Source organism: Lewinellaceae bacterium (assembly GCA_020636135.1).
Classification (GTDB): Bacteria; Bacteroidota; Bacteroidia; order Chitinophagales; family Saprospiraceae; genus JAGQXC01.
Window position 1 is genome coordinate 382,844 of sequence record JACJYK010000002.1, and the last position, 115,343, is coordinate 498,186.

Genomic DNA, 115,343 nt, shown 5'->3' on the forward strand with positions numbered 1-115,343 from the left:
CCTGAATTACGGTTTGACCTTGAATCCAGACGATCGCCGGCTTAATCAGGCGATGGCCGACAGCTATAGAGCTTTAGGTCAACCCGAAAATGCCACACCCTATTTACAACGGGCGCTGCAATGACCTCCCCAGCCAACATATACCTGCTGGCGCTGGCCAAGCTGGACACCATAGGGCCCATCACTGCCAAGAGCCTGATTGGTTATTGCGGCAGCGCTGAAGATGTGTTTAAGACCAAAGCGCATCGCCTGCTTAAAATACCCGGGGTGGGAGAAGCCGGAGCCCGCGCCATAGCGAATGCGGACCCGGAGCAATTGATCCATCCCGACTGGGATTGGCTGGAGTCGCGTCAGGTACGGATGATCTCCTATCTGGATCCCGCCTATCCTCAGCGGCTGAAACAGATCCCGGAGAGCCCAATATTATTGTTCTACCGCGGTTCGGCCAACCTGAACCCTCGTCGCGCCATTGCGATTGTAGGGACCAGAAAGCCCAGCCCATACGGGGTGACCATGACCCAGCGTATCCTGGAAGAACTCAAGGACTATCAACCCACGGTGATCAGCGGACTGGCATTCGGGATTGACGCGACAGCCCACCGCAAAGCTCTCGATCTTGGATTTCCTACCATCGGCGTACTGGGCCATGGACTAGATATTATATACCCTGCCGCCCACCGCAAACTGGCCTCAACCATGGAAAACAAAGGAGGTGGTTTGCTGACCGAATTCCCGATTCAATCCAGGATAGACAAGGAACATTTCCCGATGAGGAACCGCATCATCGCAGCTATGGCCGAAGCCGTAGTCGTCATCGAGTCCAAGGAGCGTGGCGGATCCATCATCACCGCGGAGTTTGGCAATGCTTATCACCGGGATGTCTTTGCTTTGCCCGGACGTACTTCCGATCCTTTATCCATGGGATGCAATGCACTGATCAAACAGCATAAGGCGGCTTTAATCGAATCCGGCCAGGATATAGCCTATCAAATGGGATGGACCGATGACGAATCGGGTCCTTCAAGGCAGATGAATCTGTTCCAGGCACTGGAACCCGATGAAGAGGCCATCTACGATATTTTACGGAACAATCCACAGGCGGATATCGACCAACTGGCTTACCTCTCCGGTCTCGGATCCAGTTCACTGGCTACAGTGATATTGCAGCTGGAGTTTAAAGGTATTGTGAAATCGACACCGGGAAAGCGATTTATTCTGGTGTAACCGCTAACTTTGAGCATGCTTAGTCTGAAATAAATGAGAGGAATTATTCTGGCTTTGGGTCTGATCATCCTGGGTGGATGTAAGACCACCCAACAAGCCACCACGGACCATGGACCGGTATCCCACCCGAAAAATATTGTTTTAATGATCGGTGATGGCATGGGACTGACCCAGATCTCCGCAGGATTGTATGCCAATAATAACCGGCTGAATATTGAGCGTTTTCCGGTTGTAGGATTACATAAAGCCTATTCTTCCAATGATCTGATCACCGATTCGGCGGCAGGCGCTACCGCATTCGCCTGTGGTAAAAAAACATACAACGGCGCCATTGGTGTCAATACCGATACGGTGGCTATGCCGACCATCCTCGAAGAGGCCGAGAACCATGGCCTGGCTACCGGGCTGATCGCCACGTCCACCATCGTCCATGCTACGCCGGCAGCTTTTATCGCCCACAATAAATTGCGCCAGAATTACGAGGACATTGCCACGGACTTCCTGAAGACCGATATCGATTATTTTGTCGGTGGAGGTGAGAAATTTTTCAATGCACGTACACTGGATAACCGTGACCTCGTCCGCGAACTGAAAGCGAAAGGTTATACGGTGTCCGATTATCAAAATGATGACCTGAATAAAATTGTCCTGAACAAAAATATGAAGTTCGCCTACTTCACAGCCGATGAAGATCCGCCCACAGCAGGACAAGGACGCGACTATTTACCGCTCGCTTCGGACAAAGCCGTCCGGTACCTGCAGAGACGTAGCGAAAAGGGTTATTTCCTGATGATCGAAGGCAGCCAGATCGACTGGGGTGGTCATGCGAACAATACCCAATACATCATCAACGAAATGCTGGATTTTGACCAGGCCATCGGTAAAGTTTTGGATCTGGCAGTAAAAGATGGGCAAACACTGGTCATCGTTACGGCAGATCACGAATGCGGAGGTTTTTCGATCAATTATGGCTCGAAGATGGGCAAGATCGAGGGCAAGTTTACCACACAGGGTCATACCGGGGACCTGGTTCCGGTTTTTGCCTACGGACCAGGCGCCGAGCTCTTCAGTGGTATTTATGAGAATACGGCCATCTACGACAAAATGATGCAGTTATTGGGCTTAAACGCGCCAAATTAGCATCGCTTTTAAGTTAATGAGTTAATCAGGTGATGAGTTAATGTGTATGATGGACGGATCGTACTATAGAAGCTATGGTCCCAGCCCATGCTGACCGAAGCGTCAGTACCCCGCACCCCACACCTCATACCCCGCACCCTTCTTTAGAGTTAATGAGTTAATCAGGTGATGAGTTAATGTGTATAATGGACGGATCGTACTATAGAAGCTATGGTCCCAGCCCATACTGACCGAAGCGTCAGTACCTCATACCCCATATACCACTCCCCCAATCCATTACACATGCCGATTATTCTTATTTGAAATCCCGGGATATTACGCCTATCTTTTAACTACCCAAACTGCTATCCGGATGATTACCAACCAATCCAAATACATCCTGCCATTCCTGCTATTGCTTTGCAGTTCGATGCTTTTTGCCCAGAACAACCCGCACACACTTCAAGTACAGGGAAATGAATTTGCCAGTGAGCCGGTGATAACCTTCAGTGGAACGGACTTGTATTTTGATTTCCCGGAACCAAACCTCCGAGTGGCCATCAATGGGGTCTTGGATTATTCCATAGGCAGCCAGGGGGTACAAATGATCATAGACTCTGCTTTTATCAACTCGACGAATATCAGCGTGATACCAGGGAATACGCTGAATTGCAACTGCCTTACCCTGAGTTATGCCTCGGAGTTTTATTCTACTGCTGCAGGCACCTATCTGCTGCAAGGCTCCGGAGGGGCCTATGGTATAGGCATGGCTGATGATTCGGTCCTCATGAGAAATTTGGATATTCATTACGAATGCCCACCGGTCATGGAGGTACAGGTGCATTCGATTATTCCGGAAACACCAACCTCGCTGGGTCAGGCGACCATCTCCATCGTTCACAGTGGACTGCCCTACAACCTGATCGCTGTATCATCAGGTGGTGTCAACGTCTTTCAAAATCAATCAGCACTGGGAGACTACACCATCCAGAGCAAGAGTGGAAATGGATTCGCCTCCGTCCTGGACCGTTTCGGCTGTAGCATCGATGAACCTTTCACAATCCCGCTTTGCAGCATTGCAGTAACTGCCAAGATACCTGTACCTGATTGCGATGGACAGATTTCCGGCTCTCTGGTGGTGACACCTTCCAATGATTATGCACCCTATCAGTATGCGTGGAGCGGACCAGCCAATCCAGGCAATTCGCCATCCATATTCCAGCCGGCACCGGGCACTTACCAGGTCACAGTTACAGATGCGATCGGCTGTACCACTACAAAAATGGCAGTCGTGGAATCAAAACTACCGCTGGCATTATCCTGTCAGACACAAAATGGAGTGAGTCGCGTGGGTGCACTGGATGGGAAGGCTTCGATCAGCTTTGTTGGCGGCAAGCTCCCGTACCGGCTGTACTGGACCGGACCACAACAAGGAAATAAGCAATTAAACCAGTCTGGTACGAACATCATAACCTCTCTGCCGGCTGGTGAATATACCTTCCAGCTGGTCGATAAAGACGGGTGTTCCGAGACCTGTACCCTACAAATACCGGATGTTCCCTGCTTGATGAAATGGGATGACGTGACCGTACTGGGTCCATCATGTACGGGAGAGGTTGATGGTTACATCTATCCTCAGACCCGTTCGGGAGTTGGTACCGTAAGTTATAGTTTGAAGAATGGTAATACGGTGTTTGCTGGTCCACCTTATCGGGGATTGGCACCGGATACCTATGTTTTGACTGCCACAGATGGCCTGGGTTGTCGTTTGGATACAACCATCACCCTGGTCGATCCGCCCGCATTGAAGCTCGCCTGTTCCCTCTATTTTCCGGTTAACTTTTACAATGGGGACAACGGGGTTATTGCCCTGGAAATAGCCGGAGGAACAGCTCCCTATCAGGTCGATTATCAGACCGGCAATATAACCCGGACCAGGGTATTTTTTGATGATGGGCAGCAACTGCTCGATGGTCTTGTTGCCGGTGATTATGCAATTACCCTAACGGACGACCGGGGCTGTCAGATACAGTGTAGCACAAGTGTGCCCAGCTTTATTTGTGTCCTGGAAGCATCCGAATCCCTGAGGCAGCCGGACTGCAGTCAGCCCTGGGGTTCTTTGTCCATATCCTTACAGGAAGCATTGGAGCCCGTAACTTACCGCTGGACGGGCCCGGTGGATCCGGGCAATGTAAGCCAGAGTATCCATTTGCCGGCAGGAACTTATGCGGTTGAGATCACCGACCACCGCGGATGTCGCGATACGGTTTCCGGGGAAATCGGAGAGATGGTTTCATTGGAAGTCAATGGTACTGTCCTTCAGGAAGAGACTGGGTGGCAACACGCCGATGGCCAGGTAGCTTTGAGTTGGTCGGGAAACGACACCCCAGTTCTGGTACAGTTATTCGGTCCGGATACATTGGTTGGTTTTTATGATGCAGGCCCATTGACCATCGGGGACCTTGCTCCGGGGAATTATCACGTTATCCTTCAGCAGGGTGATTCCTGTTTTGCAGTTTGTGATTTTAAGATTGAACCATTTGTGTGTTCCAAAGCATACACGTTAACCAGGACGGACGTGTCCTGTGCTGGCCAATCAGACGGAACCATCGGTGTACACATTACCGGGGATAGCCTGATCTACACCCTCATCCTGGACGACACTACGGTCTATTCACTGGATGATTCGTATCAGATCCGAGGCCTGGGTGCAGGTATCCATAAGATCGCCATCACCTTACCGGGCGGATGCACATTTAAGGATGAATTGGAGATCGTGAGCCCGGATCCCCTGAACTACCATGTTGATCTTCAAGCAGCTTCCGATAGCCTGACGGGCGACGGCTCCATTCAACTTACCATTTTAGGAGGAACACCTCCCTACCAGCTTTCCTGGTCCGATCAGGTCAATGGAGACTACCGGGACGGATTATTCGCTGGTCAATATGCATTCACCGTTACGGATGCTAATACTTGTTCCCTGGAGGGGGTGATCAATCTTAAATCCAATGATCTGCTCTGTGCGGGGTTGCAAAATGTGATTGAAATTTCTCCTGCATCCTGTTTTGCAGCAAAAGACGGGTCCGTCATTGTTCAACCGCACAATGGGACAGCTCCTTACACCATCCATTGGGAAGATGGAAGTCCGGACTTCAACCGGACCGGCCTTGCCACCGGTATCTATCAGTATCAATGGGTTGATGCGCTGGGTTGTCCGGTCCGGGATAGCGTGGAAGTAGGGTTCCGGGAGGATTCTTTGCGATATGTGGAAGTCGTATCCCTATGCCCTGGTACGACGATATCCTGGGACGGTCAGTTGATAACGGAACCAGGTAGCTATGCTCATTCCTACCTCAATCAGTCAGGATGCGACAGCCTGGTGGAACTGATGGTGGTAGCAATAGAATTGCCTGACTCCTTTCAAATTGAGGTGGTCGATCCTTCTCAATGCAGCCTTTCCGACGGCTCAATTCGGGTCCAGACCGATGGAATATATCCCGGACAATACTGGTTGAATGACCAGAATCCGTCCAGTCAACCATTTTTTGAACATTTGAGTGCCGGAATCTATTCCATCAGTTACCGCATGAACGGCTGTACCAAGGTGGTGGTCGACTCGCTAATCCTGCTGGGGCTGGAGCCTGCCTGGCAGGTGCAAATCGATACCATCTACCGGCCAATCTGTGGTATGACTCAATCCGGGGCTGTACGCTTACGGCTGGAAGGTGTAAATGGCGATGCCCGCGTTCTCTGGTCCAATGGTCAGGAAGGATTGTTTGCCGACTTCCTGGAGCCGGGCAGTTATCAGGTGACCATTACCGGGGATCCGGGATGTTTTCAATACGCGGACATTTTGGTGCCGGAGCCTGAAGTCGGGGTTTTGGATCTCCAGCCGAAAGCGTATACAATATGTGCCGGTGATCGATTGGAAATAACGCTGGATTCGTCTTGGACCTATCACTGGTCCGGTCCTGATGGCTTTGCTGGGGACACAGCCACTGTGGTATTGGTATCCCCAGGAACCTACCGGATTGAAGCCTGGCGTGATGTGTGTGTTTCTATCGACAGCATTGAAGTGCAGACTCTGGATGAATTGTTTGATGCCAGTTTTTTAGTTCCTCAGCAAGTTATTGCTGGCCAGCCCTTCATTGCCGTGGAAAACAGTTGGCCAGTGCCTGACAGCATATTTTGGGAAGTGGAAGGAGGCGCGGAGATGGTGGGGCAAAATCTAAATCAGCTAACCCTGCAAATGCCGGTTGCGGATACCTCACTGGTTCGGTTGACGGCCTGGAAAGGAGCCTGTTCGGTCACTCTGGAAAAGCAGATCATTGCCTATTCAGATACCTCGGCCCTGAGTAATCCGCTTTTTGCTCCACCATCGGAAATCATTTCTGCCCGGTTAATGCCAAATCCGAACCAGGGTGTGTTCAGGACAACAGTAACATTAAGCGCTGTTATGCCTTCCCAGCTTCGTATTTACGACCCGCAGGGCATGCTGATAACCAGTCGCAATATAGCCAGTCTTGATTCCTATGAAGCGTCGTTTGAATTGACGGATCTGCAACCGGGATTGTATACGCTGGCAGTCCAAACTGCAGGAGACTGGAAGACGGTACCATTTATTATCGTGTTGTAGAAAGCCCCAATACAATTGGTACTAATGGTTATCGACAACAACCAGAAATTTTTTTCGGTATTCGGTCGGAGTTGATCCGGTGAACTTTTTGAATACCGTATTGAATGAGGACTTGGAGTTAAATCCCACTTCATAAAGTATCTCCAGAATGGTCAACTTTTGTTTTTCCGGATCCTTCAGTAGCTCGGTGGCTTTTTTAATGCGGTATTCGTTGACGAAATCAAAAAAATGCTGGTGAAGAGAATGATTGATGAGGGTTGATAATTCCGGAACCGAAATGGATAATTCGCGCGCGAGCTGATAGATGGTAAGCGAAGCATTCAAATAGGGTTCTTCCATTTCCATATGTCTTCGTAGGGTCTGGATCATGGCAATGTTTTCCGGTTGACCTACCTGAGGCTCCTCGTCATGAGCCGTTTCAGAGTTTCCATATTCTTCGCCCGGAATCTGCTGTTCTCCATCAAATAAATTCTTGTGCTGATAGGCCTGGAAGCTTACGAAATACAGGAAAACAATTACAAAGCACCAGGTGATGATCTCGTAACTATGGTCGTATTTTCCTCCCAATGCAATCCAGATAAGGTTGATGCCCCACACCAGGATAATCGGCAAAAGCACAAAAATGAATCGCCACAACCAATTGATGTTGAGCATGGCATTATCCGAATAATTCCTTCGGATAATCTGACGATACTTCAGAACCTCTTTGATGGAAAGGCCAAAGACGATCAGAATCAGCAGAAAGGCATAGTATTGCTGGATCATGAATATCGAAGATACCAGGTCCTCTCCCAGGACCGCTTCAATCTTCTGATGTGTACCCAGGTAAAGAGCCACATTCACCAGGGTGATCGCAGCAAAAGCGATAGCTAGGAAATAATGAAACCGTAGGAATTTTCGGTAATGGTTCGAGCGCCCCACTTTTTCCAGGATGTAATTGAAAAAAAGAACGGGGTAGAAGATCTTGACTTCCGGGAAGGCAAAATAGTACCAGTTGTAGGATCCGATCGGATCACCGGGTAGAAACTCCAGAATTCCTTCGTAGACAATAACCAGCAGGAATAAACCCAGGATCCGATTGGCCAGACTACGATGTTTTCTGGAAAACAGATAAAGCATCGCCAGAAGGATCCCCTGTATTAGTGCTGCCCAGCCTGCCGTATTGATAATGTTCTCCATGAAACGGTTGCCTTATTTGAGGCCATCGAATAATTCCACCAGGAATTAATTGCCGGATTTGAACAGTCACATTTACCCTGGTGGTCAGCTAAAAATACTAAGAATCAACCGATTAGGAAAAAGTCGAACGTCTTCTTCAGGAAAGTCGAACGATTGACGTGAGGATTTATTCGTTCGACTTTTTTATTCGGTCGACCGGTGGCAGGTGAATGACTCACCTTTGAAGTGTCCGAATAAGTCGGAGAAACAAATTAAAATTTTTCATTCTAAATCAAACGTTATGAAAACCAATGCATTCATCTTAATCCTGACCACCCTCGCCACTTTATTGTTCACGAGCTGTGAGAAAACGAATTTTGGAATCATCAGACCATCCGCTCATGTTTCCTCGACAACGCATCCCATTCCGGCAATCACAGAACTCGATGTTGCCGACCGCTTTGAGGTTGAAGTAAATTTCTCAGACTCGGAGAATGACTTACGCATTGAGGCTAATGAAAACCTGCATCAGTACATAGTCGTGGAGCAGACCGGCGGAAAATTGACCATTCAATTGAAGCGGTTCCATCCGTCCATCTCGGGTGTCCCAGTATTGAAAGTCTACTTAACTACACCCTCGGTTCAATCCTTTAAGGCAGAGGGCAGCACGACCATACACGTTCTTGACCCCTGGCAGGTCAATAAGGCATCCATCGAATTAACCGGTGCCAGTGCCTGGTATGGCACCCTGGAGGCCAATCGTCTGGATGCAAAACTATCCGGTGCTTCCACGTTGAGCCTGGAGGGATCCGTTCAGGACTTTGCAGTCAATGCTGAAGGTGCATGTGAGATGACCGGATTTGCTTTTGAAGTAGGCAATCTGGATACCGATCTGAGTGGTGCCAGCTCATTGTCACTGACGGTACAAGACGCGATGAGGGTTCGGGCTACCGGTGCTTCCATGGTGTATTATCAGGGAAACGCAGTCATCGAATACCAGAATTTGACCGGTGGTTCGCAAATCATTAAACGGTAAAATTAATGCACGAGCCCAACCAATGGTTCCTAATCAACCCAATAAAATTGAATAGCATGAAAACCACATACCATCTTATAATTTTCACTCTGGTATTTTCAGCGGCCTGTTTAAATGCCCAGAATGGTGTCCAAAAATCATTGGGCGTGAGCTGGGGACTCAGCAACATCCAGCGGCAGGATCTCATCTTTTCTCCGATGATCCACCGGGACTGGTCGCCGGTAAATACCGTCATCGATTATCATCGTACGGGGAAAGCAGAACAACATCTGATGGCCAAGTTTGCTTCCTACCGCGCGTCCATCGTTGAACCTTATGAATACCTATCATTTTACAATGGGAACGAGACAACCGTTCCACAGCAATTCACAGTCCTGGATTTGAACTATGATCTGGGATTTCCGCTGGTTAAAAATGATAGATTGCAGTTACTCATGGGCGGCCGGTCAGCCAATCGCCTGCTGCCTTCCGGATATTCTTTTGGAAACCTGCAATCTTTCGGATACTATTTTTCCTTTGGATTGGACCTTTGGTCACGTGTCCAGCTGCAGGTGGGTGAACGGAATCGCCTGTTAGCAACCCTGGCTTTGCCACTGTTGGCCTACAATGCCCGGTCCTCCTACCTCTGGCACACGGACCCCTATCTGATGTGGAATTATTCACACAGTGGACTGACTGCGTTTGGTAATTACCTGACACATGGTGAACTGCAGTCATGGGGTAAAGCACGAGGCATCGATCTGGATTTACAATACCTGCACACGGTTAACGATCAATGGGACCTCGGTTTGCGCTATCTGTATTCGTATCGCTACAACAGCGATCCAAACCGGTTTGGACAATTGGAGAATGGGATTTATTTAAGTGGACTCTACAAATTTTAAATCATGAAACTTTACAATAAATATTTAGCACTCTTCTTTCTTGCGATCGGCTTAATACAATGCGAGAAAACAGCGTTCGTACCGGAACCGGGAAAGGATCCTGAAGCCATTTTCGAGGCGCTATGGACCTCTTTTCAGAACGATTACGCCGGATTTGATCAACGGCATGTAGATTGGCAGGAACAATACCAACGTTTCCGTCCGCAGGTTAACGCGAATACGACAGATGATGCATTAGCCAATACCATAGAGTCTATGCTCAGTACGCTTGATGATGGGCACGTTGCATTGATCAGGCCAAACCGCCGGGTATTTTATTCCAATAAAATAGTCAATGAAGAAATAGACAACGATTTGTTTAATCTGGAATTGATCAAAACACACTATTTACAAGATGTTCATTCGGATTACGGTGGGGGCATCGTCTATGGTAAAATCGGAACCCTTGGGTACATTCATTTGAAATACATTGGGCTTAATCTGCTGGGACTTGATGAGGCTCTGAATTATCTGCATGATGTAGAAGGCTTGATCTTTGATTTGAGGCATAATGCTGGTGGTGATTTTACCTATGCCTATTCGGAGTTCGGACGATTGACCAATCAGGAACGTTTTGCTCACCGCTCCCAAACGAAAAACGGGACAGGACCTGACGATTATACGCCCTGGTATGACTGGAACATCCACCCGAAAGGGAAGTATTTTGACAAGCCTATTGTCCTGTTGACGGACCGGTATACCATTAGTGCCGGCGAAAGGATGACCATGGCATTTAAAGCGCTCCCTAATGTGGTTCATCTTGGGGATACGACAAATGGAGCAATTTCAACCAAGATCCTGAAGGAATTACCGAACGGGTGGGTTTATTCGGTCGCCACGCAACATATCGAGTTTCTTGATGGCATTTCCTACGAAGGAATAGGTTTGATCCCGGACGAGGTGATCCGGAATACCAAAGAAGAGGTGGATGCCAATGTGGACCACCAACTGGAGGTAGCGATCCAACGCTTTTGAGGGTATTGCCCGGATTGTTAAGTCCACATGAAAAGCAGGCTATAAACCAATAAATGGATGGCATACGACAGGCCTATGATCAGATAAGGATTGTATTTTTTCCCGTGCATCTGATCCAGTCGTAACAGTCCCGTCAACAAGAATATGGTTATCGCATATTGGGCATACTGGGTAAAATTGGCAGACCAACCCAAGCGATGAGGCCCGATGTACGCCAGCGTTGGGCCGAGAAAAACAATTGCCGTGCCAATCATATAGCGCATATGCAACGGTTGTTGCCTGCGATAATAAATGGCCAGGCCATAAAACAGTATCAGCAAAACCGAATCCGCGAGGGGGAAAAATAGATTCATGGGTTCGTCAGACCCGCTGATCCGGATCACCTGAAACCAGGTGGATAAAATCAAGACGGGAAACAGGAAATAAGACCACTTTCCGACCCGGCGATGCCAATCCACCTTGTGATACCGGATCAGCATGGGTTGTGCGATCAACAGTCCAATCCATGCCAGAACGACCACAGTATGAAAGCGTAAATAGCCATTCATCTGTTCACCGAACTGGGGAAAATGGATAAAACAAGATTTATCCATGCCAAAGTAAGCCAGAGGGATCAGCAAGAGGAGTGCGTAGCCTAGATTTCTGTATCCTTTTTCCATTTCAAAAGCTCTATTCCTGAAATTGTATCCAATCAATTTCAATAGTATTATTTCCCGGATTTTGGATGATCAGATCATGAATCCCGGATGTTCCTGTTTTAACCGGTGCCTCTATGGTTACCAAATCTTGCCCGGCTGGCAAAGTAATCAGGCCAAGTTCCGGTCCATTTCGCTGGTCAAGGTGGATGGATATTGTTCCACCAGATTCCGATCTCCCCCTCACCCGGATGGATTGTAGGTGTTGTTTGTCAAAATCGACATCGTTGTATTGATTCCAGGCATTCGTACCGCTTAATTGGATTTTCCATCCGGCGAAGCGATTGGTGCTATCCAGAAAATCAACGCGGACACCTTGTTCGCTGATTTGGCTGTACCGATCTATTTGAATGCGGGAATTGGCCGGGGTAATGCCAACACCCCGCAAGGTAGGGGTGACTTCCTGGATGGTTCCGTCCGCATTAAAAAATAACTTGTCTATCCGAATGGAACGGTTTTTATCAAAGTCGGGCGATAAATCATTGTGATGATAAAAAAGATACCATTGGTTCTTGAATTGCACGATGGATTGGTGATTGGTCCAGCATTCCGGGGTTTCTTTCATGATGACACCCGTAACGGCAAAGGGGCCTAGCGGATTATCGGCAATTGCATATTCAAGCCTTTCCGTCTTGTTCTCGACATGGGGATAGGTCAGATAATAAATGCCGTTTCGCTCGAAAACAAAAGGACCTTCCTTTAAACCCACATCGGGCAAATTTGGAATAACCTGCGGAGGTGAATCCAACTCAAGCATATTGTCCTTTAATTTCGCGACAAATAATTCTTTCTCAGCCCAATACAGGTAAGCCTGTCCATCGTGGTCAATGAACACATTCGGGTCTATGCCTGAAACTCCGTGAATGGGTGCAGGCTCAATCACAAAAGGACCTGCCGGTTGATTTGAAATGGCGACTCCAATGGCGAATCCTTTGCCATACAACGTGTCATTTGTTCTGGCCGGGAAGTAGAAATAATATTTCCCACGATGCATAACACAGTCCGGAGCCCACATGCTGTAACTGGCGGTGTCTACCCAGGAAACCTGATCCTGGCTGACGATGACTCCGTGATCGGTCCAGTTGGTCAGGTCCGGCGAGGAAAAGACATGGTAATCCTGCATGCAAAACCATCCAACCCTGCCCCGCGTGGGGGTACATGGGATGTCGTCCGAAGGGTACACATAGACCCGGTCACCAAATACGCGGGCAGTTGGGTCTGCGGTAAATTGATCGGTGACGAATGGATTCTGACTCGACCCTGAGATCGAAAGCAATAGTGCCAGGCTTAGGGTTAGAAACAGTTTCATTTTTTATGTCGTAACTCCATGAATAAGATCGACTTTATCCATCATTATTATTTCACCTTGACGGCTATTTGACTAATTGAATGGGGAGGAAAGTTATAAGAAATTACTCCCTGACGAATGTCGACCTCAGCGATCAGTGGTTTATAACTGGATTCTTGATCGTAAACGAATGGTTCATCAAGATTATCCGCATTGATATTGGTTATCTGAGCTTTACCTGTGGTCATTCCCGAAATCAATTTTACAGCAGTCGAGATGGCACTCTCCTGGTGCCGGTTGATCACATTGATGTAGGCGGTGCCCGATTCGTCGGAATAAACTGCCGTTACATCAAGATAGGGGATACCATTAAAACGCTCGGTATTAAACGTGTCGCATGCAACAAAAGCGTCCACGGACCTTCCCCTGCAATTGTTGGAGAAGAGCTTGAATGCATAAAACAAAGGCGTCTTAAAACTGCCTTTTACCGGATCGGTCTGGATCAGGGAAGTCATGAGGGTATAATTAGCCATTTTAACCACATCGGCATGACGAATGAAGGAATTCAGGCACTGGGCTACCGGTAATACCGCTTTAAAATTGCGGCCGAAGGTACCCCATTCATCAAATGAAATGTAGATCGGATGATTGAAACGTTTCATTGCTGATACGGCATGGATGCTGGCCTGAGTCACCCTGATCTTTTCCTCAAAGTCCATGGCACTCTGGCCCATATAGTCGTAATATTCAGAGGCGTTTTCCCAGTAACGATGGATGGAAATGTATTGGATCAGGTCCCCTAATCCCTGCAGGATGGTGTTGTTCCAGTCGACCCATTTTCCGGTAGGTTCGTACCAGGAAGATCCTGAGGCCACCAGTTCAATGGAGTGATCGACAGAGCGCATCGCCTTTGCTGCCTCGCGGCCTTTCTTAACATAGTCTTCCGCATTCATATAACCCAATTCCCAGGGATAGCCATCCACTTCATTACCAAGATCCCAGATCCGGATGCCATAAGGTTGCCGGTGACCATTGCGGATGCGCAGGTCCGAGTAATAAGTCCCGTGATCGTAGTTGCAATATTCCACCCAGTACCGGGCATCATCGATGCTTCCCAGACCAAGATTGGTACAGATGATGTTTTCACTTCCGATGGATTGATTCAGTGCGATCCATTCATCCGTTCCGACATGATTGTTATCCAGGCCACCCCAGGCCAGATTGATCCGTGACGGTCTCTGATCCTTCGGGCCAATGCCATCCTGCCAGTTATAGCCCATGACAAAATTACCACCAGGCCACCGCATGTTCGTGATCCCCAGTTCCCGCATGGCGTCAATGTAATCCCTGCGAAAACCATTGGCATCGGCCAGTGGTGATTTGGGATCGTACAAATTGCCATAGAGCGTATTGAAATCAACGGTGTCCGGCAATCCCATCCGGGCCCCGTTGAAGTGGATGGGTTCCATAAAAACACCATAGATCTTTGGGTCAATGACGCCGATGGTGCGCTCAATATCAATTTTAATAGTGGCTTGCTGTGCAAATGTCTGAATGCTCAATAAACAAATGAATGCCCAAAATGTCGATTTCATGGTATTGGAAAATAAATGTTGTCGGATGATTCAAGATAGGGAATTTGTCCTTCGAAGCAGTCACAAAGGTTTCATTATTTCGCCCCGGTATAATCACTTTGTTGGAGGAATTTTTTAAAATCCTGAATAGTAAGCAGGTCGGTCACCGCTTGTTTTTTGTCGGTCATTTTCTGATAATAGGAATTGGCGATCTGGTATCCCATCCAGTAACCCAAATCCCGTGGACGGGAATTGTCTTTATTTCCATACAGCCACGGCGACCAATTGTTGCTGTTCATTTGTCCCTTAAATTCTTCCCACAAGATGGCTTCGTGTTGATCCCCATAATGGTACATCGTTGCATTGGGATGATCGCCAGTCAGTAATTCACAAATAAAATCTGCTGTACCCTCCCGGATGGATTGTGCCAGCAAGCTTTGATCGTGTACATAATTTTGCTGATAATGGATTAATTCGTGAACGACAATTAAATCCATCGCTTCCCGTGGAAGCCGGGGATTAAAATTGTCCTTTGCATCTCCAAACATTTCTGCTCCTATAATTAGCCCGCCGGAGAAGGTGGTGCCTCCCGTATTCAGAGCGCCGATCACAAAATAAACTTCAGGAAAAACAGCTTCCGGATAGATGGCTTTCAGCTTTTGAAAATAACCCAACAAAACAGGTTTATTGCCATCAATGGCCAATGAGGCAGACCGGATATTCTTGTAATAATCAAGATTTTTTTGAACGGTCTTTTTTAAATGTTTGCCACTTTGGATCCGCATCCGGATGAAACCTTTTAATCCGTCACTTCCTTTTTCAAGATAATCCTGATTAAATCGGGCGGCGCTGAATTTTGGCTGAGTTTCATCGAACACCTTCCAAAACAGGTCAATATCCTCCGTATGAATGTTAACCTGATCGGGATCACTGATCAGCACATTCTGGCCGTTTAAGGGATTGGAATAAAAAACAATGAAAATGTTTAGCAAGAAGATGGTGTAAGTCCTATTAACGGTCATGGTGTTTGAAATAGCCGGATGGTATAATCCAATAACTCTGGCCCGCCGGATTCACCATGGCCCGGGATGACCAGTTGTACCTTCGGAAATTTCTTGCGGACCATGTCAACCGATGCGGACCACGTCTCCGTGTTGGCGTCACCCAGAAATCCTTTGCTGGCATTCATGGTCTTGATAAGGCAACCGCCGAATAGTGCATTCTCATTGGGGAAGTAAGCCACAATATTGTCCCGGGTATGTCCTTCACCAGGGAAATAAAGGTATAGCCTGGCTTGTCCAACCTGTAAACTCAACGTATCGGTAAATCCATTTTCAGGAATGGCGTATTCATTCGCCCGGGCAAATTCGATGGTCTTGTTATTAGCATATGACGGGATATCCATCTCGTGAAATGCATTGAGACCACCCAGGCAATCCTCATGAAAATGCGTAGGAACCACCCCAACCAGCTTGCAATGCAAAGTCAAACCGATCCATTCGATGAGTTCATTGGAACTTTTATCATCCACCGGTGTATCCAGAACCATCGCTTCCTGGTCGTTGGCAACGATCATCCCGTTGCATTCCACTTTACCCCAGCTATCCGTTTGCAGGTAGGAGGTGTGCAGGTAGGTGTGATCGGTCAGCCGCGTGATGACCAGTTGATCGGATTGATAAACGATTTGGGGATCCCCGGATAGCTGGTGATTCATCCCGGCCTGGACCAGGAACCATCCTGCGATGAGATAACGAATGAAACTTATCATAATACGAATGTCGCTACTTGGATTGATAATTAAGTAGCTTTATTAAAATACGTTTGCGGAATCCTAAAACGATTGGGCATAAGGTTCCTCTTCTTTTGGATCGGTGCCAAAACGCAGGACATGCCCATCCGGATCGAGCACATGCATTTCATAGGCCCAGGGAAAATTCCTTGGTTCCATCCGGATCGCCACTCCTCGTTCCATCAGTTGCTGATGAAGACGATGGATGTCACCGGCAAATCCCATCCAGACCCAGGTACCCGCCTGGCCCTGAGCCCCCTGGCACAGGTAAATGCTGCAACGGTCCTTACGGACATTGGTAAATGCATGATCGCCCCATTCCGCATTGGTGAATCCCAGGATATCGACATAGAAGGCCAGGCTGCGGCTCATGTTCTCCACCCGGAGGATGGGGTTGATGTTTTCCATCCGGTATTCTAATAAAGCATTTTCCACCATATGATCATTGTGTTTTTCTATCCAATGTAGTTTGTTTATCCGTAAAGGGTAATCCATCCCCGGGGAAACTGCGGGAGGGGTGTACTTCATAAGTCAATATCTTTTCCTTAATGGCCGGATCTTCATCCATTAGCAATCGTGTTTGTTCGACATCCACATTAAATATTCCAATACCTGCAGTTTCAGTGCCATCGTTGATCGGGAACACCAGAATCAGTTGACCGGAATCACGTAATTGAAAATTGCGCCTTGCATGTTCCCAAAGGACCGTATATTGGTCAGGTATCCGATAGGCCGGACCTTTCCTGAGCACGACCGCCGTATACCCTTGCATAGAGGCAACCATTTCCTGCATGTATTCATCAGAGATCGACATCATGTTTTTTTGTGGTGAAATTAGCAGATCATTTGATCTGTTTTCATAAAGATTATTGCGAAGAAGAAGATGGGCCGTCCGTTATAAGCGCCGGTCACTTCAAATAAGGGCAGGCAAATACTTTAACAACAGGTCCATCGGATGTTGCCCACAAAAAAATGGTTTGGTATAAGTGCAAAAGAACGGGAATTGAACTTAAAGACCTGTAAAACAACATTTGATTTTTTGATGAGAATGTTTACTCCTGGAACTGCATCTGCTTAGTTTACTAATTTAGGGTATTCCTTATGGATCAAATCAATGAGTTTACTGGCCGTTTGTAATAGATTCTTATCATTGACGATCAATACACTGGCAAAATGCTTATAATTAAATAATTCATTGGTATAGTTGAAAATTTTATCCGCGTCATTTTTAATAAAAAAGTGGAATGATAAATCTGGTTTAAATGTCCAGTCGCTGGAAATCGTGAAATTATTGGCATCAACCAATTCATGCTGCAGATGGCGTAGATAAATGTATTGATCCCGGGTTGACTGTTCGATGTAATAATATTGATTATGGATCAATAAATCATAATTAACCAATTCAGTTACCACATGCTGGTTTTTTAGTAATCCGAAATTACCGGATTTCAGTTGCTGAATAGTTTCGTCGTGGTATTTTAAATCCGTAAAATCATACATCTTCCACAACAGCCGGTAAAGAGTTACTCCGTTTTCTGGATTTAAGGGCGGCTTCAGGAAATGACGTAAAGAATCTATTCCTTTGATCCGGGCTTGCCAAAAATCAATATTCTGGCGGATCGAAAGAGTGTCCTGTTTGAGGTCCTCCAGCATCGAAAGGATGTATTGTTTCTCTTTTTTTCGATCGACAAATTGTTCTCTTAAGTTATCGGAAAGAAATCCAAGGGCGACAGCTATAAAGAGCATCAGCGATTCAAGCAGGTATTTCCACCATTTTTTTGATGCGGGGTTGTCCCGATTGCTTTCGGATGCTACCTTCGGTTGTTCCTTCCGGGAGGTTTGTTTTTTATCGGGCATGGTCCGGGATCATTTGCTCGATAAAATAATGAGTTCTGTCTGGTTTTGTGGAGGGATTAACCGGTTTTTTTCCACTTAAATGGTTGAATAGATACGCGGTACGTTGAATAGGCCTATGCTTTCGAATCGTTTCCCGTCTTATCTATCCCTTATTTCATTATAAGAACCTCATGCCGAGCATGAACTGCCAAATTGTCCACGGTGGCCGGGGTGTTTTCGAAGTAATGATTGATGAAATAGCCTGATGCGGGTGATGTCATGCATTCCGCATCTGCCGAAAGAGCATGCCTGAGACCAGGAACAGAACGGCAAATAATGCATTCAGCACCAGGACGCCAGCCATTCCGGCATTTCCCCAGGAAAGGTCCGGCCAGATCATCCAGGCAACCAATGGTACGATCAGTTGGACCGCAGCGGCAGCAAATAAGGTGGTCGCCATGCCTGTTGCCTTAAACCGCGAGACCAGGGCTCCAATGAGCCCGACCAGAATCACGACGCCGTAGAGTAAATTGGCCGGTTGATTTTCCGAACCGATGATGCCCACCGCTCCATTGACCCAGAAAAGTAGAAATGCACCCAGGAGGGCCATTGCAAAGGCGACCCGGTACATCGTCTTTCCGGATTGCCGGGCAATGAGTTCATAGGCCAGGCCTGAGCCTAACAGAAAGGCGCCCATCATGACAAAATCACCGGTGGACCATTGCACTTCGTCCGTGAATTGCATGGCGATCAGTGGAATGGCCAGGATAGCAGCAACGGCAAGTACGATGGTTGCGATTCTTTTATTCGACGATGTAAGCACAGTTTGCATAGTTGTTGATAAAAGTACTTTGAAATGCAAAGTAACTAATAATTTTCAAATGATGCAAGCAGTTCACCATAGCAGCTAAAAGATCTATAAATGCCTATTTGTGATTTTGTGGCAAATCCTGCTCGATGATACGCAGCATTTTTTCGGATACACCTTTCATGTCCCGAAGCATGCCATTCATGGTTGAGAATTCGATGATGGCCATCAGAAAGCCATTTTTCGTTCGTTTGTCCTGAAAATAATCCCGGTACATCCTGTCCGTTAGTTCTGTTTTCTGGCCAATGTGATCATTAAACGAAGGGTGCAGGTCAAGCAACTCGTAAGCGGGCGAAAAGATGATGCTTTCCGAATCAAAGCGGAAGTGATCTTCCTTGGCTTTGTATTGCTGGTAGAGCCCGTCCAGGTTTAATAAAAGGGTCTTGATGCTGTCGTTGCTGATCAGGTTCAGGTTTCCGGAATAAATCAGATCCTGGAAGGTGTAGTTGTCCATGTAAAAGCGTCGCCAGTCGTAAATGCTGATGCATTGTTCATTGAACGCATGCCAATCTGTAATGGGCTCACCTTCAATGTGTTTTATAATGGTTTGCGCCGCAGTGATGTATTCCTTCTGTCGATTGATGAATCGTTCCAGCTTGCTATTATTGCTGACCAGATCCTCTTTGATTTTGAGGAGATAAACCATCTCCTGGTCATGGGTCTTGCGTGCATCGTTCCGGTTATTGACCTCCAGGGCGATGAGGATGCCGATGACTACCAGGATGATCTCTCCGGTGGCATAGAGCAGATACCGGGTTATCCGGGAATAGGATCTGGTCATCGCATTACTTGTTGACAGTTGTTGCCGTATTTTTCTAAAGTAAGCAATCATGCATCCGTTAATATAGGTTAAAATTATGGGTTGGAAGATCTAATTTATGGATGGGAAACGCTGTACTTCCCGGTTTATATAATTTAGAATTGAATTTGTTTTTTCCAGGAATTTTTCTGCCTGAGCAACCAGATTTTGATTTTGGATCATCCGGTTAACCAATGCGTTTTGGTAGTTTCGACTATTTAGCAGCTTCTCAAAATCTGAGGGAATAACCTTGACTTTGGTATCCTGCCCCAGACCGAACTCAGCGAGCGAAACATAGGACTCCAGGATCGGGCGTTGGATTTCCAACACAACCCGTTTTACATTTTCTTGCTGGGATAAAAATTTCTTTATTTCGGCGGGGTAAGCTGTTAGGAGATTTTTCAAGGTGTCATTGGAAATCAACTCCAATTTATCCGTATTAAGGATTGAGTTAAGGGTGCCTTCCACTACCGCTGTGGAGCGATAGCCGGTATAAAATAAAGTAAACTTCCTTTCGGGAGTGAGCTCGGACACTTGCATTCCGATGTAATGCAAGGATGAATCGAGGCGTTCAATTTCTTCCGGGTAAATACTTAGAGAGGTCTCCAGGGCATGTTGCGTATACCGAAAATCCTCCTGCAGGCTCACCAGTATTTTTTGTTCTTTAATGCGGTCCTTATGGTCCTCATTCCAGTTGTTGATCTGCAGGGCGATGAGGATTCCGATCACTACCAGGATGATCTCTCCCAATGCATAACCCAGGTAGCTTCGGAATTTACCGGACGAAAAAAGCCCCTGTCGTATTTTACGAAAGACTGGAATCATCGTTCAATTCTTTTCATAGAAGTTATAAGTGTCCTCACTTAAGTTGAGCACGATGTGATATTTTCCGGGCTTTACCGGTACATCATAACCATACATAACCGTATTTCCGGAGGGAAATCCCTGGCCTCCCCAGTTCTGGTTCCAGCTGTTACGGGTACGGAATTTGACGGTTCCCTCTCCCAGCTCAATATCCATTTCCCAAATGCCTTTTTGGGGATCGGTAAGTTGCATTGGGATGGATTTACTATACCCGGTAGGTAATGCGCTTCCAATGATTCCCACGTCATCATAGCGAAGCCGGATGCCCGGATAATAGTTACGTATGGCATTCAGGATGGAGCGGCCGTCTTCCTGCTGATTGGCAAAGGAAGCAATGTTGTAGCTTTGTTTCATTAATTGCATGGATCGCAGTGTAGATCTGAATGCCCTGGAATTCAATAAGGCCCGGATGGCAAGGATATTTTCCCGGGTGTAAAACGATGTATCCACTTGTCCAAAATGACCCAACGCGGAATAGGAAAACGACATGGGATATCTCGGAATGTTTGCTTCCTCCAGTATCGGGCCTACGGCTATTTGTTGCCATTGTTCATCTTTTTCATAGTCCCAAACCTGGCTGTTGATGTAGGTGGCAATTTGTTTGGCCAATTCATTTTGTTTGGGGTTGTTGGGGTTAAACTCCAGGGCAGACAAATAATAATCGGTTTCCGAGCTGAAGGATCGCGGATGGGTATCCAGGTAATACAGGATGAAAGGCAGTTGTTCGGGACGAAATCGTTCGGGTTCTGTTAAAAGCTGGTCGATCCAGTCGATCTGTTCCTGTTGAAACATCGCAAAACTCTGGACCAGATCCACATCCTCCTTGATGGAGGTATAAAGTTGTTCCAGCGTCACCAGGAACCGTTGCTCTTGTTTGCGTTTTTCGTTCCAGTTATTGATCTGCAGGGCGATCAGAATGCCGATGACCACCAGGATGATTTCCCCGATGGCATACCCTAAATATTGGCGGAGTTTGCCGGTATGAAAAAAGTACTGACGAAGTGAATGGAAAATTCTTAGCATTATTTCTGGAGCTCTAGATCGATTTCATGAATGAGATTTTCACTATAATCTATCACATTTTTACGCAATCGTATACTTTCTATGCGTAACAATTTCCAGAAGCTGAGAAAGCCATATAAATCGGTTGATTGCTGGAGTTCACGGACATTAAGCGGTTTAGCTCTTCCTAAATTTACCGGTTGTCCAACAGCAAGTTTATATTTATAACTGAATTTCGTTTGCGTCATCATCGCTGCCGCCTGTGCATAATTTTCGGACGATCGGATGATTTCTGCCAACTCACTGTAACTTATTTCAAACAGATTGATAATGCTACTGCGCAATGGTTTGGAGCGAATAAGCTCTACACCTTGTGATTTTAAGTTTTCATAACCGGAAATTTTCCAACTTGCGCTAGGCCACCATATCGCATTGTGGAAGTGAATATCCAGTGAATCATCATATTGTTTTTCTTCAAAAAACCGGTGGGAAATAATATCCACGGATCGGATGACGGCATATTCTGCATCGATTTCTTCCTGTGCTTTTTGAATATTAAATGATAGATTTTCCCGTAATTCAATTAGGATGTCGTGGCTCTTTTGGAGGTCCTTTCTGTCTTCATTCCAGTTATTGATCTGCAGGGCGATCAGGATACCGATGACCACCAGGAGGATTTCCCCACTTGCATAGGCTAGGTACCGGGTTACTTTCCCCGAATCAAGGAGTTGATGCCGAATGCGACGGATAAATCGGATCATAGTTTTTGCTCGTATTTTTCGATCTCTTTAATCAGGTTATCGGCTTCGCGTAGCATAATATCGGCACTTGTCAAATGCCAGCTGGCGACCCCTGCCAGAAATCGTAATAAACCGATCCGTTCGGGATCTTCCCGCAGCAACTGTACCGGATCATCGATAACAAACGGATCGGAATTCGAGATACCCACTTTGCGCAGTGATCTTTGCCAGTCCTGGATCCCATTATGAATGGTTTCCTGTGAAGTGATCCCAAAACGGAAATCCCAGTCCGTATAATAGGCATTCAGACTGTCTTTTAAGGATTTTGCCAGCCTGGAAAACAGGCCGGTATTTTTGAGTTCCTCCACAGTTCCAGTGTTCAGATTGCTGATTGCAATACGGTGAGTCCACAAAAATGCCAGTCCGATAAATGCCTGATTGTAACCAGTCGGCAGCGTGTCGTTCCAGATCCTGTTAGGTTCCCAGGGATAGTTGATGTGGCCATCTGGTTCCGGATGATAGGGCTTGTATCCTGCCAGACGGATAAGATATTGTCCGGAATGATAGCGAAATAAAGCAGATGTCCTGGTCATGTACATGTTGGACCGGTCGTCTGTGATGTTTTCCTTCAAATTTTGCAGATACACCTGAATGCTCTGCCGGACTTTGTGTTCTTCATTCCAGTTGTTGATCTGCAGAGCAATCAGAATACCGATGACCACCAGGACGATCTCCCCCAGGGCATAAACCAGGTATTTTCGTAAACTGCCTGACTCAATCAGCCGGTGGCGGATGTTGCGGAAAAGTTTGATCATTATTGGTTCATGTGATTTATTGTAGCATCAATACGATCGATCAGTCCCAGGCATTTGATTTTAAGCTGCAGGGCGCTTCCGATCAGATCTTTTTTCCACCCGACTTTATTACTGAGGTAATAATAAAATTCCGGTTCCTTCCACATATTCTTTAGCGTGCCAAACTGGCGAGCCAGCGGGCTGGCGCGATCGGTATAAAATGCCAGACCGACCGCTTCGATCAGGGTCGTGAAATTTTGGTAGTCGTTTTCATGCAGATCCACGATTTGAAGCCGCAGGGAATCGTCACTGATAATTTCGATGCCCCGGTTTTTTAAAGTTTCATAGGTGGATTTGGATAGAGCCAATTGCTCCAGCCAAAATAAGCCGGTTCTTAACTGCATCAACGAGTCATGATAGGGCAGGCCTTCATCCAGGTACCGGATCATCTTTTCAAGATCTTCAACTAGCCCTTTTTGTTCCTGTGCGAATCCATCTATACTCTTTACATTGAAGTTGAGATTGACGCGAAGTTCACGCAGGGTTTTTAATTCAACCTGTTTTTCCTTCCTCCCTTCATTCCAGTTATTGATCTGCAGTGCGATCAGGATGCCAATGACGACCAGGACGATTTCTCCAATAGCGTACGTAAAGTACCTGCGGACCTTTCCGGAACCAATTAATTGGCGACGAATTTGATGGATCAATCGAATCATGTCTTAAAATAAAACCTTCCCTCCGAAACTGGATCACTACCTGCCTGATAAGTATTATTCGAGAGCCACAAACAATTCCGATTTGATCAGCCAATGACCGGAGGCTTTAGTCCACATGGCGGCATAGTTTCCCCCAACAACCGGATCTTTGCCTTTTTCCGGATCGTATCCTTTCCAGGCTCCATTTTCCCAGGCCAGTCCCAAGCGCTGGTTGATCTCCACGGTTGTCGGTGTCCGGATCCAGTACATTTTGTTGTTGCCGGCAGCCAGGATGAACTTACGCAGAGCTTCTTTACCGGATAATAGCGTTCCATTGCTGACGGTGGTCAGGGCATCATCGGTTAAAAAGGAGAGCACTTTTTCGTGGTCGTAGGATTGCAGCGCTTGATTGGATGCTTCCCGGATATTCTGGATTTGTTGCCGGTCATCCTGAGCTGTAGCCCATGAAACCATCATCAGGAACAAGATCAGGCAACTCATTTTTGCAATGCCTGCTTGGTGGTGTAGGTGCATTTTGAAAGATTTTAATATGAACAGAAAATGTCTCTCGCGTCAGGTGAATTTCATGACCACACATTTCCAGATGCCTTCGGTATTTTTTTGCAATACCATGATGGCGGAGTGCTTGACATCGACAGAATATTCACCGGTGGCCAGGTCCGTAAAGGTTTCATGGTAGCGGTACAGCACATAGGCCATGTCTTTGGTAGCTTCAATACGATCTACGGTTACATCAAAAAAAGGTTTATTGTTTTGGACATATCCTTTAAGCCACCCGAGTAGCCCCTTTCCATCTCCCGGAGGCTTACCGGTGTCACCGGGCATCAATAGGTCATCGGCAAAAAAGGACATCGTCTGATTAAAAACAACGCTGTCCGATAATTTTCCGCTGTTGAAGGAGGTCCAGAATGCATCGAAAGCTTCTCTGGCTTCCTGCGCGTCGATTGCGGGCTGATCCACCTCTTGAGTTTTGTCATCGGTTTCAGACGTGCATCTGAAAAAGAAAGCTCCGGACATCAGGGTAATGATGCCCAGCAAGGATAATTTATTCCGGATCAAAATGTGAAAAGATTTCATATAATTTAACTTGAATTTGGTTCCTGAGGTTAAATTGAATTTTTGAGGTCCGCGATCTGATAGATATGCCGGTCTATATGAAACTGGATGAATTCGCGTTCTGCCAGGACCAAATGTTCAATGACCTCCTGAATGTTCCAGCGGTCAGGGTCCGGTTTTTTATTCCCTTCCGCGGTGGAAAGATTTGCAATCGATGCAATCACATCCGATCTGGATTTTTTGATGGATTCAAGTAAGTCTGTTAATTGGTTTGGCAAACAGTAATTATATTAAGTTGCTATTCAAGATAATTCTTTTAGGTCGGTAATTGGTTGAATGACTTGAAATATATTTCCCTCCGGGTCTCTTCCAGATCCGGCATTGCAAAATGTAAGATAAAAATAGTAAAGGTGTATCATTGGTGGATACGACCCATTCGAATGGTTGATAAACGGTAATTTCTTTCCAGTAACTAAGAATAACCGTAGGTGTAACAGAAGCGGAAAGTACCATTTCATTTTTGCCAACGCACCTTTGCTTCCTTAACAGTTGCTGAAGAAGTACCAATGAAAATATTGAATTCGCCTGATTCCCAATCGTAAATTAAATCCGGATTGTAAAATTTCAATGCATCAGGAGTTATGGAAAAGGTGATGAGTTTTTCTTCTCCCGGTTTTAAATAGATTTTTTGAAAGCCTTTTAATTCTTTCACCGGTCGCGATATCGAAGCCACCGGATCACCGATGTAGAGTTGTACCACTTCTTCTCCGGCTACTTTCCCAATATTGGTCAGTGTCACAGCAGCCTGAAGTATTTCATCCCCGGATAATTCCTTTTTATTCAGCCGAATTTCTCCCATGTTAAAGGTGGTATAACTCAATCCAAAACCAAATGGATACAATGGATCGTTCGGAATGTCCAGGTATTTTGAAGTGAATTTATTGTTGGCATCAAAGGGACGACCAGTGGGCAGATGGTTGTAATAAACCGGGATCTGTCCTACACTTCTGGGAAACGTCATCGTCAGTTTGCCGGCGGGGTTGTAATCGCCAAACAGGACATCGGCGATGGCCAACCCACCTTGTGTACCCGGAGCCCAGGCCTCCAGGATTGCCGGAATGTTTTCATTTTCCCAGGTTAGGGTGAGCGGACGGCCATTGATTAAAACCAAAACCACCGGCTTGCCCGTTTGTACCAAAGCTTTGAGTAGTTCACGTTGGCTTTCAGGAATGGCGATGTCGGCCCGGCTTGAAGCCTCACCCGAGAAAGCTGTTGCTTCGCCCAAAACTGCGACAATGGCGTCAGCATCGGCCGAGACCTGGAGTGCTTCATCGATGAGTTCCTGTGGAGTCCGCTTATCTTCTTCCATTTGCCCACCCATGTAGGCAGAAAAGGGGGATATCAGTGCTTGTTTCAGGTAGGGATCGTCGGTAATGTTTGCGCCTTTTGCGGTCACCACTTGTACGGAGGGACCACCTACATGCTGGATGCCCTCGGTGACCGAGGTGATGATTTCTTCATTTCGGACCATGACCCAGCATCCCAGCAGATCTGCTTTTGCATCAGCCAATGGGCCTACCACTGCGATCTTCCCTTTTTTTGGCAGCGGCAACAATTCATTTTCATTTTTCAATAAAACCAGCGAACGGGCTGCTATCTCCCGTGCAGCTTGTAAATGAGCAGCCGTGGCTACTTCGGTTTTGGAACGGTTTTCGTCGAGGTACCGGTAAGGGTCGTCAAACAGCCCCAACTTGTATTTGGCTTCGAGGACACGACGGCAGGCCAGGTCAATTTCTGCCATCGTCACCCGTCCGGCATCGAGGGATGCTTTGAGTGTTCCCAGGAATCCCAGACCCTGCATATCCATGTCAATACCCGCTTGGAGCGCCAGGGCGGACACCTCTTGGAGGTCGCCCAGGCCATGGTTGACCATTTCATTGATGGCGGTGTAGTCGGTCACCACAAAACCGTCAAAGTTCCAGCGGTTACGGAGGACATCAGTCATCAGCCATTTACTACCGGTAGCCGGAATGTAATCAATGGTATTGAATGACGACATAGCACTGCCGGCACCAGCAGTAAAAGCTGCATGGTAGGGTGGCAGGTATTCGTTAAACATCTTCAGGTGGCTCATATCTACCGTATTGTAATCGCGTCCGGCTTCAGCAGCTCCGTATAAAGCGAAGTGTTTCACACAGGCCATGATGGTGTTATTTTTCATCAGATCGTCACCTTGATACCCACGTACCATAGCTTGTGCGACCTGTGATCCCCACCAGGGATCTTCTCCCGAACCTTCAGCCACCCGGCCCCACCGTGGGTCACGTGCTATGTCCACCATTGGTGAATAGGTCCAGCAGATACCAGTTGCACTGGCCTCGGTTGCCGCGATGCGGGCACTCTTTTCGATCAGGCCCACATCCCACGTGCAGGACAGTCCCAAAGGAATAGGGAATATGGTCTGATACCCGTGGATCACATCCACTCCAATCAATAGTGGGATTTTTAGGCGGGACTGTTCAGCCCATTCCTGGGTTTGCTTGATGGAAGCAAACGAAAAACCTGCCGTAGCGCCGATTTCTCCCCGTTTGACGGCCTCGGTAAACGCTTCATCACCGCCACCGGCCAGGATGGCTCCAATGTTTCCGGATTTCAAATTGAGCTGACCCAGCTTTTCTTCCAGGGTCATCTTACCCATGAGATGGTCGATGAATGCGTCCATAGATGATGACTGTGCCAATGTGTTCAGGGCAGGAAACAACAGTAAGCAAAAGATTACCGATGGACGCAGGATGGTAGTTAGGATGGGGTGGTACGGATGCTTCATGACGGAATTTTATTAATTGAGTAAATGTACTCAGGTAAGTGCGGAAGAAGAATGAGATAAGTCATGCAAAAAGAAAAGCTTTATGGTAAGTACATAAGATTGATTATGCCGTGGCACCCATCAGCAGGATGATCTGCTCAATGTTCTGAATGATGGGAGCGACCACATCTTTCAGGTAATTTAGGATCAGTTCCAGATTTTATTGCATGTTTTTACTTTTGACATGCAGGCAATTTACCTTGTATTTCATCCCGGATTATTTTCTTATTACCCGGATTACTACATCACCTCTATTTCGAAATTGCTCTGCATAACGATGAGCTTCCTGAATTTCTTCCAGTGCGTACGTTCTGTCAATTACAGTTTGATTTACCAGGAGGAAGAAAATCTTTTATCTCTTTGCGACTTTGCATCCGGACGTGATAATTGAATTTGCTTCATGGTTCAATACTGGAAACCCGTATGCAGTTAATTGGCATAAACTGCATAAGCATTGAGGGACGTGGCAATAAGCATCCAGATGGCATAGGGCAGCAATAGTAAGGTCAGCCATTTAACGTTTGGCCAGTACTGGAACAGGAAGACTCCTACCACCACAGTCAGTATGGAAATAACGACCAAGCTCAGACCGGTTTGATGATAATGAAAAAATAGTGGATTCCAGGCCACATTCAGGATCCACTGGATTGTAAATAAAACGATCAATCCGAATTTGGTTTTAACCTGAGGCCACAGGTAGGCAAGATAAATGCTGAAGCAGATCATGATGGTGGTCCATGCAAATCCAAATACCCATCCCGACGGTGTCCAGGGTGCTTTATTGAGATTCGCGTACCATTCCGAATTGACACCCACATTGGTAAATAGCCCGCCAACACCGAGCGCGGCAAAGTTCAGGAAGAGAAATAATAAGATCCGCAACAGCATACCAGAAACTTTTCAGAAAGAAACGTGTGCTGCTGAAAAGGGTTGTATTTTGGTTCTTATTTTTGAAGCGGCAGTTAAATGATCTATCGATTTTCTGTCGGGACTGCATGATAATTAAATGCCTGATGGCGTATCTGAAAATTTCATCGCCGGAAGGAATTTGTTTTATCGGGTTTGCTCTATTATTGCATTCTTGATGGTCAATTAACCAAAATATGCGGCACCGAAGGCAGTGAAATATATCCGCTTATGCGATAAAATAACCGGACTGAAATGAAAAAGAACCCATTAGGCGTTTTGTATATTATGATTGCATTGTTTTATTGCGGAGGACTTCGTTGTCAAGAGTCACCAAAAGTGCTTTCCCTCAGATAACGCGATTCAGGGATAGAAATGGCGGAATTTAACATACAAGAAATCCATTTTCTGAAATCTCTGGCTAATTGAGTTAGTAATAAAGTAAGCAATAAAAGAAAATTGGGTATGAAATTATTTCGTCTGATACGCCTGAATATGCTATCTGAAAATCGTTTTACCCGGTATCTGATCTATGCGAGCGGTGAAATTATCCTGGTAGTCATTGGGATATTGATTGCTTTACAGATTAACAATTGGAATGAGAATAAAAAAGGCAAGCTTTTTGAGCGCGAGATGCTGACTCAAATTAAGGAAAATCTAAAAGCAGATAAGGAAAAACTGATTGAAATTAATGCCAGCTGTTCCAAAGCCATTAAGTCTGCGGACAAGATTCTTGGAATTGGTCCGGAAGATCCTATTCCGGATAGTATTCGCTATTGGCTGGCCTATTTTATTCAGTTCGAGCGTTTTCAACCCATTACGAACTCTTACGAAGCGCTCAAATCGCGGGGCCTTGACCAGGTTTCCAATAAAGAATTGCGGTTGCTGCTGGGGGAATATTATGATGATGAGATAAGCCATACCATTAAATCCGTTGGAGATATTGAGAAATCTTTCAACGACGAATGGGTTCCCATCATGGAACAATTTATTGTTGATTTTAAATTCAAGGAATTCTTAATTGTATCTGATCCGACCATATTTCGAAAACCTTCCAAAGCCAGGAATATCCTGATCCTGAACAAAGACAATTACAATGGTGCCATAAACAGGGTGTCCAGCGCGATTTCATCGGTGGAGCGGTTGGAAAAAATTTTGACTGAATCACTTGAGAGACAGAATTAAATGGAGTTAGCTTGGATTCAAAGGCTTGCCGACAATTTTCATATCATGCGCTTCAAAAACGCGCGCTATTTCTGCTTGGGTCGGCGGTGTTTCCCATTGATCGGTAATTTTGAAGAAAGCTTCCATTTTTCCTGCGGGTAGATAAGACACAATCATCTTTCCCCGATCGGATAATTGGACAAATGCATGAGGAACAGTGCGCGGCAGAAAGATGGTGTCACCGGGGGACATGGTATATCGGTCATCACCTACCTGAAATAAATAACTGCCTTCAATCACATAAAACCATTCATCCTGGAAAAGGTGTATATGCAATGGCGGACCTCCGTTAGGGGTAAGGCCGGTTTGCTCAAAAACCGCTAAATCATCGGCGGTATCCGATCCGGATATTTTGATGTCCAGGTTATTCAGGGTGACACCTTTCATTTTATAATGCCGGCCAAATCGAGCCTCACCCGCATTTACTTTAAATCCCTTAATTGTTCTTTCCGTTCGTAGGGATTTAAATATACGGAAGACCCTGGTGCTCAAAAGTGCCATTGTTGAAATTAGAAATGTGCCTCTTTTCATAATTAGATCATTGGTCGATTTTATTTGCTGTTTTGACGCTGTAATCCTAATTTCTTAATCCAATGCATTTATCTTGTTTAGGATGAGTCAACTGTAGCAACTTACTACCTAAAGATAATAGAAGAAAGCTGGATTAAATCGAACATTAATGAAATTTGATAAGCTGGTTCCCAATATCTTTTATTCCGATATCACCGAAGGCCTGGAGCTTTTTGTGAATTGTCTTGGCTTTAAACTAGGTCATGATGAATTGAATACACCCCGTCCTTTTTGCGTCCTGGAACGCGATGGTTTACGGATTAACCTCTTTGAGGATGCTGCGTTGGCCAAAGAACATCATCCGGAGTTCAGGTTGGTAACCGGTAACATCGAAGAGGTTTTTGATCGTGTTTCCCAATCACACCCTGGTTTCCTTCATCCAAACTTGCCGAAAATCACCCTGCGTCCCTGGGGCGCCAGGGAGTTTGCTTTAAGGGATACCCAATTAGGGATTGTCATTCAGCAATGGTAGCTTGGAGGTTTCAAAAAAAGAACTATGAGCCGGCAAATGGTGACTATGGAACAATACGACAAGATCTATCTGTATCGCCGGATTGTAAAAGCCAAGCTGTTTATTGATGAGCGGTTTACGGAGGCCATTGATCTGAATAACATTGCCGATCAGGCTCATTTTTCAAAATTTCATTTTATACGTCTTTTTAAATCCATTTACGGACTTACCCCTAAGGGCTACCTCATCAACAAGCGGATCGATGCGGCCATGAAGCACCTGGTAGAAGGTTTCACGGTAACCGAGACCTGCTTGATGGTCGGATGGGAAAGCCCCACGTCATTTGCGGGAATGTTTAAGAAAATGACGGGGCACACCCCATCGAACTTTCAGCATGGTGAAAATGAACGGAGGAAGGCCATTGAAATCCTTCCTCTTAAGTTTGTCCCAAATTGTTATGCAGAAACACACGGATGGACAAATAGCAATTTTGAAGAGGTTTAAAAGGTAGTAAAGCGGCATTTTTACATAAAAAATTATGATTTCAAAGATTTCACATACCTGCATTTATGTTCTGGATCAGGACAGGGCATTTGATTTTTACGTGAATAAACTCGGCTTTAAAGTGCACACGGACGCACCGATGGGAGAGGGGGCCCGATGGTTGACGGTCACTCCTCCCGAGCAGCCTGAGTTGGAAATAACTCTATTTCTGATTAAGGAAGGCGGGATGTTTGATAAGGCTACGGTTGAGTCAATGACAACTTTAATAAAAACAGGAACATTTGGATCGGCCGTATTTACCTGTAAAAACCTGTTGGCCACTTATGAAGAACTGACTGCCAAAGGGGTCGTGTTCAAGAAGCCTCCAACGAAAGAGTTTTATGGATTCGAAGCACTTTTTGTGGATGACTCAGGAAATTGGTTTTCACTGGTTGAAGAAAGTGCCTAGCTATGAAATCAATATTTGAGGAATCCACAAGGGTTGAAGTCATCAAACGCATTCGTACCCTTACACCGGAATCAACAGCTTCCTGGGGTTCTATGACCGTCGGTCAGATGGTCAGGCATTGTGCCATCTGCGAGGCTTACTATTACGGAGACATTCGAATCAAACGATCATTTGCCGGTCGAATTTTTGGAAAAAAGGCCATTAAGGCCATCTTGAAGGATGAAAATTCCGGACTCCATAGAAATGCACCCACGGCACCACCGTTCAGGGTGACTGAAGAAGGAATTGATCTGGAAAGTGAGAAACGTAAATGGGTTGCATTAATTGAACGCTATGCAACCTTCAACCAGGCGTCTTTTACGCATTGGTTTTTTGGCAGAATGTCTAAAGAGCAATTAGGTCAATTCATTTACAAACATAGCAACCACCATCTGGTACAATTTCAAGCCTGAAGCCAGGCATAGATTTGTGGTGGTAAAGGCCAGTGATTGTTTCGGGCTAAAAATTCCTAATTTGGAATTCAAAGCTATTTATTGTGGAGATAGAACGATTACACCATATTGCCATTATCTGTTCAGATTATGCCAGATCAAAATTCTTCTATACCGAAATATTGAAGCTTTCGGCGATACGTGAAGTTTATCGCGAAGACAGGGACTCCTACAAACTTGATCTTGCCCTAAACGGGCAATACATCATTGAATTATTCTCTTTCCCCACTCCGCCGAGCAGGGCGACCGGACCGGAAGCGACCGGCTTAAGACATCTTGCATTTGGCGTAAAGGACATTACGAAGGAAATTAACTATTTAAATTCCAGAGGTATAACCGCCGAGCCAATCCGCGTAGACGAATACACGGGTAAACGATTCACCTTTTTTAGAGACCCCGATGACCTCCCCATCGAAATTTATGAGCTATGATTGACCTTGACCACTACATCCTGGATTTCGGTAAAAGATTTGCCTGGTCTGATTCCATGCAGCCCTGGGATATCATAGAAAATTTGGAATTATTGCTGCAGCACCATTTGAAGAATTTAGGGGCAGGCTTTACCATTGAAAATAATCGAGCCATCCACTCTTCGGCAACCATTGAACCTGAGGTAACCATGAAAGGGTTGGTCATTATTTCCGAAAACTGTTTTATAAGAGCAAATGCCTATTTGCGTGGGCCTCTCTATTTCGGTCCATCGGTCAAGGTAGGTCCTGGTTCGGAAGTGAAGCAATCCATGGTATTTGACCATACGGCCATGGCTCATTTTAATTACATAGGCAATAGCCTCGTGGGTCATCACATTAATTTTGAAGCGGGTTCAATTTGCGCTAATCACTTTAATGAAAGAACCGATAAGACCATTTTTGTGATCCACGAGGGTGAAAGGATTAATACCGGTGTCACAAAGTTTGGATCGCTGATCGGGGACCATTCAAAGATCGGTGCCAATGCGGTATTGTCGCCCGGCACGCTGTTGGATAGAAACAGTGTGGTCCGACGATTGACATTGATCGAACAAGACAGAACCTGATCATCAAGTCATCGAAAGGATTAATTACTGTCTCGGTGATTATTACAAATGTTTGACAAAGAAATCGGCCTGTGCCTTACTGCATTGATCAAATAATTCGCTCGGGTAGAAGAGCAAGCCAAAATGTCCCCCATCGATATTGATCAGTTGTTTGGGTTCCGGAGCCAGTCTGAACGCGTTTCGTGCCACTTCAGGGTTAGCTCCTCCTATTTCATCGTTATCTGCTACTAGCATGAGCGCGGCTGCCTTCATATGCGGTATGCTTAATGAGGAGTGAAATTTTACCGGCGTATCGGGTGTAACGTAGGTCGCCCGGTTCACCCATTTGGTGTTGAAGCGTCCTCCATATTCCATAAACCAGCGGTAGGCCGTAAGTGGTTTTAAAAGAGAAGGGTAAGTTTCCTGATCGAATGAAACAACAGGCATCGGTCCCCTTGTTGAAGCTGGCGTATTGATGTCGCCATGGTAAAAGGTGTTTTTTAACGACTCATACAGGCTTCCATCGGGGTCTTCGGGTGGCATAGTGCTCCCACAAGCCGGGACCTGGACAACCACCGTTTTGACCCGGTGGTCCATCCCTGCTACAAAAAGAACTTCATCTCCGCTCATGCTGTCGCCCCATAATCCAATCCGCGATTTATCGATGTTGGGTAAAGTACAGACGAAATCGATGGCATCCCGGAAGCCTCTGGCTTGCGTCCACCGGTTCAATTCATGGCGAGGTTCACCATCGCTGATGCCCAGGTTGCGGTGATCGTACAGCAAGACGGCAAATCCTGCCTTATAAAAGACTTCGGCATATTGCTCGGCAACCATTCCATCGATGGTTGCTGAATAACCATGTGCCATGATGATGACGGGCAGATCGGAGGCCTGGCTAGGTTGATAAAATTTGCCTCTCAGGGTGGCACCTTCAGATTGGAATTCAACCATTGTATACATGATCTCGGGGCTTTGAATGTTCTTGGAATGAGAATTATGGTCCGGTTCAATCCATTGCTGTGGCAGGATGGAAATCAGCGCGTACAGTAGGATTCGATGGGCTGGTAAAATGTTGGACAATAAATTGCCCATTCGATTTGGAGCGAACATGTTGGCTTTTTGAATTGCTGGTTCATGTAAAATAGATAAATTATACTGATTTCCGGGTTTGCCGGCTGATATTTCGTGAATTAATTTCCCCGACTATTCTTTGGTTATCTTTTGATAGGGTGGTTAAATTTTTAAGCATTCTTAGATGACAGGATTCAGATGGGAAGGGGAAATACCAAATTTCTTTTTGAAAGCATAGGAAAAATGAGATAAGTCTTCAAATCCCAGATCCAGGTAAATATCGATAACCTGCATTTTTTTGTATTTCAGGAGGTAGTAGGCTTCTTCCAGTCGTCGCTGCACCAACCAACGCGAAGGCGTTTCCCGGAAAATAATTTTAAAGTCCCGCTTGAACGCCGATATGCTCCTGCCGGTAAGCAATGCCAACCTTTCGGTACTCACATTAAACTTATAATTCTTCTGTATAAAAGCCTTTAGATCAATTTTACCGGGTTTGCCAAAATCAAATAAAAGACCGGCGTATTCCGGATGAAGATTCAGGAGTATCTGAAGTAATTCAACCCGCTTGGTTTCGGCAATTTGTGGTTTTATTTGGCCGTCGTGATCCTGGCCGTCGGACAGCGATTCGATGTAGTGGTCCACGATGGCAGACTTGTCGATGGGTAAGAAGGATGATTGAATGTTTGCAGCAGGGGTAATTAACGGGTTCATTTTGAATTGTTCCAACAGAAAGGCTTCATCGAAGATCACCACCACTTTTTCAAACACATCATTTACTTTTTGTTTGTTGTACCTGGCCAGATGATTTTTGCGGACCAGGATACATTCTCCCGGACTCAACGTGTATTGTTTGTCCCCATCGTATCCGACCATTTTGCCCCGGATGAGATAGAGGAAAAAATGTTCGGCAATAAATTCTTCCGGAGAAACTTCCGGGCCGAGGTAACACGATTTTATTTCCTTTAAGTTCATTGAGCCAGTTTTCGGATGTCTTCCGTTTCCAGTACATTTTTCGGATAACCATGGTCGACGGCGTGGATCATGGCCCGTCCAACTTCTTGCAGCGTGAGGGTGGTCCGGTACATGAAAATATTAAACACAGGCAAGAGAACCCGGTAGATCGTCTTGACGTTTCGCTGGCCTTTGCTTGCTTTCATCAGGGCTGGCCGAAAATTATATTCCGCCTTAAATCCCAGATTGTGAAGGGCATTTTCGGTTTTACCTTTTACCCGCGCCCACATGACCTTGCCCTTTTCACTGCTGTCCGTGCGGCTGCCGCTGACATAGATGAATGTCATTGCCGGGTTGACACCGAGCAATGATTGAGCGAAAGACAATGTCAGGTTGTACGTTGCTTTCGAATAATCCTGTTCATTCATGCCGACGGAACTGACGCCGGCACAATAAAAGCAGGCGTCGTAACCACTTATAAGTGAAAGGTGGTCATCCATCTGGCTAAAATCTTTAACCAGTAGCTCTTTGACCTTCGGCGCGTCGGTAGCATAATGCCTCCTGCCGATGATCAATACTTCTGTTATGGTGTCGTTTTGAAGGCATTCGAAGAGCACGCCTTCGCCCACCATGCCGGTGGCACCGGTAAGGATTACTTTCATGTTAGTTGATTGAGAGGTGATGGAATGCAAACAAAGAATCGGCAGTACCCAATAGTGCCTTTTCATTGGATCGCGGCTCCCAGCCCAGGACTTGCCTGGCTTTTTCATTGTTGGCGTCCCGGTAGCGGCCCAGCTGAGGCACCAGGTTCCTGTCGGTAGGACTGATCAGGGCTGCCATCCGGACCACCCAATCCGGTAACCGGCGGGTTGATATGGATTTGCCCCGTTCTCCCAACTCCGATTTCAGAAAAGCAGCGATATCCGGTAATGTCATAACACCCCCGGACAGGGCTAAAAAGCGTTGTCCGGCGGCATCCGGATGGACCATGGCACGCAGGTGCAGGTCGGCAAGGTCTTCGACATCGACGATGCTGATGGTCATATTGGGAATGGCCTTCATTGATCCATCCAGTATCCGTTTAAGCAATTCATGTCCGCTTGAAAGATTTTTATTCAGGGCTTTACCAAAGATACCGACGGGATTGATCACAGCCAATTCCATAGGGTTACCTTCTTTTTCGATAAATGTCCAGGCAGCCTGTTCGGCAAGCACCTTGGATTTGTTGTAAGCGGAAAGTCCTTTTTCATCCGGGTTGGTCCAGCTCTCTTCGGTGATGATTTTAGTCCGGTCATGATGGCTGTAGCCGACCGCTCCAAAGTTGGATGTCATCACCACCCGCTTTATTCCAGCCTTTTTAGCTGCACGCAGGACACGTAAGGTGCCATCAACGGCAGGGCGGATCATCTCCTTCTCATCTTTGGGAATCTGTAGGTGGATAGGAGATGCGATATGCAATACATACGAACAACCCTGCATGGCTTGATCCCAGTTCTTGTCATTGCTCAGATCTGTTTCCACAAATTGCAGATGTTCCAGAGCAGTGATGCCACTATGCCGTAACGCATTCGTTACTTCCGTTTGTTTACTGAGCGATCGCAAGGTTGCCCGTACCCTATACCCCTGGTTCAGCAGCTGGCTGATGGCATGGAGGGCAACAAATCCGGAACCACCGGTGACCAATACGGTAACATTGTTGTCTTTCGAAGACATGTTTTTTCTTATTATTCAACAAATGTCGGGGTTAAAACAACATGGTTACTTTGTTGAAAAGTCCAATTTTCTTTGAAACGGGCATTGAGGGATCATGGTAAAGTTTAGGATTTAAAATGGTACAAAACCTCTGTCTGTTAAAAATCCGGGGCAGGGACAGACCCGGAGCCCTATCTGTTTTGAATTGGCCAGGGTTAAAAGAATAGGTTAACTTTAGCCATGCTCCTGAGACACTGAAACAAGGGGGGATTACAGGTTTAATCAATTAACCATCATTTTTATGAGTATTAGACGCAGGGATTTTATCAATCTGACCGGTATGGCCGCGGCTACCAGCATGGTGACCGGGTTTAAGGCCGGCGGTTTAAACCAGCTCATGGATCCTAACCAGGCCTTGGAATCGATGACGGCTGATGTAGTTCCAATTGCACAGGCTGAAAGGGAGGATAGGATTGCCAGAGCGCAGCGGTTGCTCGCCGAAAATAAAATGGATGCTTTAATCCTGGATTGCGGTACCAGCCTGAATTATTTTACCGGCATCCGGTGGTGGCCCAGCGAAAGGACCATGGTAGCCATCATTCCGGCACGGGGCGAGGTGAAATACATTTGCCCAGGATTTGAGGAAGCTCGTTTACGGGAACAGATCACCATCGGAAAAGACGTCTATGTCTGGCAGGAGGATGAGAGTCCCTATCAACTGATCGCAAAGGCTATCAAGGATGCGGGAATTACCTTCGGCAATACCGCCATTGAGGAAAGAACCCGGTTCTTCATCGTAGATGGAGTGCGGAAAGAGGCTCCCTCCCAAAATTATGTAAGCGGAGATCCGGTAACCATTGGCTGCCGTATCCACAAATCGACTGCAGAAATACAACTCATGCAAAAGGCCAGTGACATCACCTGGGCCGCGATCAAGCAAGGTGTCAGCCAGTTAAAAGAAGGCATGACGCAGGGCGAATTGGCATCCGTCATCATGAAGGCTCAAACCGCGCTGGGAGGAGTGGCGGATTTTGCATTGTGCCTGTTTGGGACGGATTCTGCCTTTCCGCATGGCACCGTACACCCGCAGCCGTTGAAGGAAGGTGATGTGGTTTTGATGGATTGCGGCTGCACGGTAGAGGGATACAATTCGGACATTACCCGGACGGTCGTTTTCGGAAACCCGACCAAACGACAGCGGGAAATATGGGCATTGGAGAAAGCTTCTCAGGAGGCTGGATTTAATGCGGCCAAAATAGGTGCACCCTGTGAGGCGGTCGACGCCGCTGCCCGGAAAGTGATCACCGATGCCGGTTTTGGTCCTGGCTATCAATTGCCCGGCCTGCCACACCGCACCGGCCACGGCATTGGCATGGACGGCCATGAATGGGGTAACATGGTAAAAGGCAACCAAAGGCCGCTGGAACCCGGTATGTGTTTTAGCGTTGAACCGACCATTGCGATTCCCGGCGATTTTGGTGTGCGCCTGGAGGACTGTGTGTATATGACGGAAGAGGGCCCCCACTGGTTTTCCAGAACCAGTCATTCAATCGATGAGCCATTTGCCTAGCAACTGAACGGACTTTTGCATCCAGGCTATCAAGTTATTTAAAATCACGATTACCCTCCGGTTGAAGGGCCGGTTTATGCCTGCCACTAGCTGGACTGATTACCTAGAAAGTTCAGTTAAACAACTTTCCTCAATGATCCATTTATTTAGAATAATCCGCAACTCATTGAACGCTTTAACCCATGGATTTATACGTTAATGAAAAATGATTTTCCTGGTCAATATGCCTTCCTTAAACCGTATCCTGGCCAGGTAGATTCCTGGTGGCAGATTGCGTCGTGACATGGTATGCTGGCTGGAATTAATTCCTGGATAGGCCTGTACCATCAGACCATTCAGGTTAAATACTCGTATTTCTTCCATCGGGTGATCCGGGCTCGTTCGGAAATGGATCTCCTCACCGGCCGGGTTCGGGCTCACCTGCATTTCCACTAAATGGTCGTCCACAAGCTCCTGCACGGAGACCACACCCAGCGCATCAAGGCATTCGGTGAGGCCCAAAGCGGCACAGGCACGCGGAGTATAGAACATCAATACGGTATCGATATAAGCCAAACCTTTTGCCCTGGACATGTTCGGGTTGGTCAATTGGGTATTCGCCTGCAAGGTTGCCGGATTGATACTGGTTCCATGACTCTGGTTGAAAGACGCCACCTCTTGCTCCATCTGGGAAATATCGTACCAGTCCCAGGGGGCTGTTTCTATCCGGTAGCCTGGTGTGATGAGCGGATAGACGTTCTCGGTGGCCAGCGTGGTAGCCGTTTGCCCGGGAAATTGAAAAGGTACATTTTTATTCGCCTGCACCTTTTGGTTCAATGTGTTGGTAAATAGGTTAATAGATGCCAGGACATCATTTACACCTTTCACATTTGCCGTATCTACGGCAGTTCTCGAGCCGGATACATTGACCACAAAATCACCTGTTGTGGGGACAATGACTGGCCCGTTGCCAAAAGGAGTGAAGGGGTCCGTCGGTATCTGCACCCCGATGTAGGCAGGCTCATTCGCTGTGGCCGTAGGACCATCGATCCAGCTCGCATCACCTAAAGCACCAGCCAGACTTACGGCCAGTTGGAAGTCGGAGGAATAGGAAGGCCAGTTGGGAATACACAGTGGTTTTTCTGTGGTGCCGTATAGATTTCCCACTAAGTTGGAGTCCACGTAGAGCATGGAGGTTTCTAGATCGATGAATTTATCAAGTTGAACCTCTGCGAAATCATCCAGGAATGCCGCTCCGGAAGAAATATAGCCACCGGTACCCTGGCCTATGACAGCGATCTTATCGGGGTTGATGCGGTAGCTATTTGCATCTTCTGCAACGGTCTTCCTTAAATAACGAATGCACGTGCGCAAATCCTGGATCCCGCGGTAAGCCGCATTGAGTAGTGTGCCGGTCCGGATATTCTGTCCTCCTGCTCCGGTGGCCGTAGGATTCCAGCCCTGCCGGTAGGTGGCTGCAATAGCAACGTATCCCATTCTGGCCAATCGTGTGCATAGATGGACCACGGCTGAATCCCGCTTGCCGCCAGTGACCTGCCCGTTGAGATATTGAGGCAGGAAGCTGCCGGTGTGCAGACAGATCACCACTGCCCGGGCGGATGCGTCATCACCAGCCGGGCTGTAAACATCCATCAAGAGCGGCTGCACGGATAAAGGACCTTCCAACACGGAAATATTGTTGCCATAGGATACATCAGCGGTGACCGATACCTCGCTGAACACCTCATCCAGATAACGTACCTGTGCCTGAAGTCCGATCGCACCAAGCAAAAAGAGGATACACAGGCTGTAGAAATGATTTTTCATAGAATTACATTGAACCCTCCGAATTTAAAGCACCTAATTATTTATTAACAGGTTTGCGCCTATAAAATGCTAAAAGGTAGTCCAATCTGGAGAAGCACAATTTCCAAAACACGCTGTCATTTCGTACCGCCGCTCATTCTTCGGTCGGCATCAAAGCACTGAAGGTGAAGGATGAGCCCCGCCTCCCGGAGGGCAGGCCGGAATGAGACCCCTCGACTCCGCTCGGGGTGACAATTGCTTTTTTGTCAGGCTGAGCGAAGTCGAAGCCTCTCCGCTCGACGCTATAAGGCGTCTCGGTCGACCTGCCCGTCCGTTCGGGCGGGAATGACATTAGGTTTATTGAAATTGGCTTTCCGGAGTGGGCTCAAAGGTGACCATTGGAATGATTCATATCTTTGATGGTGGTATCCGGGTCCTGATAAACGGCATAATAGCCTGTCCTTATAAACGAATGCAACGACCAGGCAAGCAGGTATCCAATAAATGCATTGTACACATTATGAATTTCGACGGCAACAGGGAAGCTTTCCAATTTCAACGAGCAACTCCCAACGATGTGGCTAACCTGGCCCGGTTGCATGTGGATACCTTTAATGAGACCCATGGCCAGGGTCCTTCCTTCGAAGTGCGTTTAAACCAATGGCAGCAGTTATTCCGGGATAAACGACCTTCCTGGTTTTGCCTGGTCATCAAGACCCAATCCGGCAACCTGGCCGGTTTTGCCAAAGGTCAGCCTTATGATCACGGTGACCATGCTGATTACCAGGGGGAGTTGAATAAAATTTATCTTCTGAAAAAATATCAGAAAATGGGACTGGGACGCCGGTTGCTCTGTCATTGTGCAGAAGAATTCAGACAGCTCGGCATAATATCCTTTTTATTGTTTGGTGATGCAAACAATCCTTCCAATAGCTTTTACGAGCGGATGGGGGCCCGGAGGTTATATGCCCAAAATGGCGCATTCCATGGAGGATATGGGTGGAACAATCTGGAAGATCTGCTATCTGATGATAATAATTCGCGAGCATAAAATTTAATTGGGATAATCGCATTGGGTGGTTAGCTTTCCAAATCATATTTGGTTCTTAGATACTATTGTAATTTCTCTTTAACGAATTAGGAAAAGAATTTTTATGTAACTTCTATTGTTCCGAAATGTAATTCTGGTTGCAAGGGTCGCTGCTTGGCGTATTCGTTCATTTTTGTTCCGGCAAAAACGAACCAAAAACCTCGATTCACGCAAAACTCACATTGGCGTTCGGTGCAACTGTATGGTTTTCAGGATATTAAGTTCTTCGGAGTCACCATTTTTGCGGCATGCGCACGCCTCACCGTCTTTCGACGGCAGCAAAAATGCTGTTTTTGAATTGTTCAAACAGTTGCGTGAACCTACTGAAAAGATGACGGTAACTTGAAACCACCAATTTTAAATATAAGCAATGTAAAAAGCCTTAGTGCAATAGTTTGATCCTAAATTGCGCGTCCTAAATGAATGGCAATGAGCAGAGCTTTATAACATTCTTTGGTCGCGGCCTTTCCAGTCCTAGCTATTTGGTTGCAAATTTTGCGTAAAATACAAGAATGGGGGCAGGTCTAAAAAATAAGTGTCTGCATAATTTACTAATAGCCTTGGAGTTGTTCGTTATTATTATAATTACGGTTTAACACCCCAACGGGTAAATTGTAATAATTCCCGAGAATAAAATTTAATTGGAATTATTCATCTGATTAAGGTTAATCACAGCATGTACAACTAATGATTGAAATAAAAACAAGCAAAGCCAGTCTTACGCTGTATTTCTTGCTGATCCTGATTTGGTCCGGGTGTGCAAAGCATAAGCCCAAAATATTGATCGTTGGTGATTCCATTTCTTTGGGCTATACACCGTATGTACGGGAGGACCTGCAAGGCATCGCCGAAGTTTATCACAACCGGGGCAATGCACAGCACACAGGCACCGGTCTGGATAGTATTGAAACCTGGATTGGCACAAAAGACTGGGACATCATCCAATTTAACTGGGGCCTGTGGGATTTGTGCTACCGGCATCCGGACTCCAAAACGCAGGGCAACCGGGATAAGGTGCATGGTACAATCACGTACGAGCTGGAGGATTACGGCAAAAATCTGGATTCGATCGTACAATGGATGAAAGCCAAATCGGACGCTAAATTGATTTTTGTCACGACCACTTATGTGCCGGAGGATGAAGCCGGAAGGTATCAGGAAGATGCGATCCGGTACAACCAATTGGCCAAAAGGATCATGGAGGAAAATGGGGTGGTCATCAACGATATCTACGAAGCTTCCCGGCGGATACACCGGCAGTATGGAAAAGATTCGGGTGATGTGCATTATTTACCCGAGGGGTACCGGGCGTTGGCCAAGGAAATTACGGATTTCCTGAAAGGTGAAATGAGTCAATGATCCGGGTGACCTTTATGGATGCAGGGTCTCTGGGTCAGGATGCGATGGAGGTGAAAAGCGTGCATCGGATTTGCACAAATGCCTCGATTTGATGTATCTTAATCCCATTAACATCCACACCCATGGAAATGCTAACCGACACCATTCGGAATCTTTTTTACCGGACCACAGATGCGTCACCATCGTGAATTGTTCATCCGGCATATCCCTGCATCACAGCTGGGAGCCCTCAGTAGTGCCTGCGGGTGACGAATAAGCGGGCTGCTGACATACCGGCGTGGCATGGCTTCGTCGGGCAACCTGGAGATCTAAAGCATAAAATGGGAAAGGATGCGATGGGATACCGATGTGAAAGCATCGACTAGTAGGCTATTGTTTCTGATGAAAATAAATGTTTTTTTGAACGAAAAATGGTAAAAAGCGCAATGTTGATACAGGAAATACGTGGATATAAGTAAGTTGTCGGTCATTTGATAAATATGAAACAAGCAGTCAAAATATCATATACATTACTTATCATTTTTTTCACTAATGGATGTTCAACTAATGTTGTCAGTGACGAAGTAGAAATACTTTCGCTAATATTCAATAGCCAAATTGGTGACTATGAACATTTTGGTTCATCACCTCCCGCACCGCCGCTTCCTCCAAGTTTTGATGAATTAGAAAGGTATTCTTCTTTAGATTCTGCCAAATTAAATTTGATTTCAATTGAATGGCAGCAATATTTCAAACAAGAAGAAGAATATGACAAAATAGTAGAGTTGTGGAAAATTCGAATGCAAAATATTGAGAAGAAAATTGTATTCTTCAACAAGTGTAGATTAAGTGCTCAAGATAAGATTTGGGTGATTGAAGAGATTAAGAAATACGAGATTGACTCAAATTTTTTGAATAAACCAATCAATTGGAAAATTTCAGATATCAAAAACAATAGTAAATACGAACTAATTGAATACAAAATATTTAAAGATTCAAAATTAGATACTGTTCACGTTGGAATCATGAAATTCTCGAATATTGGATTCAATAATGAGAAAAATCTTGCTATAGTCTATTTCGATTGGTTATGTGGTAGTCTTTGTGGAGATGGAAATTTGGCAATCCTTGAGAAAAAAGCCAACATTTGGAAAATAAAAGAAATAGTAAACTTATGGATATCCTAAATAGAAATAACGAACCGACAACATGGCGCGATAACGACCATCCCGCCTTATAGAGGCCAGAACACATGAAGAATATGATAACATGAACAAACATAGTAACTTAGAAAAAGTTAATTGAAAGGCGGGACGTCGTATGCGCCCGAACGTCAGACTGTGCAATAACCTATAATTATATTTTTTAATGTGATACTTTTTTCGTAAATTAATACTATCACCAACGAACATATATTATGGACTTTGTCGAAGGTCAAGATCGCGAACAAATGTTCATCTCTTCGATCGAACAAATGGTCGACCCAGAAGCTTTTGTTCGTATTATCGATGCTTTTATTGATGTGCTTCCTCTAGAGCAGTTTGATTTCAAAAACCTTGAGTTAAATGAACAGGGTCGCCCACCGTTTCACCCAGGTGTACTCCTCAAACTTTATCTCTATGGCTATCAGAATGGCATCCGGTCCTGCCGTAAACTAGAACATGCCTGTAAGGTCAATCTGGAAGTCATCTGGCTTTTAAAAGGTAGACGACCTCACTATAAGACCATTGCTAATTTCCGCAAGCAGAATGCACTAGCTTTTCGTCAGGTCTTTCGCCATTTTGTTGCCATGCTCAAAGGCTGGAGACTTATTGAGGGCAAAACCATTGCGATCGACTCTTTTAAAGTCCGGGCTCAAAATAGCCTCAAAAACAACTACAATTTGGCCAAAATCCACCGGCACCTGGATTACATCGATGCCAAAATCGATGCTTACTGTGAAGAACTCGATCAAGCTGATGATGACGAAGAAAAAGAGCAGCTGCATGCCAAGATCAACGATCAGATTGACAAGTGGAATCAGTACTGCGAACTTGGAGATGAAATCATCCAATCCGGTAAAGAACAACTGTCCACTACCGATCCCGATGCTCAAGCTGTTATCCTACACCGAAATATTGTCAACGTAGGATATAACATCCAAGCAGCTAGTGATGCTAAACACAAGCTCCTCGCTGCCTTTGATACCGGTGATGTCAATGATACCCATGCCCTCGAATCCATGGTTCTTCAGGTTCAAGAAAACCTGGAAATCACTAAGTTTGATGTACTCGCTGATAAAGGCTATCATACCGCCGCCCAGCTGGCAGCCTGCGAAGAGCTTAACGTCACGACTTATGTCTCTCCCAAGGCCAACGCTGCTAATGTAACCAATCAGGTTATCCCAGTAGAAGACTTCAAATATCACCCTGGATCCGATACCTATCGTTGCCCCAATGGATCCATCTTGCGATCCAATGAAATGATCTACCATCGCAAGTCAAAAAAGCCCAAACACCCAGCTACTCGTTTTAAACACTACAGAACAGCTGATTGTAAGCTTTGCCCCATTAGATCGCAATGCACCAGTGCCAGAAATGGCAGAATCATCCAACGAAACGAGCCTGCCCGACTTAGTCATTCAGGCGGGCATCAATTCGGACCTTTCAAAAGACTATGGGATTTCACCTATGTACTCCTAAAAGGTAAACGAAAGATACTTGGTGAAGTTGCCATGCTATTTACCACCTACAACCTGAGGAGAACTGTGCCTGCCAGACCAACGGCTGGTCCATACTTGGGTTTTCGGCACTTCTAAAGCGCCTAAAAGACGCTTTTTTAACTATATTTGATAACATACTACTGACGCGACTAAGGTCGGTCAGTACACGTGCTGACAGACTCGATGGTACGCCACATTCAACTTTCATTTTTGACTTACCCTCAGCTGCCACAGTACAGGACATTACAAAAAATAAATTAGATAGGGAGTTGATGCACAGACTCCCGTTAGCGGTCAGCAAAAGAAACATACTGCAAAATGAATATTGAATTAGTAAAATCATATATCGAGGAATATAAAAGAAACTTTAAAAGTGTTCATAACCAGGAGATTTACAAATGGCATGCTATTAAACAATTTCAAGATAATTTTGACATTAATTCAAAAGACTTCTATTCAAACGTTGAAATATCTCTTAGGAAATCCGATAATTTACTGGCCTCAAGATTGTATTATCCCAAGAGAATGCTTCTTGAAAATATTGAAGAATCAACAGAACAAGTTAGAGAAATGTTTCAATTGCTTTATGACGAGGATTTTGATATACTTGAACGAGTGGAAAATTTTCGGAAAGACTTTGGAGAACTAAGTCATAAAGTATTTCCTGAGAAAAAGAACCATTACCAAGACCATAGGGCAATAATTGTTTACTTGACTCTAATGTATCCCGAGAGATATTTCTTCTACAAGTTTGGAATGTTTAAAATGTTTGCAGAGAGAATTGATTATGCACATAAACCAATTAAAGGACAAGTTGAGAATATCGGATTATACCAAAACATGTGTGAACTTGTTCGGTATGAGATTGAAAAAGACCAAGAATTATTAAATCTCCATGAAAACAGACTTGACAAAAACTGTTATCGAGATAAGGATTATAATGTATTAACACAAGACTTTATTTATGCTGTTTCCCAACATTTTGAGAGTATAAATATTCAAAAAGTAAGGACAATTGAGATTTTGAAAGAAAATGAGATTTCATCAAACACTTTAGAAACTAAGATTGAGAACGTAAATTTCACTCCGAGTATTGTTAACCATCTTCAAAACAATGTTGAGAATAAGAGGATTGGTGATTTAGGAGAGATATGGATTTATAAACATGAAAAAGAGTTTTTAGAATCTCAAGGAAAAAAGGAACTTGCCGAAAAAGTTGAGCATGTAGCCAAAAAAAAAGGTGATGGATTAGGATTTGATATTCTGTCATTTGACTTAGACGGAAATCCAAAATACATTGAAGTAAAAACAACTAAAGGCAATCAAAACTCAACCTTCTTTGTAACAAGAAACGAATTAGAAAAAAGTACTATTGAAAAAGATAGGTATTTCTTATATAGAGTATATGAATATGATGAAGAAACAGAAAAAGGAAAGATTTTGAAAATTAAAGGAGAATTGACAAATATTTGTGATACTCCTATGAATTATAAAGTAACATTGAAATAATAATGCCGAACTGCTAACAAATGCTGAGTGTTGACAAACTCTAGGTCAAAAACTGCCCATATATGACTGCTTTTTCGTATATTATGATATACAAGAAGTAAAGAAATATAAGCCAAAGCTATTCACAAACTTCTTCTTACCGGATATTCCGCCAGTGGTCGGACAGGTATCCCGGAGTGCCATTTCTACAATGTTTTGAAGAGCAAAATAGATTTTCACTTCATTTACAAGGATGCAAAAGCGATCTATTCACGTACAGGCAAGCCTTCGATTGATCCAGTCGTATTCCCTGCCAGTCCGGGCTGTTGGTTTAAATGTCTTTTAGTTGGCTACCTGGAGAACCTATGCAGCGATCATGCTGGTTCCAATCTGCTTTCGATCGTAATTAAATGCTTCATAAACCTGACCTGATTGCAGTCGCCAACGTCACCAGGTCAAAGAACCCGCCCGAACCTGTTCGGTCCGGCTGGGGCGGACAACGTTCAGTCGGGCGGGTATCAATTTGGAACTTTCAAAAGACAATGGGATTTTACTTACGTCCTCATGAAAGGAAAGGATCAAATACTTGGTGAGATAGCACATCTATTCTCAACCTACAATCTCAGGAGAACTGAGCCTGCCAGACCACCGGCTGGTCCATACTTGGATTTTCAGTATTCCTCAAGCGCTTAAAAGAGGCTTTTTTGCTTATATTTGATTACATACTACTGACGCGACTAGGGTCGGTCAGTACATGTGCTGACAGCCTGGATGGTACGCCACATACGACTTTCTTTTTTGACTTACCCTCAGCTGCCACAGTTTAGGACAACATAAAAGATAAATTAGATAGAGAGTTGATGCACAGACTCCCGTTATCGACAAGGAAAATTATCAAACCCATATGAAATCTAAATAAGTGAATACTAATTCCAGCATAGAAAATAATAGTGTCAATAAAATAATTGAGAAGGTGTGGACTAAACATATAAATCATCAACTAAAAAGATCAATATTGATTATAATTCCATTTATTTTCATAGGCCCTTATTTTCCTGGAAAAAGAGGAAATGAAAATTTAAATGATTTAGTCGGATACTGGTGGGCAGTTATAATTTTGACTATTGGATTTATAGCTGCACTCATTTACGCCAAAATAGTTAATGACGTTAAACTTGAACAGAAGCTGAAAGATATAGAAAATAGCTATACAGTAAAAACTGAGACTCTTGAATATATCACTACGATTAAAAATTTTATTAAATATGACACCTTGGTATTTAAAAACCCATTAGACAAAACTATAAATTTAAATCAAACTAATAGTGAGATTAAATCAATCTTAAAAAAGAACAAGGTATTTAGAGTGCAATACCTCGAAGATGAAAAATTAATTTTAAAAATTGAACAATAAGATATTTGCAGCAAATTAATTTCAAAACCCAGTTGATAACAATGTTCACCATGATCATACTTCCTATCGGGTGACATTAGGGGTGCTAGCCGTTAGCTACTATATTGGAAAAAAATATGAGTACAAATCCACAAATACTTGAAAAATTCCTTGAACAAAAAAGAGAAGAAATTGACCCAGGCTTTGATCCAAAGCGAATTCTTCAATTATTTTATTACACAGGAAATATTGAAGGACTTTGAATTGTCATATGATGAAATTCAGAATGGAATAGTAGATGGTGTTGGTGATGGAGGAATAGATGCGCTTTATACCTTAGTAAATGGAGAGCTAACTCAAAGAGATACTGGTAGCTGCCACAGTTTAGGACAACATAAAAGATACATTAGATCAGGAGTTGATGCACAGACTCCCGTTATTCAATATTAAATATTACCTGTATGAGAGTCAAAAATATCGTAATAATTATAATTATTCTTTTAGCAAGTTATCATTCAATTTATTCACAAGTCCAGGGAAAGAGGCAAAACAGACAAGAGTTGTTTTCATTAAATTTTTCAACAAGTGTTGGTTTGATGAGGCCTACTTCAACAATTACAAATTTGGACTATGAAGGAGTGGTTTTGCCAGATATTAGTCTGATGAATGAATTTGGATTTGAGCTTGAATATAACTTAAATGATAACTTCTCGATGTATTCTGGATATTTGTTGCAACGAAGGTCGTATAAAGAAGTACTAAAAAGTGGATCAGGTGGCAAATTATTTGCATATAGTTATACATTTCCCTTCTTTGTCAGGTATAATTTCACCGGTTCAAAATTATCACCCTATATTTCTTCTGGTATTTATTACAATTTGGAAAAAGATAACGGTGATTATTTTTCATTTGGTGATTTAAATGGGATATATTTTAGAAATACCAAAGTGTTGCGATATAATCACATTTCAATTGGTTTTGAAATTGGTAAGAGATTTGTTTTATGGAAGCAAAATTTTAGTGCTTCGTTACATTACAATTACTCTTGGCAAGAGAGCTACTCCAGCGAATATGTTGATGCCCAAATAAAAGACACTTCAAAGCAACAATTTGGATATGGTAGTTCTAATGGTTCAGTAATTGGATTAAGAATAAAATACCACTTTGGTTTTCTTAACAGAATAGGGTTAAATCGAAAACAACCAACTCCATTACAAACTACATTGTATAAGAATTTCGTTAATGTTGATTTGTTTGGCGCTTCACTTTTTTATGCATTGTCCTATGAGCGATTCCTCTACCGAAAAAATTGGGTGCACCTAAGTCTAAAAACAGGGGTATCGTATATACCAGAGCATGAAGAAAAGGGAGTAGTATATGTAAATCCAAAATTTAGAAATTCGACAAAGTTGATGGGTTTATTTGTTCCTAATTCAGTAAACCTTTATATAGGTAGGTCAAAATCATTTGTTCATCTAGGTCAAGCATACATAGCAACCTATTCTCCATATTATTTCCCTCAATTTCACAATAATAAGAAATACGGTTGGTCAAATTATTATGTGAGTATTATTGGATACCGGTTTGAGCATAAGAAGTGGGCGATAAATGCACAAATGAACTTTCAATTTAGTTCACCTGTACCTTTTGGAGGTTTAAGTGTTGCAAGAGGTTTTTGATAAGCAAACATGAACTAAAAAAAACTATGATTGTTCTATCACCAATTTTGTGATGGACTTGAAGATAAATCTTTGAACATTAGACCTGTTATCTTATACGGGCTTTCAGGAAATGAGTCTTGAAGAGATCGGGGGAAATTAAAGAGGATCAGGTATCACGTGTTAACAGAATGTCTATTGATGGGGCATAGGCTGCAGTAAATTTTACATTTTTTACAATTCCTTTTACAATATTTTATTGGAGATCAATGCCCTTTGGTATAGGTTTATGGAAATAAACCGGCTGACAATTCATGAGACTTTTTCACGTATTTGCCCTGTGTCTAATTTTTGTTGTCCACACCGCCTGCGGACAACAACAAAGAGGCCTGCCACAAGATAATTTCAGTAGAGCACACAATGGCTACTCCGAGTCCCAACTAAAAGAAGTAGCTACTTCCAGGGTGCCTATAAGTATGGTTCGGAATGTGAGGCAAGATAGAAATGGAAACATTTGGATGGCTGCCTCATGGGGTGGTGTTTTTCGTTATGATGGAAAATCATTTACCAATCTCACTTATGGCAAAATAGAACCGCATAGGTTCTGGGATGTGTTGGAAGATCGACATGGAAACCTTTGGTTGGCTTCCACGGATTCGGGAGTTTATAAGTACAATGGCAAAACCTTTCAACATTTCACAACCAATGAAGGACTTGCCGATAATCTGGTTATGTCTATTTACGAAGATAGGGACGGTAATATCTGGTTCGGAGCAAGCCGTTATGACGGGAAATCTTTTCAAAATTTTACTATAAAAGATGGATTTCCCAGTAACAGTATTCGATTACTCCTTGAAGACAAAATCGGCAAGCTTTGGTTTGGTGCACAAGGCGAAGATATGTTCGTTTATGATGGAAAAACATTTACCGTTTTAAAAGACAAAGATGGCAAGGCGTTTAATAACGTTTGGTCGATCATCGAAGATAAAAAAGGAAACATTTGGTTCGGGGCAGATGGTCTTTGGCGCTATGATGGTAATACCTTTACGAAAGTATCGCAGAGGGATGCATATTCTATCATCGAAGATAAAAATGGAAACATCTGGACTACTGGTGGAGTAAAACCTACTGGGGACTGGGCACTTTCCCGTTATGATGCAGAGACCTTGTACAATGAAAATCCAATAGTAACCGAAATTATATCACAACGTCCAGCTCTGTTGGGGCTTTTGGAAGCTACCGATGGAAGTATTTGGTTTGGATCGATGCTCGGAGTGTACCGATATGATGGCAACACCATCACGGACTTCAAAAGTGCAGCCGGTCAGAAATAACAGTTATAACCGTCAGTTTTAAAATGGAATTAAGCTTCAGGGGGTACATTTTTAACAGCGATAAGTGATCGACATTTTTACTCCGGAAACTTTTGTATTGCTTAACCTACGTAGGGACCAAAAATGGATTTGAAGGTGCGGATGAAGCGGCTAAATATTACCAGCGCAATCTCAGGATTTATTCAAATCTTAATCGGTTGGCTTTGACACCGGAGGACCGGGTGTTTATTTTATCCGGAGGTAGTCATACGGCATTTCTGAACGATTTTTTAAGGCGCAGTTTGAAGTATGCGGTGGTGGATGCTATGGATTATTTGAAATAATAGGTCACCCGCAGTCATGGTGATAAAGTCAGGTAGTTGGTTGTTTAATTCAGATGAGTTTATAGGCTATTCTACTCATTTTTGATGTGCCGTTTTGAAATCTTGCATGCGTCGGAAGACTTCGCTATTTTAGGTTTTTTCAAATTAACCCTACCAACACAACCATGCAAATCCGATTCATTGATTGCTGTTTACTTGCTTTAATCCTGTTTGCCGGTTGCATCCGGTCTGGTCAGGAAGAAAGCCTTTCAGGTGTAGAATCAGCAAGCAATGCTGCAGTGCCCGATGAAGTCCTCCAGCTCGGAGAGCACCTATTCTCACAAACCTGCTCCACGTGTCATATTGATTCCATTGGCAGCCTGGCTCCTTCGACGGGGGTACTTGCATTGATGACCCCTCGTGCCATTTATTCGGCATTATCAAAGGGCAAGATGGTGGAGCAAGCGAAAAATTTATCGGAGGATCAGCGTAAAGCCGTTGCCCAATGGATCACTAAAAGTGCATTTCGTGAAACTGCCATTGCATCCTCGGCATTTACAACATTTAGCCTGACCAGGGATGATGTACAGGCTGGTTGGAATTATTCGGGCTGGGGTGGTAACCTGGAAGGTACCGGATTCAGAACCACTCAGCAGTCCGGTATTACTCCACAGAATGTTTCTTCCTTAAAACTGGCCTGGGCATTCGGATTTCCTGATGGTACTCAGGTGAGGAGCAAGCCTGCGCTGATCGGGAACTGGCTCATCGTGGGTAGTCAGTTTGGCGAAATCTATGCCATCCACAAAGAAACCGGGTTGATTGGCTGGACCTTTAGTGCGGATGCTGCCATTCGCGGTGCTATTTCCTATACGGAGGACCAGGAGTTGACCGTTTATTTTGCTGATTTTGCCACCAATGTGTATGCCCTGGATGTTGCAACCGGTGGTTTAAAATGGAAGAAGCGCGCGGGAATGGAGCCGCAATCTTCGGTGACAGGCTCCGTTGTCGTGTACGGTGGCCTGGCCTATATACCTATTACCTCTTATGAAGTGATTGCCACGGTTAATGGGGAATATGAATGTTGTAAGTCCTCCGGTGGCGTGGTGGCATTGGATGCTATGAATGGGAATGAAGTTTGGCGGCATCGGGTGATTGGGGAGGAAGCAATAGTTTCAGGACAGAAGAAAAATGGACAATCCTTTTATGGGCCATCAGGTGCTCCGGTTTGGTGCAGTCCAACCGTGGATACTAAACGACAGTTGCTCTACATCGGAACCGGCGAAAATTACACCAATCCACCCACCATGACCAGCGATGCCATTCAGGCCCTTGACTTGAAGACGGGACAACTCAAATGGAGTTGGCAGGCTACCAGTCACGATACCTGGAACCTGGGATGCCCCGACAATCCGAACTGCCCGGAAAACAAGGGCCCCGATCTCGATTTCGGAATGGCCCCACTACTTATCAAGACGGCAAATGGAAAAGATATGCTGGTGGTCGGACAGAAGTCGGGAGTGGTGCATGCACTCAATCCGGATGACGGTGCGATAATCTGGCAAACCCGGATCGGAAAAGGCGGAGCACTGGGAGGGATCCATTGGGGTATGGCCTCTGATGGAAAGCTCATCTATGCGGCTAATGCGGATAATCCTTATGCACTTGACCTTCGCGATTCGCTGGTCAAAGCAGATCCGGGATTGTTTGCACTTGACATTCAAACCGGTGAAGTGGTCTGGAAGGCCGAACCAGCCCCGTGTGACACGACAAGAACATGTCTGCCTGTAAACTCGGCTGCTCCCACCCTCATACCGGGCGTTGTGTTCGCAGGCGATCTGAATGGGAAACTCCGGGCTTATTCTGCAGTGGATGGTGCCGTACTCTGGCAATTCGATACCGTGCGAGAATTCGACGGGGTGAACGGCATCAAAGCAAAAGGCGGATCTATGGATGGGCCGGGACCACTGGTGGCCGACGGCATGTTATTCGTAAATTCCGGGTACGATTATTTTGGTGAGATGGCAGGAAATGCTTTACTGGCCTTCACCGTAAAATAGGCAATTAATTAGCGCATGTGCAAAGGGCATAAAATGGAGAACAAACCCTATTTCTTGATCATCTTCGGGTGCATTGTTGTTCTTTGTGCCTGTCAACCCAACTCACCTTACCTGGACCAAAAACCGCCGGATAAAATGCCTCAATTGTTTATGCCGGACCTGGTCAATACGGAACATATTGAATTGAATGGGGTATTCAATGCCGATCTGACGGAGTTTTTCTTCACCCGGATCGTAGATGAAAGTTTCGTGATCCATCATATGGAACGGATTGACGGTAAGTGGAGTGCACCGGAGCCTATCCAATTATTTCCGGATCGTAGCATCGTGTCCACCGCTGTTGATATGAGCATTACCCGGGATGGTAAAACCATGTATTTTCTGGGTGAATACCCTATACCGGGATTGGAAAAATCCACAGAAGACATTTACAAAAGCCAAAAAACGGATGGGAAATGGCAATTGGCTACTCGTGTCCCATACCCCATCTCTACGGATGAATATACGGAATCCTATCCCGTGGTGGTGGCCGATGGAAGCCTGTATTTTGAATCGGACCGGCCGGATGGAATGGGTAAACAGGACATTTACCGGGCGCAATATCTGGGGAACGGAAAATTTGATGATCCCGTCAATATAGGTTCTGTTGTCAATACCAGGGAGGGTTCAGGAGACACCTTCGTGGCACCCGATGAAAGTTATTTAATTGTCAACCGCTGGGGGACAGAGCAGCCGGGATTGTATCTATCCTTCCGGAAGGATGACGCATGGCAAACACCAATTTATCTTGATGAGCCCATCAATAGTGAATGGACAGACTTCTGCCCATTCGTAACGTGGGACAACAAGTATTTCTTTTTTTCGAGACGATATAGTGATCCTCCGGAAAGCGGATGGGCCGGAGTGGTCAAAGGGGAAGTTTATTGGGTCGATGCGAGGGTATTATTTGACTTGAATAAAGGATAATGTCTGGAGAAATAGTAAAATTGTTCAGCTTAGTTCCAATTCGATAGCTCATACCGGCTAATATTTCATCGGTGGCGCGCATCAGGGGAATTAATGAAATAGAAGACCTGATCAATCAGGAGCATGGACAGGAATAAGAAAAGACTAACACACACAATAGTGCAAAATACAATTCAATGAAAAAAATACTGGTTCTCATTACGCTCTTCCTGTTGTCTTTGGGTTCTTATGCTCAGGAGAAAAAAATCTGGAATGAAACCAAGGAAGAAAAGGAGTCGCGCCTGGCATGGTGGACAAACGACCGGTTTGGGATGTTTATCCATTGGGGAACCTATTCTTTAGCGGGGCGGCACGAATGGGTGAAAAAAAGAGAGCGAATAGATGACGAAACCTACCAAAAATACTTTGACAACTTCAATCCAGACTTATACAATCCCAGGGAATGGGCAAAACTGGCCAAAGCAGCCGGAATGAAGTATGCGGTAATCACCTCCAAGCATCACGAAGGATTTACGTTATTTGACTCCAAATACACCGATTATAAGGTTACCAATACGCCTTATGGTAAAGATGCGCTAAAGGAATGGGTCGATGCATTCCGGGCAGAAGGTCTGAAAATCGGATTTTATTATTCGCTCATAGACTGGCATCATCCCGAATATACCATAGACCGGAATCATCCATTAAGCGCAAACAGCGATGAAGAATACAAGGAGCTGAACAAAAACCGGGACATGTCTAAATACCGGGAGTATTTAAAAAATCAGGTTACGGAAATACTGACCAATTATGGCAAAATTGATATCCTGTGGCTGGATTATTCCTTTCCAACCGGGGAACATGGCAAAGGAAGGGATGACTGGAATTCTGTCGAACTCATCAAACTTGTCCGTCAACTGCAACCAGAGATCATTGTGAACGACAGGCTGGATTTAAAAGAATATTGGGGAGGATGGGATTTTACAACCCCGGAACAATTTAAAGTCAAGGAATGGCCGACCTATGACGGGGAGAAAATTCCGTGGGAAACTTGTCAGACCTTTAGCGGTTCCTGGGGCTATTACAGGGACGAGATGACCTGGAAGGACAATAAGCAATTATTGGTGTTGTTAATTGAATCGGTAAGCAAGGGAGGTAATCTTTTGTTAAATGTCGGGCCTACCGGCAGAGGTACCATAGATTACCGGGCAGAAGAAGCTTTATTGAAAATGGGGGAATGGATGAAATACAACAGCAGATCCATTTATGGGTGTACGCAGGCGCCGGATAGTTTTGAAGTCCCTGACAATACCTTATTGACCTATAATCCTACCACGAACAGGCTTTACGTTCATTTACTGGATTATCCGTTGCAGAATTTCACCTTGAAAGGGATGAAAGGAAAAATAAAGTATGTACAGTTTTTACACGATGCTTCGGAGATTAAAATATCCGCGCCAACAGGTTACTGGATTAATCAGGAGACAAATGAAGGTGATGTGAATTTAATCTTGCCCGTTGTTAAGCCACCGGTTGAGATCCCGGTAATTGAGATCCTGTTAAATTAAGGCTTCTGCTTCTGCTTCGACTCCTGCTTCGACTTCTGCTTCGACTCCGCTCAGCATGACACGGCTCAGCATGACTTCGCTCAGCATGACATGGCTTCGCGGCACCGTGTTTTTTACTTGGCAGTTAAATCAGGAATTTATAGCGTTGATACGATTAGATGACACAATCTTAGTCAATTAGTCCAAAAGTCAACGTCACTTTACCGTCACCTCATCCACAAAGAACCACGAAGGATGACCTACACCGTAATGCCAGGTGGGGCATTCCTTGGTGGCCACGACATCGATTTTCAGATAACGGGCTTGGACCGGGATCTCTGTTTTGATGCCGACAAATTTAACTTGCACGGAACGGTCTTCCGGAATCGTGTGCGATTCCCAGGGTGTGAAGTCCTGTCCATCTGTAGAGTAGGAATAGGTCACTTTCTTGGGTAGCAGGATCCAGGCACCCAGTTGGTGTAGAAAGTCCGCTTCGATGCTATGCACCGGTTTGACCGTACCCAAATCAAGGGTGATGGTTGCATCCTGGCCTTCCCAGCCTACCCAGCTTTCCACAAAGGTCGAACCGCCAAACAACCCGTCGGTCAGAGCGGTTTTACTGATTTCCTGGTATTTTTTACCGGGCAGGGGGGCATAATTTACACTGGCTCCCAGTGCAATGCTTTTTTCGGCGGCAGGCATGTAGCGCTGCCGGTACAGTTCGCAATAATCGACGGGGGAGTTTCGCCGTTCGTTTAACGTGGGCACATCGAATGCTTTGACCCGGGATTCAAATAAGTCCAGTTTCTGACTGATGTCCGCATAGTCTTTTTCATTTTCTGTCCGCGCGATCTCCAGTTCGGCATATTGTAAGGGCAGCCGGGAGCGTTGTACCCGCATCAGATAGGTTGGGTCTGACTTTACCGCTTGCTCAGCATTGTCAAATAGCTGCTTGTAACGGCGCATCAGCTCGGGCTTCAGCATCCCTGATTTATGCGACACGGGTGAATCGTATATCCAAAGCCTTATGCCGCTGCCCAGCAGGGCACCTTCCATCACTTTGATGTATTCGTACAGAGATGGGCCGGCTGGTCCGTAATAGCCGTTGAGAAAGTGGTGCAGCAGTGAATCCACGTTTAATTCCGGGTTCCACATCAGTTTATTCACCAGGTAAGACCGTAACTCGGCGAAATCACCACCGCGACTGCTGGAGATCTGGGAGAAATGCATCGTCGCGTGGTTTTTCCTGAACAGCCGGATGTTGTCCTGCAGGATGTGAAAATTCGGGAAAGGGGACACGTAATTGTCAAAATTGATCCCGTAATCCCAGATAAAGATGTTATCTGAGATGGCCGACCATCCCTCCATGGCTTTCACAAATTCGCGGCCGGATGCATTCTCGGTCAGGGACACTTCGCGGTTGCAGTCGATGTCACACAGCATGATGTTGACATTGGGCAGGGGCTTGATGTGCTTTGGCGGCTGCATGGTGTAGAGGTAGGCGAGGGTCGAGAACTCCTTTTCCGGGAACCGTGCAGCCAGTTTGTTCAGGAAGGTGATGACACTACCCGATAAAGCACCTTCGTAATCATCGATGGCCTTGCATTTGTCGCAGGTACAATTGGTAAAGTTGCCGTCGTTCTGGCTGACGGAGATGATGTTCTTACCGGGATTGGCTTTGAAGATGGAGTCGATGCGCCGGGATACCAGTTCAAAAACTTCATCATTGGTCAGGCACCACTGACTGGCTTTGCCGGGATGGCGTGATCCATTGAAATAGGCATAATACTCCGGGTGGGTTTTGCCGTAGACATCGGAGGGTAACAGCCGGTCGAAAGTGTGTACCCAATAGCCGGCGGCGAATACGTCGGTAGGCATTTCCAACCGGTTCCAGAGGCGGTAGACGGTGTCGGTAGACAAGGCATAGTTTTGCGACTGCCGGTACCGGAAGGCCGGATTTTCCATCCGGTCAATCGCAGGTAGCATGATGGTTTTTTGTTGGGGATAATTGGATTCAAATTCACCGAAGTAATCCACGCCAAGGTATTGCTCGAGCAGGGTTACGGCGCCATAAATGACCCCTTTTCCACCTGCAGAAGAAATTGAAAGTCCATTGACCGAACAGGTCAGGTGAAATCCATCTTCGGTCAGTGCGGCATCTCCATCGGCATTGTTGATGACGATATCACCGGGGCGCAGGGATTCATTATTTGCCAGGATGGGCAGTTCTGCGGTGCTGATCTTTTTAATAAAGTCCTGCAGGAGCAGGGCAGCCGTTCGCTCTTCCGGATGGTTGTTAAGAAGAATAATACGCGAGCGGGGGATAGCATTTTCAACCAGGGTAGCTTGTGCATAATCCAGGGATACGGAAAAAATGACGCAGAGTAAAAGGATCGCATACCTGCTGAATTTCGGAACAAGGGTTGTCATTTTGGTTACGGTTAAGTGCAGTCAATATATAAAATTGCCAAATCATTTTTCTGGGGTAAAGGAAGGGAGGTGCGTGAATACGATAACCAAGAACAGAGAAATGGGATACGTAAAAAATATTCATGTCATAGTTATTGACATGAATAAAATTAATGTCTATATTGGTGACATGAATTCCGGAAAGACGCATTACAACAACAAAAACAGAAACAAGAAGGCCGAAGAGAACAAAATCGGGATCATTAAGGCGGTAGGACGGCTTTGGATGCAGTATCCGATCAACGGGATCACGTTGGAGATGATTGCCCAGGATGCCGGGGTGACCACCCGGACCATATTACGGAAATTCGGTTCCAAAGAAAATCTGGTCGCGGAGTCCTTGTCCTATGATCCTGCCGGAATATCGGCCGAAAGGGATAACGTCAAAGTAGGTGATATCGATGATCTGTTAAGGACCCTATTATCTAATTACGAAAATATGGGTGAGGCGGCCATTCGGACAATTTTTTTGGAGCCCGGGTTTGAAATTGCCCGGAAAATTGGCGAGCAAGGCAGAAAGCAGCACCGGGCCTGGTGCATCAAAGTTTTTGCCCCGTATTTACCGGATCGGAAATCGAAAGAGTTTGAGATCCAACTCAATTCGTTCATTGCTGTCACCGAAATCTATTTGTGGAAACTCCTGCGAAAGGATCAGAAATTAAGCAAAGCCAAGACATTCACCATCTTTAAGAATATGGTAGAAGGCGTGGTTCACCAAAGTCTAAAATCCAAAAAACCATGAAAAATTCAAATGTACTGTTTGCCATGATCGAAGGCGGGGGCAATGTGACTCCAATGTTTGGATTGGCCAAAAAACTGATGGATGCGGGTCATGCAGTTACCATCCTGTCCGAGCCCTGCCTGGAAAAACCTGTCCGGGCTATGGGTGCTTCCTTTATCCCCTTCAAAAAACATTTCACCCGGACCAACCGGTCGGAGGATTTATTTGGAGACTGGAAGGCATCTAGGATGAACAACCCGATTATCAAGCAGGTTATTTTTGGACCTGCAAATGATGTGATTGACGCCTGCATTGCGGTCATCCGCGAAAAATCCATTGATCTGCTGGTTGCAGATGTTTTGATCTTTCCTGCCATCATTGCTGCTGAATTCCTGCAGATCCCTAAAATAGTAGTCTTTCACATGCCGGAGTATTTGCCGGGCCCTAACCGGCCACCCGGTAATTTAGGATTGAAACCTGGTGAGGGCTTTTTCTACCGGCTGAGAGACCGGTTACTGGGCAGGCTCATGGTGGCTAAGTTTGATGAATTCAGGTCTGCTTTGAACCATAAATTGACAGCCTTATCGCTGCCTCCTCTGAAGCATACCATCGATTTGTTTGAACGGGCAGAGCTACGATTGATCCAGACCTTGCGGCGTTTTGATCATCCAATTGAGCCCAGTCCTGCCAATGTGCGATATACCGGGCCGGTGTTGGATGACCCGGATTGGGCCTCCAATGCACGCTGGGAAAGTCCCTGGTCCCAGCAGGCACCCAGGCCACTGGTTGTTGTTTCATTTTCATCAACCTTTCAAAATCAGCATCGTATCATTCAAAAATGCATCGATGCGCTGGCCGGGTTGCCCGTGTACGGTTGTGTGACGCTGGGACCAGCCATGGGTCATTACGACTTCTCGTTGCCGGACAATGTGGTGACCTTATCCTCCATAAAGCATTCTTTACTGTTTCCCCATGCAGATCTGGTGATCACTCATGGCGGACATGGTACCATCATGAGGGCGCTATCTTATGGTATCCCGTTAATTTGTATGCCTATGGGTAGAGACCAGTATGACAATGCATTGAGCGTGGAACTCAGCGGATGCGGGATAAATATTTCCGCAAAGGCTTCATCTTCAAAAATCAGATCTTCGGTAGAGCATGTTTTACTTCAGGGTACCTATCGAAACAATGTTGAGCACATGAGGGAACAAATAAAATCAAATGAAGGGATGGATGCTGTTATTGCTGAAATCAATGACCTGATTTTGGCAAATCAGAATAAGAGGAAAGCATTAAATCAACTTATTAATCAGGACGAATAGATCAACGAATAAAATATCGATCCTGTCAGGCGGTACTCCCGAATATCCTCAATTCTGAATACTGGATACTGAGTACTGCCTACGCTCTCAAAATCTTCTCCATCTTTTTTCCCTTCGCCAATTCATCGATGAGTTTGTCGAGGTAACGGACTTTCTGGACGATGTCATCTTCGATGTCTTCGACGCGGTAACCACAGATGACGCCGGTTATCTTAGACCGGTTGGGGTGCATGGCCGGAGCCTGGGCAAAAAAGGTTTCGAAATCATTTTTTTCATCGAGCTGCTTTTGCAGGGATTCCTGGTCGTAGCCGGTCAGCCAACAGATGATGGCATCCACTTCTTCTTTGGTACGGCCTTTTTTTTCCGCTTTGGCAATGTAGTGAGGATAAACGCCAGAGAGTTTCATCCGGTAAATACGGGAGTTATCCATGGTAATTGTTCACTAAGTTATTACTTCAATTATTGGAATAAAGATAGGGCTGAATTCCTAATTGATACCCATCATGGTCCATTTTGGAATCAATCATTCACATCGAGGATGGATTGCCGTTCCCGGTTGATCGTCAACTTGGTGATGTCGGGTCGGGAATAATGACCAGCCGGATCAAAATTCTGTCTTTCTTCCAGGACGCGGTTAAAGTCAATCGTAGCGACGATCAATTCTTCCCGGTAGGTGACCGGTGAAACGATCCAATTCCCATCCGGACCGGAAATACAGGATCCCCCGTTTGCCAGGATTGCAGGTGCATTTTCTATTATTGCTCTTAAATGAGGCGTATCCTCTGGAAAATCCTGTTTGGTCATAAATCCAGATACGGAAACCACAAAGGAGAGGGACTCTTTGGCGATGAAGCGGGTGATGTCGACGGTATTGTTTTCGGAACCAGGCCAAACCGCAATGTGCAGATCTTCCCCTAATCCATAAAGTGCTGTCCTGGATAAAGGCATCCAGTTTTCCCAGCAATTTAATCCGCCCAGGGTAAAGCTTTTTAATGGATGGACCTGCAATCCATTGCCGTCACCGGGCGACCAGGCCAACCGTTCTTCGTAGGTAGGTTGCAGTTTCCGGTGTACGGATTTGATCTGTCCTTTTTCATCAATATATACCAGGGAACAGTAGAGGCTGTGGCCTCCGCGATTTTTTGCGCGTTCGATGGTGCCCAGGTAGATGGCCATCTGGTATTTCCTGGCCAGGTCGCAGATTTCATCCAAATCTCCCGATTCGATTTGGATGGCGTTTCGAAGGTAATGCGCATGGATTTCCTTTTGCATCGGTGCGTTGAAATCGGCGCCATGAGTCAGCGACAGCCAAAAAGGATAGCCGGGCAGGAGTGCCTCACCGAATACCAGAAATTCGCATTGGGCGTTACCGGCTTTTGTGATGTAGTCCTTGATTTTAGCGATGGTCAGATGTTTATTCAACCAAACCGGCGCGATTTGGGCCATTCCTATCTTAAGTGTATCATCCATGGGTTATCTTTTTAATGCTGTCCGTGGCCGGTTGATAAATTGCCAGAAACTTTCATCCGGTAAATACGAAAGTTATCCATGGGGAATGTTGTGATTTTATCTTTTATTCTGTTTTTCTTTGATGAAAAGCAGTTTCAATTTTGTTCATGGTCATAAACATTCTTCCACTGTTTGGGAGTAAAGTGAATCCATATTTCGTGTAGAATGCAACTGCCTCTCCGTCAATTGGATCTACAACTACCGCTACGGCACCTATTTGATTTTTGGCTACATCCAGGCTCTGCTTTAATGCATTAATCAACATTAATTTACCGTAACCATTACCAAACTCATTTTTATCAACAGCTAACCGGCCTAATAAAATGACTGGTAGGTAAGGATAACTTATCTTCTTTTGATATTCAAGCGGGGCATCTGATTTTGGAATGCTTTCAGTGGATAAGGTATAGTAGCCAATGACTTCCTTATTGTCATTAATGATGACAAAGCAGGTGCAAGCTGCTACTTTTACATCTTTTGTGACATTTCTTAGAATGTAATTATTCAACGATGATTTGCCACAGTCGAACTTGTCCCTGATAAATTGAGGGCTATAGGGTAGAATCTTCAAAATTAAGGGTTTATTAAAGCATCATGATATTTTATAGCTTCCAGGAGGGCATCATTTGGTTGTTCTTCATTGCCCATTAAAGCTTTAAAGAATATTGCTTTGTCCCGTTCAGAAGCAAGGATCCTATTTTTTTCCTCTATGATTGCCTTTGATTCTTTTGTTAAGATATGCCGGACAAACTCAGAAAAAGATGTAAAACCCATCAGGGATTTTGCATACTCATAGAGTTCCTTATCATCAGAACTGACTCTAATTTCGACCCTGCTATCACCTTTTTTCTTTGTAAGAGCATCCATTCCCAGGTAATTTTAATTAAATGTACGGAATATATACGTACATAACAAACATGCTACGTACAAGTTCCGTACATCTTAATATCGATTTATCAGGCCACCACTGCCTCAATCACCTTCCCTTCTACATCCGTTAACCGGAACGGCCGTCCCTGAAAGTCATAGGTCAACTTTTCATGGTCGAAGCCCAGCAGCCGTAGTATGGTCGCCTGGATATCGTGCGGGTTCACTTTACCGGCGATGGGTTCGTAGCCGAATTCGTCGGTTTCGCCATAGGATGAGCCGCCTTTGATGCCACCGCCGGCCATCCACATCGTGAATGCGTCGCCATGATGGTCGCGGCCTTTGAAGGGATTGGCTTTGCCTTCCCGGTTTTCAGCCATCGGGGTACGGCCGAATTCACCACCCCAGACCACCAGCGTCTGATCGAGTAAACCGCGTTGTTTGAGATCCATCAGGAGGGCAGCCACCGGCTGGTCCGTAAGTTCGCATTTGCGTTTGAGGCCAAAGTCTACGGACTCGTTCATTCCGGTGCCGTGCATGTCCCAGCCCCAGTCATAAAGCTGGACAAAACGAACGCCTTTCTCCACCAGTTTGCGGGCGAGCAACACGTTGTTGGCAAAACTCGCTTTACCGGGCTCCGTGCCATACATGGTGTGAATGTACTCAGGTTCTTTGGAGATGTCCATGACCTCCGGCACCGAGATCTGCATCCGGTAGGCCATTTCGTACTGGGAGATGCGGCTTAATGTCTCGGGATCGCCGTATTCATCAAAGGAAGATTGATTGACCTTGTTGATGGCCTCGATGGAAGCTTTGCGCAGATCACGGGTTATACCATCGGGGTCATCTAGAAATAAGACCGGATCTCCTTCTGAGCGGCACTGTACACCCTGATACACCGAAGGCAGGAAGCCACTACCCCAGATGGACTTGCCGGCATCGGGATTGTTGCCACCCGATGTCAGCACCACAAAGGCAGGCAGGTCATTGTTTTCGGTGCCGAGTCCGTAAGTTACCCAGGATCCCATGCTGGGGCGGCCCAGGCGGGCACTACCGGTCTGCATCAGGAGTTGAGCGGGAGCATGGTTAAACTGATCGGTGGATACCGCCTTCAAAAAGGCCAGATCGTCCACGGTGTTCGACAGATGGGGAAGGTTTTCACTGAGCCAGGTCCCACTTTCTCCATATTGGGCGAATTTGGCCTGGGGTGCCAGCATTTTAGGTACGCCGCGGATGAAGGCAAATTTCTTACCCTCCAGGAAAGAGGGTGGACAGTCCAGCCCATCGAGTTTAAAGAGCTCGGGTTTGTAGTCAAAGAGTTCCAGCTGGGAGGGCGCTCCGGCCATATGCAGGTAGATAACCGATTTTGCCTTGCCAGCAAATTGCGGCAGTTTAGGCGCTAACGGATTGGCGGGGTCAAACAAGTTTGCCTTTGTTCCGGAATGGCAGCCAGGCAGCAATGATCCCAGCGCCAGGCTTCCTAATCCCAACATGGAATCATGAAGAAAGGTCCGCCGGGTGCGCTGCATCAACACTGCGTGCTGGGCTTCCTGGAAGAGTTTGTGTTTAAGATGGGACATCCGGATCAGCTTTTAGTGATGACTTCATCAAGGTTAAGTATGGCGTTGGCTACCAGAACCAAGGAGGCATAATCGGAATCGGGTTCAACCGTTCCACACATGTGCCGGGTCAGCTCCGGGTCGAGTTCATAGGCGGCCTTACCCTGTTCGAAGAGCGCTACCAATGCGGTCAGACTGGCCTGGCTGATGGGTTGCCCGGTCATGATGGTATAGGCATTGGAGACTTTTTTCGTTTTGTCGGGGGTATCCTGCGCCGCCCGATCAGCCAGTTTGCGGGAAAGGTCCAGGTACACCGAATCGTTTAGGGTAACCAGAGCCTGCAGGGGCGTATTGGTGACGATGCGTCTGGCCGAGCACACTTCACGCCCTACGCCGTCAAAAGCAATCATCGAAGGGTAGGGAGCGGTCCTTTTCCAATAGGTGTATAGGGCACGGCGGTATTGTTCTTTGTTTTTGCTTTTGTTCCATTTCAGACCGCTATAGGGTGAGTTCCAGATGCCCTCGGGTTGGTAAGGCATGACCGGAGGACCGTACATTTCCGGGTTGAGGACTCCGCACCGCGCCAGTGCCTGATCGCGAATCTGTTCTGCCGTAAGACGCAGACGGGGACCGCGAGCCAGGAATTTGTTCTTAGGATCGGCTGCCAGCTGGGGTTCGCTGATGTGTGAATCCTGCCGGTAGGTGGAAGAAAGCACGATCGTACGCAGTAATTTTTTCATACTCCAGGCATCATCGTGGATGAATTGCCAGGAGAGGTACTCCAGTAATGCGGGATGACTGCAGGCGGCACCCTGACTACCCAGGTCTTCCAAAGTCTCGACGAGGCCAAAGCCAAATAGTTGTTCCCACAGCCGGTTGACCAATGTACGGGCAAGCAGGGGATTTTCCGGATCGGTCATCCACCGGGCGAGGCCTAACCGGTTGGCAGGCGCTCCTTCCGGAAATGGATTCAATGATGCCGGGGTCCCGGGAGATACCGTATCCCCGAGGCTCAGCCAGCTGCCGCGTTCGAAAATGCGGGTGACGCGGTGCATGGGAGGTGGATTATCCATCAGGATGGGTGTAGTCTCCACCGGTGCATTGACCAGTGACCAATATTCATCCCTGGCCTCCTGATAGCCAGGCTGGTGATTACCCGGAAAGGCATTGGTGAAATAAAACCAGTCAAAGCGCACACCGGTTGCCAGCGGATCTTGCAGTGATGCATTATCGTAGGTGAAGTAAAGGTCGTGATGACCTTCCACCGGCTTGATGGGCATCTCATGAATGATCCAGCCTCGTTTGCCCTGGAAGGCATTGAGATTTAGCGTACCGATCACCGGCCCGTCTGGTTGGTCCAGATGAATGCGCCAGATTCCGCCAGGACGATGTAATACCACCCGCAAGACGAGTTTTTCGTTATTGCCCAGGTAAACATGGGAGAGCCGGGCGCTGCTGTGATTGCGCATGGCCAGCCATTTGGTATCGGAAAGCTCTGCGTTGCTAAAATCATCGCAACGCAGTGAATTGTAGGCGGGTTGCCAGGTCTTGACGAAGTGGTCAATAGCTTGTTTTTGGGTTTCCGATACGTGTGTATCCATCCATTGGTTCAATTGCTGGTATTGCGCCGTCTGCAGGCTGTCAAAATGCCGTAAGCGGGGATAATCGTCATAGGTATCTTCATCGCGGGTATCATTGAAGAAGGCCATGAAGCGGTAATAGTCTTCGTGGCGGAAGGGGTCGTAGGGATGGCTGTGGCATTGTACACAAGCGAAGGTGGTGCCCAGCAAGGCTTCCCAGGTGGTGTTGACCCGGTCCAGGACGGCAGCGACGCGAAATTCTTCATTGTCGGTGCCTCCTTCGTCATTGGTCATGGTATTGCGATGAAAAGCCGTGGCGATGTACTGATCTTCGGATGGATGAGGAAGGAGATCGCCGGCGATTTGCTCGGTGATGAATTGATCGTAAGGCTTGTCCGCGTTAAATGCCCGGATGAGCCAGTCGCGGTAGCGCCAGATGTCGCGCGAGTCATCGCGTTCGTAGCCTTTGGTATCGGCATAACGAGCGAGGTCCAGCCACATGCTGGTCCATTTTTCACCGTAATGGGGTGACGCGAGTAAGGAGTCAACCATCGCCTGGTAGTTGGCTTCTGAAGGATCGGCCAGGTAGCGAACGGTAGCTGCTCCTTCATCGGGATAGCCGATCAGGTCCAGGCTCACCCGGCGCGCCAGGGTGGCCGGATCGGCCTGAGGGGACACCTGCAGCCCTTGTTCTTTGGCTGCCTTGAGAATAAATCGATCGATATCGTTCGTAACCCAGTCGTCAGAAGGCATTGGAGGGGTTACTTCCCGGATGGATTGATAAGCCCAATGTTCGCCCCATTGGGCTCCTTCCTTAATCCAGCGCGTAAGCAAATCGATTTGTTCCTGTGGCAGGGCATCGTGTTCGTAGGGCATGCGTTCTTCGGGATCTGTTGAGGTCAGCCGGAGGATCATTTCACTGGACTCAGGATGCCCGGGAACGATGCCGTAGGCCCCGGATTTTAGCTGGCCAAGAGCCTCCTCCCGAAAGAGCACGCTGAAATTGCCTTGTTTTTTGACCCCACCGTGGCAGATGATGCATTCCTTATTCAAAATGGGCTTGACCTGGGTGGCAAAGTCCACCGGAGGCTGCTGCTGGCATGACCAGGTCAACGCGATGAGAAATAGCCAAAAATATCCGGTTCGCAATTGCATAAAACTAAGTTAGGAGATTTTGAGTGAGTTAACCACAGAGTACCCACAGTTTTGCGCAGAGGAATAAAGACTTTACGGACATAGGTGATTTTCTCCGGAGAGGAGGTAGAAGCAATGTTGAATTTTAAATGTAAAGTGCTCAATAGGGATTTGATTTAAATGGCAACTTTTGTTGAAACCAAATTAAGTAAGCTGCAGACCACTTATTCAATCCGGTATTTTCTGGTACTGGTCTAGATTTGTTGATGGTAGGTGACGGTTAGACTTTGTTTGTGTAGAAATTAATGTTTGGTATGAAGTCATCGACACCTTTTATCTGGCCCAAAATCGGACACCTTTTATTCCTGTTAGGGGGCGTTTCCGGCTTGATCATGGCCGGGTTCCAGATGACTAACCAGCCAGCCGTAATCAATACGGTCCAGGTGGTCGACACCCTGTCCCGGCAGGCTCCCGTCATAGCCGATCCTTTGGCATTTCAATCCACTGTAAGATGATTGCTTCCCTTTCAATAAAAAAAGCCGGCATTGTGCGTGCCGGCCTGATGGGTTAAGGGTTGTGAAATAATCGGTAAACAGTCTGGCTGTTTAGGCCGAATATTGCAGCATCAATGGACCACGATGCGCTTGACGCCCTGATGGGTTGGCGTCAACAGATGCAAGAGGTAAATGCCAGGTGATGAAGGTGTTCGCAAAGTGTGATGCTGTCCCCCCGCCACCATTTCCTGTTGGATAAGACTGCCGTCTATTCGGTACCAGGATAACTGTACCGGACCCAGGATGCCCGGCAGGTCAATCCAGACACTTCCATAGACTGGATTGGGGTTTACCTGCCATGTATCGTTTTCGAATCGGGAAAGAGCCGTAGTACTTCCAGTGATGAAGGTGACGGATTCGGACCAATCACTGATATTCTCACCACAGGATACCCGTACCTGAAATACGATGGAGGTATCGGAAGGCAGGTTTTTAAGTTCAATGGTAGCTGTTGTCTGAGCATTCATGCGCATCCAGCTTGAATCGTTCTGTAGGCGAAAGCGGTATTGGTATTCGGCGACTCCTGCCAGGGTACAAGTGATCTTTGCATTGGTGCCTTCAGCGATAACCTCGAGGTCATCAGGCGTAGGAACGCTACATGCAGTGGTGGTGGTAAAGGGAAGGGCTTCAGACCAATCGGAAATCCCCTGCATGCAACCTGCGCGCATAGACACATAATAGGTGGTACCCGGACTAAGAGGAGTTGCCGTCATATCCGGGGATTTGATGGCCGGCCGGACATTCCAGGTATTGTCCTCCATCCGCCGGAAGCGGAATTGAAATCCTTTTTCGGAAAAGTAGGTGGTGTGGATGGTGGCATAATCAGGTCCTATGCGTACCACCTGCATCTGGCTGGTATCCGGAGTGCTGCAAGGGTCGACCAGTACCGGAGGTTCTTCTCCTCCCGGGGCCTGATAGCTTTCCAGCGTCCGGAATATTAACTCCGGGCTCCAGGCGCTGAATCCGCCGGCACAAGACACGCGGCATTGGAGGTGGTATTCCGTATTGGCATGGAGACCGCTGGTCTGGCCAATGCCTTCCTCATCTCCCGGAAAGTATTGCCAGATAAAATCGTCTGAACGGCGGATGCGGTATTGGTAACCTTCCCCATAGAAGTGGCATTGGACCTGTACGGCCGAGTCGCTTAGGTTCAAAACCTGTAAGTCTGACAGCAATGGTTCAGCACAGGGTCCTGCCTCGGTGCGAAAATAATAGGACAGGGACCAGGCACTGTTCGTATTTCCACAGGTAAGCTGGCACTGGACCTCGTATTCTTCATCCTCCAAAAGATTGGTCAGCAGGTCACTGGGGGTTGAAATCGTTGCCTGCGTGTTCCAGGTCGGATTGGTGAGCCGTTTGTACCGGAAGGTATAGGCATCCGCCTGAATCAGGCAGGAAACCCGGGCCATGTTTGTGCTGACGGGATCAGCTCGAAGTTGCTGAATGGATGGTGGATTACAGGGATCTTCCGGTTTCAGGGTATGAAATGTCTGGATGCCTGACCAATCGCTCTGGCTATCTATACAGTCAAAATAGCAGCGAAATTCGTACTCGGTGCCGGGATCCAGACCGGAAATGTCAGTAAAAGTAACCGGGGAGGAAGGTGCATCAAGCCAGGTATTGCTGCCGGCCTGGCGGTATTGAAATTCAAATACAGAAGTCAGGGGTAGGGAGCAATTGAGTCGTGCGGAGGTTTGGGTAACCATTTCGGCGTAGAGGTCGGAAGGACGGGCCGGATCGCAGAGGGTGACGGTACTAGGACCGGAAACCCAGTCTGTCCAGGGGATTTCATCCAATTGTTCGGGACAGCTGGCACGAACAGACCAAAAGTAAGCGGATCCGGGTATGAGGCCAGTCACCGTCACCATCGGTTTTCTGGTTTCTACCAATGACTCCGTCGGTTGGACAACAGGCTGACTGTATTTCCATTCGAAGCTGTTGTAGTTTCCATTCTGGTTGACAGAAAACTGCAGGGTTCCGGATGCAGGAGCGGTGGCGGACAAGTTAGAAGGAAACAGTTCGCCGCATGCTTTGGTGTGAAATTTCAGATCACGAGACCAGGGACTCCATTGGTTACCGCACTTCACCCGCATTTGCAGGAGGTATTCGTCATCCATGGCGAGGCGCACCAATTCAATGGATGGATCGGATAGTTCATCGGTAGGAATGTAACCCCCGGGAAAGGCAGAACGTGCATACTGAAACATGTATCCATCAGCCTGGATCCTGGCGCGGACCAGGGCTTTGGTATAACCTTCTTCAACAACTTCGAAGTCCTGGATCGTCGGCATGGGGCAGCCCGCCAGCGTCATGGTCGTAATGGGATCTGACCAGTCGCTGAAAATTGCGTTGGATGCATCGCAATAGACCCGGCATGCCAGCTCATAGGTTTTACCGGCTTTCAGGCCATTAAACACTTGCGTGGTTGCAGTGGTCGCTGGCAGTTCTTCCCAGGTCGTGATGCCAGGCTGGCGGATGCGCCACTGGTAAGCTTCCCCGGTGGAGACGGAATTAATGACCGCTGTGAGCGATTCTTCAGCCCGGTTGGTGACCGCTAATTCGGACGCCGAGAAGCCGGTGCAGGCCGGTATCGAAAACGTTGCGATTTCCGACCAGACATATTGCGCGGGCGTACACCTTGTTATGACCAGCCAATCGTAATCAGTACCCGGTTCAAGTGATTCAAGGTATAAGGTATTATTCGAAAAGTTCGGAATGGACTTGAAGCTCCCCGATCCTTTTATTCCGTATGAAAAGGTGTAATCTACGGAAGCAACGGAAGTGGTTAGCAATACTGAAGTATAACTGGTGACCTGGCTGAAAAGCTGGGATGCAGGCGGTGTATCGCAGTCAGGAGATACCGGAGTGGAAAAGACCTGATCATCTGACCAGTCACTCCAGCCGGAGCTTCCACTCAATTCGCATTTGATCCGGAATGAAACCTGGTAGGTCGTGGCATAGGTCCACGATGCAAGCAAATATTCCGGTGTCTCGAGCCAGCCGGTAATCGTATAATTGGACTGGGTACTGGTTTTATATCTGAATTCGAAGTCCTTCGCATTGGTGAGGTAGGAAAATTTGATGGGCTGTGCTGTGGTGGTCGGTACATCCACTTTGATGTTACTGCCGATCGGAGGATTACAAGTATAGGTGGTGAATGTCTTCAGAGCGGAATACAGAGATAGGCAATTTTTACCTCCTGGTGTCAAATCACCAATGCCGACGAGGACTTGCCATTCGTAAGGTGTGCCCTGGTCCAGCGTGTTTATATTGATGGACGCGCCCGGACCTCCATCCAGGGTAGCATATTCCTGCCAGGTTGCCGTTCCGGATTCCCGGATGCGGAAATAATAGCCGTCTGCTGTGACATTGCAAACCAATTCGGCCTTGTTGTAACCGATATTGGTGGTCTGCAGTGCGGAGGTTTGGATGCCATCCTTGCAGGGGTCGCCGGTTTGGCCAAAAGCGGGACAGGCCATCCCAAGCACACCGCCCAGGATTAAAATAGCAGTCAAAAATTTAAACATCTGTTTGATTTTACGAGATGAACAATAATCAAGAGATGTCCGTAATTGAAGGTTGACCGCAAAAATAAGTGGGGAAAATCAGGTGTAAAATCATCCGAAAGGGTGATTTTTTTATCAAAAGTCACCCTAAAACCCAGTGGATGCTTGTGCGGGTAAGTGCTTATCTTGGCGGCATGGAAAGCGCATCTTCCTATTTCATTTTAGGCATCGACTACATCGGTACTTTTGTGTTTGCCTTGTCGGGTGCAGCGGCGGCACAAAATAAAAAGCTGGACCTTTTTGGTGGCGGCGTAATCGCGGTGGTAACCTCCCTGGGTGGAGGGACGCTGAGAGACATCCTGATCGGGAACACACCGGTTGGCTGGCTGAAGCATCCCTGGTATTTGCCGATCATTGCTGCTGGTATGTTGACCGCCTTTTTCTTTCGTCAGGCAACGACCCGCTGGCATCGCACCATTTTTTTGTTTGACACGATTGGCATCGGGCTGTTTACCATTCTGGGTTACGAATTAGCGCGCCAGCAAGGCCTGAGCTGGCCTATCTGTATGGTCCTGGGCACCATCTCAGCGGTTTTTGGCGGTGTATTGAGAGATGTATTGTCTGCCGAGATCCCGCTGATCTTCCGCCAGGAGATTTATGCGACAGCGTGTCTGGCGGGTGCAGGAATCTACACCCTGCTATTGCTTACAAATATGCCCAGAGATGTATCCATGTTGATCTGTGTGGCAGCAACCTTCTTTATTCGCCTGGCCGCCATCAAATGGCATTGGGTGATGCCAAGGATCTAGGTCTGCGACACCGGTTAAATTCAACTATCTTTGAAGGGTGAACGAAAAAATCATTTACCGCACGGAAGCGGATTTTGTCAATTATCTGGAATATTCCGCCATCAAGCGTCTGGTGATAGCATTAGCATTTCAATCTGACCAGGGACGATGGCAGGCACTATTTATCCAACGAGTCTGGATGGATGATGAACAGGTAGGCATTGAAACAACAAAAGGAAAGCGATATTCACTGGACGAATTGTATGCCATCATTCCGTCATTTGATCATTACGAGCAGGATGCTTTAAGTTGTCTGTGCAGTTGAAAGAAACATCAAACCAACCCTACCAACCCATAGATTGTTCGTTTTATGATCGTATCGAGGCGGCCATTGTGCTGCGCACTCCGGTTCTACTGGAATTTGTAGATGCCGATAATTCGCCCGTCACCAACCGGATACATTTGGTCAATACCCGAATTGCTGATGGTGAGGAGTTTGTCATCCTTGAAAATGGACAAGAAGTACGAATGGACCGGATCATCTCACTGAATGGCATCCATCCCGTAAATCAGTGTTCCTAATTCAGTTTCGCGGATTCTTTTCTTGTATATTCAGGTCAAATTAATGACCATATGTTGCGTATTCTCACCGGGTTAGGCTTACTGCTATTCGTGGTTGGTTGTCATTCTGTCGATACAGTCAAGGATGAAGAAGCCTGGATCGACCTCTTTAATGGGGTAAATCTTGACGGCTGGGACATCAAAATATGTGGTTATCCGGTCAATGAGAATTACAAGAACACCTTTGTCGTGGAAGACTCGATGATCCGGGTCAATTACACCGAATACGACTCCTTCCGGAATGAATTTGGACACTTGTATTACCATCAGCCCTATTCGTATTACAAACTCCGGTGGGAATATCGATTTACTGGCGACCAATTACCTGGCGGTGCTACCTGGAATGTACGGAATTCGGGAGTCATGCTGCATTCTCAATCTGCACAGAGCAATGAATTAACGCAAACTTTTCCGGTCTCTATCGAGTGGCAAATGTTAGGCGGTCTCAGTGACGGCAAATCGCGACCTACCGGTAATGTCTGTACGCCGGGCACGGCCGTCGAGATGCATGGAGAAGTCACCTACGATCACTGCATCAATTCCAACTCGAAGACCTATGATGGCGATCAGTGGGTACAAGCGGAAGCGATCGTGCATGGCGATGAATTCATGACTTTCATAGTGGACGGGGATACGGTCCTTCAATTTGAGAAACCGCAGGTAGGCGGTGGCTTCACCAATGTCAATGCAGCAGGCGAAGACTGGAAAACGGTTGGTGGCATGGATCATCCGGAGGACTGGATCAAAAAAAATGGCTTGTTACTCAAAGAAGGCTACATCGCCCTGCAGGCTGAGAGCCATCCGGTAGATTTTAGAAATATTCAGTTGCTCGATCTCTGTGGATGCGGAGATCCGAAGGCGAAAAATTACAAATCTTACGTGGCGCAGTCGAAGCCGGAATCCTGTATTTATTAGGGGAATGAAGTACCTGACTTTATGCCGTCGGGCTTTTGGTCAAACAATTGGGTAAAGCGTGCAGCTACAGCTACCAGATCTTTCAATTCCAATATCAGGCTGAGGTAAAGTATGGTGGCATGTTCTTCAGATTCCTCTGAAAATGATTGCATTTGCTGATCTAACTGGTCCTGCAATAGTTGCTGAATTCGCTTTTTCTCTTCCCTTAAATTAAACACGTTGGTTTTTGAATCGGGTTGAAAATGCTTCATCAATCCATTCAGGTAGCGGTTAAATTCCTGTAAAAATTTATTGAGTGACTCTTGCTGCCTGGTGTTAAGCGGAGGCATGCTATTGGATAAATGACTTGAACAAGCCTTGACAATAAAGGTCTCCGATTGCAACATATCCTGTTCAAGGTCAAATTTGAGCAGGGCAATTCGGGCGACTCTTAAATCTTCACCTTGAACACGGTTAGCCGATTGAAAGATTTCGTGACGGAATTTATCTTGTTGTTTCCGGAAGCGTTTCAATTTCTTCCTGGTTTTTTTCATCTGGTCATGGTCCTCTTTAAGCACAGCACCGATTGCATCGTGACAAGTAGACTTGATGGTTTGGAGAAATGGAATGACTGCAATACGGTCACGTCTCAACCGCTCCTGTGCCGAACTCATCTTACGCTTATGCCGCTCCACTTTTTGTTTTTGTTTCAACTCATCCTGATCATGATGAAAACGATACGTCCGTATCAATAATAAAGTTGCGACTAAAGCCAAAGGTATGATTGCCCACAGGTGGAACGCCAGTATCAACCCACCGAAGATAGCGGCGACAGTAAATGCTATCAGAGCAGTCATCAACCAGCCACTGATCACCTGGATAACACCAGTGATACGGAATACGGCGCTATTTCTACCCCATGCCCGGTCTGCAAGAGAAGATCCCATAGCCACCATGAACGAAACGTATGTGGTTGAAAGCGGTAATTTCAGAGAGGTGGCAAATGAGATCAGTGTGCTGGCAACGGTGAGATTGACTGACGCCCGTACCAGGTCAAATGCCGGAGTTTCATTGTTCAGGTTTTCGGGATTTCGTGGATTAAATGATGCATCAAACCATTTAAGCAGGGATTTAGGCATCAGGGATGATAGGACATCGCCTATTTGCAATACCCAGCGGACCATCCATTGAGCAAGGGCGATGGGTTCAAAGCGTTCTTCACCTGAACCCTGCCTTCCTAGGTTGACTTCGGTCTCAGTCACTGATCGCGCTTTTCGGGAAAACCAGAGTGTGAGTACCATGATCAATCCTCCGATGATCAGCAGGATGGGTTTTGTTCGTACGGGTTGTTGAAGAGAAGTCATCAGTAAGGTATCCGGATCGACCGGAGAATGAGACCAACTGAGGTAGGATTCAAGACCAGCTATCGGTACCCCGATGAAATTGACCAAATCATTGCTGGCAAAGGCCATTGCAAGTGCAAACGTCCCGAAAAGCACCACTAATCGAAGAATATTCATCTTAAAGACCTGACGGATAATCACCAGCAATAACGTCCAGCCAATAACCGCAAATCCCAGCAGCATTAAGGTATGCCCCTGGATCCAGGCGATGATGGAATCGGGAATAAAAGATGCACCCTTAGCGCCTTTAATCAGTAAAAAATAGCTTAGTAAAGCCAGTGCCAAACTTGCCCAAAGGTGGGTCAACAGCCCCATCCTTGATTCGTAGTGAAAAGTAAATAACAGTCGTGATATAAATTGAATAATCGTACCTACTACAAAGGCAACACCAACGGATATGAAAATGCCGGAGATAATAGCCAGGGCATTGGCTGAATTGATGTAGATACTCAGATCTCCAATCGAGCTGCCGGCCTGACTCAGTTTGAAAAGGGCTACCGCGGTAGATGCTCCCAGCAATTCAAATACCACTGAAACAGTCGTGGATGTAGGCAGGCCAAAGGTATTGAAAAGGTCAAGCAAGATAATATCCGTGAGCATGACAGCCAGGAAGATGACCATAACCTCAGCGAATGTAAAAAACTGAGGATTGAAAATGCCTTTACGGGCGATTTCCATCATGCCACTTGAAAAACTCGCTCCAATGAACACCCCTATACTGGCTACGATCAAAATGATACGCCGGCTAGATACGTGTGACCCGATGGCCGAATTAAGAAAATTGACGGCATCGTTACTTACCCCAACAACCAGATCGGTGGCAGCAAGCAACACCAGCAGTATTACAACAATCAGATAATAATCCACACCAATTTCATTCAGGTGACGATGTTAACGGATTAATATTAACGCGAGATTACCAAAAGATTAAGTAAGGATGAATTTTATTCCCCGATAATTTATTTCAGGTTTGGAATAAAAAAATTAGCCGGGAAATCCGATGATAAACCCGGCTAACTATCTAATATCTAATTAAACCGGAATAAAAATAGCGGTATTTAGCTTAACAATAAAATAAGCTTCAGTTAACGCATTGGTAATTATTTGTTAATGAGCAGAATGGTCTGAAATGGATCGGGTTTCCGGACTTTTGCAGTGCTGAATGTTTCCGTAAAAGACGATCGATTCGGCTGACTATTTAATCATCTAATTAAACCTATTTACCAATGAAACTTGCGCTCCAAGTGACCGGCGTAGGGCGTTTATTGGCGTGTACCCTATTTTTCGCTTTGGGTATTCCGCTGACCGTTAATGCTCAGTTTCAGGTAACCGGAAAAGTTACCGACGCCAACACCGAGACTCCCCTGATCGGAGTCAATGTCTACCAAAAAGGAAATTTAACCAATGGAACCACCACCGACGTGGATGGCCTGTTTGAACTGGAAGCAGATGCCGGAGATGCCATTCTGGTCTTCTCCTACATTGGATACACAGAAATCGAAATCCCTTTAGAGCACCGCAGCCTGATCAGCGTAAAAATGACCGAAGGGTTGACGCTCCAGGAGGCTGTTGTTACTGCGTTGAATATAACCCGTGACGAGAAGTCATTGGGCTATGCGCTGCAACAGGTCAATGGTGACGATGTGAGCGGCTCAAACAGCACCAATTTTGTCAGCGCCTTATCGGGTCGTGCTGCCGGTGTTCAGGTGGTAACGAATGGTCAGAATGCAGGCTCTGCCAGCGTGGTCATCCGTGGTATGTCCTCACTTACCAGCAATAATCAACCGCTGTTCGTAGTGGATGGTATTCCAATTAACAATGAGACGGATACCCGGACCAGTACCAACGGCATTTCAGACAACATGCACCTGGATTATGGGAATGGCGCCGCAGAGATCAATCCTGATGATGTCGAGTCTGTATCCATCCTGAAAGGTGCGAATGCAACTGCCCTTTATGGTTCCCGTGCCGCCAACGGTGCGGTGATCATCACCACCAAGTCGGGTAAAGGGCACAAGGGAATCGGTGTTGAACTCAGCTCAAAAACAACCTTTGAAACCATGCTGAAGGGTCCCGAATACCAGCGTGTTTATGGACAGGGTAAAAATTTCCAGTTTGCCTTTGCAGATGGATATGGAAATGGAACCTTCGACGGGGTGGATGAATCCTGGGGACCACGACTTGACGGGCGGCTGATTCCTCAGCACGACTCTCCGACCTCCACCGGACTGCGCGGAGGTGATGTACATGGACTGACTTTCACACTGGGACCGAATGGCGTAGATCTGGACCGTCGTGGTACCATCACTCCAACACCCTGGGTAGATCACGGTGACCCGGTGAAAAACTTTATGGAGACCGGTCATACGCTGGTGAACAACGTATCATTTTTCGGAAGCAATGATAAAGGGAACTTCCGGGTATCCTATACCAATTTTGCCAACAAAGGAATTGTCCCAAACACCGACCTGATGCGTAACACGGTGTCCTGGTCTGGAGATTATAAATTGTCCGATAAATTGACGGTTAACACCAAAGCCAATTACATCCGTTCTGCCAGTGACAACCGGACGGTCAACGGATATGGTACGGAATCGGTGATGTACCTCTTTATCTGGTGGGGTCAACAGATTGATGTCAGAAATCTACGTGAATACTGGGAGCGTGGTCTGGAAGGCTTTCAACAGTTTAATTACAACTACAATTACCACGATAATCCCTACTTCAACATGTATGAGAACACCAACGGTCTTTCCAAGGACCGTTTGATCGGTAATTTGTCCGCCACCTACGAGATTATGCCTTCCCTGAAGCTGATGGTACGTGGTGGTACCGACGTTTTCTCGGAGTACCGCTTCATCAAGCGGGCATACTCAACGCAGCGATTCCCCAATGGTCAATACCGGGAAGATAAAATCAATTTCCGTGAGACCAATGTTGACTTCCTGCTGACCTACGACAAGCAATTGACCGATGACTGGTATGTGAATGCCAACGTTGGGGGTAACCAGATGCAGCGTTTTAATCATTTCCATTCGGTGAGCGCCAACAAGTTGTTGTTGCCTGAGATATACTCCTTTACCAATGCGGATGGTCCTTTGGTTCAATCCATCAGCCGGCCGGAGCAACAGATCAATTCGCTGTATGGGTTTGCCCAGCTGGGTTTCCGTAATCTGGTTTACCTGGACCTGACCGCGCGTAACGACTGGTCATCCACTTTGCCGGTTACCAACAATTCGTATTTCTATCCATCCGCATCACTGAGTGCCATCCTCACCGACATGTTTGATGTCCCTTCCAACAGCCCGCTTTCATTCGCGAAAGTTCGGTTGGGATGGGCGCAGGTCGGTTCCGATACGGATCCTTTCCGTCTTAGTGATCCATTTATCTTCGGCGGTTCACCCTGGGGTAACAATGCGACGGCTTCACCTTCAAATACACTCCCCAACTTTGACCTGAAACCGGAAATTCAGACCAGTACGGAAGTGGGCGCCGATGTACGTTTCTTCCATGACCGGATAGGCATTGATGCTACGTATTATCGCTCGGTAAGTAAAAACCAGATCCTTGCCATAGACTTACCTTATACCTCCGGTAAAACTTCCCGGATCATCAATGCCGGTAAAATTGAAAACAAAGGGGTCGAGTTGTTATTATCGCTGACACCGGTCAAAGGGGCCCTGAGGTGGAACACCATGTTTAACTTCGGACTTAACCGTAACAAAGTACTTGAATTGCCGGACGGCGTTGATCGCTATGTTTACGGTGGCAATGGCATCACCCTGGTTGCTGAAGAAGGAGGAGCGCTTGGCGATATGTGGGGTACCGGCCTGCGTAAGGTTGAGGACCCCAATAGTCCCTATTATGGACAGGTGATATTCCGCAATGGCCTGGTTCAGGAAGACAACACCTTGCGTAAACTGGGAAATTACAACCCCGATTTCACGCTGGGCTGGAACAACGAACTTTCCTATAAAGGCTTCAATCTGAGTTTCTTGTTTGACTGGCGTCAGGGTGGAGACTTGCTATCCCGTACCCGCTTGATTGCTGCTACATCAGGCAATGTGGTCGAGACACTTTGGGGTCGTGAACCTGAATTCGGAGGGGCACACCCTGGCATCAAAGACAGTGGACTTTCGTACGTAAGTTCATCAACCGGTGAAACACTCACGGATGGTATTATTGGCGATGGAGTCAAAGAAGTGCTGGATGGTGAAGGTAATGTGATTGGATATGCTGAAAACGATGTGATCGTGCCGGCAAACGCCTACCACAACAACCGTTATCGCCGCCAAAATGAAACGGAAGGTCTGTACGATGCAACCTTCATCAAGCTGCGTGAACTCAGACTGAGTTACAGCCTGCCAAAATCATTGCTTGGTGCTACACCGGTGCAGGACGTCAAAATAGCCCTGATGGGTAGCAATCTCTGGTTGTGGTCCAAAGACTTTAACCACGGAGACCCGGAACTGCTATCATTTGATGGCGGTCGGTACATCCCGGGTGTAGAAAACGCAACCATACCATCAGCCAGAAGCATGGGTTTCTCCATCAATATCGGCTTCTGATCACATTCCATTATGCTTAAAAAATTGAATTCATGAAAAACTTAATTCGAATAGCATTGATCGTTCTGGTGGTGGGTTTGACCTCCTGCGAGAAATTCAATGTGTCTAACGATAACCCGGATATTGCCTTGTCCATCGACAACAATCCGGAGTTGCTGCTGACCAATGTACAGCGCAACACCATCCGCACGGCGGTAGGGGATGCCTGGAGTGAAGGCAACCTCATGGCCCAGTACGGAGCACGCATTGTTTTTACTGAATTTGACCTGTTCAACTGGGGAGACCAGGCGGGAACCTGGAATACCTATTACCTGGCTATCAGGGATGCCGAGGTTCTGGAATCCATTGCCGCGAAAAAAGATCTTAAAGGTTATACGGCAGTATCCAAGATCCTGAAAGCCTGGATGTTCCAGATCATGACGGATATGTGGGGTGATATTCCGTATACCGAAGCGGCCAAGGCAGCAGCAGAAGACCCGGTTTATGCACCGGTGTACGACAGTCAGGAATCCATCTATGACAATTTACTGGCAGAGTTGAAATCCGCCAATGATTTGCTGGCTGCCAGCACCTCGGGGATTAAAGGGGACATCCTCTTTGACGGAGATCTGGTGAAATGGAGGAAGTTTGCCAATTCCCTGCGTCTGCGGGTGGCATTGCGGCTGAGTGAGGTGAAACCGGCAACTGCCCAGTCGGTGATCAGCGAGATCTATGCCAACCCGTCCCAATATCCGGTGATGTCATCCAATGCGGACAATGCCGCAGTTACTTTCCTGTCGGCAAATCCAAATGCCCATCCGGTGACCGAAGAATCGGTTTATCGCGTGGGTTCTTACAACGAATACCGAATCAGTGAAACCTTCGAAAATGTACTACGCGAATTCGACGATCCCCGCCTGGAATTTTTTGCCGATCCCACCGCAAACTCTGTAGAGACCGGGATGCCACGTGTTTCCGGGATGCAAAATGGTATCGTGGACGGGCCTGCCTACATCTACAAAGGAGGTGATGCTTTCCTGTCCAAGTTCAATATCAATTATTTCTTCTTTCAGCCCAATGCGAATCAGGGCCGGATGATGGTCTATTCAGAGGTAGCACTTATCCTGGCCGAGGCGGCCCAGCGGGGATGGATTACGGCATCTGCCAAGGACCTGTATGAAGCCGGCATCACTGCCAACTTCGATTATTGGAATGTGGAAATGCCAGCAGACTATTTCAGCCGGACCGGAGTGGCCTATGATGATCGTTTGGAGACCATTATTAAGCAAAAGTACATTGCGCTGTTTTACACCGATTTCCAGGGATTCATCGAATACCGCCGCACCGGATTTCCGAGCACCATCAAGCCGGGACCGGATGCATTTTACACCAATTACCCCAGCCGCTTCGAATATCCTTCACAGGAAGGGGCACTAAATAAAGAAAACCTGAATGCTGCAATAACAAGGCAGGGTCCGGACGAAATAACCACCAGAGTCTGGTGGGAAAAATAGGATTTAGAAGGTTAGAGATTTATAGCAGGAGATGGGAGGTCAACATGTTGACTTCTCATCTCTTTAGTTTCAGAATAAACCTGAAGCAATCCATACGGAAGCATTCTTTTTGGGTTACCGTATCCTGCCTCAAAGAGTAAACTTACCTTACCATAAAAACAAGTCAAATGAAATTTTTCTGGCAAATAGCGCTATGGAGTGGTTTTGCAATAGGGTTCAATCCGGTCATGCAAGCACAAGCTCTTGAAAATCCGAAAATCAAACATATTCTGGTCATCGGTGTCGATGGTATGAGTCCGGATGGGATCAGGAATGCCCCAACACCTGCCATGGACCAATTGATGCAGCGAGGGAGCTATAGTTTTCATGCCCGGGCAGTCTTACCATCAAGTTCCTCACCCAACTGGGCATCGATGATCATGGGAGCCGGACCGGAGCAGCATGGCATCACATCCAATGACTGGGAGAAGGACCGTTATACCTTGCCCTTCAGTGCAGAGAATGAATTCCACCATTTCCCCACCATCTTTTATTTGATTTACAAACACGACCCGAAGTCGGAAATTGGAGCGATTTATCACTGGGAAGGATTTGGCCGGCTCGTAGAACCGGAAGTTCTGGATTTTAACCGGCACGAAGAGACGGAAGACCTTACGATAGCCACAGCGTGCACCTATCTCCGCGAAAAACGTCCTGATTTTTGTTTTATCCATCTTGATCACGTCGATCATGCGGGTCATACCTTTGGCCACGGCTCGTCGGAGTACTATGCTTCGGTCGCAAAGGCCGATTCCCTGATCAGCCAGGTGATCCGCGTACTGGAGCAAACGGGGCTACGCGATTCAACGTTAATTTTGTTAACCGCCGACCATGGTGGTACAGGTAAAGTTCATGGTGGGGAGTCCCTCGCCGAGATGGAAATTCCGTTTATACTTAACGGTCCCGGGGTTAAGGTAGGCTATGTCATCGAATCACCGGTCAATACCACCGACAATGCAGCCACGCTGGCCTGGGCCTGGGGCCTGGAGATTCCTTACGTGTGGATAGGCAAACCGGTCAAAGAAGCATTTGAGGGTTTCCTTGCGCCTCAGCAATCCTATACGCGGGGTAAAGAATTGAAAACCAAAGAATAGGGTAACCGGCTAACTCCCGGCGATGGCAACTTCTGGTTCTGAATAGACTCCTTCACGACGTGATTTCAGCCGGAAGTAAAACCAGCTTGTGCTTATCAACACCATCCCCAAAATTCCTGTCCATTTCACCAGCTGGATGAAAAAGGGCAGCCATAGCAGTCCGGGTTCGGCATATTGCTTCCCTACCATGACGAGAATGCTGCCGGTATAACCAGCGGTATCGACGACGTAAATCATGAATCCTGCGGTGGCCGGGTAGCGAAAAGCAGCGATGATCCGGTCAAACAAGACGCTTGAAAAGGTAACATAAGCAAGGTAGGTGCCAATGCCCAGAGCTATCATCCAGGTCACCGGGGTTATTACCTGATTTACAAAAAAATAGGTGGCGCTCAAAGCAATGAACATTCCGGCGATGGCAGCTCCATGGTACAATCCGTAGGCTGCGTGATGATCTTTTATCCGGTAACATAAGGCCATAAATACCCCGATCACCAGGCCAATAGGAAGTTCAGTCACTGTGAAAATGGATGCATTGAAATGACTCAACTCGTGCCAGATTTCATTGGCAAAGTTCTCCCGGATATCCCTTAATGCCGTAAAGAGCATGTAAGCTAACGTCAGCAGTACAAACCCCGGTGCAAAGGTTGTATAAAACCGCCTCATTTCTCTGAAGTTCATCACCGGTCGGTAGGTACGTTCACGCAGATCCTCCTGATTGGGTTCCGGTATCTGGGTGAGCATCCAGATGAATAAGATTTGGAACGGCATAAAAACCAATCCGGTGATCCAGGGCATAGAGACCGGTGCCAGGTTAAAGTGGATCAGTAACCATGCTCCGACCGACTTGACCATGCCGGAAGAAAGGATGAAACTAATAGTGAGGCCGGCCGACAATACTTCGGTAAACCGTCTTCCCTCCAGGTAACTAAAAACCAAACCCCAGATAAAACCCAGCGGAAAACCATTGATGAGCAGACTTAACCAGCGGATGGGTGGCGGCAGCATGGTAAACAGGACCAAACCCGATTCGGCTATCAGGATCAACCCGGTGGCATAGATGGCGCGGTACTGTTTTTTTACCTGAGGAATCCATACGATCCCAACACCCTTGGCCAGTGTATAACCGATCAACTGTGCGATGACCAGGATAGCCTTATCCTCAAAGGATGCGGCCGTAAATGGCTTCCGAAATGCGTACATACAAAAGTACGCCCCAAATGCAGCTACAAGGGCATAGATGGTGGCTATTGATGCAGGAGCACGCTGTAAATAGCGACGGATCATTTTTCAAGTCATTTGGCCAACAATGTGCTGGTTAATAGGCTGGCCTCCTAGTGACTGGCGACGAATTCACAAGAAGTTCATCGTTGGTTAACGATTGATTTACAATGAATTAAACTATTCTTAATGTTGATTTATTCACCAGGACAAATGGTTGGCCGCATCTTTGTTCCCGGCAGGAACGGGCGCATCCATGATATTTCAATGGGTTAAGTAAATGAGTCTTCACCCTTTGATGTTTAAATGAATAGAATTGGAATCATGACACTTCATACACCTAATGTTGCTAATTATGACCTTTTAATCGTAGGGGGTGGTATTCTGGGTACATTCCATGCTTACCACGCCCTGCGTAAAGGGTTGAAGGTTGTTCTCTTGGAGAAAGACGGATTGCCTCGTGGAGCTACGGTCCGCAATTTCGGTCAGGTGGTGCCCTCGGGTATGAATGCGAAGTGGCAGCCCCTGGGCCGCAAAAGCCTGGAGATTTATCAGTCCATCCAACGGCAATTTGATATCTCAGCCCGTAAGAATGGCAGTTTATACCTGGCTTCTGACGAAGATGAAATGACACTACTGGAGGAAATGTTTTCCATTCACCAGGAGCGGGGATACCCCTGTGCCTTGTGGACTGCCACGCATTGCTTACATCATTTGGCTGCCTTAAGGGACGATTATTGCGTTGGCGGGCTGTATTATCCGGAAGAAATAACGCTTGAGCCTACCCTGGCCATTCACCGTGTCCTGCACCATCTGCAGTCCCGGTATGGACTTCACTACCGGCCCAATACCCCGGTCCTGCACCTGGACACCATTGGTAATAACATAGTTGCTGAAGATATCACAGGAACCAGTTGGAAGGCAAGTCAGGCCATTGTTTGCACGGGTGCAGACTTCAATCATTTGTTTCCACACCTCTTTGCGGAAGCTCCTCTGGAATTGTGTAAGCTGCATATGATGCAGACGCGATCGTATCATGATGTATTCCTGCCAGGATCCATCCTCTCCGGGTTAACCATCCGGCGTTATGAAAGTTTCCATGAATGTCCATCCTATGCATCCATCAAATCGAAGGAAGCAGATCATAGCCTGCTGAAAGAGTTCGGCATCCATATCCTGTTTAAGCAGGCACTGGATGGATCTTTGATCATCGGTGATTCCCACGAATATGCTCCGATAGCAGAGCGTCATTTATTGGATTACCAGATCGATAACCAAATTCAGAATGCAATTCTGCAGGAGGCCCAAAAGCTATTTCAACTACCGGACTGGACCATTGAGCGGCAATGGTATGGTATTTACACCCAGTGCACGGAAGGAGATATCTTTGAGACATCCCTTGGAGACCGCATTCACATCATCACGGGTATCGGTGGCAAAGGCATGACTGCGAGCCCTGGGTACAGCGAGCAAACCATTGAACGATTATGGAATTGATCAGAGACCGCATAAGACTGGTTGTTATGGATATGGCCGGGACCACCGTCCGTGACCTGCACGAGGTTGAAGCTGCCTTTGCCCAGGCTGCACTACACAGCGGATTGCATATGACGTCGGAGGAAATCCGCGCAGTCCAGGGTTGGTCAAAGCGGTATGTATTTGAGACCTATTGGGCACGTCAACTTGGCCATCGTGATGAACAATGGTCTGACCGCGTGACGGCAAGCTATGATTTGTTCAAAGAGCTGCTCGAACACCATTATCGGACACAACCCATTTTCCCAACCGATGGTTGTCTGGAAACCTTGCAATATTTACAGGATCACCGGATTGCGGTGGGTTTAACCACCGGATTCTACCGGCAGGTGACCGACATTATCTTGCAGCGGCTTGGGTGGTTGCAAGAGCTGGATGAAAATTATCTGGGGCCTGCAGGCTTCTGGATACAGTCCAGCATTGCCAGTGATGAGGTAAGCGCCGGCAGACCCGCTCCGGATATGATCCTCAGGACCATGGAGCGGCTGCAAATTGATGATCCGGGACAGGTAGTGAATATCGGCGATACTCCGTCCGACATCGAATCCGGCCGCCGGGCAGGGGTTTTTCTAAACCTGGCGGTAAGCAATGGAACCCACACGGAGGCTCAGCTTACTCCACATCAGCCGGACCGGGTTCTTTCACGGTTGGATGATTTGATCACCCTGTTAAATACGCCCGTAGCATGATACGCCTGACAGTTTTTGATATGGCCGGTACCACCGTGGATAATGCTTTTAGCGTCCATGACGCCATGATCCGGGCATTTGCACAATTTAAACTGACCATCGACCGGGAATTAGCCAATCTGGTTATCGCGGTGCCCAAACCGGTAGGCATACACCATGTACTGAATAAGCTGGGTATTGTACAGCCAGACCTGGAGCCGCAATTGCTTTCCGCCTTCAAATCGGAGATGGGACACTATTATGCTTATGACCCGGATGTACAGGAAGTGCCGGGCACCAGTACCGTTTTCCGGGCCCTGAAAGGGTTAGGCATAATCGTTGGCCTGGACACCGGCTTTGACCGGGAAATGGCAGATATCATCCTAAGCAGGATGAATTGGCAAACGGAGGGACTGGTTGATTTCACCATTACCAGCGATGAGGTAAGCTCAGGGCGGCCTCATCCGGAGATGATCCACCGGTTAATGGACTTTTGCGGCATTCAACGACCTGACCAGGTTGTGAAGGTTGGGGATACCCCAGCCGATATAACTCAGGGAAGAAGAGCCCAATGTGCTTGTGTCATTGGTCGCCTTTCAGGTGCTTTTTCCAGGGAAGCCCTGCTCACTGCAGGTGCAGATGCGGTGGTGTCGGATATCAGGGACGTGTTACCAATCATCTATGAAGCCCATGAAGCTGTGGGATGAACGCTTGAGAGCTGGCTTAGTATCCAGTATTTCCAGATCAATAAGCCGGCTGTCCGGATTCGGAACGATATGGTCGGTTCATCACAGATACTGACTGTTCATTGCTTTCTGAAAGCACTTGTCAGGGATATGGGTTCTATCCAGTAGTTTAGCGTAAAAATGAATAAACTGATCCTATACTTACTGCTGCTGATGACTGCCTGCACGGTTCCCACTCCAGACCTGGAGCAACGAAAACAAGAGGTCCGGGATGCTGAAAAGGCATTTAATGACCTGGCAGCAAAAGAGGGTATCCGCACCGCTTTCGTTCAATTTGCCGACTCCAGCGCCGTGATGTTGCGCGGAAACCAATTGATCCGGGGAAAGGAGGCGATCGATGCTTATTACAGCAACCAGACGCTCCGCGATGTGCATTTGTCCTGGAGTCCGGATTTCGTGGATGTAGCAGCCAGCGGAGACCTGGGTTATACCTACGGACCCTACTCTTTCTCAGCCGTTGATACAGCCGGACAAAGCATCGAGTCCCGTGGCTATTTTCATACGGTATGGCGCCGGCAATCTGATGGGAGTTGGAAATTTGTGTGGGACTGAAACCCGATTATTCCTGCATTTTCCAACTGAAACAGGCACCACCTTTCCGATCCGGTTGTGCCCCACTGGCATTGGCCGAACAAAGGCTCCTGGCTCCCGGATCCACATTCAGATAACGGTGATTGTAGAGGGACATCAGCATGATAGATCCATCCAGCATATCTACCCACTGGAAAGTCGATGCATCACCACGGTCTGTCTGCTCAATGCGTACTTCTGCCATGCCTGCGTGCCCTTTGACGGTAACGAAGCCACCACTGAAAACAGATTGCAGGGCAATGCGACCCTGACCCCGGTCAATTACCTGAAACCCGGATGCATGGTCCTGAGTGAACGGACTGGATACCTCAACCGGACGGAGGTGATTGCGCCAGTTCACCATAATTGTTGAGTCGGCAAGGTTGGTTAAAGTTATCACCTGACCATAAGGGATGGGCTGAGTAAGCGGCAGATAGCGGGGCTCATCGATGATCATTTGATCGAAATCGGCATAGCCGCCTTCCTTTCCCTGATCGTTAAAGGCAAACAAGGCATAGCGTACACCCTGGAATGTCTTCAGCTGGTAGGGTAGCTCCACCTTGCCTCCGATCCCGTCAAAGTGCTTGCCGTCGGCACTGTAGCTGAATTGACTCCAGTCCTGCTCAAAGTTGGCGTGTACTCGCAGCCAGATGGTGCCGTTGGCAATTGGTTTATCGATCTGTGTCCCGGTTTGCTGGTCGAAAAAGCGCAGGATTTTTCCATTTGTGGATTGAACAATGCCCAGCCAGGCATAAGGCAGGTTCAACAAGGCCAGACCAGTAATGTCACCCTCCTGAAGGTGAGAAGTTTCCAGGATGGTTGTGGCCATAGACTCCGGGCCGATGCCGCGTTGTGTGAGGCTGTTGCGGGCATGCCAGAAACTTTCTGCCGGGAGAGTGTGCAGGCGGAGGTAACCGGGTCGCTCGGAGAGGGACCATTTATCTTCCTGAGGTACATGATTCCACTGCCAGACATTTTTAAGACCTGCCCCGCTGAAATCGTCGTTCCGTTCAAATGGAGCCTGGCGTGGAGAGGAATGGCCGGTATGAGGTTTTATCCAGGTCCGCGGTGTCCTGGTCAGGTTACCGGGCAACCCAAAATACGGCCATCCATCTTCCCAGGTTACCGGCGACAAAGCGGTGACACGGCCTACGGAATTGTAATCCAGCATAGACCATCCCCACCATTCACCGGACTGCACCTGTACGATACCTCCCTGGTGCATCGGAATGCAGCCTACATAATTTTCCGGGTAATGAATGACGGTAAAAGGCGGCCCTTCCTGTGTATTGAAAATACGCAAACGCTGGGCCTCTCCCAGGTTTTCTTCCGCACTGATCACCTGGACCTCATAGGGACCATATGGCTCATCTGCGCGGAGGCACACCTGATAACAGACAGGATCGTAATTGGTATTCGTAATAAAATATTTCCCGTCAATCTTATAGATGTGGCTGCCTTCACCGGCTCCGCTGCCCGCTGGCACGATTACCTTTTCCGTGCCGGGAATAACGTCCATCAGGTCGGACGTCAACTGAGCCATCTTTACTTCATTATAGCCCCATACGGCATAGATCTTTCCGTCATCGTCAAAGAGGACTGTGACATCATGCAGGCGGGCCCGCATTTGCTGATGGGCCCACGGTCCCGCCGGGTTGGTAGCTGTAAAAAGCTGGGTACCATGTTTGTTTACATTAGAAAATATATAATACGTTCCATTGTGGTACCGGAAACAGGGCGCCCAGATACCTTGGCCATACATGTCCTGACCATCCTTCAACTGCATTTCTGGTCCCAGGTCCAGACGTGGTATGGCATAGGTCAGCAATTCCCAGTTGACCAGATCCCGGGAATGCAGGATAGGCAACCCCGGCATGGTATGCATGGTGGTGCCGGTGAGGTAATAATCATCACCAACCCGGATCATGTCCGGATCGGAAAACTCCTCGTAGAATATCGGGTTGGAATAGGTGCCGTTACCGTTGTCGGCCATCCAGGTCTGCTGCGCCATTAAATGGAATGGCAGAGCCAGCACCAGGATGGTGTGCCGGAGAAAAATCAATTTACTGGTAATCCCACCCATTCAAAACTCAACATTCAAAACTCAACATTTCTTTTAGTACGCTTTCGCAAACAAAACCCTGCCTTTCGAAGGTTTCCCCGTCAGGATACACTGACCGGCTTCTTCCCTGGCATCCAATGGAATGCACCGGATGGTAGCCTTGGTTTTATCCTTGATCGCAAGTTCGGTTTCGGTGGTGCCATCCCAGTGTGCGGAGGCAAATCCACCTTTATCTTCCAGGACTTCCATGAATGCCTTCCAGTCATGCACTTCTGTGGTATGTTCTGTGCGATAATTTACTGCTTGCCGGAATAGGTTGGATTGGATCTCATCCAGCAATTGCCGGACATAGTCGCCGATTCCGTCCATAGGAACCATGTTCTTTTCTTTGGTATCCCGCCGGGCAACTTCCAGCTGGTTATTCTCCAGATCACGCATACCCATACCGATGCGCACCGGAATTCCCTTCAGCTCGTATTCGGCAAATTTAAAGCCGGGGCGGTTCTTCATGTCTGTATCGTATTTGACCGAGATCCCTTTGTCCCGTAAGGCGCGCATAATCTTTTCAGCTACCTCATTAAGTTCCGGGGCAGGTTTGGGAATAGGCACAATGATAACCTGCAAAGGCGCCAGTTTGGGAGGTACGATCAACCCATCATCATCCGAATGCGTCATGATCATTCCTCCCACCAGACGGGTGGATACTCCCCACGAGGTGGCCCATACATAATCTTCCTGATTGCCCTCGTTTAAGAAGCGCACATCAAAAGCTTTGGCAAAATTCTGACCCAGAAAATGGCTGGTACCGGCCTGCAATGCCTTGCCGTCCTGCATCAGCGCTTCGATGGTATAGGTTTCTTCAGCGCCGGCAAATCGTTCATTGGCTGTTTTGCGGCCTTTGATGACCGGCATGGCCATAAAGTCCTCGGCAAACCGGGCGTAGATCTCATGGATGCGCTCAGCTTCCTCGATGGCCTCTTCCCGGCTGGCATGAGCGGTATGGCCTTCCTGCCACAAAAACTCCGCCGTACGCAGGAAAGGCCGGGTACGCATCTCCCAGCGAACGACATTGGCCCACTGATTGATCAGCAGAGGAAGGTCCCGGTAGGACTGGATCCAGTCTTTGTAAGTATTCCATATAATCGTTTCCGAAGTCGGGCGGACCACCAGTTCTTCCTCCAGTTTTGCTTCCGGATCCACGATCAGGCCGCTTCCATTGGGGTCATTTTTGAGGCGGTGGTGTGTTACCACAGCACATTCTTTGGCAAATCCCTCCACATGTTCGGCCTCACGGCTGAGAAAACTTTTCGGGATGAAAAGCGGGAAATAGGCGTTGACATGACCGCTGTCCTTGAACATCTGATCCAGGGCGGATTTCATGTTTTCCCAGATGGCATAACCATGTGGTTTGATCACCATGCATCCCCTTACCGCCGAGTTGTCAGCCAGGTCGGCCCGCTTGACGATATCCAGATACCATTGCGAATAATTGTCTGCTCTCGATGTGATGCCTTTACTCATAGTACATTGATTTCCAATAGCCTGTCCAGGTTAAATTTATGTTATCATCGGAACTAACCCGGCTCCGTTTACGTCTTAATGATAGAGTTCAAAGGTGAGCTCTTAACAATTGATAACGTGTCACGGACTTACTTTAACTGATATTAACAGAAAAAACGGCATAAAAGTAATAAATTGCACATTATAGATTGTCCGGGTATTATACGATGTTCCTAAATCCTATCACAATGAAAAACACATGGTTACTGTCCTTATTGGTTCTTGTCTTCGGGGGTGTGTCCTACGCTCAAACCGATGACCTGTATTACGATCCGGATATGGATGCGTCTTACAGTGTAACGTACAATGAGGAATATCCGAATGACGACTATGCTTACGACGATGAAGCATACGATTATTACGACGATTACGACTATTATTATTCCCAGCGCATTCGCAGGTTCTACCATCCTACGGCTGGCTTCGGGTATTATTCACCTTACTTCATGGACTATAACTATTACGATCCTTTTTATTCGTCTTATCGTCCCGGAGTAAATGTGAACCTGTTTTTCGGTAGTCGGTATTACCGGCCAAGTCTCTATACAGCTTGGAATCCTTACGGCTATGGTTACGGATGGTACGATTCTTATTCCAGCCCATGGAGCTATTACTCGCCGTGGGGATATGGACGCTATTCCAGCTTCTACAGCCCGTTCAGTTCTTACGGATACTATGGGTCAGGATGGAATACCTGGTGTGGACCGTCGTATGCCTATTCACCCTATGGCTACTACAGTGGCTACAACAACTACAACAATTACAATTACGGAAGCAGCCGTGGATCGTATTACGGTTCGCGCCGCATTGGCGCCAATGACCGTGGAACGGTTGTCACCACGCCTCGCCGCACCAATAATGGGTTAAACCCGGGATTGAGCACAACAAATCGTGGTGCCACCGTGGTAAACCGGCGTACAGGTGATGAACGCAGTGGAGTCGTAAGCCCGCGTACCCAGGCCAGAACTTCCGATCAAAACCGGGTTTATAATCCAACCCGCCGGACGGATGGTTATTCTTCCAATCGTCAGGGATCGACAACATCACCAAGAACAACAACATCACCAAGAAGCTCTCAGGTAGCCCCCAGGACGTCAAACACGCCGACTTACCGGTCTGGAAGCCAGCGGACATCCTCGAGCCCCGCTTTCCAGAGAAGCTCTTCAACGACGAGTTCCTCCCGCACGTATAATACCACGCGCAGCAGCAGTCCGAACTACTCTCCGCGTAGTAGCAGCAGCCCAAGCATGAACCGCTCAGGACACAGCAGCACATACCGGCCTTCAACGCCGACCCGGAGCAGCTCACCTTCGATGAGCCCTTCGCGTTCTTCTTCATCGTCAAGCTCTTCGCCAAGAAGCAGCAGCAGCAGTTCACCCCGGGGACACAACCAGTAAGAAAAATATCATTGTAAATAAGGAAGAGGGGTGGAATAGTGAGGTTAATCATTGTTCCACCCTTTTTTCTAGCACGAATCCAAAACATGATGAAACCGTATCATTGGGTGCTGGTATTGTGCCTGGTGGCAGGCATTACTGAAGCACAAACCATAACCGACGCCGCCCGCTTTGCAGTCATTAACCCCACCGGAACCGCCCGCCATGTAGGAGTAGGTAGCTCGATGGGAGTTATGGGCGCAGACTTTGGAGCCCTTTCTCAGAACCCCGCCGGAATCGGCGCGTTCCGCTGGTCGGAATTTAATTTCACGCCGGCCTTTTACAGCCAGTCGGTCAACTCAAAATTTTTATCCGGAACAGGCAGCTCCACCGATCAAACCAATAAGTTTCTGATTAACAACGTGGGACTGGTATCCGTCACCCGTCCTCAGCGTGGTAAGTGGAAGACTTCCAACTTCGCCATCGGCTTAAACCGCCTGGCCGATTACAACCGCAATTTTACCATCCTCGGTCGTTCTACCGGGTCGATCACCCAGCGATGGGTCGAACAGGCCAATAATTTGCCTCCTGAAGCGCTGGGGTCATTTGAAACCCTCCCGGCATATGTCACCGGTGCGATCTATGACTTTGATGAAAATAATCAGTACGAAAGTGACTACGATCTGAACCCATCGGCCGTCACCAGTAAGCAGCAGGTCGTCTCCGCCTCCGGTGGTATGAGTGAGTTGCTTATCGGACTGGGCGCGAATTACGATGAAAAGCTGCTCATCGGTGCCACCGTCAACATTCCTTTTGTCAATTACGAAGTGCGTAAGACCTACCAGGAAGATGACGACCAGAACGAGATACCCTATTTTGAGCAACTCCAGTTTGAAGAATACGTGCGCACCGAAGGATCCGGTGTCCATGCGAAAATCGGTGCTACCTATCTGCTCAATGAACAGGTACGGGTTGGCGCATCATTCCATACGCCCTCGGTCATCAAACTGAATGACACCTATACCACCGACCTGACTTTTTCCTACCAGGAAGACAATACGGTACAGACAAATACGGAAAATTCGCCCCAGGGTGAATACAGTTATTCTTATGTTCTGCCCATGCGCGCGCAACTCGGTGTGGGCATTTTACTGGGAAAAAATGGATTCATCTCGACAGAACTGGCCTGGACACCTTACCAAAATGCCAAGTTCAGGTTTAAAGATGACAAGATTTATGAGGGTGAGCTGAATGCCCAGATCCAGGATGCACTACAGAATGGTTATCAGGTGCGGGCAGGTGCCGAATGGGTGCTGGGTTATTTCCGTGTCCGTGGCGGCGTGCAGATCGCAAACAACCCCTACGTCTCCGAGACCGGATACAATACCGGTTTTTCAGCCGGTGCAGGCGTGCGCGGTGATAAAGTCTTCTTCGACGTTGCCTACCGTTATCAGCATGACCGATCGGATTACAGCCCTTACCAATTGGTGGAAGGTCCTGGCCAGAACATTGAAAACACTACCCAGCAACATCTGGTTATGGGCACCCTTGGGATCAAATTTTAGAGCAGAAGGACTTCGGTAAGGAGTTAAGTTTCGAATAGAAAGGTCGGATGAAGGTTGTTTTCAGAATGCTTCATTCGGCCTTTTTTATTGCGCTTCTTCATACGCCATCTGAACCATTTCACGGATCAGGTCTTCCGGCGTATCCGCCAGCACCACAGTCGTCCATCCCTGCTGACCCCATTTATTGGGTACCGGGTAGATGATGGCGGGGTCAATCGACGCATAGACCGACTGGGATTCGGGTGAAAGCTTTACATTGATGGTTGCGGACCCTTCATGCAGGGTGACAAAAATTTTCCGGGTAGTCCGGAAAGCCAGCCGGTCAAAATGGGGTTTCTGGCTCGTTTCCGGAAAGCTCAAAGCCATCTCGATGAATCCTTCAATAGTCATAATTCGGGTTAAGAAGATCAGGATTAATAGGGTTCTTGAACACGGGAGGTAAACAAATGCCTATTCCCCACCCAACATTCACCATTCAACATTACTTTTGTGGTCCATGTCCTACACAGTCAAAATACAACAATTTGAAGGTCCTTTTGACCTGCTCCTGTTCTTTATCGAAAGGGATGAACTGGATATCAACGATATCCCGATCGCCAAGATAACCAATGATTTTCTGGAATACATCCGCCATCTGGAGAAACTGAATGTCGATGTAGCCAGTGAATTTATCTTGATGGCTGCCACACTTATGCGTATCAAGGCGAAAATGCTGATACCGCGTAAGCCATTGGATGAAGAAGGTCAGGAGATCGACCCACGCCTGGAACTGGTCGAACGCCTGCTCGAATACAAGCGCTATAAAAGTGTGCTGGATGAGCTGCGTGAGATGGAGGAAGACCAGGCCGGGAAATTTGGACGGGGCAACGTCAATCAGGAGCTGCGGCAAATGGCGACCCGTGCTTTGGTCGATGTGGAGCTGGAATCACTCACCCTCTTCAAGCTGCTCAAGGCATTTGAACAGGTGATGGCCCGCTTCAATGCCGAGAAGACCGTGGTCCATCGCATCGCCCGCTACGAATATACCATTCAGGATCAGCAGGAGTTCATCCTCTCCAGCGTCCGCATTGGTAAAAGAGCATCATTCCAGGATATCTTTGATCAATGTACCAACCGTATCCATGCCATCGTCACATTCCTGGCTCTCCTTGAATTGGTCAATCAGCAGATGGTGCACATCACCATCAGGGAAGGGTACAATAACTTCTGGCTGGAACCCCGCGAACCCGATGAAGCCGGCCCGGAGGATTTACCGGTCACAGATTCACGAAGCGATAGCGAAGAAGAATAAAGCCTGCGCTGTTCAGATGCTCTTGATGAAACGTTCGATTTCTCCGCAGTCCTCTTTACGGTCCTGGGCCAGCTTTAGCGCGTGATTCGCCTGGTCCATCGCATCTTTTGTATTGCCCTGGTGAAGCAATATTTGAGCATAGGTTAGAAAATACTCCGCCTGGCCTCCGTAGGTACAGGCTTTTTTGGCCAGTTTGGCGGCATAATCCATGGCTTCCGGGTCCTGGTTGAAGTATTGTTCCATTTCCGCGGCAACTTCGTGAAGCCGGCTGGCATCTTTCTTATAGGTACCACTCACCCGGTCCTTACTCAGGGCCATGTAAGTCTTGGCGTCACCGGATGCTTTCGCATAGGCAAGGGACGTAGATTCGATGAATGCATCCGCCTGACCAGGTATATGTTTTTTGATTTTTGTCTGGGCTTCTTCCAGCAGTGCATCGAATTTAAATTCGATAGCCTTGTTGACGGTCGCCTGGCAAGCCTGGAGGATCCGTTTCTGAACTGCCTCTGCGCCTTCCAGCGCTTCAATACCCGGACGGTGCTCGATGAATAGATCAAATATCCTGCTGTCCGCTTCGACCATCGCCTCATAGATGAAGCGCAGGTTTTCCGGCGTCGAAAGATCCGCCTGTGCATTCAGGTATTCGTTGGATATGGCCAGACTGGGCTGGTGCGACTTATTTAGGGATTTGACATAGTTGTATACAGTCTCATAGCTGCGATCTCCGCCTTCATAAGCTTTGGCAAAAGCCGCACTCGGGTCGTATTTATTTACAGCGGCCTGGGCTACCTGGATGAACTGTTCCGGACCCCGTGCTCCGGTTACTTTGGATACGATGTTGCCATCGCCATCCAGAAATAAGAAGGTAGGATAGGCCGTGACGGGATAAGTCTTACGGAATTCCAGACCCTGGCCTTTTTCCATATCGATTTTCAGGCTGATCAGGTTGGCATTAAAGTACTCACCTACCGACGGCTGTGGAAATACGGTTGCAGCCATCCGCTTGCAGGGGCCGCACCATTCGGCGAAAGCATCCACGAAGACCAGCTTGCCTTGTTCTTTGGCCATCGCAAAAGCCTCATGATAACTGCCTTGAAAAAACTCAATACCCTGGCTCCAGGCCGAAGCACTGATTAGTAGCGTCGCAACGAGGATCTTTAATTTCATCATGTTGAACCTTTATGTTTAGAACAATACAAAAATAATGCAATCTCCTGCATTTCCGAAAGACCCGCTCATCCGGTGCGGATTATAGCCGGCAATTGGGGACGGTTTAACATTGCGCTAACATTTTTTAAGCATTCCCAGGCATAATCCATTCCCGGCGCCAACCGTCCAATTTCAGGCTGGAAAATGCATCCAGGTCCTCTTCACATCCAACAATTTATCTATACCTGACGTTTTTCAGGGTAGGGGACTGCCCGCATGGATTTGTTGCCCACCGCCTTCAGCCTGCTCTCTGGTTTAATTCGTCCGGTATGGGCTGCCTGATTCTGCGGGCCGCTATGTTCCGGTGCTCGCTGGCGCTCGGCCCTGTGGGCTGCTCCCTCCGGGAGCCCCCTCACAGCGCTAGTCCGATGGGTAGCAATTAGAATAAGCGATAGTTTATATATAAAATACCTCAATTGTTTAGCTCGTTCGTATTTAGCATTCTGTACATGAAAAAAAATTGAATATATTTTTTTGAAAGATTAACTAAGTATTAAATTTTTTATAATATTACATCATCAACGGATTTGCTCTGGCACAGATCTCTTGATAAGAAAACTACATTTTTATTTGAGCTATCAGGCTCTCAGTTTAAGGTCGAAAAATAAGTATCTACCTGTTTGACCCTGATATAACCCTCCCAGCTACTCCTGAGTATCGGGGGCATCTTAAGAGATAATCTTAACTTTGGATAAAAAAAGATGCCCCGCAATCACGAGCTGTTTTTCCGTCACATTGCCCAGACCAGCCCTAATCCACTTGCCTTCAGCGTAGAGAAAGCGGGTGGTGTATTCCTGTACGATCAGGACCAGAGACCGCATTACGATTTTATATCCGGGATCGCAGTCAGTAATCTGGGCCATCAGCATCCCCACATCATTGCGGCCATCCACGACCAGGCGAATGCCTATCTCCATACCATGGTCTACGGAGAGCACATCCAGTCCGTTCAGGTTAGGGCAGCCACCAGGCTCGCCAGCCATCTGCCGGACACTTTATCCTCCGTCTACCTGACCAATAGTGGTGCCGAAGCTGTAGAAGGGGCCATGAAGCTGGCGAAACGCTATACTGGTAGGTTTGAGATCATCGCCTGCCGCCGTGCTTATCATGGTTCTACCCAGGGCGCCATGAGCCTGATGAGCGAGCCCGAACATACCCGTGCCTACCGGCCATTATTGCCCGGGATTCGCCACATCACCTTTAATGATCAGACCACTTTACAAACCATCACTACCTCGACGGCCGCAGTGATCCTGGAAGTGGTGCAGGCGGAGGCCGGGGTTATACCTGCCCAGCAGGAATTCCTGCAGGTGGTTCGTAACCGGTGCTCCGAAACCGGCGCTCTGCTCATTCTGGATGAGATCCAGACCGGCATGGGGCGCGCCGGAACCTGGTTCGCCTTTGAGCAGTATGGCATTGTGCCGGACATCCTGCTGGTTGCAAAGGCATTTGGTGGCGGACTGCCCCTGGGCGCTTTTGTAGCCTCCCGGGATATCATGCAATGCCTGTCACATCACCCCATACTGGGGCATCTGACGACATTTGGTGGCAATCCATTGTCCTGTGCGGCATCCTGCGCTGCTATGGAGGTATTGGAGCAGGAGGATTTGATCGGCCAGGTTGCGGTAAAATCCCGCCTGATGACCGAATTATTGCATCACCCGGCCGTCCGGGAGATCCGTTCACTGGGTTTACTCATGGCCCTGGACCTCGGTTCGTCGGATAAAGTCCTTCGACTGGTAGAAATAGCGAAGCAGGAAGGAGTACTCGTGGACTGGTTCCTCTTCAATATGGAGAGTGTCCGGTTGGCTCCTCCATTGACCATTACCGAAGATGAGATTTCCGATGCCTGTGTAAGGCTGATCAAAGCGTTGGATCAGCTTCCCCGATAAAGACCGGTAAACGGAAAGTTTTTCGTCTGTTACCTATGGCAGCCGGAATGACCAGTTATAACTTTCTAGGACAAACCCTGAATGACTCGCTTCAGCTTTGCCTGAACTTCACCGGCCAGAACTACCAGTTTTTCATTTCCGACACTGCTCATAGAAGCAATGGGGTCGACCGCAGCAACTTCTACTTCGCCATTTTCATGCTCTTCAACCACTATATTACAGGGTAGAAAAACACCAATCTTGTCTTCGCTCATCAGTGCCTTGTGTGCAAAATGTGGATTGCATGCACCCAGGATTTTGTATTTCTTGAAGTCAACATCAATTTTATTCTTCAGAGTGGATTGGATGTCAATTTCGTTCAGAACACCAAAACCTTCTTTTTTGAGTTCTGCTTGTACCAGTTCAATGGCCTCTTCAAAGGATTTGCCTTTGACGGTGGCATTAAAATAATACTTCATGCGATGTACTTTTAAATGATTCGCCAGCAAGGTATAGCAAATGGCAGGTTGCTTCTGTGTTCCAATTCACACAATCAGCGATATCTGCCTGGTGGCCATCAGGAAGGCCTGATCATAACGGAAGTCATGGTCAAAGATCCCGCCAGCGGCTGATCATTAAAAAGTTCTACCTGATCTTGCTTGTTTTGTAACCCCAGCACGTAGAGCAGCGGCAGAAAGTGATCGGGTGTGGGTATGGCTAATTGCATTGCCCTGCCTTGTTTCTGGTAATCGACCAATGGCTGGTGATTCCCGGTCAGGATCCAGTCATTCATTTTGGTGCGGGCTTCCTCGGCCCAGTCGTAAGCATAACCAGGAGTGTCCAGCTGGTTCCAGGCGACCATGCGCAGGTTATGGACCAGATTGCCACTCCCGATGATCAGCACCCCTTTTCTACGCAGGGCCGCCAGCGCATTACCCAGTTAAAGTGATATTGCGGATTCCGGGTAAAGTCAATGCTCATCTCCACGACCGGCACATCTGCTTCCGGATACAAATGCTTAATGACACTCCATGCCCCGTGGTCCAGGCCCCAGTCATCGGTTAACTGGATCTCGGTCGTATCAACCAGTGCTTTGGTTTCTTTCGCCAGCTCCGGGCTGCCTGGCGCCGGATACTGAACCTGATACAAAGCTGGTGGAAACCCGCCAAAATCGTGAATGGTCTGAGGTTTGTCCATGGCTGTGATGTAGGTGCCCCGGGTTTCCCAATGCGCTGAAATGCACAGGATCGCCCGGGGTTTCCCGATCTGTTTCGATACCTCCCGGAACCCCCTGGTAAACGTATTGTCTGCCAGGGCGTTCATGGGACTCCCGTGCCCGAGAAATAGCAGGGGCATCGTTTCGGTATTCTCAAAGTGTGATGTTAATTGATTGAGCGCATTGAGTTTCATAATACCTCCGGTTAAAGTCAGAGTCAAAGATTTTAGTAATTGCCGGCGATCCATGCGTAAGGATAATTATACGGTCTGCTTGACGAATTGTATATCGGCCTGAAGACGCACTTCATCACTTACCAGAACACCGCCGGTTTCCAGCGCGGCATTCCAGTTTAATCCCCAGTCCTTACGGTTGATCTTCCCTTCAACCGAAAATCCGGCTTTTTCGTGTCCCCACGGATCTTTATTGATGCCGCCAAATTCAACTTCCAGGGTCACTTCATTCCGGACACCCTTCATGGTCAGAAAACCTTTCAGTTCGTATTCGTCGCCTTTTACCTTCGTAAACGATGTACTCTCGAAATGCAGTGTCGGATAATTTTCGGTGTCAAAGAAGTCAGCGCTTTTCAAATGAGCGTCACGGTCAGGACTATTGGTGTCGATGGACGCTGCATTGATGTCAACGGTTATTTTGGACTTCGTGAAATCTTCACCCTGGATTTCCGCCTGAAACATATTAAAGGCGCCCTTCACATTGGAGATCATCATATGTTTCACCTTAAAGGTAATTTCACTGTGTGCAGGATCTAATTTCCATACGGTTTTTTCAGTTGTCATAATTTTCTTGGATTAAAAGTGATCAATTGTTTATGGATACAAAGTTCCATCAACAAGGACCGCAGGGGGTATGGCAAATCGGAAAAGGAGTGGTAATATCAGGAAATGATCGCCGTCATCTCCTTGCGAAACTCACTGGGTGTCTGTCCGGATTTCCTTTTGAACACGCTGGTGAAGTAGGATTTGTCCTGATAACCAAGCTCAAAACCAATTTCCGCAATGGTCTTGTCTGTCGTTAGCAGTAAGTTTTTTGCTTCGATGAGCTTGCGTGTTTCAATAATTTCGGATACGCTCTGCTGGAGGATGTTTTGACAGATAATATTCAGATTCCGACTGCTCATGAACAGTTTCTCAGCATAAAATTCAACACCTTCCGGACGCCGGAAATGTTCTTCCAGCAGCAACAGGAAATTTTTGAAGGTGGAGTTTTGTGTCCTGGTCAGCGGAGTCTCATCCGGATGCAGCTTTCTTCTTTCGGATTCCACCATAGTGAAAAGAGCGCTTAACAGGTGCCGGAGGACGGCGTAATCTGGCTCTTTTGCGTTGTATTCATCCTGCATGAGCTGGCAGATGGTTTCTATCCGCTTGAAACAACGATCTGCAGGTACCGGAATGTTGGCATTGTTGTGATAATAGGCATACAACTGGAAAGTGGTTTCCGGGATAAACTCACTCTTAAACCGCACCGCCCAGATGTTGCATTCCCCGTCCTTTAAATGCGGAATGACCTGATGTACCTTGCCCTTGGTTACAAAACTTACAAAAGGCGCATCCATCCGCGTACAGGTGAAATCAATAAAATGTTCAAGGCTTCCCTTCACCCCGATCAGTAATTCTTCGTAATCGTGCGTATGTGGCGCATTTTCCGATTTTTGGATCCTACTTACTTCTTTTTCAGTGACTTGAAATAGTTGGAATGTTTCCTTCATAAAATATCCACTTGAGCGAGTGTCAAACTTTTTAACATCAAAAACTCCGGTTTGTTTTTGTGGGTTGATGAAGCAGACTCCAGGTTTGCATCACAGATCTTGCTGGTACAAACGGATGCCCTCGTCCAAAACCTGATGAATGGTAGCGAGTGGTAGATCTTCTCCAGGATTAATACGCAGTATTTTCATCCGCTTTCGATCCCCGGATTCCAATTGGGGATGGTGTAATTGTTTGCCTTCCACCATCAGGATATAAGGATCACCGGATTGCTTGTCTCTCCACAGGTAACAAAGTGCTCGTTTTCCCAATAAAAAACAGGGCATGCCATATTTCATCGTCTCCGTAATAGTTTCATATCCCAGTATCAGATGTCGTAAAGCCATCAGACAACTCTTGTTCGGTTCTTCCTGATCCAGATAAAAAGCATCAAGTTGATTGATCATCACGGAGCGTTATACGCAGTTACCTGCGCCGGGAGACTCCAGGCCGAAATTCAATGACTGAATCCTGGTCCGGGATCTGCTGATTGTTCCTTTTGGACAGGTCCCTTATTTGAATAATTGCTGGGCAAATTCATACAGGCATCTACGCCAGGTCAGCCATTCATGAGCCGTTCCGGGGGAAATATAAAACACGATGTCTTTAACACCCAGCTCGACCAATTTATCCCGGAAGCCTTGTGACCAATTGCCTTCCGCGCTGCCCGTACCCATCCAGATCAGTTTCATTTTGCGATTGATTTCATCAGGCCTTTTTAAGAGGCCTCCGTACAATTCCGTTACATCCACATTATCCCGCAGCCGGATGGCCCCGCTGAATGCTCCGAGATATGCAAACATGTCCATATGATTAAAGACGATCTCGAAGGTTTGTAATCCTCCCCAGGATAAGCCGGCCATGGCCCGGTGGTCCCGGTCCGGGATGGTACGGAAAGAAGCATCGATCATGGGAATGATTTCCCGAATGACCAGGTCCTGAAATTCAACCTTACCCTTGCCGGTGGAAGTGACGCTTTGGGCCGAATCCCAGTTCACCACGTTAAACGGCAATCCTGCGATATCGCCATTGTCCATCACGACGATCATAGGCTCGGCTTTGTGTTCTGCCAGCAGGTTATCCAGGATGAAGTTCATTTTTCCCTGATTGCTCCAGCCGGTCTCATTCTCGCCCCAACCGTGCTGCAGGTACAGTACCGGATAACGCTTGCTCTGATTTTCATCGTAGCCCGGAGGCGTATAGACAAAGCATCTCCTGGTGGCCTGGCGGATCGCTGAATAGTAGTAATGGGCCTGCACCTGGCCATGGGCCACATCTTTTGCTGCAAAGATCATGTCATCCGGGGCTGGCACATCTATACCGCTGAGGGCTGCACTTGCGCCGAAATAGGTGTACATGGCCGGATCGGATACCCGCACCCCGTCTACATTCAGGGCATAATAGTGGAAGCCCTCCACGATCGGCTCCGTGGTCACCGTCCATAGGCCACTCGTATCCTTCTGCATTGGAAATTTTTTACCTACAATATCCACCAACACCTCCTGAGCATCAGGTGCCTGCAATTGAAAGATGATGCGGCCATCCGGATAAATGCGGGGATAGGATTTGCCCGGGAGGCAGTTTGGTGCAGCCATGGTATTGGCCGGAAATGATTGTCCTGCCAAGTGACCGGTGGCAACCACTGCCAGGATCAGGATTAAGAGCTTTGCGTGCCTGAACATTATGCTTGATTTAATTGTCTTCAGATTGTTGTTGTCTTCTTTTTTCCTCTTCTATTTCATAAATGATATTGGACCGGCCCACGATGAGGGGATCTATGCGTCCGATGTTTTTCATTTTCTTTTTACCGTAACTGAATTTATTCAGCACATAACGCAAGGCATTGAGACGTGCCCGCTTCTTACAGTTTGACTTGATGACGATCCAGGGGGAGTCAGAGGTGTCGGTATTGAAGAACATTTTCTCCTTAGCCTCCGTATATGCTTCCCACTTGTCCAGGGAGGCACGGTCCACCGGGGAGAGCTTCCATTGTTTGAGCGGGTGATTCTCGCGGTCCTTGAACCGCCGGTGTTGCTCATCGCGGCTTACGGAAAACCAGAATTTGATGAGATGAATGCCATTGCGGATCAGATTTCGCTCAAATTCGGGCACTTCCTTGATGAATTGCTGGTATTCATCATCCGAACAAAATCCCATCACGTGTTCGACACCGGCACGGTTGTACCAGGACCGGTCAAACAGTACGATTTCTCCCCTGGAAGGCAGATGCTTAACATAGCGCTGGAAATACCATTGGCCCCTTTCTTCCTCGGTAGGTTTCTCCAGGGCTACCACCCGCGCGCCGCGTGGATTCAGGTGTTCCATAAATCGCTTGATGGTGCCACCCTTTCCCGCCGCGTCCCTTCCCTCAAAGAGGATGATTACCCGGGTTCCGTTTTCCCGTACCCAGTGTTGAAGCTTCAGCAACTCTACCTGCAGGTCGTATTTCTGACGCTCATAATTCTTGCGTGACATCAGATTCAGGTAGGGATAACCTCCGGTGGTCCAGGTGGGTGACAACACATCGTCGGGATGCTGTTTTTTATCGCCCAGCTTCAAATCCACCTGAAGTTGTTTCAGGATCATCAGTTGTTCCTCTTTAGAGAAACTCTTCAGGTATTCCCGCACCGTTTGTTCGGCTGTCGTTCCGTTTTGCTCGGCGAGGCTGATGAGTTCACTCGCCTCCTTGGAAATCCGGGAAGTGACCCGGTCATTGATGGAATGGCTTCGCTTTTCTGATGGGGTGGTACCATCGGTAACATCTCCCTGACTTACTTTACGGGTTCTTGTCCCTGGTTGATTGGTTTGGATTGGCTCCGGGGTGGTCGCTTTTTTGTCATCCTTTTCCATAGGTTTCAATTTGTGTTCAGTCAATCCCAAACATGCAATAGAATAGTCCCCTCAATGTAAGGAATCTCATGGACCATCGGATATCATCTGACCTGTAAAACCAGAAAACCGTTATTCACCAGGGACACCCTTACGATGCCTTCCTGAACTTTGAAAGTGCTTTGATCATCACCGAGGACTTTGGCCCATTTTCCGACGCCAACTTCGAAAGGAAGTGAAGAGGATAGGATTTCCGCATCGGCATTTTCCGGTCTAAAATTGAAAACCAAAAGAAACTTGCTTTCTTCATCCCAGCGGCAATACGCTAGTACGGAGTCATTTTGTGTGGGTATCACCTGAATTTCGCCGCTGTAGAAGGCTTTGTTGGCTGCTCTGAAACGGAATAGGCTCCGGTAATAGTTCAATAGTGAATGGATATCGGTATCCTCTTCCTCCACGGAAATGCCATCATTCGAATGGTTGAGACGATGATCCCAATAGGGTTGTGCATCTTTATACCAGGTGGCCATTCCATCGCTGTTGATATCCCGGCTCCACTCAAAAGCTTCTCTGCGCGGCACATCGGAGCCATCGTGAGGCTGCGGGATGCCAGTATCCACGCTGTCCGGTAACCGGGTGCCTTTCATCCCCAATTCCTGACCGTAATAGATCAAGGGTATTCCCTTGCTGAGGTAGACCATGGCCGCTTTCTGTTTGTTCCTGGCAACCGACCAGCCTGGCGTACTGCCAAAACGGTCGGTGTCATGCATGTCGAGGAATAAAAAGAAATGTTTGCCCGCAGGTGTACCTTCATTTTCTACCTCGATCGCTTTCGCAAATTGCCCGCGGTCCGACATGCCATACCAGTGGCCGAAAGAATAGACGATGTCCACTCCCGCTTTGGAGAAGAAACCATAGCCGGGGTCTTCCCAGAATGGCTTGTCCCATTCGGATTGTTCTGCGATGAATTTGACAGCGGGATTCTGTGCTTTGACCTGATCGATCAGTGGCTTCCAAAAATCAGTCAGCATATTTTTCAATAAGCCCTTGCCATCCAGGTCATCCATGGTGTGGTCCAGCCGGAATCCATCCACCCCGTCATCAAAGGTTCCATCACCATTTGGGTCAACCCAGTAAGCGTAGAGATCCACCATATATTTTCTCACCGCCGGATTGTAGAGATTCACGGTAGTAATATCCAGGTAGGAACCATCGTAAGATGTCAGGCCCTTCACGCCGAATACAATGGTGGAGGGATCCTGATTCAGGGAATCGTTGTAAAAAACATAGTCGTCGTATTGAGAAGAAGGATTTTGAAAGGACTCCTTAAACCAGGGGTGTTCCTTGGTCGCGTATTGGACTTCAGTGTCCATATAGAACTTCATCCCTCTTCGGTGGATCTCCCGGACCATATGCAGGTAATCATCCATTGAACCAAACTCCTCGTCAATTCCGGCGAAATTATCGGTAAAATAATTGTGGTAATAAATGGATGGATACAGGGGGGTCATAATGATCGATGTAACACCTAATTGCTGTAGATAATCCAACTTCTCCGTCACCCCGTTCAGGTCCCCGATTTCATCACCGTTACTGTCGGAAAAGCTTCGTGGGAAAATCAAATAAAACACTTCGTCCTCAGACCGGATGGTTGCGGGCTGGTTTGCCTGATCCTTTCCACCGGTCGGGTTACATGCCAATAAAAAGAATATAAGCAGAGGAAGACGGATCAGGTTGATTACACCAGTCATTTGGACTCTGTATGGTATGATTTTCAATGCTTGTTGCAGATAAATTTCCAATGTTGATTATTAGTATGTTCCGGTGGGTCATTTCAGCCTGTAACCGCTGTCATTTTCAGGTCTGAATAACCCCAGTTCACAATGTCTCTTAGCAGAGGGATCAACGACATACCTCTTTCCGTCAGGCTATATTCTACTTTGGGAGGAATGGTTGCATAAGCATTTCGATGGATGATTTTTGACTGCTCAAGATGTCGTAATTCTTGAATTAACACTTTTTCGGAAATGCCTAGTACATCCTTTTTAAGTTCACCAAATCTCCTGCATCCGTCTTTCATGCTCCAGAGTATACCAATTCTCCATTTTCCGCCGATAAACTGGAGGATGTGTTGTACCGGGCAACTTTCAATCAGCACCGGGTGTGAAAAATTATTCTCCATTTCTGTAGAATTAAGTAATTGAGGATCAATTATTCATATCCTATTGGTAAGTACCTTACTTTTTTGTTCGTACTTGACCATTTCGAATCACCTAACTAATTTAGTCTAAATAATCAATGGTACAGCGTGCAAATTGAAACCAACCTTCAGATCAACGAATCAATTGGTTAAAATTGAAAATACATGATCCTGGCGTCACCAACACTTTCCAATTCATATTGGTACATCGGACATCTGATCAGCATCCTGATCTCCTCCAATGACACCCAAGGGGCTTTCTCTGTAATTCATGGTTATGAAATACAGGGTCTGGAGCCTCCTCCCCATATTCATACTCAGGAAGAGGAATCGTTTTATTTGTTGGACGGCGAGATGGAATTCACCATTGGAGATGAATTGCATCGGGTCAGTAAGGGAGATTGGATTATGCTTCCGAGGAACATTCCGCATACCTTCAGGGTGATATCGGAAAAAGCGGAAGTCATTATTCATTTATGTCCAGGCGGATTTGAAGAATACTTCATTGCGATGTCGGAGCCTGCCGAAGCACTGGAGATCCCACCCCGACCTCAGGGACCACCAAATATCCAAAAGCTTGTTGAAACGGCATCCCGGTATGGAATTGTATTTCCGATGAGCAACAAACAATAGAAAATCACCAGTTAATCAAATAGTTGGTTGGGTCGGGGTTGAACTTCCTGACATGGAAATGAGTTCCTGTAATTCGCCCCAACACGGAAGTGGGTAGTTGTTTGATCGAACCTTTTATGAGTTAATCGATATTCAGACTATCGTAGGGTATTTTTGGTCCAACATCCCAAAGGGCGGTAACACAGACAATCTTCCATCCATCTGCTTCTTTCTCCATCAGCCGAATTTCCTGGCTGCTGCGGAAATTGGTTTTTTCCTGATTTGCATTGTATTGTGTCCAGAGCAAATAAGCAGCAGATTCATTAAAGAACTTCACAATTGGTTTTTCCCGGTGTACTTCCGGGTGGATGATGTTTTCGCCATTTTTATAGTATGTTTCGATCCAGTCTTTTCCCTGCTTGTTTATTTTATCCCACCCGACGGCTGCATCCGCGGTGCCATCGGAATTATTCCATGCTTGAAGTGCGTAGTTGTTATGACTCCAGTTGCTTTTCCAGCATTCGTAATCGCCGTTAAAAAAGCATTTGGTTTCATTTTCGATCACTTTTAATATGGCATCGGTTTCCGCTTGTTCATCAAAAGTGGAAACGGTTTCGGTCTGACTGCTTTCTTGCGGTTTACAGGACGCAAGAATGGCAATACAAAAGATTAGTGCAATACATTTGTTTAACATATGATTTTGTTTTGTTTTAAAAGGATTGTATTCTGGTAAAGTGGCTGGATCAGGGTGGCCTGAATTTAGGTCGGCTTTGTGGATTCGTAATAAAGAAGGATGCACCCGGAACTAAAAATTTTTGTTCCCTTAAGTTTTAATAAGGACCGGTCATTCAAATCGAGGAAAAGGGGCAACCCGTTTCCGGCAAGTACCGGATGAATGCAAAGCTGATATTCGTCAATTAATTTTAGGTTGGTACAGGCGGCAATGATCCCGGGACTACCCAGATAGACAGGATCCTCCAGCTGTTGCTTCAATGCATTAATCTCGTCCTCCAGTCCACGGTCGGCCAACCGGGTATTATTCCAGCTGACTTGTTTTATGGTGCGGGAAAACAGGACTTTGGGTGTATTGTGAATGGAATCTGCAAAATCGTCCATAGATGCAGTGCCGGTGGGATTCACAACGATACCAGGCCAGTAACTTTCCATGAGCTGGTAGGTTATTCTGCCATAAATAATCGCACCTGCGTTGCGCAATAATTCACTGTAGTGCTGATGGATTTCTTCATCCGCAATCATGACAGTATGATCACAGTAACCATCAAGGGTCATGTTAATAACTGCGATAACTTTTGCCATAGACAGAATTAGTCCCTGAAACAGGTAGTTTGGTAATTCAGTTAGTTCTTAATGCTTTGCACCTTCCTAAGGTAGTTATTCCAAAGCAACAAACCGGAAATTAATTTTCTGAATACCTATGCTTCAATCGTCCCCGTCTTAATATTCCCGGTACGCTGGTAATGCGCAATGATGACCCCTGTGGAGGTAACCCTGCTATCGACCAAGGTGTAGGTGACGGGAACCGAGCCCTGATCGAATAGTTTTTTGCCCTTGCCCAGGATAACCGGATGAATTTTAAGCCTGAGTTCATCGACCAGATCATTTTTGAGCAGCAATCGTACCAGTTCACTGCTTCCCCAAACCTGGATGTCTCCACTTTTTGATCCCTGATTTTCTGTGGGCAAACTTTTAAGCTTTTTTATATCAGCCACCGTTCTGATGACCACAGAATTTCTCCATCCTGTCACCAGTGGATCTTTCTTTTTCAGATTTTTTGAAAATACATATTTGGTGCCCTCGTTAATACCAGGCCAGAAGGCTCCATGTTGCGGCCAGTACCCAGCCCAGATCTCATAAGTTTTTCGGCCCAGTAAATAATCTGCCGGCCTGAGCTCTTCCTGGACCACCTTTCCATATACCTCATCGGAAAAGGGTGCAACCCAGCCGCCATATCTGAATCCGTCAGAGGGGTCTTCCTGGGGACTACCGGGTGATTGAATGACACCATCCAGGGTGATCATCGACAGAACGATAATTTTACGCATGTGTTATGATTAATATTTTGCGAAACCATTCACCAGGTATTTGATCCGACCAATGCAAGAATTAATTGAATACAAATCTCTGCATATCCTGTTTTTACAAGTTAGGGCACTTGCGACAAACTTTCGGGTTCCTGCGGCAATCTGCTTAAAGGGTGAACGGGCAGCAAGGATATGCACCCAAGACACGAGCTTAATGCATCAAATATTTATTCGGTACGTTCGACGGGTAATAGTTAATGCCGTATCGGGAATTTATTAATATGGACACTACCTCATAAATCATTGTTTCCGACCTTTGAAACTGCCGCAAAAGCCCCATCATTGCATAACTGACCGGATTAACCGCCGGAATAAATGTTTCCCAGTCATAGCCTTTGCCCCAAATCAGCCCACGAACGGTGAGATCAAGGTCACAGGACTGGTCAAGCAGGAAATGAAGCACATCCAGACAGGCATTATTGTGTTGATTGACGGTGTGGAAAATAGGAGTGTGCCCGCCGAATCCATGGCTGTCCAGGCCCGCTTTACTGTTTACCCCCAGGCCATGACTTACCAGTACTTTGGCACAGGCAAGGTGATTGTATTCCGCACAAATATGCAACAGCGAGGCTTTGTAAAGCGGAGTGAAAGCACAGTCCAGAGTGTACTGCTTATGCAACAGATCGGGATTGCTGATTAACAGGTCTTCCAGAGCATGGTCATCATCCAGCAACACCGCGAGCAACACCTGATCATCAAACTCCAGACCGTAGTCGACGAAAGCCCGGATGCAATTTTTGAAATCCGGACTACGGAGATACATATTGATCATTTCATAAATGAGCGGCTTACCCTTGAATTCCTGATTGGGATCTACACCATGTTCGAAGCAGGTTTTGATCCCATCAACTGCATGGATCTCAAAATCACCAATAATTTTATTTAAATAATCCATTGGTAGGATATTAACGCGTTGAGTGGTTAAACCGTGATTAAATCATTTTGCGCAATCTATAGACTATCAGTGAATTATGTAGAATATTGCCTATTAGAGCAGCCCTCCAATCCTGTAGCCAGCGCTAATTTATTACTAAACTACTTAGGCTTTCAAGGCTTAGGCCAAAGAATATTTCGAAGTTCTACTAATTGTCATCCATTTAGGTTTCCAATTTTGAGCCAAACTTTTAAAGCTACGGCCTTTTGCATTTCTTTTATTCGAAGTGGTTGTTTTAAGATACAACCGTCTCTTTAGAGGGTTCACGCAACTGTTTGAACAATTCAAAAACAGCATTTTTGCTGCCGTCGAAAGACGGTGAGGCGTGCGCATGCCGCTAAAATGGTGACTCCGAAGAACTTAATATCCTGAATCCCATGCAGTTGCACTGAACACTAAGGTGAGTTTTGCGTGAATCGAGGTTTTTGGTTCGTTCCCCGCCCGCCACAGCTTGTCGGGGCGCGGTTTGCCGGAACAAAAATGAACGAATACGCCAAGCAACGACCATTACAATAAGAATTACATTTCGGAACAATAGAAGTTGCATAAAAATTCTTTCCCTAACTCGTTAAAGAGTAATTGCAATAGTGCCTAAGAACCAAATATGATTTGCAAGGCTAACCACTCAAGGCGTTAGGATATTAATCAGCTGACAAGACCAGCGCCAGCAAGATATCTATGATTCCTTTTTCTTTTCGTCCAGTGTAATCCGGCATATTTTTTCCAGAATATCCATGTCGATATCGGATAATTTTTTCACATAAATGCAGCCTTTCCCCATCGTGTATTTCCCCAGTTTACCTAATAGTTCATTCCGTTCTTCGCCCGGGGAAGCAACATAAAGGGAGATGGCAGCTTTTCTAGGTGAAAATCCAATGATCAGTATGTCACCTTCCCGGCCACTCGCGTATTTATAATGATAACTGCCAAAACCAATGATGGACGGGCCCCACATTTTAGGCTCAAAACCGGACCATTCCTGCATGGACTTCATGAGCTGATAACTGTCCTTTTTCTTTTGTTCCGAGTCAACAAAAGAGTCAATAAATTCATGTACGCTTTTTTCTGTTTCTTTGGTTTTATTTTCCTTTGCCATAGCTTCCGGTGTTCTAGATATTTATTGTGAAATTTCTGGTTCCACGCTCCTCATTAGCCTGCTGTTGCTTCGTCATTTTCCAGATGAAAGATATGTAATATCCGGTGAGCAATGGGAGTAAAAAAGAGGCCTACGGTGCTCAAAAATGCGATGCCGCTGAATAACGCATAGAAGGATGAAAACAGCTTGGCCTGGACGGTCACCATGGTAGAAACCGGTCCCATACCGGTCAGGATCATACTGGCATTGTATAAAGAGTCAATCCAGTTGAGCGCTGCCAAATAATGATAACCTACGACGCCCAGCAACAGGGATGCGGAAATCAGGGCAGACGCATATCCGAAATATTTAATGACCCGGTTAAGAAACATAGAGGTCGGTATCAACCTGTCTTGCTTGCCTTCAAACATAGATATTGATTTTGGGTTTTCTGACTGATTATTTAGAATGAATTATTTGATTCCGGTATAGTACCTCATCAATTATTTTATCCTGATCAGGGTTATGCTTTTTGATTTTTATTTTCACGTATTTTGATGCCGGCATATTGCTTTCCTTAACCACATTGTTTATTGAAACCAGGACATTTGTCTCAGGGAAATAGGTAACGGTATTTCGTTCAGGGATAGGATATTCAACAATCAGGAATAAAGGTGCTATTCTTTCGATGCCGTCATCGTAGTTATAAAGATCCACTTTGTCACCGGGTATAAATCCAGCCTTTTTAATGTCATTCTTGTTCATCAGGATGACCCGCCGTTCATTGTGAATGCCCCGGTACCGGTCATCAAGTCCATAAATTGTAGTGTTGAATTGATCATGAGTTCTGGTGGTTGCCATGAGGTATTCATCATCGGCGAGGGTATTGTCTGGGATGGAAGTAATCGTGAATGGTGCGCGGTCCCCGAATTTTTCAGTATTAAACTGACCATCCCGGGCAGGATTCGGCAGGTAAAATCCGCCTTTTTGTTTGACACGATTATTATAATCATCAAATCCTGGAATGCATTTTTCAATATCATCCCGTACCCGATCGTAACTCTTCATATACCTGTCCCAGTCAACGACAGAACGATGACCAAGTGTTGCCTTTGCCATCCGGCAAACAATATGCGTTTCATTCATCAGGTCATCGGAGATGGGTTTTAAAACCCCTTTCGACCATTCCACCACCCCCATTGAATTTTCTGTGCTGACATACTGAAGCTCACCATTAAAAATATCCTTCTCGCTTCTGGACAGGGTGGGCAGGATCAGGGACTCTTTGCCATGAATAAGGTGCCCACGGTTGAGTTTAGTGGATACGGTCACGGTCAGTTCCAGCTTTCTCATCGCGATGGCTGTGTACGTCGTATCCGGTGTTGCTGAAAGGAAATTTCCACCCATGCTGAAAAATACTTTTACCCGTCCAGCATGGATGGCTTTGATGGTTTCGACCACATCATAACCCTGTTTCCTGGGTGGATTGAATCCAAATGTTTTTTGCAGCCGGTCGAGTTGTTGCGGGGAGGGATGGTTATTGATCAGCATGGTTCGATTACCCTGCACGTTGCTGTGTCCACGCACGGGACAAGGACCTGAACCTGGTTTTCCAATGCTACCTTTCAGCAGTAACAGGTTAATGATCTCTTTGAGTATATCAACGCCGTTATGCTGTTGAGTAAGTCCCATACCCCAGCAGATAATGATACGTTTTTTGGTAGCGATCATCCGTGCTGCAGCTTTCAATTGCTCCAGGGAAACGCCTGCAGCTTGTGCAAGCTCTTCCAGATCGTAGGTTTCCAGGTGTTTCAGGAATGCGTCATAATTTACAGTCCTGGTTGAAATAAAATTTTGATCGAAAACTGCTCCGGGAGATTCTTTTTCGAATCCCAATAACAGCTTTTCAATGGCCTTGATCAGGGCAATATCCCCGTTTATTTGTACTGGTAAATAAAGATCAGCCAATTGAACGGGACTGCCCAAAATGCCTTTTAATTCCTGTGGATTGCGAAAGCCCATCAAACCAGCTTCCGGCAGCGGGTTAATGGCAATGATTTTAGCGCCGTTCTTTTTGCCTTTCTCCAGGGCACTCAGCATTCTGGGCGAATTTGTGCCCGGATTTTGTCCGATAATAACAATGATGTCCGTATCGTAGAAGTCATGCAGCTTCACCGTTCCTTTTCCTATACCGATGGTAGGGAGTAAGGCGAAGCCAGAGGTTTCATGGCACATATTGGAACAGTCCGGGAAATTATTGGTGCCAAATTCCCGCACAAAGAGCTGATAAACAAATGAAGCTTCATTACTGGTCCTGCCCGACGTGTAAAATGCGGCTTCGTCCGGTGATTCCAGTTTGTTGAGATGCATGGCTATCATTTCAAATGCCTTGTCCCAGCTTATGGGCTGATAGTGGCTGCCATTTTGGGGTAGATACATGGGTTCTGCCACTCTGCCCAGTTGTCCGATCTCATAATCGGTTAACCGGGCAAGGTCATACACAGAATTATTCTTGAAGAATTCGGCGGTGAGCCGTTTGCTCGTGGCTTCCTCGGCCAGGGCTTTTGCCCCATTTTCACAATATTCTGCTACCGGAGATCGGTCGTCGTCAGGATCGGGCCAGGCACAGCTTGGACAATCAAAACCATCGAATTGATTCATCTTGAACAATGCCTTGCCGCCTCTTAAAACCGTTTTTTCTTCGGCAAGTTTTTTCAGCGATACCATAACTGCCGGTACTCCGGCTGCCCATACCTTGGGATTGGTGACCTTAAGGTCCAATAGTTTATAAGGTGGCTCGGCGGATGGCTCACGGTGGATATTTTCTTCTGGCTCTTTAGCGGACTCGTTTGATTCCATGTTTATTTGATTGATCAGGCAGGGGTTATCAGCTGGCAACGAAATGGCATTGTGTTATAATACTCTTTTTGTGCCAGTTGCACAATGGTATTTTTTATTGCTGATAGCATTTTACAGTATGGTCTAACCTAAACGTACGATAGGATGCCGCACTGGAACCGTCTGGAATCGAATACAAGTATTGACCGTTCACGCTGATTTTTCAACCAGATACTGCATTAACTGGGTGGCAATGCTTAATGCCGGGCTGGCCAATGGGTCACTAAATAAAACTTCCGTTGGAGCCTCACCAAAATAAAGATCATCCGAGACCAGAAATGTAATTCTCGTGAAGCCTGTCACAGGTGAAGGCTTGCGGGGATTATTCCACGGACTGATTTGGTCGACGATCTGCTGACTGTTGGTAAAAAGTTGCCTGGTCAGATGGTTTGCGGTATCGTCAATCGTGTTTTCCCAAATGATCATTTTCCCGGACTGATTGATGTATCGGGCCGTACCATTTGCATAGGAGGCTAAAACGTCCAATCCGTTTTCCAACCCTACCTCAATGATTACGGCCAGCAGCTCCTTCTTGGCTGGCTGGGTGCTTGCCGCCTTCATTTTATGATATGCGAAGATCTTTAGTCGTGGTTCTATCTCTGGGGCATCAATGACTTTTTGCAAATTCTCCAGCTTACTTTCAGGGGAAAACAGGACGTCATAAGGAAATGTAAAAGGCTCCTCTGCCCACTCTTTTAACAAGGAAATGTTATCGCAGAAAAGTAAGTTGTAAATAACATTGGTTGAGCTATCCAGGTAAGGTCCTTCAGGTTCTATTGGAGAAGTCATAATGCTACCGGTATTAAAGTTCAAGGAAAACCAATGGAATCATACAGCATCGTGGTGATGACCGGCTAAAATACTCCCTATATGAACGATCGTAACAAAGTTTTTTGGATTCTTTTAGATCTGTTATTATCTCTGGAATTCAATACGGAAACCCCAGAGGACCAATCATCGTTTTCATTTCCGGATCCTGATACCCAAAGGGTTTAATGCAAGGGAGGACCCACAATTTCAATTTGGTATTCAGCCGCTTTTGACGCTAATCCTGCTTTATCTGCTTCGGATGGTGGACCATGGCGCTCGGGGAGGGTATCCGCCCCGGCTGGGATGGAAATTGCTTTGACAAATTCCTCAAAATCATGCCCGGTCGTAATGGTTAACCATCGCCCTCCCTGACTGGATTCAACGCGGTAAGAGTGTGGTGTACCCTTAGGAACGAAAATGGTTTCTTTTTCCTTGATGCGGTGTTCCTGGGTACCAATTCTAAAACGGAACTCACCTTCCAGTACCACAAATATTTCATCCTCGTTGTGATGAATATGCAAGGGAGGAGAATCACCATGGTAGGCGCGATGCTCCAGCAATGAAATGTGGTCAGCACTATCATTTCCCGAAACGCGGATTTTTACAAGCGTCTCAA

At 46.8% G+C, this 115,343-nt stretch carries 105 protein-coding genes and 1 pseudogene (2 of these 106 running past the window's edge); 46 read left to right on the plus strand and 60 right to left on the minus strand.

Going from position 1 to position 115,343, the window contains the following annotated elements:
- The 4 genes from H6570_16630 to H6570_16645 all read left to right on the plus strand — a co-directional run.
- Window positions 1–124 carry the 3' end of a hypothetical protein gene (locus tag H6570_16630; protein ID MCB9320911.1) on the plus strand. It extends 1,766 nt beyond the left edge of the window, so only the last 124 of its 1,890 coding nucleotides appear in the window; its start codon lies beyond the left edge, outside the window; its stop codon occupies window positions 122–124.
- Window positions 121–1,224 carry a DNA-protecting protein DprA gene (dprA, locus tag H6570_16635; GenBank protein ID MCB9320912.1) on the plus strand — a complete coding sequence of 368 codons (1,104 nt, stop codon included), beginning with the start codon at window positions 121–123 and terminating at the stop codon, window positions 1,222–1,224. The genes H6570_16630 and dprA overlap by 4 nt, the downstream gene beginning before the upstream one ends.
- A 144-nt stretch (window positions 1,225–1,368) precedes the next feature.
- The gene (locus tag H6570_16640) at window positions 1,369–2,364 is read left to right on the plus strand and encodes an alkaline phosphatase (protein MCB9320913.1); all 996 of its coding nucleotides are present in this window, start codon (window positions 1,369–1,371) and stop codon (window positions 2,362–2,364) included.
- Window positions 2,365–2,716: 352 nt separating this feature from the next.
- Window positions 2,717–6,979: a hypothetical protein gene (locus H6570_16645; protein MCB9320914.1), complete on the plus strand. Its 4,263-nt coding sequence runs from the start codon at window positions 2,717–2,719 to the stop codon at window positions 6,977–6,979.
- A gap of 21 nt (window positions 6,980–7,000) precedes the next feature.
- Here the strand turns inward: H6570_16645 and H6570_16650 are convergent, their stop codons facing one another.
- Complete coding sequence (locus H6570_16650; protein ID MCB9320915.1) at window positions 7,001–8,158, minus strand: helix-turn-helix domain-containing protein; 1,158 nt, start codon at window positions 8,156–8,158, stop codon at window positions 7,001–7,003.
- A 280-nt stretch (window positions 8,159–8,438) separates the two neighbouring features.
- Between H6570_16650 and H6570_16655 the strand changes: the two genes are divergently transcribed.
- From H6570_16655 to H6570_16665, 3 genes are read left to right on the plus strand one after another with little or no spacing between them, the layout of a single operon-like run.
- Entirely contained in the window at window positions 8,439–9,173 is a 735-nt protein-coding gene (locus H6570_16655; GenBank protein ID MCB9320916.1) for a DUF2807 domain-containing protein, read from the plus strand.
- 56 nt (window positions 9,174–9,229) lie between these two features.
- Complete coding sequence (locus tag H6570_16660; protein MCB9320917.1) at window positions 9,230–10,057, plus strand: hypothetical protein; 828 nt, start codon at window positions 9,230–9,232, stop codon at window positions 10,055–10,057.
- A gap of 3 nt (window positions 10,058–10,060) precedes the next feature.
- Complete coding sequence (locus tag H6570_16665; protein ID MCB9320918.1) at window positions 10,061–11,071, plus strand: S41 family peptidase; 1,011 nt, start codon at window positions 10,061–10,063, stop codon at window positions 11,069–11,071.
- A 17-nt stretch (window positions 11,072–11,088) separates the two neighbouring features.
- Here H6570_16665 and H6570_16670 read toward each other — a convergent pair whose 3' ends face one another.
- The 21 genes from H6570_16670 to H6570_16770 form a co-directional block, all read right to left on the minus strand.
- On the minus strand, window positions 11,089–11,730 hold the full coding sequence (locus tag H6570_16670) for a hypothetical protein (GenBank protein ID MCB9320919.1): 642 nt from the start codon (window positions 11,728–11,730) through the stop codon (window positions 11,089–11,091).
- A gap of 10 nt (window positions 11,731–11,740) precedes the next feature.
- Window positions 11,741–13,075 carry a family 43 glycosylhydrolase gene (locus tag H6570_16675; protein ID MCB9320920.1) on the minus strand — a complete coding sequence of 445 codons (1,335 nt, stop codon included), beginning with the start codon at window positions 13,073–13,075 and terminating at the stop codon, window positions 11,741–11,743.
- A 47-nt stretch (window positions 13,076–13,122) separates the two neighbouring features.
- Window positions 13,123–14,649: an alpha-N-arabinofuranosidase gene (locus tag H6570_16680; protein ID MCB9320921.1), complete on the minus strand. Its 1,527-nt coding sequence runs from the start codon at window positions 14,647–14,649 to the stop codon at window positions 13,123–13,125.
- 74 nt (window positions 14,650–14,723) lie between these two features.
- The gene (locus H6570_16685; GenBank protein ID MCB9320922.1) at window positions 14,724–15,650 is read right to left on the minus strand and encodes a hypothetical protein; all 927 of its coding nucleotides are present in this window, start codon (window positions 15,648–15,650) and stop codon (window positions 14,724–14,726) included.
- Window positions 15,647–16,396, minus strand: coding sequence for a subclass B1 metallo-beta-lactamase (gene bla / locus H6570_16690; protein ID MCB9320923.1), 750 nt, complete (start codon window positions 16,394–16,396; stop codon window positions 15,647–15,649). The genes H6570_16685 and bla overlap by 4 nt, the downstream gene beginning before the upstream one ends.
- A 63-nt stretch (window positions 16,397–16,459) precedes the next feature.
- Window positions 16,460–16,855, minus strand: a complete 396-nt coding sequence (locus H6570_16695) for a VOC family protein (GenBank protein MCB9320924.1) — start codon at window positions 16,853–16,855, stop codon at window positions 16,460–16,462.
- 4 nt (window positions 16,856–16,859) lie between these two features.
- The gene (locus tag H6570_16700; protein ID MCB9320925.1) at window positions 16,860–17,234 is read right to left on the minus strand and encodes a hypothetical protein; all 375 of its coding nucleotides are present in this window, start codon (window positions 17,232–17,234) and stop codon (window positions 16,860–16,862) included.
- A 257-nt stretch (window positions 17,235–17,491) separates the two neighbouring features.
- Entirely contained in the window at window positions 17,492–18,274 is a 783-nt protein-coding gene (locus H6570_16705) for a hypothetical protein (protein MCB9320926.1), read from the minus strand.
- A gap of 256 nt (window positions 18,275–18,530) precedes the next feature.
- Window positions 18,531–18,998: a hypothetical protein gene (locus H6570_16710; protein MCB9320927.1), complete on the minus strand. Its 468-nt coding sequence runs from the start codon at window positions 18,996–18,998 to the stop codon at window positions 18,531–18,533.
- 181 nt (window positions 18,999–19,179) lie between these two features.
- Window positions 19,180–19,902 carry a hypothetical protein gene (locus H6570_16715; GenBank protein ID MCB9320928.1) on the minus strand — a complete coding sequence of 241 codons (723 nt, stop codon included), beginning with the start codon at window positions 19,900–19,902 and terminating at the stop codon, window positions 19,180–19,182.
- Window positions 19,903–19,992: 90 nt separating this feature from the next.
- A complete protein-coding gene (locus H6570_16720) occupies window positions 19,993–20,745 on the minus strand; it encodes a hypothetical protein (GenBank protein MCB9320929.1) in 753 nt (250 codons plus the stop codon).
- A gap of 3 nt (window positions 20,746–20,748) precedes the next feature.
- Window positions 20,749–21,807 carry a hypothetical protein gene (locus H6570_16725; GenBank protein MCB9320930.1) on the minus strand — a complete coding sequence of 353 codons (1,059 nt, stop codon included), beginning with the start codon at window positions 21,805–21,807 and terminating at the stop codon, window positions 20,749–20,751.
- The gene (locus H6570_16730; GenBank protein MCB9320931.1) at window positions 21,807–22,454 is read right to left on the minus strand and encodes a hypothetical protein; all 648 of its coding nucleotides are present in this window, start codon (window positions 22,452–22,454) and stop codon (window positions 21,807–21,809) included. The genes H6570_16725 and H6570_16730 overlap by 1 nt, the downstream gene beginning before the upstream one ends.
- Before the next feature lie 89 nt (window positions 22,455–22,543).
- Window positions 22,544–23,341 (minus strand): hypothetical protein, encoded by a 798-nt coding sequence (locus H6570_16735; GenBank protein ID MCB9320932.1) that lies wholly within the window; start codon window positions 23,339–23,341, stop codon window positions 22,544–22,546.
- Entirely contained in the window at window positions 23,341–24,036 is a 696-nt protein-coding gene (locus tag H6570_16740; protein ID MCB9320933.1) for a hypothetical protein, read from the minus strand. Before H6570_16740 ends, H6570_16735 begins: the two co-directional genes overlap by 1 nt.
- Before the next feature lie 54 nt (window positions 24,037–24,090).
- Complete coding sequence (locus H6570_16745; GenBank protein ID MCB9320934.1) at window positions 24,091–24,489, minus strand: nuclear transport factor 2 family protein; 399 nt, start codon at window positions 24,487–24,489, stop codon at window positions 24,091–24,093.
- 99 nt (window positions 24,490–24,588) lie between these two features.
- Entirely contained in the window at window positions 24,589–25,113 is a 525-nt protein-coding gene (locus H6570_16750) for a hypothetical protein (GenBank protein MCB9320935.1), read from the minus strand.
- 29 nt (window positions 25,114–25,142) lie between these two features.
- On the minus strand, window positions 25,143–25,316 hold the full coding sequence (locus H6570_16755; protein ID MCB9320936.1) for a DinB family protein: 174 nt from the start codon (window positions 25,314–25,316) through the stop codon (window positions 25,143–25,145).
- Window positions 25,317–25,606: 290 nt separating this feature from the next.
- Window positions 25,607–27,919, minus strand: a complete 2,313-nt coding sequence (bglX, locus tag H6570_16760) for a beta-glucosidase BglX (GenBank protein MCB9320937.1) — start codon at window positions 27,917–27,919, stop codon at window positions 25,607–25,609.
- Between the two features lie 256 nt (window positions 27,920–28,175).
- Window positions 28,176–28,307: a zinc-binding dehydrogenase gene (locus H6570_16765; GenBank protein MCB9320938.1), complete on the minus strand. Its 132-nt coding sequence runs from the start codon at window positions 28,305–28,307 to the stop codon at window positions 28,176–28,178.
- An 80-nt stretch (window positions 28,308–28,387) separates the two neighbouring features.
- Entirely contained in the window at window positions 28,388–28,846 is a 459-nt protein-coding gene (locus H6570_16770; GenBank protein MCB9320939.1) for a tryptophan-rich sensory protein, read from the minus strand.
- 483 nt (window positions 28,847–29,329) lie between these two features.
- On the opposite strand from H6570_16770, the gene H6570_16775 reads away from it, so the two are divergent.
- Window positions 29,330–30,049, plus strand: coding sequence for a hypothetical protein (locus H6570_16775; GenBank protein ID MCB9320940.1), 720 nt, complete (start codon window positions 29,330–29,332; stop codon window positions 30,047–30,049).
- Window positions 30,050–30,055: 6 nt separating this feature from the next.
- On the opposite strand, the gene H6570_16780 is transcribed toward H6570_16775, so the two are convergent.
- Complete coding sequence (locus H6570_16780) at window positions 30,056–30,619, minus strand: cupin domain-containing protein (GenBank protein ID MCB9320941.1); 564 nt, start codon at window positions 30,617–30,619, stop codon at window positions 30,056–30,058.
- Window positions 30,620–30,767: 148 nt separating this feature from the next.
- On the opposite strand from H6570_16780, the gene H6570_16785 reads away from it, so the two are divergent.
- The 6 genes from H6570_16785 to H6570_16810 all read left to right on the plus strand — a co-directional run bounded on the left by H6570_16785 (window position 30,768) and on the right by H6570_16810 (window position 33,588).
- Window positions 30,768–31,130, plus strand: a complete 363-nt coding sequence (locus tag H6570_16785) for a hypothetical protein (GenBank protein ID MCB9320942.1) — start codon at window positions 30,768–30,770, stop codon at window positions 31,128–31,130.
- A gap of 36 nt (window positions 31,131–31,166) precedes the next feature.
- Window positions 31,167–31,613: a helix-turn-helix transcriptional regulator gene (locus H6570_16790; GenBank protein ID MCB9320943.1), complete on the plus strand. Its 447-nt coding sequence runs from the start codon at window positions 31,167–31,169 to the stop codon at window positions 31,611–31,613.
- A 34-nt stretch (window positions 31,614–31,647) separates the two neighbouring features.
- Window positions 31,648–32,061, plus strand: a complete 414-nt coding sequence (locus tag H6570_16795) for a VOC family protein (protein ID MCB9320944.1) — start codon at window positions 31,648–31,650, stop codon at window positions 32,059–32,061.
- 2 nt (window positions 32,062–32,063) lie between these two features.
- Window positions 32,064–32,513 carry a DUF1569 domain-containing protein gene (locus H6570_16800; GenBank protein ID MCB9320945.1) on the plus strand — a complete coding sequence of 150 codons (450 nt, stop codon included), beginning with the start codon at window positions 32,064–32,066 and terminating at the stop codon, window positions 32,511–32,513.
- Window positions 32,514–32,593: 80 nt separating this feature from the next.
- Entirely contained in the window at window positions 32,594–32,983 is a 390-nt protein-coding gene (locus tag H6570_16805) for a VOC family protein (protein ID MCB9320946.1), read from the plus strand.
- Window positions 32,980–33,588, plus strand: coding sequence for an LpxA family transferase (locus tag H6570_16810; GenBank protein MCB9320947.1), 609 nt, complete (start codon window positions 32,980–32,982; stop codon window positions 33,586–33,588). The genes H6570_16805 and H6570_16810 overlap by 4 nt, the downstream gene beginning before the upstream one ends.
- A gap of 42 nt (window positions 33,589–33,630) precedes the next feature.
- On the opposite strand, the gene H6570_16815 is transcribed toward H6570_16810, so the two are convergent.
- The 4 genes from H6570_16815 to H6570_16830 form a co-directional block, all read right to left on the minus strand.
- Window positions 33,631–34,680, minus strand: coding sequence for a hypothetical protein (locus H6570_16815; GenBank protein MCB9320948.1), 1,050 nt, complete (start codon window positions 34,678–34,680; stop codon window positions 33,631–33,633).
- A 141-nt stretch (window positions 34,681–34,821) separates the two neighbouring features.
- Window positions 34,822–35,613 (minus strand): helix-turn-helix transcriptional regulator, encoded by a 792-nt coding sequence (locus H6570_16820; GenBank protein MCB9320949.1) that lies wholly within the window; start codon window positions 35,611–35,613, stop codon window positions 34,822–34,824.
- Entirely contained in the window at window positions 35,610–36,254 is a 645-nt protein-coding gene (locus H6570_16825) for an NAD-dependent epimerase/dehydratase family protein (protein MCB9320950.1), read from the minus strand. The genes H6570_16820 and H6570_16825 overlap by 4 nt, the downstream gene beginning before the upstream one ends.
- Before the next feature lies 1 nt (window position 36,255).
- Window positions 36,256–37,305, minus strand: a complete 1,050-nt coding sequence (locus H6570_16830) for an aldehyde reductase (GenBank protein ID MCB9320951.1) — start codon at window positions 37,303–37,305, stop codon at window positions 36,256–36,258.
- 376 nt (window positions 37,306–37,681) lie between these two features.
- Here H6570_16830 and H6570_16835 point away from each other — a divergent pair, with 376 nt between their 5' ends.
- Window positions 37,682–38,854 carry an aminopeptidase P family protein gene (locus tag H6570_16835; GenBank protein ID MCB9320952.1) on the plus strand — a complete coding sequence of 391 codons (1,173 nt, stop codon included), beginning with the start codon at window positions 37,682–37,684 and terminating at the stop codon, window positions 38,852–38,854.
- 195 nt (window positions 38,855–39,049) lie between these two features.
- On the opposite strand, the gene H6570_16840 is transcribed toward H6570_16835, so the two are convergent.
- Window positions 39,050–40,660, minus strand: a complete 1,611-nt coding sequence (locus H6570_16840; GenBank protein ID MCB9320953.1) for a T9SS type A sorting domain-containing protein — start codon at window positions 40,658–40,660, stop codon at window positions 39,050–39,052.
- 382 nt (window positions 40,661–41,042) lie between these two features.
- Between H6570_16840 and H6570_16845 the strand changes: the two genes are divergently transcribed.
- The 12 genes from H6570_16845 (at window position 41,043) to H6570_16900 (ending at window position 56,513) form a co-directional block, all read left to right on the plus strand.
- Window positions 41,043–41,690 carry a GNAT family N-acetyltransferase gene (locus H6570_16845; GenBank protein MCB9320954.1) on the plus strand — a complete coding sequence of 216 codons (648 nt, stop codon included), beginning with the start codon at window positions 41,043–41,045 and terminating at the stop codon, window positions 41,688–41,690.
- A 726-nt stretch (window positions 41,691–42,416) separates the two neighbouring features.
- On the plus strand, window positions 42,417–43,088 hold the full coding sequence (locus H6570_16850; GenBank protein ID MCB9320955.1) for an SGNH/GDSL hydrolase family protein: 672 nt from the start codon (window positions 42,417–42,419) through the stop codon (window positions 43,086–43,088).
- A gap of 479 nt (window positions 43,089–43,567) precedes the next feature.
- The gene (locus H6570_16855; GenBank protein MCB9320956.1) at window positions 43,568–44,254 is read left to right on the plus strand and encodes a hypothetical protein; all 687 of its coding nucleotides are present in this window, start codon (window positions 43,568–43,570) and stop codon (window positions 44,252–44,254) included.
- A 230-nt stretch (window positions 44,255–44,484) separates the two neighbouring features.
- On the plus strand, window positions 44,485–45,864 hold the full coding sequence (locus H6570_16860) for an IS1182 family transposase (protein ID MCB9320957.1): 1,380 nt from the start codon (window positions 44,485–44,487) through the stop codon (window positions 45,862–45,864).
- A gap of 222 nt (window positions 45,865–46,086) precedes the next feature.
- A complete protein-coding gene (locus H6570_16865; GenBank protein ID MCB9320958.1) occupies window positions 46,087–47,277 on the plus strand; it encodes a DUF3883 domain-containing protein in 1,191 nt (396 codons plus the stop codon).
- 898 nt (window positions 47,278–48,175) lie between these two features.
- Window positions 48,176–48,670 (plus strand): hypothetical protein, encoded by a 495-nt coding sequence (locus H6570_16870; GenBank protein ID MCB9320959.1) that lies wholly within the window; start codon window positions 48,176–48,178, stop codon window positions 48,668–48,670.
- A gap of 138 nt (window positions 48,671–48,808) precedes the next feature.
- Window positions 48,809–49,099 carry a hypothetical protein gene (locus tag H6570_16875; protein MCB9320960.1) on the plus strand — a complete coding sequence of 97 codons (291 nt, stop codon included), beginning with the start codon at window positions 48,809–48,811 and terminating at the stop codon, window positions 49,097–49,099.
- Between the two features lie 11 nt (window positions 49,100–49,110).
- Complete coding sequence (locus H6570_16880; GenBank protein ID MCB9320961.1) at window positions 49,111–50,328, plus strand: outer membrane beta-barrel protein; 1,218 nt, start codon at window positions 49,111–49,113, stop codon at window positions 50,326–50,328.
- A gap of 293 nt (window positions 50,329–50,621) precedes the next feature.
- On the plus strand, window positions 50,622–51,641 hold the full coding sequence (locus H6570_16885; protein MCB9320962.1) for a histidine kinase: 1,020 nt from the start codon (window positions 50,622–50,624) through the stop codon (window positions 51,639–51,641).
- 487 nt (window positions 51,642–52,128) lie between these two features.
- The gene (locus tag H6570_16890; protein MCB9320963.1) at window positions 52,129–54,000 is read left to right on the plus strand and encodes a PQQ-binding-like beta-propeller repeat protein; all 1,872 of its coding nucleotides are present in this window, start codon (window positions 52,129–52,131) and stop codon (window positions 53,998–54,000) included.
- Window positions 54,001–54,033: 33 nt separating this feature from the next.
- Complete coding sequence (locus H6570_16895; protein ID MCB9320964.1) at window positions 54,034–54,966, plus strand: hypothetical protein; 933 nt, start codon at window positions 54,034–54,036, stop codon at window positions 54,964–54,966.
- A gap of 176 nt (window positions 54,967–55,142) precedes the next feature.
- Window positions 55,143–56,513: an alpha-L-fucosidase gene (locus H6570_16900; GenBank protein MCB9320965.1), complete on the plus strand. Its 1,371-nt coding sequence runs from the start codon at window positions 55,143–55,145 to the stop codon at window positions 56,511–56,513.
- A gap of 195 nt (window positions 56,514–56,708) precedes the next feature.
- Here the strand turns inward: H6570_16900 and H6570_16905 are convergent, their stop codons facing one another.
- The gene (locus H6570_16905) at window positions 56,709–58,922 is read right to left on the minus strand and encodes a DUF4838 domain-containing protein (GenBank protein ID MCB9320966.1); all 2,214 of its coding nucleotides are present in this window, start codon (window positions 58,920–58,922) and stop codon (window positions 56,709–56,711) included.
- Window positions 58,923–59,061: 139 nt separating this feature from the next.
- Here H6570_16905 and H6570_16910 point away from each other — a divergent pair, with 139 nt between their 5' ends.
- Complete coding sequence (locus tag H6570_16910; GenBank protein ID MCB9320967.1) at window positions 59,062–59,703, plus strand: TetR/AcrR family transcriptional regulator; 642 nt, start codon at window positions 59,062–59,064, stop codon at window positions 59,701–59,703.
- Window positions 59,700–61,007, plus strand: a complete 1,308-nt coding sequence (locus H6570_16915; GenBank protein ID MCB9320968.1) for a glycosyltransferase — start codon at window positions 59,700–59,702, stop codon at window positions 61,005–61,007. Before H6570_16910 ends, H6570_16915 begins: the two co-directional genes overlap by 4 nt.
- Before the next feature lie 79 nt (window positions 61,008–61,086).
- On the opposite strand, the gene H6570_16920 is transcribed toward H6570_16915, so the two are convergent.
- The 6 genes from H6570_16920 to H6570_16945 form a co-directional block, all read right to left on the minus strand.
- Window positions 61,087–61,437: a DUF2200 domain-containing protein gene (locus tag H6570_16920; protein MCB9320969.1), complete on the minus strand. Its 351-nt coding sequence runs from the start codon at window positions 61,435–61,437 to the stop codon at window positions 61,087–61,089.
- 89 nt (window positions 61,438–61,526) lie between these two features.
- A complete protein-coding gene (locus H6570_16925; protein ID MCB9320970.1) occupies window positions 61,527–62,477 on the minus strand; it encodes a carbon-nitrogen hydrolase family protein in 951 nt (316 codons plus the stop codon).
- A 103-nt stretch (window positions 62,478–62,580) separates the two neighbouring features.
- A complete protein-coding gene (locus tag H6570_16930) occupies window positions 62,581–63,081 on the minus strand; it encodes a GNAT family N-acetyltransferase (GenBank protein ID MCB9320971.1) in 501 nt (166 codons plus the stop codon).
- 8 nt (window positions 63,082–63,089) lie between these two features.
- The gene (locus H6570_16935; GenBank protein ID MCB9320972.1) at window positions 63,090–63,383 is read right to left on the minus strand and encodes a DUF1778 domain-containing protein; all 294 of its coding nucleotides are present in this window, start codon (window positions 63,381–63,383) and stop codon (window positions 63,090–63,092) included.
- Window positions 63,384–63,472: 89 nt separating this feature from the next.
- Window positions 63,473–64,963 carry a DUF1501 domain-containing protein gene (locus H6570_16940; GenBank protein ID MCB9320973.1) on the minus strand — a complete coding sequence of 497 codons (1,491 nt, stop codon included), beginning with the start codon at window positions 64,961–64,963 and terminating at the stop codon, window positions 63,473–63,475.
- A gap of 5 nt (window positions 64,964–64,968) precedes the next feature.
- A complete protein-coding gene (locus tag H6570_16945) occupies window positions 64,969–67,677 on the minus strand; it encodes a DUF1553 domain-containing protein (GenBank protein ID MCB9320974.1) in 2,709 nt (902 codons plus the stop codon).
- A 293-nt stretch (window positions 67,678–67,970) separates the two neighbouring features.
- Between H6570_16945 and H6570_16950 the strand changes: the two genes are divergently transcribed.
- Entirely contained in the window at window positions 67,971–68,171 is a 201-nt protein-coding gene (locus tag H6570_16950; protein ID MCB9320975.1) for a hypothetical protein, read from the plus strand.
- A 110-nt stretch (window positions 68,172–68,281) separates the two neighbouring features.
- On the opposite strand, the gene H6570_16955 is transcribed toward H6570_16950, so the two are convergent.
- Window positions 68,282–71,737, minus strand: a complete 3,456-nt coding sequence (locus tag H6570_16955; GenBank protein ID MCB9320976.1) for a hypothetical protein — start codon at window positions 71,735–71,737, stop codon at window positions 68,282–68,284.
- A gap of 173 nt (window positions 71,738–71,910) precedes the next feature.
- Between H6570_16955 and H6570_16960 the strand changes: the two genes are divergently transcribed.
- Genes H6570_16960 through H6570_16975 form a run of 4 tightly spaced genes read left to right on the plus strand, consistent with a single transcriptional unit; the run spans window position 71,911 to window position 74,040 of the window.
- Entirely contained in the window at window positions 71,911–72,525 is a 615-nt protein-coding gene (locus H6570_16960) for a trimeric intracellular cation channel family protein (protein ID MCB9320977.1), read from the plus strand.
- A gap of 37 nt (window positions 72,526–72,562) precedes the next feature.
- Entirely contained in the window at window positions 72,563–72,829 is a 267-nt protein-coding gene (locus tag H6570_16965) for a hypothetical protein (GenBank protein MCB9320978.1), read from the plus strand.
- A complete protein-coding gene (locus H6570_16970; GenBank protein ID MCB9320979.1) occupies window positions 72,826–73,086 on the plus strand; it encodes a hypothetical protein in 261 nt (86 codons plus the stop codon). Before H6570_16965 ends, H6570_16970 begins: the two co-directional genes overlap by 4 nt.
- 51 nt (window positions 73,087–73,137) lie before the next feature.
- On the plus strand, window positions 73,138–74,040 hold the full coding sequence (locus H6570_16975; protein MCB9320980.1) for a DUF1080 domain-containing protein: 903 nt from the start codon (window positions 73,138–73,140) through the stop codon (window positions 74,038–74,040).
- Here the strand turns inward: H6570_16975 and H6570_16980 are convergent.
- Window positions 74,037–76,289: an inorganic phosphate transporter gene (locus H6570_16980; protein MCB9320981.1), complete on the minus strand. Its 2,253-nt coding sequence runs from the start codon at window positions 76,287–76,289 to the stop codon at window positions 74,037–74,039. The genes H6570_16975 and H6570_16980 overlap by 4 nt on opposite strands.
- 359 nt (window positions 76,290–76,648) lie before the next feature.
- Here H6570_16980 and H6570_16985 point away from each other — a divergent pair, with 359 nt between their 5' ends.
- The 3 genes from H6570_16985 to H6570_16995 all read left to right on the plus strand — a co-directional run bounded on the left by H6570_16985 (window position 76,649) and on the right by H6570_16995 (window position 82,616).
- Entirely contained in the window at window positions 76,649–79,990 is a 3,342-nt protein-coding gene (locus H6570_16985; GenBank protein ID MCB9320982.1) for a SusC/RagA family TonB-linked outer membrane protein, read from the plus strand.
- 32 nt (window positions 79,991–80,022) lie between these two features.
- Window positions 80,023–81,483, plus strand: coding sequence for a SusD/RagB family nutrient-binding outer membrane lipoprotein (locus tag H6570_16990; protein MCB9320983.1), 1,461 nt, complete (start codon window positions 80,023–80,025; stop codon window positions 81,481–81,483).
- 167 nt (window positions 81,484–81,650) lie between these two features.
- A complete protein-coding gene (locus H6570_16995; protein ID MCB9320984.1) occupies window positions 81,651–82,616 on the plus strand; it encodes an alkaline phosphatase in 966 nt (321 codons plus the stop codon).
- Window positions 82,617–82,625: 9 nt separating this feature from the next.
- Here H6570_16995 and H6570_17000 read toward each other — a convergent pair whose 3' ends face one another.
- Complete coding sequence (locus H6570_17000) at window positions 82,626–83,900, minus strand: hypothetical protein (protein ID MCB9320985.1); 1,275 nt, start codon at window positions 83,898–83,900, stop codon at window positions 82,626–82,628.
- 258 nt (window positions 83,901–84,158) lie between these two features.
- Between H6570_17000 and H6570_17005 the strand changes: the two genes are divergently transcribed.
- The 4 genes from H6570_17005 (at window position 84,159) to H6570_17020 (ending at window position 87,336) form a co-directional block, all read left to right on the plus strand.
- Complete coding sequence (locus H6570_17005) at window positions 84,159–85,331, plus strand: TIGR03364 family FAD-dependent oxidoreductase (GenBank protein MCB9320986.1); 1,173 nt, start codon at window positions 84,159–84,161, stop codon at window positions 85,329–85,331.
- Window positions 85,322–86,059: an HAD hydrolase-like protein gene (locus tag H6570_17010; GenBank protein MCB9320987.1), complete on the plus strand. Its 738-nt coding sequence runs from the start codon at window positions 85,322–85,324 to the stop codon at window positions 86,057–86,059. The genes H6570_17005 and H6570_17010 overlap by 10 nt, the downstream gene beginning before the upstream one ends.
- The gene (locus H6570_17015; protein ID MCB9320988.1) at window positions 86,056–86,745 is read left to right on the plus strand and encodes an HAD hydrolase-like protein; all 690 of its coding nucleotides are present in this window, start codon (window positions 86,056–86,058) and stop codon (window positions 86,743–86,745) included. Before H6570_17010 ends, H6570_17015 begins: the two co-directional genes overlap by 4 nt.
- A gap of 159 nt (window positions 86,746–86,904) precedes the next feature.
- Window positions 86,905–87,336, plus strand: a complete 432-nt coding sequence (locus tag H6570_17020) for a nuclear transport factor 2 family protein (GenBank protein ID MCB9320989.1) — start codon at window positions 86,905–86,907, stop codon at window positions 87,334–87,336.
- Window positions 87,337–87,343: 7 nt separating this feature from the next.
- Here H6570_17020 and H6570_17025 read toward each other — a convergent pair whose 3' ends face one another.
- Together H6570_17025 and H6570_17030 are read right to left on the minus strand one after the other, a co-directional pair.
- Window positions 87,344–89,437, minus strand: a complete 2,094-nt coding sequence (locus H6570_17025; protein MCB9320990.1) for a family 43 glycosylhydrolase — start codon at window positions 89,435–89,437, stop codon at window positions 87,344–87,346.
- Between the two features lie 33 nt (window positions 89,438–89,470).
- Window positions 89,471–90,937: a proline--tRNA ligase gene (locus H6570_17030; GenBank protein ID MCB9320991.1), complete on the minus strand. Its 1,467-nt coding sequence runs from the start codon at window positions 90,935–90,937 to the stop codon at window positions 89,471–89,473.
- Between the two features lie 227 nt (window positions 90,938–91,164).
- Between H6570_17030 and H6570_17035 the strand changes: the two genes are divergently transcribed.
- Together H6570_17035 and H6570_17040 are read left to right on the plus strand one after the other, a co-directional pair.
- Window positions 91,165–92,373, plus strand: coding sequence for a hypothetical protein (locus H6570_17035; protein MCB9320992.1), 1,209 nt, complete (start codon window positions 91,165–91,167; stop codon window positions 92,371–92,373).
- A gap of 86 nt (window positions 92,374–92,459) precedes the next feature.
- Window positions 92,460–93,917 (plus strand): hypothetical protein, encoded by a 1,458-nt coding sequence (locus tag H6570_17040; GenBank protein ID MCB9320993.1) that lies wholly within the window; start codon window positions 92,460–92,462, stop codon window positions 93,915–93,917.
- Window positions 93,918–94,001: 84 nt separating this feature from the next.
- On the opposite strand, the gene H6570_17045 is transcribed toward H6570_17040, so the two are convergent.
- On the minus strand, window positions 94,002–94,307 hold the full coding sequence (locus H6570_17045) for an MmcQ/YjbR family DNA-binding protein (GenBank protein ID MCB9320994.1): 306 nt from the start codon (window positions 94,305–94,307) through the stop codon (window positions 94,002–94,004).
- A gap of 106 nt (window positions 94,308–94,413) precedes the next feature.
- Between H6570_17045 and H6570_17050 the strand changes: the two genes are divergently transcribed.
- Window positions 94,414–95,208, plus strand: a complete 795-nt coding sequence (locus H6570_17050; protein ID MCB9320995.1) for a segregation/condensation protein A — start codon at window positions 94,414–94,416, stop codon at window positions 95,206–95,208.
- Between the two features lie 12 nt (window positions 95,209–95,220).
- Here H6570_17050 and H6570_17055 read toward each other — a convergent pair whose 3' ends face one another.
- Window positions 95,221–96,378 carry a thioredoxin family protein gene (locus H6570_17055; GenBank protein ID MCB9320996.1) on the minus strand — a complete coding sequence of 386 codons (1,158 nt, stop codon included), beginning with the start codon at window positions 96,376–96,378 and terminating at the stop codon, window positions 95,221–95,223.
- A gap of 740 nt (window positions 96,379–97,118) precedes the next feature.
- Here H6570_17055 and H6570_17060 point away from each other — a divergent pair.
- Entirely contained in the window at window positions 97,119–98,309 is a 1,191-nt protein-coding gene (locus tag H6570_17060; GenBank protein ID MCB9320997.1) for an aspartate aminotransferase family protein, read from the plus strand.
- Window positions 98,310–98,374: 65 nt separating this feature from the next.
- Here the strand turns inward: H6570_17060 and H6570_17065 are convergent, their stop codons facing one another.
- From H6570_17065 to H6570_17105, 9 genes and pseudogenes are all read right to left on the minus strand, one after another.
- Window positions 98,375–98,767: a DUF302 domain-containing protein gene (locus tag H6570_17065; protein ID MCB9320998.1), complete on the minus strand. Its 393-nt coding sequence runs from the start codon at window positions 98,765–98,767 to the stop codon at window positions 98,375–98,377.
- Between the two features lie 98 nt (window positions 98,768–98,865).
- Window positions 98,866–99,698 (minus strand): annotated as a pseudogene (ygiD, locus tag H6570_17070) (4,5-DOPA dioxygenase extradiol).
- A gap of 66 nt (window positions 99,699–99,764) precedes the next feature.
- Complete coding sequence (locus H6570_17075; GenBank protein ID MCB9320999.1) at window positions 99,765–100,301, minus strand: YceI family protein; 537 nt, start codon at window positions 100,299–100,301, stop codon at window positions 99,765–99,767.
- Between the two features lie 98 nt (window positions 100,302–100,399).
- Entirely contained in the window at window positions 100,400–101,230 is an 831-nt protein-coding gene (locus H6570_17080) for a helix-turn-helix transcriptional regulator (protein MCB9321000.1), read from the minus strand.
- A gap of 90 nt (window positions 101,231–101,320) precedes the next feature.
- Window positions 101,321–101,674 carry a DUF1801 domain-containing protein gene (locus H6570_17085; GenBank protein MCB9321001.1) on the minus strand — a complete coding sequence of 118 codons (354 nt, stop codon included), beginning with the start codon at window positions 101,672–101,674 and terminating at the stop codon, window positions 101,321–101,323.
- A 105-nt stretch (window positions 101,675–101,779) separates the two neighbouring features.
- Window positions 101,780–102,862 carry an esterase gene (locus H6570_17090; GenBank protein MCB9321002.1) on the minus strand — a complete coding sequence of 361 codons (1,083 nt, stop codon included), beginning with the start codon at window positions 102,860–102,862 and terminating at the stop codon, window positions 101,780–101,782.
- A gap of 97 nt (window positions 102,863–102,959) precedes the next feature.
- Complete coding sequence (gene ppk2, locus H6570_17095) at window positions 102,960–104,117, minus strand: polyphosphate kinase 2 (protein MCB9321003.1); 1,158 nt, start codon at window positions 104,115–104,117, stop codon at window positions 102,960–102,962.
- A gap of 83 nt (window positions 104,118–104,200) precedes the next feature.
- A complete protein-coding gene (locus H6570_17100) occupies window positions 104,201–105,847 on the minus strand; it encodes an alpha amylase C-terminal domain-containing protein (GenBank protein MCB9321004.1) in 1,647 nt (548 codons plus the stop codon).
- Between the two features lie 83 nt (window positions 105,848–105,930).
- Entirely contained in the window at window positions 105,931–106,278 is a 348-nt protein-coding gene (locus H6570_17105; GenBank protein ID MCB9321005.1) for a helix-turn-helix transcriptional regulator, read from the minus strand.
- Window positions 106,279–106,461: 183 nt separating this feature from the next.
- Between H6570_17105 and H6570_17110 the strand changes: the two genes are divergently transcribed.
- On the plus strand, window positions 106,462–106,929 hold the full coding sequence (locus tag H6570_17110; GenBank protein ID MCB9321006.1) for a cupin domain-containing protein: 468 nt from the start codon (window positions 106,462–106,464) through the stop codon (window positions 106,927–106,929).
- Between the two features lie 121 nt (window positions 106,930–107,050).
- Here the strand turns inward: H6570_17110 and H6570_17115 are convergent, their stop codons facing one another.
- The 9 genes from H6570_17115 to H6570_17155 all read right to left on the minus strand — a co-directional run.
- On the minus strand, window positions 107,051–107,602 hold the full coding sequence (locus H6570_17115) for a hypothetical protein (GenBank protein MCB9321007.1): 552 nt from the start codon (window positions 107,600–107,602) through the stop codon (window positions 107,051–107,053).
- A gap of 65 nt (window positions 107,603–107,667) precedes the next feature.
- The gene (locus H6570_17120) at window positions 107,668–108,225 is read right to left on the minus strand and encodes a dihydrofolate reductase family protein (GenBank protein ID MCB9321008.1); all 558 of its coding nucleotides are present in this window, start codon (window positions 108,223–108,225) and stop codon (window positions 107,668–107,670) included.
- A 116-nt stretch (window positions 108,226–108,341) separates the two neighbouring features.
- The gene (locus H6570_17125) at window positions 108,342–108,971 is read right to left on the minus strand and encodes a dihydrofolate reductase family protein (GenBank protein ID MCB9321009.1); all 630 of its coding nucleotides are present in this window, start codon (window positions 108,969–108,971) and stop codon (window positions 108,342–108,344) included.
- Window positions 108,972–109,161: 190 nt separating this feature from the next.
- Window positions 109,162–109,905, minus strand: a complete 744-nt coding sequence (locus tag H6570_17130; protein MCB9321010.1) for an ankyrin repeat domain-containing protein — start codon at window positions 109,903–109,905, stop codon at window positions 109,162–109,164.
- Between the two features lie 715 nt (window positions 109,906–110,620).
- Window positions 110,621–111,040, minus strand: coding sequence for a DUF1801 domain-containing protein (locus H6570_17135; protein ID MCB9321011.1), 420 nt, complete (start codon window positions 111,038–111,040; stop codon window positions 110,621–110,623).
- 53 nt (window positions 111,041–111,093) lie between these two features.
- Window positions 111,094–111,450 carry a hypothetical protein gene (locus H6570_17140; GenBank protein ID MCB9321012.1) on the minus strand — a complete coding sequence of 119 codons (357 nt, stop codon included), beginning with the start codon at window positions 111,448–111,450 and terminating at the stop codon, window positions 111,094–111,096.
- Between the two features lie 28 nt (window positions 111,451–111,478).
- Complete coding sequence (locus H6570_17145; GenBank protein MCB9321013.1) at window positions 111,479–113,878, minus strand: FdhF/YdeP family oxidoreductase; 2,400 nt, start codon at window positions 113,876–113,878, stop codon at window positions 111,479–111,481.
- A gap of 189 nt (window positions 113,879–114,067) precedes the next feature.
- Window positions 114,068–114,706: a hypothetical protein gene (locus H6570_17150; protein ID MCB9321014.1), complete on the minus strand. Its 639-nt coding sequence runs from the start codon at window positions 114,704–114,706 to the stop codon at window positions 114,068–114,070.
- A gap of 203 nt (window positions 114,707–114,909) precedes the next feature.
- A protein-coding gene (locus H6570_17155; protein MCB9321015.1) for a cupin domain-containing protein crosses the window boundary here: on the minus strand, window positions 114,910–115,343 show its 3' portion. The gene runs 19 nt beyond the window's last position; 434 of the gene's 453 nt are visible here — the last part of the coding sequence; its start codon lies beyond the right edge, outside the window; the stop codon is at window positions 114,910–114,912.

What these genes read in the sequence shown, in the direction of transcription:
- dprA (MCB9320912.1), top strand. Translation starts at nt 121, where the DNA reads ATGACCTCCCCAGCCAACATATACCTGCTGGCGCTGGCCAAGCTGGAC.
- H6570_16640 (MCB9320913.1), top strand. Translation starts at nt 1,369, where the DNA reads ATGATCGGTGATGGCATGGGACTGACCCAGATCTCCGCAGGATTGTAT.
- H6570_16645 (MCB9320914.1), top strand. Translation starts at nt 2,717, where the DNA reads ATGATTACCAACCAATCCAAATACATCCTGCCATTCCTGCTATTGCTT.
- H6570_16650 (MCB9320915.1), bottom strand. Translation starts at nt 8,158, where the DNA reads ATGGAGAACATTATCAATACGGCAGGCTGGGCAGCACTAATACAGGGG.
- H6570_16655 (MCB9320916.1), top strand. Translation starts at nt 8,439, where the DNA reads ATGAAAACCAATGCATTCATCTTAATCCTGACCACCCTCGCCACTTTA.
- H6570_16660 (MCB9320917.1), top strand. Translation starts at nt 9,230, where the DNA reads ATGAAAACCACATACCATCTTATAATTTTCACTCTGGTATTTTCAGCG.
- H6570_16665 (MCB9320918.1), top strand. Translation starts at nt 10,061, where the DNA reads ATGAAACTTTACAATAAATATTTAGCACTCTTCTTTCTTGCGATCGGC.
- H6570_16670 (MCB9320919.1), bottom strand. Translation starts at nt 11,730, where the DNA reads ATGGAAAAAGGATACAGAAATCTAGGCTACGCACTCCTCTTGCTGATC.
- H6570_16675 (MCB9320920.1), bottom strand. Translation starts at nt 13,075, where the DNA reads ATGAAACTGTTTCTAACCCTAAGCCTGGCACTATTGCTTTCGATCTCA.
- H6570_16680 (MCB9320921.1), bottom strand. Translation starts at nt 14,649, where the DNA reads ATGAAATCGACATTTTGGGCATTCATTTGTTTATTGAGCATTCAGACA.
- H6570_16685 (MCB9320922.1), bottom strand. Translation starts at nt 15,650, where the DNA reads ATGACCGTTAATAGGACTTACACCATCTTCTTGCTAAACATTTTCATT.
- bla (MCB9320923.1), bottom strand. Translation starts at nt 16,396, where the DNA reads ATGATAAGTTTCATTCGTTATCTCATCGCAGGATGGTTCCTGGTCCAG.
- H6570_16695 (MCB9320924.1), bottom strand. Translation starts at nt 16,855, where the DNA reads ATGGTGGAAAATGCTTTATTAGAATACCGGATGGAAAACATCAACCCC.
- H6570_16700 (MCB9320925.1), bottom strand. Translation starts at nt 17,234, where the DNA reads ATGATGTCGATCTCTGATGAATACATGCAGGAAATGGTTGCCTCTATG.
- H6570_16705 (MCB9320926.1), bottom strand. Translation starts at nt 18,274, where the DNA reads ATGCCCGATAAAAAACAAACCTCCCGGAAGGAACAACCGAAGGTAGCA.
- H6570_16710 (MCB9320927.1), bottom strand. Translation starts at nt 18,998, where the DNA reads ATGCAATTCACGGACGAAGTGCAATGGTCCACCGGTGATTTTGTCATG.
- H6570_16715 (MCB9320928.1), bottom strand. Translation starts at nt 19,902, where the DNA reads ATGACCAGATCCTATTCCCGGATAACCCGGTATCTGCTCTATGCCACC.
- H6570_16720 (MCB9320929.1), bottom strand. Translation starts at nt 20,745, where the DNA reads ATGATTCCAGTCTTTCGTAAAATACGACAGGGGCTTTTTTCGTCCGGT.
- H6570_16725 (MCB9320930.1), bottom strand. Translation starts at nt 21,807, where the DNA reads ATGCTAAGAATTTTCCATTCACTTCGTCAGTACTTTTTTCATACCGGC.
- H6570_16735 (MCB9320932.1), bottom strand. Translation starts at nt 23,341, where the DNA reads ATGATCAAACTTTTCCGCAACATCCGCCACCGGCTGATTGAGTCAGGC.
- H6570_16740 (MCB9320933.1), bottom strand. Translation starts at nt 24,036, where the DNA reads ATGATTCGATTGATCCATCAAATTCGTCGCCAATTAATTGGTTCCGGA.
- H6570_16745 (MCB9320934.1), bottom strand. Translation starts at nt 24,489, where the DNA reads ATGGTTTCATGGGCTACAGCTCAGGATGACCGGCAACAAATCCAGAAT.
- H6570_16750 (MCB9320935.1), bottom strand. Translation starts at nt 25,113, where the DNA reads ATGAAATCTTTTCACATTTTGATCCGGAATAAATTATCCTTGCTGGGC.
- bglX (MCB9320937.1), bottom strand. Translation starts at nt 27,919, where the DNA reads ATGAAGCATCCGTACCACCCCATCCTAACTACCATCCTGCGTCCATCG.
- H6570_16770 (MCB9320939.1), bottom strand. Translation starts at nt 28,846, where the DNA reads ATGCTGTTGCGGATCTTATTATTTCTCTTCCTGAACTTTGCCGCGCTC.
- H6570_16775 (MCB9320940.1), top strand. Translation starts at nt 29,330, where the DNA reads ATGAAATTATTTCGTCTGATACGCCTGAATATGCTATCTGAAAATCGT.
- H6570_16780 (MCB9320941.1), bottom strand. Translation starts at nt 30,619, where the DNA reads ATGAAAAGAGGCACATTTCTAATTTCAACAATGGCACTTTTGAGCACC.
- H6570_16785 (MCB9320942.1), top strand. Translation starts at nt 30,768, where the DNA reads ATGAAATTTGATAAGCTGGTTCCCAATATCTTTTATTCCGATATCACC.
- H6570_16790 (MCB9320943.1), top strand. Translation starts at nt 31,167, where the DNA reads ATGGTGACTATGGAACAATACGACAAGATCTATCTGTATCGCCGGATT.
- H6570_16795 (MCB9320944.1), top strand. Translation starts at nt 31,648, where the DNA reads ATGATTTCAAAGATTTCACATACCTGCATTTATGTTCTGGATCAGGAC.
- H6570_16800 (MCB9320945.1), top strand. Translation starts at nt 32,064, where the DNA reads ATGAAATCAATATTTGAGGAATCCACAAGGGTTGAAGTCATCAAACGC.
- H6570_16810 (MCB9320947.1), top strand. Translation starts at nt 32,980, where the DNA reads ATGATTGACCTTGACCACTACATCCTGGATTTCGGTAAAAGATTTGCC.
- H6570_16815 (MCB9320948.1), bottom strand. Translation starts at nt 34,680, where the DNA reads ATGTTCGCTCCAAATCGAATGGGCAATTTATTGTCCAACATTTTACCA.
- H6570_16820 (MCB9320949.1), bottom strand. Translation starts at nt 35,613, where the DNA reads ATGAACTTAAAGGAAATAAAATCGTGTTACCTCGGCCCGGAAGTTTCT.
- H6570_16825 (MCB9320950.1), bottom strand. Translation starts at nt 36,254, where the DNA reads ATGAAAGTAATCCTTACCGGTGCCACCGGCATGGTGGGCGAAGGCGTG.
- H6570_16830 (MCB9320951.1), bottom strand. Translation starts at nt 37,305, where the DNA reads ATGTCTTCGAAAGACAACAATGTTACCGTATTGGTCACCGGTGGTTCC.
- H6570_16835 (MCB9320952.1), top strand. Translation starts at nt 37,682, where the DNA reads ATGGATCCTAACCAGGCCTTGGAATCGATGACGGCTGATGTAGTTCCA.
- H6570_16840 (MCB9320953.1), bottom strand. Translation starts at nt 40,660, where the DNA reads ATGAAAAATCATTTCTACAGCCTGTGTATCCTCTTTTTGCTTGGTGCG.
- H6570_16845 (MCB9320954.1), top strand. Translation starts at nt 41,043, where the DNA reads ATGATTCATATCTTTGATGGTGGTATCCGGGTCCTGATAAACGGCATA.
- H6570_16850 (MCB9320955.1), top strand. Translation starts at nt 42,417, where the DNA reads ATGATTGAAATAAAAACAAGCAAAGCCAGTCTTACGCTGTATTTCTTG.
- H6570_16855 (MCB9320956.1), top strand. Translation starts at nt 43,568, where the DNA reads ATGAAACAAGCAGTCAAAATATCATATACATTACTTATCATTTTTTTC.
- H6570_16860 (MCB9320957.1), top strand. Translation starts at nt 44,485, where the DNA reads ATGGACTTTGTCGAAGGTCAAGATCGCGAACAAATGTTCATCTCTTCG.
- H6570_16865 (MCB9320958.1), top strand. Translation starts at nt 46,087, where the DNA reads ATGAATATTGAATTAGTAAAATCATATATCGAGGAATATAAAAGAAAC.
- H6570_16880 (MCB9320961.1), top strand. Translation starts at nt 49,111, where the DNA reads ATGAGAGTCAAAAATATCGTAATAATTATAATTATTCTTTTAGCAAGT.
- H6570_16885 (MCB9320962.1), top strand. Translation starts at nt 50,622, where the DNA reads ATGAGACTTTTTCACGTATTTGCCCTGTGTCTAATTTTTGTTGTCCAC.
- H6570_16890 (MCB9320963.1), top strand. Translation starts at nt 52,129, where the DNA reads ATGCAAATCCGATTCATTGATTGCTGTTTACTTGCTTTAATCCTGTTT.
- H6570_16895 (MCB9320964.1), top strand. Translation starts at nt 54,034, where the DNA reads ATGGAGAACAAACCCTATTTCTTGATCATCTTCGGGTGCATTGTTGTT.
- H6570_16900 (MCB9320965.1), top strand. Translation starts at nt 55,143, where the DNA reads ATGAAAAAAATACTGGTTCTCATTACGCTCTTCCTGTTGTCTTTGGGT.
- H6570_16905 (MCB9320966.1), bottom strand. Translation starts at nt 58,922, where the DNA reads ATGACAACCCTTGTTCCGAAATTCAGCAGGTATGCGATCCTTTTACTC.
- H6570_16910 (MCB9320967.1), top strand. Translation starts at nt 59,062, where the DNA reads ATGAATAAAATTAATGTCTATATTGGTGACATGAATTCCGGAAAGACG.
- H6570_16915 (MCB9320968.1), top strand. Translation starts at nt 59,700, where the DNA reads ATGAAAAATTCAAATGTACTGTTTGCCATGATCGAAGGCGGGGGCAAT.
- H6570_16920 (MCB9320969.1), bottom strand. Translation starts at nt 61,437, where the DNA reads ATGGATAACTCCCGTATTTACCGGATGAAACTCTCTGGCGTTTATCCT.
- H6570_16925 (MCB9320970.1), bottom strand. Translation starts at nt 62,477, where the DNA reads ATGGATGATACACTTAAGATAGGAATGGCCCAAATCGCGCCGGTTTGG.
- H6570_16935 (MCB9320972.1), bottom strand. Translation starts at nt 63,383, where the DNA reads ATGGATGCTCTTACAAAGAAAAAAGGTGATAGCAGGGTCGAAATTAGA.
- H6570_16940 (MCB9320973.1), bottom strand. Translation starts at nt 64,963, where the DNA reads ATGTCCCATCTTAAACACAAACTCTTCCAGGAAGCCCAGCACGCAGTG.
- H6570_16945 (MCB9320974.1), bottom strand. Translation starts at nt 67,677, where the DNA reads ATGCAATTGCGAACCGGATATTTTTGGCTATTTCTCATCGCGTTGACC.
- H6570_16950 (MCB9320975.1), top strand. Translation starts at nt 67,971, where the DNA reads ATGAAGTCATCGACACCTTTTATCTGGCCCAAAATCGGACACCTTTTA.
- H6570_16955 (MCB9320976.1), bottom strand. Translation starts at nt 71,737, where the DNA reads ATGTTTAAATTTTTGACTGCTATTTTAATCCTGGGCGGTGTGCTTGGG.
- H6570_16960 (MCB9320977.1), top strand. Translation starts at nt 71,911, where the DNA reads ATGGAAAGCGCATCTTCCTATTTCATTTTAGGCATCGACTACATCGGT.
- H6570_16975 (MCB9320980.1), top strand. Translation starts at nt 73,138, where the DNA reads ATGTTGCGTATTCTCACCGGGTTAGGCTTACTGCTATTCGTGGTTGGT.
- H6570_16985 (MCB9320982.1), top strand. Translation starts at nt 76,649, where the DNA reads ATGAAACTTGCGCTCCAAGTGACCGGCGTAGGGCGTTTATTGGCGTGT.
- H6570_16990 (MCB9320983.1), top strand. Translation starts at nt 80,023, where the DNA reads ATGAAAAACTTAATTCGAATAGCATTGATCGTTCTGGTGGTGGGTTTG.
- H6570_16995 (MCB9320984.1), top strand. Translation starts at nt 81,651, where the DNA reads ATGAAATTTTTCTGGCAAATAGCGCTATGGAGTGGTTTTGCAATAGGG.
- H6570_17000 (MCB9320985.1), bottom strand. Translation starts at nt 83,900, where the DNA reads ATGATCCGTCGCTATTTACAGCGTGCTCCTGCATCAATAGCCACCATC.
- H6570_17005 (MCB9320986.1), top strand. Translation starts at nt 84,159, where the DNA reads ATGACACTTCATACACCTAATGTTGCTAATTATGACCTTTTAATCGTA.
- H6570_17010 (MCB9320987.1), top strand. Translation starts at nt 85,322, where the DNA reads ATGGAATTGATCAGAGACCGCATAAGACTGGTTGTTATGGATATGGCC.
- H6570_17015 (MCB9320988.1), top strand. Translation starts at nt 86,056, where the DNA reads ATGATACGCCTGACAGTTTTTGATATGGCCGGTACCACCGTGGATAAT.
- H6570_17020 (MCB9320989.1), top strand. Translation starts at nt 86,905, where the DNA reads ATGAATAAACTGATCCTATACTTACTGCTGCTGATGACTGCCTGCACG.
- H6570_17025 (MCB9320990.1), bottom strand. Translation starts at nt 89,437, where the DNA reads ATGGGTGGGATTACCAGTAAATTGATTTTTCTCCGGCACACCATCCTG.
- H6570_17030 (MCB9320991.1), bottom strand. Translation starts at nt 90,937, where the DNA reads ATGAGTAAAGGCATCACATCGAGAGCAGACAATTATTCGCAATGGTAT.
- H6570_17035 (MCB9320992.1), top strand. Translation starts at nt 91,165, where the DNA reads ATGAAAAACACATGGTTACTGTCCTTATTGGTTCTTGTCTTCGGGGGT.
- H6570_17040 (MCB9320993.1), top strand. Translation starts at nt 92,460, where the DNA reads ATGATGAAACCGTATCATTGGGTGCTGGTATTGTGCCTGGTGGCAGGC.
- H6570_17045 (MCB9320994.1), bottom strand. Translation starts at nt 94,307, where the DNA reads ATGACTATTGAAGGATTCATCGAGATGGCTTTGAGCTTTCCGGAAACG.
- H6570_17050 (MCB9320995.1), top strand. Translation starts at nt 94,414, where the DNA reads ATGTCCTACACAGTCAAAATACAACAATTTGAAGGTCCTTTTGACCTG.
- H6570_17055 (MCB9320996.1), bottom strand. Translation starts at nt 96,378, where the DNA reads ATGATGAAATTAAAGATCCTCGTTGCGACGCTACTAATCAGTGCTTCG.
- H6570_17060 (MCB9320997.1), top strand. Translation starts at nt 97,119, where the DNA reads ATGCCCCGCAATCACGAGCTGTTTTTCCGTCACATTGCCCAGACCAGC.
- H6570_17065 (MCB9320998.1), bottom strand. Translation starts at nt 98,767, where the DNA reads ATGAAGTATTATTTTAATGCCACCGTCAAAGGCAAATCCTTTGAAGAG.
- H6570_17075 (MCB9320999.1), bottom strand. Translation starts at nt 100,301, where the DNA reads ATGACAACTGAAAAAACCGTATGGAAATTAGATCCTGCACACAGTGAA.
- H6570_17080 (MCB9321000.1), bottom strand. Translation starts at nt 101,230, where the DNA reads ATGAAGGAAACATTCCAACTATTTCAAGTCACTGAAAAAGAAGTAAGT.
- H6570_17085 (MCB9321001.1), bottom strand. Translation starts at nt 101,674, where the DNA reads ATGATCAATCAACTTGATGCTTTTTATCTGGATCAGGAAGAACCGAAC.
- H6570_17090 (MCB9321002.1), bottom strand. Translation starts at nt 102,862, where the DNA reads ATGGCTGCACCAAACTGCCTCCCGGGCAAATCCTATCCCCGCATTTAT.
- ppk2 (MCB9321003.1), bottom strand. Translation starts at nt 104,117, where the DNA reads ATGGAAAAGGATGACAAAAAAGCGACCACCCCGGAGCCAATCCAAACC.
- H6570_17100 (MCB9321004.1), bottom strand. Translation starts at nt 105,847, where the DNA reads ATGACTGGTGTAATCAACCTGATCCGTCTTCCTCTGCTTATATTCTTT.
- H6570_17105 (MCB9321005.1), bottom strand. Translation starts at nt 106,278, where the DNA reads ATGGAGAATAATTTTTCACACCCGGTGCTGATTGAAAGTTGCCCGGTA.
- H6570_17110 (MCB9321006.1), top strand. Translation starts at nt 106,462, where the DNA reads ATGATCCTGGCGTCACCAACACTTTCCAATTCATATTGGTACATCGGA.
- H6570_17115 (MCB9321007.1), bottom strand. Translation starts at nt 107,602, where the DNA reads ATGTTAAACAAATGTATTGCACTAATCTTTTGTATTGCCATTCTTGCG.
- H6570_17120 (MCB9321008.1), bottom strand. Translation starts at nt 108,225, where the DNA reads ATGGCAAAAGTTATCGCAGTTATTAACATGACCCTTGATGGTTACTGT.
- H6570_17125 (MCB9321009.1), bottom strand. Translation starts at nt 108,971, where the DNA reads ATGCGTAAAATTATCGTTCTGTCGATGATCACCCTGGATGGTGTCATT.
- H6570_17130 (MCB9321010.1), bottom strand. Translation starts at nt 109,905, where the DNA reads ATGGATTATTTAAATAAAATTATTGGTGATTTTGAGATCCATGCAGTT.
- H6570_17135 (MCB9321011.1), bottom strand. Translation starts at nt 111,040, where the DNA reads ATGGCAAAGGAAAATAAAACCAAAGAAACAGAAAAAAGCGTACATGAA.
- H6570_17140 (MCB9321012.1), bottom strand. Translation starts at nt 111,450, where the DNA reads ATGTTTGAAGGCAAGCAAGACAGGTTGATACCGACCTCTATGTTTCTT.
- H6570_17145 (MCB9321013.1), bottom strand. Translation starts at nt 113,878, where the DNA reads ATGGAATCAAACGAGTCCGCTAAAGAGCCAGAAGAAAATATCCACCGT.
- H6570_17150 (MCB9321014.1), bottom strand. Translation starts at nt 114,706, where the DNA reads ATGACTTCTCCAATAGAACCTGAAGGACCTTACCTGGATAGCTCAACC.